102 protein-coding genes and 2 pseudogenes (1 of these 104 only partly in view) are annotated in these 113743 nt (G+C 69.1%); 45 read left to right on the top strand and 59 right to left on the bottom strand.

What is annotated here, in order from left to right; all coding sequences use genetic code 11:
- The 5 genes in view from ACFVVI_RS04160 to ACFVVI_RS04180 are tightly spaced (at most 51 nt apart) and all read right to left on the bottom strand, a layout consistent with a single transcriptional unit that may run on beyond the window.
- On the bottom strand, window positions 1-1064 hold the 5' portion of the coding sequence (locus ACFVVI_RS04160; RefSeq protein WP_387443079.1) for a phosphotransferase family protein. The gene continues 16 nt to the left of window position 1, outside the view; only the first 1064 of its 1080 coding nucleotides appear in the window; it begins with the start codon at window positions 1062-1064; its stop codon lies off the left edge, out of view.
- A complete protein-coding gene (locus ACFVVI_RS04165; protein ID WP_387443081.1) occupies window positions 1061-1810 on the bottom strand; it encodes an SDR family oxidoreductase in 750 nt (249 codons plus the stop codon). The genes ACFVVI_RS04160 and ACFVVI_RS04165 overlap by 4 nt, the downstream gene beginning before the upstream one ends.
- Window positions 1807-2598: an SDR family NAD(P)-dependent oxidoreductase gene (locus tag ACFVVI_RS04170; protein WP_378995230.1), complete on the bottom strand. Its 792-nt coding sequence runs from the start codon at window positions 2596-2598 to the stop codon at window positions 1807-1809. The genes ACFVVI_RS04165 and ACFVVI_RS04170 overlap by 4 nt, the downstream gene beginning before the upstream one ends.
- Window positions 2599-2600: 2 nt before the next feature.
- Window positions 2601-3860, bottom strand: a complete 1260-nt coding sequence (locus ACFVVI_RS04175) for an acyl-CoA dehydrogenase family protein (protein ID WP_378995227.1) — start codon at window positions 3858-3860, stop codon at window positions 2601-2603.
- Window positions 3861-3911: 51 nt separating this feature from the next.
- On the bottom strand, window positions 3912-4829 hold the full coding sequence (locus ACFVVI_RS04180; RefSeq protein ID WP_387443084.1) for an SMP-30/gluconolactonase/LRE family protein: 918 nt from the start codon (window positions 4827-4829) through the stop codon (window positions 3912-3914).
- Window positions 4830-5035: 206 nt separating this feature from the next.
- Here ACFVVI_RS04180 and ACFVVI_RS04185 point away from each other — a divergent pair, with 206 nt between their 5' ends.
- Window positions 5036-6229, top strand: a complete 1194-nt coding sequence (locus tag ACFVVI_RS04185) for a PucR family transcriptional regulator (RefSeq protein WP_378995345.1) — start codon at window positions 5036-5038, stop codon at window positions 6227-6229.
- Between the two features lie 153 nt (window positions 6230-6382).
- Here the strand turns inward: ACFVVI_RS04185 and ACFVVI_RS04190 are convergent, their stop codons facing one another.
- Window positions 6383-7033 carry a TetR family transcriptional regulator gene (locus ACFVVI_RS04190; RefSeq protein ID WP_387443086.1) on the bottom strand — a complete coding sequence of 217 codons (651 nt, stop codon included), beginning with the start codon at window positions 7031-7033 and terminating at the stop codon, window positions 6383-6385.
- 122 nt (window positions 7034-7155) lie between these two features.
- On the opposite strand from ACFVVI_RS04190, the gene ACFVVI_RS04195 reads away from it, so the two are divergent.
- The 3 genes from ACFVVI_RS04195 (at window position 7156) to ACFVVI_RS04205 (ending at window position 10744) form a co-directional block, all read left to right on the top strand.
- On the top strand, window positions 7156-7944 hold the full coding sequence (locus ACFVVI_RS04195) for an SDR family oxidoreductase (RefSeq protein WP_387443089.1): 789 nt from the start codon (window positions 7156-7158) through the stop codon (window positions 7942-7944).
- Window positions 7945-7969: 25 nt separating this feature from the next.
- Window positions 7970-9034: a diacylglycerol kinase gene (locus ACFVVI_RS04200; RefSeq protein WP_387443091.1), complete on the top strand. Its 1065-nt coding sequence runs from the start codon at window positions 7970-7972 to the stop codon at window positions 9032-9034.
- Window positions 9035-9106: 72 nt separating this feature from the next.
- A complete protein-coding gene (locus ACFVVI_RS04205) occupies window positions 9107-10744 on the top strand; it encodes an FAD-binding protein (RefSeq protein ID WP_387443093.1) in 1638 nt (545 codons plus the stop codon).
- A 21-nt stretch (window positions 10745-10765) separates the two neighbouring features.
- Here the strand turns inward: ACFVVI_RS04205 and ACFVVI_RS04210 are convergent, their stop codons facing one another.
- The gene (locus ACFVVI_RS04210; RefSeq protein ID WP_379316278.1) at window positions 10766-11740 is read right to left on the bottom strand and encodes an alpha/beta hydrolase; all 975 of its coding nucleotides are present in this window, start codon (window positions 11738-11740) and stop codon (window positions 10766-10768) included.
- Window positions 11741-11847: 107 nt separating this feature from the next.
- Here ACFVVI_RS04210 and ACFVVI_RS04215 point away from each other — a divergent pair, with 107 nt between their 5' ends.
- Genes ACFVVI_RS04215 through ACFVVI_RS04225 form a run of 3 tightly spaced genes read left to right on the top strand, consistent with a single transcriptional unit; the run spans window position 11848 to window position 14516 of the window.
- Window positions 11848-12699, top strand: coding sequence for an SDR family oxidoreductase (locus ACFVVI_RS04215; RefSeq protein ID WP_387443096.1), 852 nt, complete (start codon window positions 11848-11850; stop codon window positions 12697-12699).
- Complete coding sequence (locus ACFVVI_RS04220) at window positions 12696-13805, top strand: hypothetical protein (RefSeq protein ID WP_387443099.1); 1110 nt, start codon at window positions 12696-12698, stop codon at window positions 13803-13805. Before ACFVVI_RS04215 ends, ACFVVI_RS04220 begins: the two co-directional genes overlap by 4 nt.
- Window positions 13806-13847: 42 nt before the next feature.
- Complete coding sequence (locus ACFVVI_RS04225) at window positions 13848-14516, top strand: TetR/AcrR family transcriptional regulator (RefSeq protein ID WP_378995206.1); 669 nt, start codon at window positions 13848-13850, stop codon at window positions 14514-14516.
- Between the two features lie 78 nt (window positions 14517-14594).
- On the opposite strand, the gene ACFVVI_RS04230 is transcribed toward ACFVVI_RS04225, so the two are convergent.
- The 10 genes from ACFVVI_RS04230 to ACFVVI_RS04275 all read right to left on the bottom strand — a co-directional run bounded on the left by ACFVVI_RS04230 (window position 14595) and on the right by ACFVVI_RS04275 (window position 25943).
- Window positions 14595-15659: a hemolysin family protein gene (locus ACFVVI_RS04230; RefSeq protein WP_378995204.1), complete on the bottom strand. Its 1065-nt coding sequence runs from the start codon at window positions 15657-15659 to the stop codon at window positions 14595-14597.
- Window positions 15652-17007: a hemolysin family protein gene (locus ACFVVI_RS04235; protein ID WP_387443102.1), complete on the bottom strand. Its 1356-nt coding sequence runs from the start codon at window positions 17005-17007 to the stop codon at window positions 15652-15654. The genes ACFVVI_RS04230 and ACFVVI_RS04235 overlap by 8 nt, the downstream gene beginning before the upstream one ends.
- A gap of 284 nt (window positions 17008-17291) precedes the next feature.
- On the bottom strand, window positions 17292-18728 hold the full coding sequence (locus tag ACFVVI_RS04240) for a GuaB1 family IMP dehydrogenase-related protein (RefSeq protein WP_387443105.1): 1437 nt from the start codon (window positions 18726-18728) through the stop codon (window positions 17292-17294).
- Between the two features lie 52 nt (window positions 18729-18780).
- Window positions 18781-19641, bottom strand: a complete 861-nt coding sequence (locus ACFVVI_RS04245; RefSeq protein ID WP_387443108.1) for a DMT family transporter — start codon at window positions 19639-19641, stop codon at window positions 18781-18783.
- A 120-nt stretch (window positions 19642-19761) separates the two neighbouring features.
- A complete protein-coding gene (locus tag ACFVVI_RS04250; RefSeq protein WP_387443110.1) occupies window positions 19762-21216 on the bottom strand; it encodes a DEAD/DEAH box helicase in 1455 nt (484 codons plus the stop codon).
- A gap of 256 nt (window positions 21217-21472) precedes the next feature.
- Entirely contained in the window at window positions 21473-22411 is a 939-nt protein-coding gene (locus ACFVVI_RS04255; RefSeq protein ID WP_067458647.1) for a M56 family metallopeptidase, read from the bottom strand.
- A 64-nt stretch (window positions 22412-22475) separates the two neighbouring features.
- Window positions 22476-22865, bottom strand: coding sequence for a BlaI/MecI/CopY family transcriptional regulator (locus ACFVVI_RS04260; RefSeq protein ID WP_279537543.1), 390 nt, complete (start codon window positions 22863-22865; stop codon window positions 22476-22478).
- 62 nt (window positions 22866-22927) lie between these two features.
- The gene (locus tag ACFVVI_RS04265) at window positions 22928-23752 is read right to left on the bottom strand and encodes an ABC transporter ATP-binding protein (protein WP_387443112.1); all 825 of its coding nucleotides are present in this window, start codon (window positions 23750-23752) and stop codon (window positions 22928-22930) included.
- Window positions 23749-24885, bottom strand: coding sequence for a FecCD family ABC transporter permease (locus tag ACFVVI_RS04270; protein WP_387444454.1), 1137 nt, complete (start codon window positions 24883-24885; stop codon window positions 23749-23751). Before ACFVVI_RS04270 ends, ACFVVI_RS04265 begins: the two co-directional genes overlap by 4 nt.
- Window positions 24886-24896: 11 nt before the next feature.
- The gene (locus tag ACFVVI_RS04275; protein WP_378995194.1) at window positions 24897-25943 is read right to left on the bottom strand and encodes a FecCD family ABC transporter permease; all 1047 of its coding nucleotides are present in this window, start codon (window positions 25941-25943) and stop codon (window positions 24897-24899) included.
- A 110-nt stretch (window positions 25944-26053) separates the two neighbouring features.
- Between ACFVVI_RS04275 and ACFVVI_RS04280 the strand changes: the two genes are divergently transcribed.
- A complete protein-coding gene (locus ACFVVI_RS04280; RefSeq protein ID WP_378995192.1) occupies window positions 26054-26752 on the top strand; it encodes a hypothetical protein in 699 nt (232 codons plus the stop codon).
- An 84-nt stretch (window positions 26753-26836) separates the two neighbouring features.
- Here the strand turns inward: ACFVVI_RS04280 and ACFVVI_RS04285 are convergent, their stop codons facing one another.
- The 5 genes from ACFVVI_RS04285 to ACFVVI_RS04305 all read right to left on the bottom strand — a co-directional run bounded on the left by ACFVVI_RS04285 (window position 26837) and on the right by ACFVVI_RS04305 (window position 35419).
- Window positions 26837-28267 (bottom strand): wax ester/triacylglycerol synthase family O-acyltransferase, encoded by a 1431-nt coding sequence (locus ACFVVI_RS04285; protein ID WP_387443115.1) that lies wholly within the window; start codon window positions 28265-28267, stop codon window positions 26837-26839.
- Window positions 28264-29274: an alpha/beta hydrolase gene (locus tag ACFVVI_RS04290; protein ID WP_387444456.1), complete on the bottom strand. Its 1011-nt coding sequence runs from the start codon at window positions 29272-29274 to the stop codon at window positions 28264-28266. The genes ACFVVI_RS04285 and ACFVVI_RS04290 overlap by 4 nt, the downstream gene beginning before the upstream one ends.
- A gap of 2015 nt (window positions 29275-31289) precedes the next feature.
- Window positions 31290-31802: a pyridoxamine 5'-phosphate oxidase family protein gene (locus ACFVVI_RS04295; RefSeq protein ID WP_387443117.1), complete on the bottom strand. Its 513-nt coding sequence runs from the start codon at window positions 31800-31802 to the stop codon at window positions 31290-31292.
- Window positions 31802-31963: a hypothetical protein gene (locus tag ACFVVI_RS04300; protein WP_387443118.1), complete on the bottom strand. Its 162-nt coding sequence runs from the start codon at window positions 31961-31963 to the stop codon at window positions 31802-31804. The genes ACFVVI_RS04295 and ACFVVI_RS04300 overlap by 1 nt, the downstream gene beginning before the upstream one ends.
- Before the next feature lie 93 nt (window positions 31964-32056).
- Window positions 32057-35419 (bottom strand): BTAD domain-containing putative transcriptional regulator, encoded by a 3363-nt coding sequence (locus tag ACFVVI_RS04305; RefSeq protein WP_387443120.1) that lies wholly within the window; start codon window positions 35417-35419, stop codon window positions 32057-32059.
- Window positions 35420-35470: 51 nt separating this feature from the next.
- Here ACFVVI_RS04305 and ACFVVI_RS04310 point away from each other — a divergent pair, with 51 nt between their 5' ends.
- On the top strand, window positions 35471-37048 hold the full coding sequence (locus ACFVVI_RS04310) for an MFS transporter (protein WP_378988426.1): 1578 nt from the start codon (window positions 35471-35473) through the stop codon (window positions 37046-37048).
- Between the two features lie 129 nt (window positions 37049-37177).
- On the opposite strand, the gene ACFVVI_RS04315 is transcribed toward ACFVVI_RS04310, so the two are convergent.
- Window positions 37178-37798 carry a maleylpyruvate isomerase family mycothiol-dependent enzyme gene (locus tag ACFVVI_RS04315; RefSeq protein ID WP_387443123.1) on the bottom strand — a complete coding sequence of 207 codons (621 nt, stop codon included), beginning with the start codon at window positions 37796-37798 and terminating at the stop codon, window positions 37178-37180.
- Between the two features lie 70 nt (window positions 37799-37868).
- Here ACFVVI_RS04315 and ACFVVI_RS04320 point away from each other — a divergent pair, with 70 nt between their 5' ends.
- Window positions 37869-38774, top strand: coding sequence for a MerR family transcriptional regulator (locus ACFVVI_RS04320; RefSeq protein WP_378988422.1), 906 nt, complete (start codon window positions 37869-37871; stop codon window positions 38772-38774).
- A 49-nt stretch (window positions 38775-38823) separates the two neighbouring features.
- On the opposite strand, the gene ACFVVI_RS04325 is transcribed toward ACFVVI_RS04320, so the two are convergent.
- Complete coding sequence (locus ACFVVI_RS04325) at window positions 38824-39336, bottom strand: L,D-transpeptidase (protein WP_387443125.1); 513 nt, start codon at window positions 39334-39336, stop codon at window positions 38824-38826.
- A 143-nt stretch (window positions 39337-39479) separates the two neighbouring features.
- On the bottom strand, window positions 39480-40673 hold the full coding sequence (locus ACFVVI_RS04330; protein WP_387443127.1) for an FAD-dependent monooxygenase: 1194 nt from the start codon (window positions 40671-40673) through the stop codon (window positions 39480-39482).
- An 82-nt stretch (window positions 40674-40755) separates the two neighbouring features.
- Here ACFVVI_RS04330 and ACFVVI_RS04335 point away from each other — a divergent pair, with 82 nt between their 5' ends.
- The 3 genes from ACFVVI_RS04335 to ACFVVI_RS04345 all read left to right on the top strand — a co-directional run bounded on the left by ACFVVI_RS04335 (window position 40756) and on the right by ACFVVI_RS04345 (window position 43060).
- Complete coding sequence (locus ACFVVI_RS04335) at window positions 40756-41460, top strand: TetR family transcriptional regulator (protein ID WP_387443129.1); 705 nt, start codon at window positions 40756-40758, stop codon at window positions 41458-41460.
- Between the two features lie 268 nt (window positions 41461-41728).
- On the top strand, window positions 41729-42112 hold the full coding sequence (locus ACFVVI_RS04340) for a PaaI family thioesterase (RefSeq protein ID WP_378988477.1): 384 nt from the start codon (window positions 41729-41731) through the stop codon (window positions 42110-42112).
- Window positions 42113-42232: 120 nt separating this feature from the next.
- Window positions 42233-43060, top strand: coding sequence for an SDR family NAD(P)-dependent oxidoreductase (locus ACFVVI_RS04345; RefSeq protein WP_387443131.1), 828 nt, complete (start codon window positions 42233-42235; stop codon window positions 43058-43060).
- Between the two features lie 66 nt (window positions 43061-43126).
- On the opposite strand, the pseudogene ACFVVI_RS04350 reads toward ACFVVI_RS04345, so the two are convergent.
- Window positions 43127-43318: pseudogene (locus ACFVVI_RS04350) on the bottom strand (DNA polymerase III); the annotation flags it as partial.
- Between the two features lie 246 nt (window positions 43319-43564).
- Here ACFVVI_RS04350 and ACFVVI_RS04355 point away from each other — a divergent pair.
- The 8 genes from ACFVVI_RS04355 (at window position 43565) to ACFVVI_RS04390 (ending at window position 49834) form a co-directional block, all read left to right on the top strand.
- The gene (locus ACFVVI_RS04355; RefSeq protein ID WP_101467224.1) at window positions 43565-43867 is read left to right on the top strand and encodes an urease subunit gamma; all 303 of its coding nucleotides are present in this window, start codon (window positions 43565-43567) and stop codon (window positions 43865-43867) included.
- A 9-nt stretch (window positions 43868-43876) separates the two neighbouring features.
- A complete protein-coding gene (locus ACFVVI_RS04360; RefSeq protein WP_378988409.1) occupies window positions 43877-44188 on the top strand; it encodes an urease subunit beta in 312 nt (103 codons plus the stop codon).
- A gap of 57 nt (window positions 44189-44245) precedes the next feature.
- A complete protein-coding gene (locus tag ACFVVI_RS04365) occupies window positions 44246-45967 on the top strand; it encodes an urease subunit alpha (protein ID WP_387443134.1) in 1722 nt (573 codons plus the stop codon).
- Between the two features lie 143 nt (window positions 45968-46110).
- Window positions 46111-46656: a YbaB/EbfC family nucleoid-associated protein gene (locus ACFVVI_RS04370; RefSeq protein ID WP_387443136.1), complete on the top strand. Its 546-nt coding sequence runs from the start codon at window positions 46111-46113 to the stop codon at window positions 46654-46656.
- A gap of 109 nt (window positions 46657-46765) precedes the next feature.
- Window positions 46766-47095: a type VII secretion target gene (locus ACFVVI_RS04375; RefSeq protein ID WP_378988403.1), complete on the top strand. Its 330-nt coding sequence runs from the start codon at window positions 46766-46768 to the stop codon at window positions 47093-47095.
- Between the two features lie 2 nt (window positions 47096-47097).
- A complete protein-coding gene (locus ACFVVI_RS04380) occupies window positions 47098-48078 on the top strand; it encodes a hypothetical protein (protein WP_387443139.1) in 981 nt (326 codons plus the stop codon).
- 47 nt (window positions 48079-48125) lie between these two features.
- The gene (locus tag ACFVVI_RS04385) at window positions 48126-48797 is read left to right on the top strand and encodes an O-methyltransferase (RefSeq protein ID WP_378656229.1); all 672 of its coding nucleotides are present in this window, start codon (window positions 48126-48128) and stop codon (window positions 48795-48797) included.
- A gap of 107 nt (window positions 48798-48904) precedes the next feature.
- A complete protein-coding gene (locus ACFVVI_RS04390) occupies window positions 48905-49834 on the top strand; it encodes a LysR family transcriptional regulator (RefSeq protein WP_378988399.1) in 930 nt (309 codons plus the stop codon).
- 9 nt (window positions 49835-49843) lie between these two features.
- Here ACFVVI_RS04390 and ACFVVI_RS04395 read toward each other — a convergent pair whose 3' ends face one another.
- From ACFVVI_RS04395 to ACFVVI_RS04435, 9 genes are all read right to left on the bottom strand, one after another.
- Window positions 49844-50656, bottom strand: coding sequence for a carbohydrate ABC transporter permease (locus ACFVVI_RS04395; RefSeq protein WP_378988397.1), 813 nt, complete (start codon window positions 50654-50656; stop codon window positions 49844-49846).
- Entirely contained in the window at window positions 50646-51593 is a 948-nt protein-coding gene (locus ACFVVI_RS04400) for a carbohydrate ABC transporter permease (protein ID WP_378988395.1), read from the bottom strand. Before ACFVVI_RS04400 ends, ACFVVI_RS04395 begins: the two co-directional genes overlap by 11 nt.
- A complete protein-coding gene (locus tag ACFVVI_RS04405) occupies window positions 51594-52451 on the bottom strand; it encodes a metallophosphoesterase (RefSeq protein WP_387443143.1) in 858 nt (285 codons plus the stop codon).
- Window positions 52448-53818: an ABC transporter substrate-binding protein gene (locus ACFVVI_RS04410; RefSeq protein ID WP_387443144.1), complete on the bottom strand. Its 1371-nt coding sequence runs from the start codon at window positions 53816-53818 to the stop codon at window positions 52448-52450. Before ACFVVI_RS04410 ends, ACFVVI_RS04405 begins: the two co-directional genes overlap by 4 nt.
- Before the next feature lie 36 nt (window positions 53819-53854).
- The gene (locus ACFVVI_RS04415; RefSeq protein WP_387443146.1) at window positions 53855-54976 is read right to left on the bottom strand and encodes an ABC transporter ATP-binding protein; all 1122 of its coding nucleotides are present in this window, start codon (window positions 54974-54976) and stop codon (window positions 53855-53857) included.
- Between the two features lie 220 nt (window positions 54977-55196).
- A complete protein-coding gene (locus ACFVVI_RS04420; RefSeq protein WP_387443148.1) occupies window positions 55197-56420 on the bottom strand; it encodes a cytochrome P450 in 1224 nt (407 codons plus the stop codon).
- Between the two features lie 89 nt (window positions 56421-56509).
- Window positions 56510-57361: an alpha/beta fold hydrolase gene (locus ACFVVI_RS04425; protein ID WP_387443150.1), complete on the bottom strand. Its 852-nt coding sequence runs from the start codon at window positions 57359-57361 to the stop codon at window positions 56510-56512.
- Window positions 57362-57382: 21 nt separating this feature from the next.
- Complete coding sequence (locus tag ACFVVI_RS04430; protein ID WP_378988382.1) at window positions 57383-57829, bottom strand: PaaI family thioesterase; 447 nt, start codon at window positions 57827-57829, stop codon at window positions 57383-57385.
- A gap of 169 nt (window positions 57830-57998) precedes the next feature.
- Window positions 57999-58985 carry a zinc-binding dehydrogenase gene (locus ACFVVI_RS04435; RefSeq protein ID WP_387443152.1) on the bottom strand — a complete coding sequence of 329 codons (987 nt, stop codon included), beginning with the start codon at window positions 58983-58985 and terminating at the stop codon, window positions 57999-58001.
- Window positions 58986-59193: 208 nt separating this feature from the next.
- On the opposite strand from ACFVVI_RS04435, the gene ACFVVI_RS04440 reads away from it, so the two are divergent.
- A complete protein-coding gene (locus ACFVVI_RS04440; RefSeq protein WP_387443154.1) occupies window positions 59194-60411 on the top strand; it encodes a DUF418 domain-containing protein in 1218 nt (405 codons plus the stop codon).
- Between the two features lie 144 nt (window positions 60412-60555).
- On the opposite strand, the gene ACFVVI_RS04445 is transcribed toward ACFVVI_RS04440, so the two are convergent.
- The 3 genes from ACFVVI_RS04445 to ACFVVI_RS04455 form a co-directional block, all read right to left on the bottom strand.
- Entirely contained in the window at window positions 60556-61230 is a 675-nt protein-coding gene (locus ACFVVI_RS04445) for a class I SAM-dependent methyltransferase (protein WP_378988376.1), read from the bottom strand.
- A 148-nt stretch (window positions 61231-61378) separates the two neighbouring features.
- Window positions 61379-62350, bottom strand: a complete 972-nt coding sequence (locus ACFVVI_RS04450; RefSeq protein ID WP_387443156.1) for a zinc-binding dehydrogenase — start codon at window positions 62348-62350, stop codon at window positions 61379-61381.
- Between the two features lie 33 nt (window positions 62351-62383).
- Window positions 62384-63055, bottom strand: coding sequence for a TetR/AcrR family transcriptional regulator (locus ACFVVI_RS04455; RefSeq protein WP_387443157.1), 672 nt, complete (start codon window positions 63053-63055; stop codon window positions 62384-62386).
- Between the two features lie 91 nt (window positions 63056-63146).
- Here ACFVVI_RS04455 and ACFVVI_RS04460 point away from each other — a divergent pair, with 91 nt between their 5' ends.
- The 4 genes from ACFVVI_RS04460 (at window position 63147) to ACFVVI_RS04475 (ending at window position 66798) form a co-directional block, all read left to right on the top strand.
- On the top strand, window positions 63147-64634 hold the full coding sequence (locus tag ACFVVI_RS04460; RefSeq protein WP_387443159.1) for an MFS transporter: 1488 nt from the start codon (window positions 63147-63149) through the stop codon (window positions 64632-64634).
- A 116-nt stretch (window positions 64635-64750) separates the two neighbouring features.
- Window positions 64751-65401 (top strand): urease accessory protein UreF, encoded by a 651-nt coding sequence (locus tag ACFVVI_RS04465; RefSeq protein WP_379315714.1) that lies wholly within the window; start codon window positions 64751-64753, stop codon window positions 65399-65401.
- Window positions 65402-65432: 31 nt separating this feature from the next.
- Window positions 65433-66140, top strand: coding sequence for an urease accessory protein UreG (gene ureG, locus ACFVVI_RS04470; RefSeq protein ID WP_378988366.1), 708 nt, complete (start codon window positions 65433-65435; stop codon window positions 66138-66140).
- Window positions 66130-66798: an urease accessory protein UreD gene (locus tag ACFVVI_RS04475; protein WP_387443163.1), complete on the top strand. Its 669-nt coding sequence runs from the start codon at window positions 66130-66132 to the stop codon at window positions 66796-66798. The genes ureG and ACFVVI_RS04475 overlap by 11 nt, the downstream gene beginning before the upstream one ends.
- A gap of 61 nt (window positions 66799-66859) precedes the next feature.
- Here ACFVVI_RS04475 and ACFVVI_RS04480 read toward each other — a convergent pair whose 3' ends face one another.
- The 4 genes from ACFVVI_RS04480 to ACFVVI_RS04495 form a co-directional block, all read right to left on the bottom strand.
- Window positions 66860-67639, bottom strand: a complete 780-nt coding sequence (locus ACFVVI_RS04480; RefSeq protein ID WP_387443165.1) for a hypothetical protein — start codon at window positions 67637-67639, stop codon at window positions 66860-66862.
- Between the two features lie 205 nt (window positions 67640-67844).
- The gene (locus ACFVVI_RS04485) at window positions 67845-69266 is read right to left on the bottom strand and encodes an NAD(P)/FAD-dependent oxidoreductase (protein WP_378988360.1); all 1422 of its coding nucleotides are present in this window, start codon (window positions 69264-69266) and stop codon (window positions 67845-67847) included.
- 158 nt (window positions 69267-69424) lie between these two features.
- Window positions 69425-70309: a tat pathway signal sequence gene (locus tag ACFVVI_RS04490; protein ID WP_378988357.1), complete on the bottom strand. Its 885-nt coding sequence runs from the start codon at window positions 70307-70309 to the stop codon at window positions 69425-69427.
- A 130-nt stretch (window positions 70310-70439) separates the two neighbouring features.
- Window positions 70440-70646 (bottom strand): hypothetical protein, encoded by a 207-nt coding sequence (locus tag ACFVVI_RS04495; RefSeq protein WP_101467248.1) that lies wholly within the window; start codon window positions 70644-70646, stop codon window positions 70440-70442.
- Between the two features lie 189 nt (window positions 70647-70835).
- Between ACFVVI_RS04495 and recC the strand changes: the two genes are divergently transcribed.
- From recC to recD, 3 genes are read left to right on the top strand one after another with little or no spacing between them, the layout of a single operon-like run.
- Window positions 70836-74285, top strand: coding sequence for an exodeoxyribonuclease V subunit gamma (recC, locus tag ACFVVI_RS04500; protein WP_387443167.1), 3450 nt, complete (start codon window positions 70836-70838; stop codon window positions 74283-74285).
- A complete protein-coding gene (locus ACFVVI_RS04505; protein WP_387443169.1) occupies window positions 74282-77644 on the top strand; it encodes a UvrD-helicase domain-containing protein in 3363 nt (1120 codons plus the stop codon). Before recC ends, ACFVVI_RS04505 begins: the two co-directional genes overlap by 4 nt.
- Window positions 77641-79575 carry an exodeoxyribonuclease V subunit alpha gene (recD, locus tag ACFVVI_RS04510; protein WP_387443171.1) on the top strand — a complete coding sequence of 645 codons (1935 nt, stop codon included), beginning with the start codon at window positions 77641-77643 and terminating at the stop codon, window positions 79573-79575. The genes ACFVVI_RS04505 and recD overlap by 4 nt, the downstream gene beginning before the upstream one ends.
- 49 nt (window positions 79576-79624) lie before the next feature.
- Here recD and ACFVVI_RS04515 read toward each other — a convergent pair whose 3' ends face one another.
- The 3 genes from ACFVVI_RS04515 to ACFVVI_RS04525 all read right to left on the bottom strand — a co-directional run bounded on the left by ACFVVI_RS04515 (window position 79625) and on the right by ACFVVI_RS04525 (window position 83361).
- On the bottom strand, window positions 79625-81553 hold the full coding sequence (locus ACFVVI_RS04515) for a DUF4153 domain-containing protein (protein ID WP_387443174.1): 1929 nt from the start codon (window positions 81551-81553) through the stop codon (window positions 79625-79627).
- Window positions 81554-81625: 72 nt separating this feature from the next.
- The gene (locus tag ACFVVI_RS04520) at window positions 81626-82663 is read right to left on the bottom strand and encodes an ATP-binding protein (protein WP_387443176.1); all 1038 of its coding nucleotides are present in this window, start codon (window positions 82661-82663) and stop codon (window positions 81626-81628) included.
- Window positions 82660-83361 (bottom strand): response regulator, encoded by a 702-nt coding sequence (locus tag ACFVVI_RS04525; protein WP_378656277.1) that lies wholly within the window; start codon window positions 83359-83361, stop codon window positions 82660-82662. Before ACFVVI_RS04525 ends, ACFVVI_RS04520 begins: the two co-directional genes overlap by 4 nt.
- A 262-nt stretch (window positions 83362-83623) precedes the next feature.
- On the opposite strand from ACFVVI_RS04525, the gene ACFVVI_RS04530 reads away from it, so the two are divergent.
- On the top strand, window positions 83624-84541 hold the full coding sequence (locus ACFVVI_RS04530; protein ID WP_387443178.1) for a DMT family transporter: 918 nt from the start codon (window positions 83624-83626) through the stop codon (window positions 84539-84541).
- Here the strand turns inward: ACFVVI_RS04530 and ACFVVI_RS04535 are convergent.
- A complete protein-coding gene (locus tag ACFVVI_RS04535) occupies window positions 84515-85195 on the bottom strand; it encodes a TetR/AcrR family transcriptional regulator (RefSeq protein WP_378988336.1) in 681 nt (226 codons plus the stop codon). The genes ACFVVI_RS04530 and ACFVVI_RS04535 overlap by 27 nt on opposite strands.
- A 147-nt stretch (window positions 85196-85342) precedes the next feature.
- On the opposite strand from ACFVVI_RS04535, the gene ACFVVI_RS04540 reads away from it, so the two are divergent.
- Both ACFVVI_RS04540 and ACFVVI_RS04545 read left to right on the top strand, forming a co-directional pair.
- Window positions 85343-86917 carry a succinic semialdehyde dehydrogenase gene (locus tag ACFVVI_RS04540; RefSeq protein ID WP_379311977.1) on the top strand — a complete coding sequence of 525 codons (1575 nt, stop codon included), beginning with the start codon at window positions 85343-85345 and terminating at the stop codon, window positions 86915-86917.
- Between the two features lie 42 nt (window positions 86918-86959).
- Window positions 86960-87787: an SDR family NAD(P)-dependent oxidoreductase gene (locus ACFVVI_RS04545; RefSeq protein WP_378627296.1), complete on the top strand. Its 828-nt coding sequence runs from the start codon at window positions 86960-86962 to the stop codon at window positions 87785-87787.
- A 136-nt stretch (window positions 87788-87923) separates the two neighbouring features.
- Here the strand turns inward: ACFVVI_RS04545 and ACFVVI_RS04550 are convergent, their stop codons facing one another.
- Together ACFVVI_RS04550 and ACFVVI_RS04555 are read right to left on the bottom strand one after the other, a co-directional pair.
- Complete coding sequence (locus ACFVVI_RS04550; RefSeq protein WP_378988330.1) at window positions 87924-88727, bottom strand: putative protein N(5)-glutamine methyltransferase; 804 nt, start codon at window positions 88725-88727, stop codon at window positions 87924-87926.
- Between the two features lie 58 nt (window positions 88728-88785).
- Entirely contained in the window at window positions 88786-89658 is an 873-nt protein-coding gene (locus ACFVVI_RS04555; RefSeq protein WP_379311979.1) for a YdcF family protein, read from the bottom strand.
- Between the two features lie 163 nt (window positions 89659-89821).
- Here ACFVVI_RS04555 and ACFVVI_RS04560 point away from each other — a divergent pair, with 163 nt between their 5' ends.
- Window positions 89822-90673 (top strand): bifunctional 5,10-methylenetetrahydrofolate dehydrogenase/5,10-methenyltetrahydrofolate cyclohydrolase, encoded by an 852-nt coding sequence (locus tag ACFVVI_RS04560; RefSeq protein WP_379311980.1) that lies wholly within the window; start codon window positions 89822-89824, stop codon window positions 90671-90673.
- 179 nt (window positions 90674-90852) lie between these two features.
- Here the strand turns inward: ACFVVI_RS04560 and ACFVVI_RS04565 are convergent, their stop codons facing one another.
- From ACFVVI_RS04565 to ACFVVI_RS04575, 3 genes and pseudogenes are all read right to left on the bottom strand, one after another.
- Window positions 90853-92247, bottom strand: coding sequence for a hypothetical protein (locus ACFVVI_RS04565; protein WP_387443184.1), 1395 nt, complete (start codon window positions 92245-92247; stop codon window positions 90853-90855).
- A gap of 111 nt (window positions 92248-92358) precedes the next feature.
- Window positions 92359-92775 (bottom strand): annotated as a pseudogene (locus ACFVVI_RS04570) (L,D-transpeptidase); the annotation flags it as partial.
- 231 nt (window positions 92776-93006) lie between these two features.
- On the bottom strand, window positions 93007-93450 hold the full coding sequence (locus ACFVVI_RS04575; RefSeq protein WP_379311982.1) for a winged helix-turn-helix transcriptional regulator: 444 nt from the start codon (window positions 93448-93450) through the stop codon (window positions 93007-93009).
- Window positions 93451-93525: 75 nt separating this feature from the next.
- Between ACFVVI_RS04575 and ACFVVI_RS04580 the strand changes: the two genes are divergently transcribed.
- Window positions 93526-94410: an NADP-dependent oxidoreductase gene (locus tag ACFVVI_RS04580; RefSeq protein WP_387443186.1), complete on the top strand. Its 885-nt coding sequence runs from the start codon at window positions 93526-93528 to the stop codon at window positions 94408-94410.
- Between the two features lies 1 nt (window position 94411).
- Here the strand turns inward: ACFVVI_RS04580 and ACFVVI_RS04585 are convergent, their stop codons facing one another.
- Entirely contained in the window at window positions 94412-95071 is a 660-nt protein-coding gene (locus ACFVVI_RS04585; RefSeq protein WP_378988312.1) for a cyclodeaminase/cyclohydrolase family protein, read from the bottom strand.
- 150 nt (window positions 95072-95221) lie between these two features.
- Between ACFVVI_RS04585 and ACFVVI_RS04590 the strand changes: the two genes are divergently transcribed.
- Window positions 95222-96259 (top strand): LLM class F420-dependent oxidoreductase, encoded by a 1038-nt coding sequence (locus ACFVVI_RS04590; RefSeq protein WP_378627308.1) that lies wholly within the window; start codon window positions 95222-95224, stop codon window positions 96257-96259.
- Window positions 96260-96322: 63 nt separating this feature from the next.
- Here ACFVVI_RS04590 and ACFVVI_RS04595 read toward each other — a convergent pair whose 3' ends face one another.
- Window positions 96323-96658, bottom strand: a complete 336-nt coding sequence (locus ACFVVI_RS04595) for an STAS domain-containing protein (RefSeq protein ID WP_387443189.1) — start codon at window positions 96656-96658, stop codon at window positions 96323-96325.
- A gap of 333 nt (window positions 96659-96991) precedes the next feature.
- Here ACFVVI_RS04595 and ACFVVI_RS04600 point away from each other — a divergent pair, with 333 nt between their 5' ends.
- Genes ACFVVI_RS04600 through ACFVVI_RS04610 form a run of 3 tightly spaced genes read left to right on the top strand, consistent with a single transcriptional unit; the run spans window position 96992 to window position 99217 of the window.
- A complete protein-coding gene (locus ACFVVI_RS04600) occupies window positions 96992-97471 on the top strand; it encodes a cation:proton antiporter regulatory subunit (protein WP_378627311.1) in 480 nt (159 codons plus the stop codon).
- Between the two features lie 59 nt (window positions 97472-97530).
- Window positions 97531-98013 carry a cation:proton antiporter regulatory subunit gene (locus ACFVVI_RS04605; RefSeq protein ID WP_378988303.1) on the top strand — a complete coding sequence of 161 codons (483 nt, stop codon included), beginning with the start codon at window positions 97531-97533 and terminating at the stop codon, window positions 98011-98013.
- A 10-nt stretch (window positions 98014-98023) separates the two neighbouring features.
- Window positions 98024-99217 carry a cation:proton antiporter gene (locus ACFVVI_RS04610; RefSeq protein ID WP_378988475.1) on the top strand — a complete coding sequence of 398 codons (1194 nt, stop codon included), beginning with the start codon at window positions 98024-98026 and terminating at the stop codon, window positions 99215-99217.
- A gap of 54 nt (window positions 99218-99271) precedes the next feature.
- Here ACFVVI_RS04610 and ACFVVI_RS04615 read toward each other — a convergent pair whose 3' ends face one another.
- Complete coding sequence (locus tag ACFVVI_RS04615) at window positions 99272-99925, bottom strand: response regulator transcription factor (RefSeq protein ID WP_364405344.1); 654 nt, start codon at window positions 99923-99925, stop codon at window positions 99272-99274.
- Complete coding sequence (locus tag ACFVVI_RS04620) at window positions 99922-100938, bottom strand: histidine kinase (protein WP_387443193.1); 1017 nt, start codon at window positions 100936-100938, stop codon at window positions 99922-99924. The genes ACFVVI_RS04615 and ACFVVI_RS04620 overlap by 4 nt, the downstream gene beginning before the upstream one ends.
- 176 nt (window positions 100939-101114) lie before the next feature.
- Between ACFVVI_RS04620 and ACFVVI_RS04625 the strand changes: the two genes are divergently transcribed.
- From ACFVVI_RS04625 to ACFVVI_RS04635, 3 genes are read left to right on the top strand one after another with little or no spacing between them, the layout of a single operon-like run.
- Window positions 101115-101390, top strand: coding sequence for a hypothetical protein (locus tag ACFVVI_RS04625; RefSeq protein ID WP_378988297.1), 276 nt, complete (start codon window positions 101115-101117; stop codon window positions 101388-101390).
- Window positions 101391-101419: 29 nt separating this feature from the next.
- Entirely contained in the window at window positions 101420-101878 is a 459-nt protein-coding gene (locus ACFVVI_RS04630) for a CBS domain-containing protein (protein WP_378988294.1), read from the top strand.
- Window positions 101879-101892: 14 nt separating this feature from the next.
- A complete protein-coding gene (locus ACFVVI_RS04635; RefSeq protein ID WP_378988291.1) occupies window positions 101893-103176 on the top strand; it encodes an ArsB/NhaD family transporter in 1284 nt (427 codons plus the stop codon).
- A 15-nt stretch (window positions 103177-103191) separates the two neighbouring features.
- On the opposite strand, the gene hutG is transcribed toward ACFVVI_RS04635, so the two are convergent.
- Entirely contained in the window at window positions 103192-104112 is a 921-nt protein-coding gene (gene hutG / locus ACFVVI_RS04640) for a formimidoylglutamase (protein WP_387443196.1), read from the bottom strand.
- On the bottom strand, window positions 104109-105296 hold the full coding sequence (hutI, locus tag ACFVVI_RS04645; RefSeq protein WP_387443198.1) for an imidazolonepropionase: 1188 nt from the start codon (window positions 105294-105296) through the stop codon (window positions 104109-104111). The genes hutG and hutI overlap by 4 nt, the downstream gene beginning before the upstream one ends.
- Before the next feature lie 251 nt (window positions 105297-105547).
- Here hutI and hutH point away from each other — a divergent pair, with 251 nt between their 5' ends.
- Window positions 105548-107107 (top strand): histidine ammonia-lyase, encoded by a 1560-nt coding sequence (gene hutH, locus ACFVVI_RS04650; protein WP_387443201.1) that lies wholly within the window; start codon window positions 105548-105550, stop codon window positions 107105-107107.
- A 146-nt stretch (window positions 107108-107253) separates the two neighbouring features.
- Here hutH and helR read toward each other — a convergent pair whose 3' ends face one another.
- Together helR and hutU are read right to left on the bottom strand one after the other, a co-directional pair.
- Complete coding sequence (helR, locus tag ACFVVI_RS04655; protein WP_387443203.1) at window positions 107254-109446, bottom strand: RNA polymerase recycling motor ATPase HelR; 2193 nt, start codon at window positions 109444-109446, stop codon at window positions 107254-107256.
- A gap of 142 nt (window positions 109447-109588) precedes the next feature.
- Window positions 109589-111265, bottom strand: a complete 1677-nt coding sequence (gene hutU, locus ACFVVI_RS04660; RefSeq protein ID WP_387443205.1) for a urocanate hydratase — start codon at window positions 111263-111265, stop codon at window positions 109589-109591.
- A gap of 82 nt (window positions 111266-111347) precedes the next feature.
- Between hutU and hutC the strand changes: the two genes are divergently transcribed.
- From hutC to ACFVVI_RS04675, 3 genes are all read left to right on the top strand, one after another.
- Window positions 111348-112106 (top strand): histidine utilization repressor, encoded by a 759-nt coding sequence (gene hutC, locus ACFVVI_RS04665; RefSeq protein ID WP_387443208.1) that lies wholly within the window; start codon window positions 111348-111350, stop codon window positions 112104-112106.
- A gap of 381 nt (window positions 112107-112487) precedes the next feature.
- The gene (locus tag ACFVVI_RS04670) at window positions 112488-112817 is read left to right on the top strand and encodes a hypothetical protein (RefSeq protein ID WP_387443210.1); all 330 of its coding nucleotides are present in this window, start codon (window positions 112488-112490) and stop codon (window positions 112815-112817) included.
- 10 nt (window positions 112818-112827) lie between these two features.
- Window positions 112828-113430, top strand: coding sequence for a hypothetical protein (locus tag ACFVVI_RS04675; protein ID WP_387443212.1), 603 nt, complete (start codon window positions 112828-112830; stop codon window positions 113428-113430).
- Window positions 113431-113743: the final 313 nt, after the last annotated feature.

A 113743-nucleotide genomic window follows, 5' to 3' on the forward strand; every position in this document is an offset into this window, starting at 1 on the left:
ATGACGGCGCGGCAGCGCCGTTCCAGGAGCAGGACGGCCAGGCCGAAGGAGCGGAAGGCCGGATTGGTGGTCTGGCGGTGATAGTAGCGGTAGTAGATCTGCTGGCAGATCACCGCCAGACGGAACAGGCCGAAGACTTCGTAGAAGGCCCACTCGCGGTCGCTGAGACCGATTCCGGTACGGCGACAATAGTATTCGACCACTTCGTCGCGGGTCAGCATGCCCCGAACGTGGGTGGGCTGGCGCCGGAAGAACTTGAAGGCGAGGTTGTCGTCGGCCTGGACCCAATAAGCCAGGGCGCCGCCGAGATCCATCAGCGGGTCGCCGATGGTGGCCATCTCCCAGTCGAGTAACCCGATCGGACGGGTGGGATCGGCGGGATCGAGCACGATGTTGTCGAAGCGGAAGTCGTTGTGGATCAGCACCGATGCGCGATCGGGCGGTTGGTTGGCGGCCAGCCACGCCATCACGGATTCGAACGAGCCGACAGTGCGGGTGCGGGCGCGGCGATAGCGGTCGGACCAGCCCGACACCTGCCGGGTGATGTAGCCGGGGCCCTTGGACATCCAGTTCAGCCCTGCGGCGGTGGGGTCGATGGTGTGCAGGTCGACGAGCACGTCGAGCACATTGGTGCACAGTGCGTGTACCCGCGATGCTGTCCAGGAGGGGTCGGGCGGGAGTTCCTTCCTGGGGATGAGACCGTCGAGACGTTCCATGAGGTAGAACGGCGAGCCGAGCACAGTGTCGTCCTCGCACAACGCCACTGTCGGCGGCGCGTAGTCGAACACCGGGCCGAGGGCGGTTTGCACGCGGTACTCGCGAGCCATGTCGTGTGCGCCCTCGGCGCGGTGTCCGCCGGGCGGTCTGCGCAGGATCAGATCACGCTCGGGGTACTGCACGAGGTAGGTGAGATTGGAAGCGCCGCCGCAGAATTGGCGCACCTGTGCGATGCCGGTCAGTGATTCGCCTGTTTCGGCGCGTAGCCAATCCGTCAGGGCGGCGACATCGAAGGCATCCTCGGTGCGGACGGCACGGGCATCGGCGGGGGAGGAGAACTCGGTCATGTCAGCCGCCGCAGCAGGGACACGGGGAGCAGCTTCACCACGACCGACAGCGGAACCCATGGCCAGGCCGGGACGTAGGCGACGGGTTTGCGTGCTTGGATCGCGCGGACCATCGCGGCGACGCCGGGCTCGGTGTCGACCAGGAAGGTGGTGCGACCTTCCTTGCCGTCGGTCATCTCCGACCGGATGTAGCCGGGGCAGATCAGGGAGATATCCACGCCGGGAATGCGTTCCGAGCGCAAGCCTTCGGCGAGCGCGGCGACCCCCGCCTTGCTCGCGGCATAGGTGGTCATCGACCGGCGCATGCCGCGCAGTGCGGAGAACGAGGAGATGAGGACCAGGTGGCCACGGCCCTGCGCACGGAACACCGCCAGGGCGTGTTCGCTCTGCGAGAGCGCGCCGACGAAATTGGTGAGGGCGGTGCGCCGGTTGGCCGCGTGCCCACCGGTGCCCAATGGGGCCCCGTGGCCGAGGCCCGCGTTGACCACGACCCGGTCGAGGCCGCCGAATTCGGCCCGGAACTTCTCGAACACGGTCTGCACGGCGGCATCGTCGGTGACGTCGAGCGCGGCGGTGCGCACGACGATGCCGGGGTGGGCGGCGAGGAGTTCGTCGCGCAGCGTGTCGAGGCGGTCGGCCCGGCGGGCGCAGAGCCCGAGATCGTAACCGCGCTCGGCGAATTGGCGGGCCATCTCGGCGCCGAGGCCGGAGCTGGCGCCGGTGATGACGATGGTGCCGGTGCTCATCGGGAGGTCTCCTTGTCGTCGGCGGTCGCGATGCGACGGCCCATGGCGGTCAGTTGCCGGTCGTAGAGCGGGCGCAGCAGTCGTTTCGTCCAGAAGGCCACGCGCCCGGATCGGTCGGTGAGGACGAGGAAGCGGCGCGCGTCGATACCGGCCAGCGCGGCTTCGGCGATGTCGTCGGCGTCGGCCTCGGCGCCGTCGATCAGGCGACGGGCGACCTCGGTCATCAGGGGATCGGCGTTGCCGAGCGAAGACGCCAGATCGGTGCGGAAGAACGACGGGCACACCACCGAGACGTCGATGCCGTGCGGCGCGAGTTCGTAGCGCAGGCTCTCGCTGAGTGCGACGACGGCCGCTTTGGCGGCGGTGTAGGGCGCCATGGCCGGTGGGTGGACGAGTCCCGCCATCGAGGCGATATTGACCAGGTGACCGCCGCCCTGCGCTTCGAACATCGGGGTGAAGGTCCGGCACCCGGTCGCCACGCCGAGGACGTTGACGGTCATGACCCGGGCCCATTCCTCGGCGGGCACCCGGTCGATGCGCCCGCCCGCGGCGATACCCGCGTTGTTGACCAGGATGTCGAGCCCGCCCATGGTGGCCTGCACGGTGTCGCGGGCCCGGTCCCAGTCCTGCTCGGACGTGATGTCCGCGCGCAGATACGAGGCACCCGGCGGGACCACGGCGTCGTCGGCGAGATCGGTGACCACGACGCGGTCACCGCGGGCGGCGAAGCGCCGCGCCAGCGCGGCTCCGAGACCGGAGGCGCCACCGGTGATGAGCACTCTGGACATGGTTACCGCCCCTGCCCGTACTCGGCGAGCTCGAGCCGTCCGACCATGTCCAGATGCACCTCGTCGGGACCGTCGGCCAGGCGGATCGCCCGGGCGGTCGTCCAGGCCGCCGACAGCGGCACATCGTCGGAAAGTCCCGCACCACCGTGGATCTGCATGGCGAAGTCGATGACGTCCTGCGCCATCGACGGCACGTGCGCCTTGATCTGGCTGATCTCGCTGAGCGCGCCGAACGCACCGACGGTATCGAGCTTCCATGCCGCGTGCAGGACGAGCAGGCGCGCGGCGTCGATCGCGATCCGTGCCCGGGCGATGCGTTCCCGGTTGCCGCCGAGCCGGGCCAGTGGCTTGCCGAACGCGGTCCGCGTCGTCGCGCGTTCGCAGGCCGCGGCGAGCGCGGCCTCGGCCAGGCCGATCAGCCGCATGCAGTGATGGACGCGGCCGGGACCCAAACGGCCCTGGGCGATCTCGAACGCTCGGCCGGGACCGAGGACGATGTTCGCGGCGGGCACACGCACGTCGGTGAACGACACCTCACCGTGCCCGAACGGCTCGTCGTAGCGGCCCATCGCGGGCAGCATCCGTTCGATCTTCACGCCCGGAGTGCGGACAGGGACGAGCACCATCGTGTGCCGACGGTGTTTCTCGGCCTCGGGATAGGTCAGGCCCATGAAGAGGACGACCGCGCAGTCACGATGGCCGATACCGGTGGTCCACCATTTGCGGCCGTTCACGACGACGTCGTCGCCGTCGAGGACGGCGGTGGCCGCCATCGTGGTGGCGTCCGAGGAGGCGACGCCGGGTTCGGTCATCCCGAAGGCAGACCGAATGCTGCCGTCGAGCAGCGGTTCGAGCCACCGCTCCCGCTGCGCGGCGTCGCCGTAGTGGAGCAGCACCTCCATGTTCCCGGAATCCGGTGCGTTGCAGTTGAAGACGTGCGGCGCCAGGAACGAGCGCCCGGTCTCCTCGGCGATCGGCGCGTAGTCGACATTGGTGAGGCCGGTGCCGCCGTCGGTCCCGAAGCGCGCGGCGTACCGGCCGGCATGGGCGGCGGGCAGGAACAGATTCCACAGACCCGCCGCGCGGGCCTTGGCGCGCAGCTCGCCGAGCACGGGCAGGGGATCCCACGGGTCGGCGCCGGTCTCGCGCAGCGCGGCCACGCTGCGGTGATAGTCCGCCTCGATCGGGGTGATCTCCTCGGCGATGAAGCCGCGTACTCGGCCGACCAGGTCGGTGGCGCGGGTACTGGGAGCGAAGTCCATGTCTCTGCTTTCGGTGAAAGGGGAACTGGCGGCGGGGGATCCCGCTGGAATTCAGGAGGGTCGGTGGGTGAGACCGAGGGCGGATTCGTCCAGGCTGCCCAGCACGAGCGTGCCGTTCGCCTCGGCCACGCCGGTGACCATCGCGTAGTCCGCGCCGTCGCGCTGCAGGTCGTGGACGATGGTCCCGGCGTGATCGACCGCGATCACCCAGGCAGTACGGGCGGGGCGTGGCCTGAGCCGATCGGGTACCCGCCACAACAGTTTTCGCGCGATCGCCGGTGCGGGCAGCAGGCGATCGAGCAGGGGATTGCGCGGTGCGGCCAGCGTGACCCAGATCAGTCCCTCGGAGCCGAGGGCGATGTTGTCGGGGAAGCCGGGCAGGTTCTCGATCAGCACCTCGCGAGTACCGGCTTTCGGGCCGCGCACCCAGTAGCGGTTGAGCCGGTAGGCCGCCGTCTCGGCGACGATCAGCGATGCCCGATCGGGTGCGAAGGCGATGCCGTTGGCGTACTGGAGGTTGTCCAGCAGGGTCGCGGTCGTCCCGTCGGGGGAATGCCGGAACAGGCGGCCGGTACCGGAATGCTCGAGCAGGTCGCCCATCCACAGCTCCAGCGGCCAACGGCGCGAAGACGCGGTGAAATAGACGGTGCCGTCGCGCGGATCGCCGACGACATTGCTGGCCATGTTCAGCGGGCCGTCGTCGACGGCACCCACCAGGACCTCGATCTCGGTACCGGTCCAGCGCAGCAGGCCGCGGTGCGCGTCGCAGATGAGCAGGGACCCATCGCCGACCGCGCAGAGCCCCAGCGGGCGGCCACCGGTGTTCGCGACCACCTCGACGCCCTCGGTGGCGATGTCGACCCGCAGGATCCGGCCGTCGGCGATGCCGGTGTAGACGAGACCGTCGGCGCCGAGAACCACATCCTCGGGGCCGGCGCCGGGGAGCTCGATCCGCCGGACCGGGGGCATCGGTGGCGTACTTCGGCGCTGCCCGGCGCGGGGAGTCGCCGTCGGTGGTGACCACCGAACGGGCGCCATCCCAGGTGCGGACCGAACACCGACGACCATGCGTGCCTCCCAGCGATCGAGCGCCGCCCGCTGCCGCGCTCTCTGTGCACATGCCATTCTTGGGTCCAGTCAGCGGCGTTGAAATAGGCGAGGAAACCGAGTTGACTGTGCATATGCACACCAGCGAGCCGGTGCCCGCGCTGGCGCTGGGACCGCACCGGCGCAAGATCGCGGCGCGCATCGCCGCGATGATCGCGGAGGTCGATCCGGCACTCAACGAGATGGCCGCGGACCTGACGCGGCTGTACCGCGACAACATCCCGGTCTACGACCAGGTCGACGCGGCCTCGATCGAGACCAACACCCGTGCCGTGTTGCGCATCGTCGTGGCGCAACTGGGCGACGAAGGAGCCGCGCACGCGGGGTTCGACGAGCTCACCACCCTGGCGAGAACCTGGGCAGACCAGCAGATCCCCCTGGATCTGGTGGCGCACAGCCTGCAGATCGGCGCGCGCCGGATCTTCGAGCTGATCCGTCGCCGCGCCGCCACGCACGGGGTGCCTGCCGCCGAGATCGACGAGATGCAAGACCTCACCTGGGAATGGGCGACCGCGTCCGCCACCGCCGTGCACCGGGTGCTGCGGGAGCGGGCCGTGGCCGGGGCCGCGCGGCGCGCCGACTTTCTGCGCAGCCTTGTCGACGGCACGGTAGCGCCCGCGGTGCTGCGCGCCGAGGCGCGCGATCACCGGCTCGATCCCGAGCATCGGTACCGGATCGCCTGCGCCGCGTGGAACGGTACCGCCGCGGCGACGGACCTGCTCGCCGCGTTGCGAGCGCGGGGTTCGACGGCGAAGCTCCCGGTCGTCGACACGGTCGTGGATCAGCATCTGGTCGCCCTGCTGCCGCGGACTCCGGACGCGTTGCCGGAGGGCAGCGTGGTCGCGGTCGGCTCCGCGGTATTGCTCGGTGATGCCACGGCGTCGTACCGGCAAGCGCGGCGCGCGTTCGATCTCGCGGTGCGGCACGGCAGGAGCGGCCTGGTCGATCTCGGATCGCTGGGCCCGCTGCCGCTGCTCGGGGAGGCCGAGGGCACCGCGCGACTGCTCGCGGACAAGCATCTCGCGCCGCTGCGACGCCATGCTGGGGCCGAGGAGATACTCGGCACGGTCGAGACCTACCTCGACTGCGATCAACGCGTCGACGACACGGCGGCCAGGCTGTACCTGCACCGCAATACCGTCCGCAATCGGCTCACGCGCTTCGCCGACCTCACCGGCCTCGATCTGGGCCGGACCGACGACCTCATCGTTGCCTGGTGGCTCCTGCACCGCGATCCGGACTCGCCTCCGCCGTCGCGCTGACCGGCGATGCGTTCGAGATCGCGCCGAGGTGCCGCGGTCGCCACCCGACGGCAGCGGTAGCCACCGGTGAACAGCACAACTGCTGGGCCGACGCTGTCAGGTGCCGGTGTGGAACGCCCGCCGGTGTCTGTCCGGCGAGTCGAGCGGGTGACGTCAGCTCACCCGGGCGTCGTGCGTCAGCACACCACCGGTGCTGACGGGGGCGGCGAGTGATCCGGCTAGCATGTCGATGATCTCTGCCCACACCTGTGTATCCGTGGCCCGTGCATCCCCTGCTTCGGCCGCACGTTCGTGATCGGCCAGGAGCGCGAAAAGCATGGTGGTCAGCGCCCGTAGCCGCCGAACCCGCAATCGTGGTGGCAAGGCGCTGAGCTCGCGGTCGAGGCCCTGCATGATGACGCGCACCGACGTGCGCCCCGCGCTGTCGAGATTGGTCGCATCCGAGATCGACGGATGGGGTTGGATCTGTTCGAGAAAACGCGCGTAGTGGCGAATTCCGTGCCGCTCGCCGAGCTCGAACATCGGCACCACCAAGGCTTCGAGCAATCCGTGCAAGCCTGGTGGCCGACCCGAGCCCGCTTGTTCGGCGAGCAATTCCAGCCGCCGCGCTTCCAATGTCGCCAGCCGGAACTCGACCACCGCCGCGATGAGCCCGTCGCGGGACCCGAAGTGATATTGGATCACTGAATTGTTTCGCTGACCCGCGGCAGCGGCGATATCGCGCAGCGGTACCGACCGTCCGTGCTCGGCGATCAGACGCTCCGCCGCGACGATGAGGCGTTCCCGCGCTGCTGTTGCTGCCACAGATCGAACAGTAGCCGTTCATCAACAGGATTGAGAAGTACTCATTGACAGTTAAGTGAAATCTCTTAAAGATGCAGTGTGACCGCAGCCACATGCGGCCATCTCAGAGAGGAGCTTGCACCATGATCCTGGATGCCTTCCGGCTCGACGGTCGCGTTGCCATCGTCACCGGAGCGGGCCGCGGTATAGGCGCGGCCACCGCGCTCGCGCTCGCCGAAGCCGGTGCCGACGTCGCCATCGCCGCCCGCACCACCGAACAGCTCGACGAGGTCGCCGGGAAGATCCGTGCCCTGGGCCGCCGTGCTGTGACCGTGACGGCGGATCTCGCCGACCTGGCCGCGGTGAAGGCCTTCGCCGACACCGCCGCCGCCGAACTGGGCCGTATCGACATCGTGGTCAACAATGTCGGCGGCACCATGCCCAATACCTTCATGACCACCTCCCCGGAGTTCCTGGAGGAGGCTTTCCGCTTCAATGTGTCCACCGCGCACGCGCTCACCCAGGCCGCGGTACCGCACCTGCTGGAGTCGGACAACGCCTCGGTGGTCAGCATCTCCTCGATGATGGGCCGCACCGCGGGCCGTGGCTTCCTCGCCTACGGCACCGCCAAAGCCGCTCTCGCGCACTGGACCAGGCTGGCCGCCACCGATCTGTCTCCACGCATCCGCGTCAATGCCATCGCGGTGGGGTCGGTACTCACCTCCGCGTTGGATGTCGTTGCGAGTCAACCCGAGATCAAGGCCGCGATGGAAGCCGCGACCCCGCTGGGTCGGCTCGGCGAGCCCTGGGAAATCGCGGCGGCCATCGTCTACCTCAGTTCCCGTGCGGGCGGCTACGTCACCGGCAAGATTCTCGAGGTCGACGGCGGCATCGAAAGCCCCAATTTCGAACTCGGCCTGCCCGACCTGTGATCCACTCCCGCGCAAAGGATCTGACATGACCTACCGTGTAATCCAATGGAGCACCGGAAACGTCGGTGCGCGAGCACTGCGTTCCATCATCGCCCGGCCCGAACTGGAACTCGTCGGCGTGTGGGTATCGAGCGCGGCCAAAGCCGGGAAGGACGCGGGCGAGCTCGCCGGGCTGTCCGTCGTCACCGGCGTCACCGCCACCACCGATGCCGACGCCCTGGTGGCCATGAAACCCGACTGCATCGTGCACACCGCGATGGCCGACGACCGGCTGATGGAATCGGTCGAGGACCTGAAACGGTTCCTGCGCGCCGGCATCAATGTGGTCTCCAGCAGCCCTGTCTTCCTGCAATACCCGTACGGCACCCTGCCCGACGAGGCGATCGCCCCGATCGTCGCGGCCGCCGAGGAGGGCGGTGCGTCCCTGTGGGTCAACGGCATCGACCCGGGCTGGGCCAACGACTGGCTGCCGCTGCTGCTCTCCAGTGGCTCCGAACGGATCGACCGCATCATCTGCTCGGAGATCATGGACTACTCCACCTATGACAATCCCAAGGTCGTCTTCGACATCATGGGATTCGGCAGTGACCTCGATGCCCTGCCCATGCTGCTGCAACCCGGCGTCCTCACCCTTGCCTGGGGCAGCGTCATCCGGCAGCTCGCCGCCGCGCTCGACATCGAACTCGATTCGGTCACACAACATTTCGAACGGTTGCCGGCCACCGGTGATCTCACCGTCGGCGACCGCACCATCGCCGCGGGTACGGCCGCCGCGCTGCGCTTCCAAGTCCACGGCATCCGCGCCGACCGCGAGGTGCTGACTCTCGAGCACGTCACCCGTCTGCACCCCGACCTGGCTCCCGATTGGCCACAGCCGACCGGAAAGGGTGGCTACCGCGTCGAAATCCAGGGCGAACCGGACTACCGGCTGGACCTGCAGCTCACCAGCGACGGTGACCACGCTCTCGCCGGTGTGGTCGGCACCGCTGCCCGACTGGTCAGTGCCGTCTCGGCGGTGGTCGAGGCCCGCCCCGGTCTGCTCACCGCCACCGATCTGCCCCTCACCACCGGCCGTGGACTGATGTCCTGACGGCCCGCTGTTCCGCGACTCGACTGGTGCCGAAAATCTAGAACACGTTATAGTTCGGCTGATCGGGCGACGATGCGGTCGGCCCGTGCTCGGAAGGGTGGACAAGTGCGGGCCTGGGATGACGCAGCCGATGTCGTGGTCGTCGGATACGGCGGAGCGGGAGCGGCCGCGGCGCTGGCCGCGCGGGAATCCGGCGCCGAAGTGCTGGCCGTCGACCGGTATCTGGGTGGCGGCGCTACGGCGCTGTCCGGTGGCATCGTGTACGCGGGCGGCGGCACCTGGGTGCAACGCGACGCGGGCATCGACGACGACGTCGACACCATGCTCGCGTACCTGCAGGCCGAGGTCGGTGACGCCGTGAGCGCCGCGACGCTGCGCCGATTCTGCGAAGAGTCCCCGGCGATGATCGACTGGCTGACCGGGCACGGCGTGCCCTTCCAGCCCTCGGTGTGCCCGTACAAGACGTCCTATCCGACCGATGACTACTACCTGTACTACTCGGGCAGCGAGAACTCCGGCGGTTACCGCGACCTCGCGAAACCGCGTCAACGCGGTCACCGCACGCACGGTCCCGGCGTCTCGGGCAAGGCGCTGTTCGGGCCGCTGGCGGCGTCGGCGGCCGAGCACGGCGTTCGCGTCCGGACCGGAACCAGGGCGACTCGGCTCGTTGTCGAGGACGGGCGCGTGACGGGCATCGAGGCGCTCACGATCGCCGACGCGCCCGCGGCGGTACGGCGCCGATTCGCCGCGCTCGCTCGGATCTCGGCGAAACCCGGTGTGTATCACCAGGGTTTGCGCCGGGCGGTGGAAAAGCTGCTGGCCCGGATCGAGCGCAGATACGGTGTGCCGGTCCGGATCCAGGCGAGATCCGGCGTGGTACTCACCACGGGTGGGTTCATCGCGAACGGGGAGATGGTCGCACGGCACGCCCCCGCGTATCCGTGGTCGCAGGGACTGCCGCTGGGGAGCGCCGGCGACGACGGCAGCGGCATCACCATGGCGCTCGACATCGGTGCGGCGAGCGGCAAGATGGACGCGCTGTCGACCTGGCGGTTCATCGCGCCGCCCAGCGCCTTCTTCGGAGCGATCGCGGTGAATGCCCTGGGCGAGCGCATGATCGACGAGTCTCGCTACGGCGCGGCCCTCGGCGCGGCCATCGCCGCCAGTCCGGGTCATCGCGCGTGGCTGCTCGTCGACGCGGAGCTGGAGGCCGAGGCTCGCGGTCAGATCGCTACCCAGTCGGTGTGGTTCCAGCGAATGCAGACCGAGCGTTTGCTGCGGATCGGGCGCGTCTCGGGGAACACCGTCGAGGAGGTGGCCGCCCGCGCCGGTATCGACCGGTCCGCCCTGCGTGCGACCCTCGACGCGCACAACCGTGCCATCGAGGACAACCGCCCCGATCCGCTGGGCAAGCCCGACGACATCCGCCGCCCGCTGCGCACCGGACCGTTCGCCCTGCTGGATATCTCGTTCAAGGCGCGGCTCACCTATCCGATGCCGATGCTCACCCTCGGCGGCCTGCTGGTGGACGAGGACACCGGCGCTGTGCGACTCGAGAGCGGGGGAGTAGTGCCGGGACTGTTCGCCGCGGGGCGCGCCGCGGTCGGGGTCTGTTCGAACTCCTACATCAGTGGCCTCTCGCTGGCCGACTGCATCTTCTCGGGGCGGCGGGCGGGCGCCCACAGCGCCCAGCCGCTGCTCCCTCGATGAGCACCCGCCGACGCCGGCTGATCAGGCGGGCATCCGATCCGGCGGGCCGCTCGCTCGCTCGATCCCGGTGACGAACGCGCTGACCTCGGCCAAGGCGGCGACTGCTTCGGGGACGGCCAGATAGCCGGCCTGGAAGACGTGGACTTGGCCGGGCCAGATCTGCAGGTCACAGCGCACGCCGACGCGGCGGGCGGTCGCCGCGAGGTGTTCGGCGTCGGCCTGCAAGACCTCGAGCCCGCCGACCTGGATGAGCATCGGCGCAAAGCCGGGGACGATCCCCGCCGCGACGTCCAGGCGAGGATCGGCGAGGTCTGACCCCGCCACGTACATGCCGACCAGCCGGTTGCCGGTGGTGGCCGAGGCGTACGGGTCGCGTACGCCCGGTTCCTTCGTCGCGGCCAGTCCGAAGGTGGGGTCGGCCACCGGGGAGAACAACACCAGCCCGGACGGTTGTGGAAGTCCGCGCCGGGCCAGCTCACCGGCGAGGGCCAGTGCCAGGTGCCCGCCCGCGGAGTCTCCGGCGACGACGATGTCGGCGGGTCGATGCCCGCGGGCGAGTAACCAGAGGTACCCACGCAGCGCGTCCTCGTGTGCCGCGGGAAACGGGTCCTCGGGCGCGAGCCGGTACCGCGCGGCGAACACGGGGCGTCCGCTCGCGCGACCCACCCGCCCCACCAAGCCGCGGTGGGTGCCCGGCGAACAGGAGAAGTAGGCACTGCCGTGCAGGTAGTAGACGACCGGCTCGTGTGGCTCGGGTACTGCGTTCACCCATTCGCCGCGGACCGCGAATTCGGTGTCCGCGTGTTCGTGGACGGGAAAACGCGCCACCGTCCAGGACGGCATGACCAGGCGCAACCCGTGCATTGCCGCGCGTCCGATACGGACGCCCGCGCGAGTGGCGGGAAGCCGCGAGCCCAGTCGGCGCACTGTCAGCAGCATGACCGCCGCCACGATTCGGCTGGCGCGCGACGGTGTCGCGCTGAGATTTCGATCCATGCCGTGCATCATCTCGGGAAACAGACCAACTGACAAGAACTCATGTCAAAACGCCCGATTGTCCTGTACTTTGTTGACATGATTTCATGTCAAAATTGGGACAGGCAATGAAAGGGCAGGTCATCGCGGTGACCGGCGGTGCGCGTGGGATCGGGAGGGAGATCGCCGCGCAGCTCGCCCGCGCGGGCGAGCGCGTCGCGATCGGCGACATCGACGAATCGGCGGCCCGCGCCACCGCGACGGAACTGGGTGCGCAGGTGCGGGGCTTCGGTGTCGATGTCGCCGACCGGGATTCGTTCGCGGCGTTCCTCGCCGCCGTCGAGCAGGTGTGGGGACCGCTCGAGGTGCTCGTCAACAACGCCGGGGTGATGTGGGTCGGCCCGTTCGATCGGGAACCCGAGGCGGCGCGGCGACGACAGTTCGACGTGAACGTGCACGGCGTCATCAACGGGGTGACCCTCGCCGTACCGGCCATGCGTGCGCGAGGCGCCGGGCACATCGTCACCGTGGCCTCCGCCGCGTCGAAGCTCGCCCCGCCCGGTGAGTCCTCCTACGCCGCGACCAAGCACGCCGTCTTCGGCTACCTGAGCGGGGTCCGCGCGGAACTGCGCGGCAGCGGGGTCGAACTCTCGGTGATCATGCCGACCGTCGTGGACACCGAATTGGCGACCGGCACCGCCACCGGCGCGGTGGCACTGCTCCAGCCCGCCGACGTTGCCCGCGCCGTCCTCCGGACGATCGAACGCCCGCGATTCGAGGTGACGGTGCCCCGCTACATCGGAGCGCTGCTGCGCGCGGTGAACGTGCTCCCGGCCGCCCTGCGCGACCGTGTCCTGCTCGGCATGGTCCCGGATCAGGTTGCCGCCGTTCATGATTCATCGAGCAGGGCCGACTATGAACACAAGGTCTGTGGCCCCACCGAACCTCCACCCACGCCGACGACAGGAAACCGGACATGACCACAACCGACGCTCTCGGCGGCATCCGGCCGATACCGGAGTTCGCCGGTGTCCACGACGTGTGGCCGCGCGGCGACCGGCTCGAGGCGGTGCGCGAAGGCGCGCGCCGCTACCGCGAGCGGTTCCTCCGGCAGGGGCAGGTGCGTGCGGTCAAGAGCTTCGACATCGCCGCCGCCCCGTATCCGCAGCGATTCGCGTTCCAGGGCTATTCGATCGGCCCCAACCCGATGATCTCGATCATCAACCGGATGTTCGTGGTCCAGTTCGAGGGATTCGACGGCGCGCTCCGAACGTTGGTCTGGGAGCCCACCGTCGCGGCCGGATCGGGCAAGGCCCCGTTCTACGCGAAACTGCAGAAGCTCTCGCGCACGCTGCGCGCGGAGTCGCTGTTCGTCAAGTACTACAACGATCCCGAGGCGGTGCTGCCCCGGCTGGGCCTGCGCAACGAGGATGTCGACTACGTCAGCTTCGACCATCTGCACGTGCAGGACATCCGCATGATCATGGGCAGCGACGTGCCGATCGACGGAGAGTCGGGCCCGCGTGACCCGCTGTTCCCGAACGCGCGGATGCTCGTGCAGCGCACCGAACTCGGCACGCTGGAATCGGTGCACCCGATGCAGTGGGCGTGGTACGTCGACGGCGGTATGGACGGCGTCCCCGCCGAGCGGCTGCAAATCCTCGACGGTGACGTCGAGTTGGGTGTCGGGGTGAGCCTGCTGTGGACACCCGGCCACACCGACGGGAACCACTCGCTGTGCGTGAACACGCCCGACGGTGTGTGGGTGTCCTCGGAGAACGGGATGGCCGCCGACAGCTGGCAACCGGAACTGTCCAGGATTCCCGGGGTCCGGCAGCAGGCGCAGTTCTACGGCCGTGAAGTCGTCCTCAACGCGAACACTCTCGAAGACTCGCTGGATCAATACGATTCCATGGTCAAGGAGAAGACCATGGCTTCCCGGTCACCGCGCGATCCGCGCTGGCTGCAAGTCATCGCCTCCTCGGAATGCGCGAACTGGAAGCGGCAGTGGCCGGTCGTGCCGACTTTCACCCACGGCGGACTCGACTACGGGACGATCGCGATCCCACCGCGGGCCGATGACTAGGATGGAGACCTTCTAGATCAGGTAGCCGGATGCGGGAGGACAGTGACCGAGACCGACGCTCCGTCCGGGAACCGAGCTCCGTCGCGCCGCTACGGTGGGCGGGACAAGGAGAGTCGAAGCGCTGAGCGTCGAGACGCTCTCCTCGCGGCCGGCCTGGAACTGTTCGGCACCATCGGCTATCCGGCGTCCTCGGTGAAGAAGATCTGCGACCGCGCGGGTTTGACCGAGCGGTACTTCTACGAGTCCTTCACTCATCGTGAGGCATTGCTGCGCGCGGTCTACGACGGTCAGATCGACCAGGTCCGCGCCGCGACCTTGGCGGCGCTCGCGGGTGCCGAACCCGATCTGGCTCCCCAGGCACACGCCAGTGTCGACGCCTTCGTTCGGACCGTGGCCGCAGACCCGCGCCGCGCCCGGGTCATCTTCATCGAGGTCGTGGGAGTCAGCGCGGAGCTCGAGGTGCACCGGCGCGCGGTCATGCACGAATTCGCCCAGCTGATCGCCGGTTTCGCCGACGCCTACTTCCATGTTCCCGCCACCGATCGCTTGGCGATCGCGGCAATGCTGTTCGCCGGCGGGATGACCGAGCTGATGGTGGACTGGACGCTGGCCGACGCACCCTTGCCGCTCGACGAACTGATCGACGTCGCCGTGAGCATTCTGATCCACGGCCTCGGGACCCTGGATCGCCGACCCGGCGACCAGGTGTAGCCGGGTCGGCGATCCGCCAGGCCCCTCGGCACACGAAAACGGCCCGACCGGTTGGTCGGGCCGTTTTCGCGATCCGGGTTATTCGGCGAGGCGGTGGGTTCCGTCGCGCACGGTGCCCACGAACTCTTCGATCAGGTCCTCCAGGGCGACCACACCGACGGTGTTGCCGCGGCTGTCGACCACCCGTCCCAGATGGCTGCTGGTACGGCGCAACCGGGCCAGCGCCTCGTAGAGCGGAGTTCCGGTGCTCACCGTGGGCAGCGGGCGGATGTCGGTCCGGGGGATGACGGTGTCCGGGCCCGCGTTGTCGTCGGCGACCTCGTCGAGGACGTCCTTGATGTGCAGGTAACCCACCAGGGAGCCGTCGGAGGCGGCGACCGGGTAGCGCGAGAAACCGGTTTCGGACACCGCTGCCTCGACCTCACCGAGGGTGGTGCCGTTGCCGATCAGCGGCACCGATCTGGCTTGGGCCAGCGGCACCATCACATCGCCGACGACCTGGTCGGAGGTGCCGAGGGCCTGCGTGAGCCTGCGGTGTTCCTCCTCGTCGAGCAGCCCCTCGGAGCGGGATTCGCCGATCATCTCGGCCAGTTCCACCGTCGAGACGGTCGCGTCGAGTTCGTCCTTCGGCTCGATGCGCATCATCCGCAGCGTCATGTTCGCGGCCAGGTTGTACAGCGCGATCAGCGGTCGGGCGATCCGCAACCACACCAGGTGGACTGGCACCAGCAGCAGTGCCGAGCGTTCCGGACCGGCCAGGGCGATGTTCTTCGGCACCATCTCGCCGAGCAGGATGTGCAGGATCACCACCACGGTGAGCGCGAGCGCGAAGCCCACCGGGTGCAGCAACTCATCGGGCAGGCCGAGCAGTTCGAACGGGCGCTCGATCAGGTGCGCGATCGCGGGCTCGCCGACGCGGCCGAGCAGGATCGAGCAGATGGTGATGCCCAGCTGAGCCGCGGCGAGCATGATCGACAGGTTCTCACCCGCCTCGATCACCGTCTGGGCCTTCTTCTTGCCTTGGGCGACAAGGGCTTCCAGCCGATCACGGCGGGCGGAGATGAGGGCGAACTCGGCGGCCACGAAGAACGCGTTGCCCGCCAGGAGTACGACGGTCAGCAAGATTCCGAACAGGTCACCCATGAGCGTTCTCCCGTGCCGAAAGGGCGGCCTCGTCGACGGGGATCAACCGCACCCGGTCGATGCGCCGTCCGTCCATCCGTTCCACCCGGGCGATCCAGCCGCCCCCGGAACCGCGGGATTCGGGCAGCACCGCCTCGTCGCCGGTCACCGGAATGCGGCCGAGCTGGGCCAGTACCAGCCCGCCGAGGGTTTCGTATTCGCCCTCGGGTGCGTCGTAGCCGGTCGCGCGCGACACCTCGTCGATGCGCATCAGACCCGAGCAGTCCCAGCCGTCGGAGACCCGGCGCACATCGCGCTCCTCCTCGTCGTGCTCGTCGCGCACGTCGCCGAGGATCTCCTCGATCAGGTCCTCCATGGTCACCATGCCCGCGGTGCCGCCGTATTCGTCGACGACCAGAGCCACCTGCATGCCGTCGGCGCGGACGCGCTCGAGGACTTCGTCGCCGTCCAGGCTGGCGGGCACGATCGGCACCGCGACGGCGAGGTCGCTGAGCTGGATCTGCTTGCGCAGCTCACCCGGGTGGGTGAACGCCTGCTTGACGTGCACCACGCCGAGGGTGTTGTCGAGGTCGCCGTCGACCACCGGGAACCGGGAGTAGCCGGTGCGCGCGGCGGCGGCGATGAGATCGGCGATGGTGTCGTGGCGGTCCAGCGATTCGACCTTCACGCGCGGTGTCATCAGGTCCTCGGCGCTGCGCTCACCGAATTCCAGCGAGCGGTCCATCACCTGCGCGGTGCGCTGATCCATCGCGCCACGCATGGCGGAGGTGCGCACCAGCGAACCGAGTTCCTGAGGCGAGCGGGCCGAGCGCAGTTCCTCGGCGGGTTCGATGCCGAGCCTGCGGACCACCCAGTTGGCGGCGCCGTTGAGAAAACGGATGAGCCACTTGAACAGGGCGGAGAAGCCGATCATCGGACCCGCGGTGAGCCGGGCGACCATCATCGGCTCGGCGATCGCGATGTTCTTGGGCACCAGTTCGCCGTAGATCATCGACAGCGAGGTCGCGATGATCAGGGCCAGCGCCAAGGCGACGCCGTGCGAGGCGTTTTCGCTCAACCCGATGCCGTCCAGCAGCGGATCGAGCAGCCGGGCCAGAACGGGTTCGGCGATGTAGCCGGTGATCAGCGTCGTGATGGTGATGCCGAGCTGAGCGCCGGAGAGCTGGAACGACAGGGTGTGATGGGCCTGTTTCACCAGGCGTGACTGGGTGTCACCTTCCCGAGCGGCCGCTTCGACGGTGCTGCGTTCCAGTGCGGTGAGGGAGAACTCGGCGGCGACGAACAGTGCCGTTCCGAGAGTGAGTGCGACAAAGCCGAGCAGGCTGAGCACGGTCAGAACGATGGACATCCTCAGCACCACCCGAGTGGGGGCGCGGTAGGGAAACCGGGGGATCGAACGGACGCTGCGGAAAGGAGGACGCCGGGTTTGTCACCCGGCTCCGTAGAGGAGCCCTCCTGTGTGGCGCCCTTGGACGCGGGTGACAACTGGATCCTTTCGAGGCGGGAGTCGAGCATGTGCCGTGATCGGCAAGTCCATAGTAATCCGTGCCCACCCATGATGCGTCAGCGGCGCGGCCCCGGCACGCCGACGGCGGCCGATCGAAGGGTTCGATCGGCCGCCGCGGGCGCGGTTCACCAGCCGCTGGGTAGCGGCCGGCCTTCGGCGAAGCCGGCGGCGGACTGCACGCCGAGCACGGCCTTGTCGTGGAATTCCGGCAGCGAGCGAGCACCGGCGTAGGTGCACGAGCTGCGCACACCCGAACAGATGTGGTCGATGAGATCCTCGACGCCGGGACGCTCGGGATCCAGACGCATCCGCGAGCTGGAGATGCCCTCTTCGAACAGTGCTTTGCGGGCGCGGTCGAAGCTGCTGTCGGCGGCGGTACGAGCGGCGACAGCACGCTTGGACGCCATGCCGAAGCTCTCCTTGTACTTGTTGCCGTCGCGGTCGATGCGCAGGTCGCCGGGGGACTCGTAGGTACCGGCGAACCAGGAACCGATCATCACGTTCGACGCGCCCGCGGCCAGCGCCAGCGCCACGTCGCGGGGGTGCCGGACGCCACCGTCGGCCCACACGTGCACGCCGAGTTCCTTTGCCGCGGCGGCACATTCGGCCACGGCAGAGAACTGTGGGCGACCGACGCCGGTCATCATGCGGGTGGTGCACATGGCGCCGGGGCCGACACCGACCTTGATGATGGTCGCGCCGGCCTCGGCCAGATCGCGGGTGCCCTCGGCGGAGACCACATTGCCCGCGACCAGGGACAGGCCGAGACCGAGATCGGCGACGGTGCGCAAAGATTCGAGCATTTTGGTCTGGTGGCCGTGCGCGGTGTCGAGGACGAGCACATCGGCACCCGCCTCGGCCAGGGCCTTCGCCTTGGCGGCCACGTCGCCGTTGATGCCGACGGCGGCGGCGACGCGCAGCTTGCCGTTCGCGTCGACCGCGGGGGTGTAGATGCCGGCGCGGACGGTGCCGGTGCGGGTCATCACGCCCGCGAGGGTGCCGTCGGGGTGGGTGAGCACCGCGAGCTGGGCGTGGGCCTCGGCGAGGCGGTCGAAGATGTCGCGCGGGGACGCCTCGACGGCCACCTGGACGAAGTCGGTGAACGCGACCTCGCGCAGGCGCGCGAACCGGTCCACATCGGCGCAGGCGGCCTCGGTGACGACGCCGACCGGCTTGCCGTCCTCGACGACCACGACGGCGCCGTGGGCGCGCTTGTGCATCAGCGCCACCGCGTCGGACACCGAACGATCGGGGTCGAGAGTGACGGGGGTGTCGGCGGTGAGCGAGCGGCTCTTGACGAACGCGATGGTGTCGGCGGCGGCCGGGATCGGCAGATCCTGGGGGAGCACCACGAGGCCCCCGCGGCGAGCGACGGTCTCGGCCATCCGCTTGCCCGCGACCGCGGTCATGTTCGCGACCACGAGGGGGATGGTGGTTCCGGTCCCGTCGACGGTGGCCAGGTCCACATCGAACCGGGACGCGACATCGGTCCGGTTCGGGACCAGGAAGAGGTCGTCGTAGGTCAGGTCGTACGGCGGCTGGGGTCCCGGAAGAAATCGCACTCGGTCGATAGTAGCCCTGTGAGTACCGCGGCGGGCGAATCTCGGCGACGCGTCAGGGCGTCGGCTCGGCGGTGACCGCTCGGGTGTGACACAGCGCCACGGTCGCCGCGCACATCACCGCGACGCAGGCGCCGACGACGACCAGTCCGAAACCGCTGGTGCGCAGCTGCTCATCGAGGGCGGTGAGACCGAGGAACGCCGCGGCCAACGGCTCGGCGATCGTGGCCGCGGGCAGTGAGGCCGACAGCGGTCCGGCCTGGAACGCGCGCTGTTGCAGGTACACGCCGAGCAGTCCCGCGGCCACCAGCGTCCAGGTCTGCCACCCGCCGAGAATCGCGCCGATTCCGTCGCCGAACAGGGTGACCACGCGGTCGGTGAGTGCGGCGGCGATACCGAACAGGGCGCCACCGGCCAGACCGAGCGCGAGCGCTTTCCCCGATCGATGGCTGACGATCAGGCCGGTGACGGTCGCGGCCACGATGACGCCGAGCAGAATCGCCAAGGGCGCCAACCACTCTCGGAAGGGCGCGGTGTCCTCGCCCGCCGTCGGGTTCCCCACGATCAGGAACAGCGCGAGCGCGGCGACGAGGATCAGCGCGATCGTGGCGGCGCGGGCGGTGATCCGCTGCCCGTTCAGCCGCGCCGACAGCGGCAGCGCGAAGACCAAGGCGCTCACCAGAATCGGTTGCACCACCAGCACCGCGCCGAATGCCAGCGCGAGCACCTGCATCGCGTAACCGCCGCCGTCGCCGACGATGCCGGACCACCAGCGTGGGCTGCGCAGCAGGCCGCCGAGCAGCGAGGTGCCCGCGGGAACCGCCGCGGCCGCCCGCTGCTGGGCCACGGCGCCCAGTGCGATCAACATGGCCGCGATCAGCGCGCACACGATGGTGGCGATCTCATGGTTCGTCACGGGCTCAGTGTGCGGGATCCGGCTTTCGTCCGCGCTGATCCCGGCGCGCAAGTCGCCCGGTTGGCGAGAGCTGGAAACAGGCGCGTGGCCGAACCGTAATCGGTTCGGCCACGCGGAAATTCAGTTTGCCGTGCGGTTGCGGTGCGCGGCCGGAGAGGCCGGACGCGCGGCGCGACGACGAGAATTCGTCGGCGTGTCGCCCGTGCGGGCGTGTCCGCCGGAGCGGGTACGCGGCTCGTGCGCCGGACGCTCGCGGCGCGGTGCGCCGCCACGGCCCGCTTCGGCGGCCGGGGCGCCACCGGCGCGCGGACGGCGAGTACGCCCGCCGCCCCCGTTCGCAGACCTGGCCGGCTGCGCGGGCGCGACCGGCGCGGCCAGCGCGATTCCGCTGGGCTTGCGGGCGCCGGTGATCTCCACCAGGTTCCGGTCGCCGGGGCGCACGTCGACACCGTCGGTGCGCACGCCCGCCTTGCGGGTCATCGCGGCGACGTCCTTGCGCTCCTCGTCGGTGACGAGGGTGACCACGACACCGTCCTCACCGGCGCGCGCGGTGCGGCCCGCCCGGTGCAGGTAGGCCTTGTGCTCGGCGGGCGGGTCGAAGTGCACGACCAGCGAGACACCGTCGATGTGGATGCCGCGCGCGGCCACGTCGGTGGTGACCAGTACCGGCACCGACCCGTCGGCGAAGGCCGCCAGCGTGCGGACGCGGTTGTTCTGCGCCTTGCCGCCGTGCAGCGAGCCCGCGTCGACACCGGCGCCGCGCAACTGCTTGGCCAGGCGGTCGGCGCCGTGCTTGGTGCGCACGAACATGATGGTCAGGCCCTCGCGCGCCGCGATCTCGGTGGCCACGGTGCGCTTGATGTTCTTGTCGCGCACATAGAGCAGGTGATGGGTCATCGTCGAGACCGAGGCCTCGGCGGGCGCGGTGGAGTGGGTCACCGGGCTGTGCATGTAGCGCTTGACCAGCTTGTCCACGTCACCGTCGAGGGTGGCCGAGAACAGCAGGCGCTGACCCCGTTCGGGGGTGCGGTCGAGCAGGCGGGTGACCTGGGGCAAAAAGCCCATGTCGGCCATGTGGTCGGCCTCGTCGAGCGCGGTGATCGTCACGTCCGACAGGTCGGCGGCGCGCTGCTTGATCAGGTCGTCGAGGCGGCCCGGGGTCGCGATGAGCAGGTCGACACCGCGGGCGAGGCGGTCGGCCTGACGCTTGATCGGTGCCCCGCCGACGACGGAGGCCACGCGCAGTCCCAGCGAGCGGGCCACGTCTTCGAGGGCCTTCTCGATCTGGGTGGCGAGTTCGCGGGTCGGCACCAGCACCAGGCCGCGCGGGCGGCCGGGCTTGGACTGCGAGCCCTCGGCCAGGCGGGTCAGCATCGGCAGGCCGAAGGCGAGGGTCTTGCCCGAGCCGGTCGGGCCGCGACCGAGCACGTCGCGCCCGGCGAGGGCGTCGCCGATCGTGGCGGCCTGGATGGGGAAGGGCTTGTCGATGCCGGCGTTGCGCAGGGTCTGCACCAGCGCGACGGGCAGGCCGAGTTCGGCGAAGGTCGGTTCGTTGGGCACGGCAGAGTTGGTCAAGGTGGCCTTTCGTTGGGCTGCGAATCGCGCCGAACGATGATCGGCGCCGATTACCCGAATACGCGCCTCGGCGTGAGCGGGGTGCGGCCCAGCAGGAAGGACCGGTCTCCCAGGATAGGCGTCTTCGGGGCCGGTTGGGTAAACAGGCTGGTCAGGGAAGCGTTTGTGGCAAGGCTTGTTCCGCTGCGGCGGCTGTGGCGTCGGTGCCCTCGTCGCACCGGCCGTGCGGTACGTAAGCGGAAGGCGGATCGCCAGGTCAGCCGCGCAGGAGCCGGTTGAGCTCCTGGAGCCACGGCACCGCCACGGCCAGGGTCGGGACGACCAGAATCGCGGCCGAGCCGAGGTAGGCGGCGGTGGCGACTCTCACGTCTCCGGTGCTGCCGGCGAGCCGTTGGATGCGGATCAGCGTGCTCGGTCCGCCCGCGGCGAGCGCACCCTGCGGGGCGGTGGACTTGGCGCAGGCGATCAAGGCGCGGGCGAGCGGCTTGGGCCCGGTGACCTTCACCGCGGAGTCGTCGGCGAGCAGTTCGATCAGCAGCTTCACCTGGCCGAGCGCGGCTCTGCTGCGGACCACGCGGGGAAAGGCCTCGTGCACGGCGGTGAACGCCTCGAGCACGAGATCGTGGCGGGCGCGCAGATGCGAGCGTTCGTGGCTCACGATGGCGGTGATCTCGGCATCGTCGAGGCTGGACAGCGTGCCCTCGCTGATCACGACCCGCTGGCGAAGGCCGGGCAGGCAGTAGGCGATGGGTTCGGTGGCGGCCAGCACGCGGATATCGGCGGCGCGGCGCACCGGGCCACTTTGATCGAGCAGGTCGACCAGCATGCGATGGCGGGAGCGGCGGCGTCGGGTGTGCACACCGACCCGCACGATCGAGAACATCAGCCGGGCGCCGACCATCAGGGTCAGCGCGAAGACCAGCACGTAGAGCGTCCACAGCGGCAGACCGAGCGCGTCGATCTCCTGGGTGGGCGAGGTGGTGGGCCTACCGTCGGGGCCGGGGACGAGCAGCAGGCTGGCGATGGCCAGCCCGGATCCGAAGGCGCTGAGCACGGCGGCCAGCGCGATCGCCTGCCACAACACCAGGGCCGCGCGCGGGCTGCGGTGCACCCAGGTAGCGCGACTGAGCAGCGCTGGTACCGGCCCTGCGAGAAGCAAGGCGAGACCAGCAAAGACTGCCGCGGTTGCGTTCATCGACTCTGCTCACTGCGTTGTGGGGCCAGGGGCGCTCACTCCATTGTGAGAGCCGCCAGGGAGTCTAGCCGCTGTTTTCGTCGGATTCGAGCTTGGCGAGCGCCTCGCGCAGCGCATCGGCTTCGTCCTTGCCGACCTGCTCCACGAAATGCACCAGCGCCGCGGCGCGACTACCTGCGGCGTCGGCCTGTTGCAGGGCGTCGACCATCAGGCTCGCGACGAGTTCGTCGCGGCTGTGAACCGGTGCGTACCGGTGCGCGCGATCGTCGCGTCGCTGAACCACCAGGTCCTTCTTCGCCAGTCGTTGGAGCACCGTCATCACCGTGGTGTACGCGAGCTCGCGCCGCGCGGCCAGCGCTTCGTGGACCTGCCGCACCGTCAGTGGCTCATCGGCCGACCACAACTGGTCCATGACCGCTTTTTCGAGTTCGCCGAGACCTGCCATCCCACCGATTTTACGGCCTCAACGACAAACATGCGTACTACAGATTGTCGTAACGGGGTGTTTGCTGTGTGTCATTCGTCATACCCGACCGCGCCGTGCACGTGCCGGGTGCCGATCGGGACGATCATCGGCCGCCCCGAGACCGGATCTGTCAGGACGGTGGCCTCGAGCCCGAAGACCTCGGCGAGCAGTTCGGCAGTGACGATGTCGGCCGGTTTGCCTCGCGCCACGATCGCGCCCGCGCGCATCACCACGAGCTCGTCGCTGTAGCGGATGGCGAGGTTGAGATCGTGCAGCACCATCACCACCGTGCGCCCGAACTCGGCGTGCAGGCGGTCGACGAGGTCGAGGACTTCCAGCGAGTGCGCGAGATCGAGGTAGGTGGTCGGCTCGTCGAGGAGCAGGATGTCGGTGCCCTGGGCCAGCGCCATGGAGATCCAGGCGCGCTGACGCTGGCCGCCGGAGAGTTCGTCGAGGGTCCGGTCGGCCAGGTCGGCGATACCGGTCTGGGCCAGCGCGGCCGCGACCTCGGTCTCGTCGTCGGCCGACCACTGCCGCAACCAGGACTGATGCGGATGACGTCCCCGCGCGACCAGATCGGCGACGGTGAGCCCTTCGGGCGCGACCGGAGTCTGCGGCAGCATGCCGATCACCCTGGCCACGTCCTTGGTCTTCATCGACGAGATGGCCTTGCCGTCGAGGACGACCTGTCCCGCGCTGGGGCGCAGCAGCCTGCCCAGCGATTTCAGCAGTGTCGACTTACCGCAGCCGTTGGGGCCGATGACCGTGGTGACCACGCCGGGCGCGATGTCGAGGCTGAGCTCGTCGACGATCACCCGCTCGCCGTAGCCGAGGGACACGGCGTCGGCGGCGAGGCGATGAGCGGGGCTGGTCATGAGAGCGTGGCCTTCCGATTCATGCGGACGAGCAGGTAGAGCAGGAACGGTCCGCCGAGCGCGGCGGTGACGATACCGACCGGCAGGTCGACGGGCAGGAGTGCGCGCGAGATGACATCGGCCCCCGCGACCAGTGCGGCACCGGTCAGCGCCGAGGCGATCAGGGGCTCACCCGCGGTCCGCAGCGCCATTCTCGCGATCTGCGGTGCGGCGAGGGCGACGAATCCGACCGGCCCGACGGCGGCGGTCGCCACCGAAGCCGCCACGACCGACGCGCCGATGAGCAGTGCCTGTTGCGACTGGATCCGCACACCGAGCACTCGGGTCGAGTCCTCGCCGAGGCGCAGCGCGGCCAGCGTGCGCGCCGACACCAGCGACACCACGGTCACGACGGACAGCGCGATGAGGGCGGGCACGACCCTCGACATGTCGGCTCCGTTGAGCGACCCGGTGAGCCACAGCTGGGCACGGGCGGCATCGGTCAGGCTGGCGCGGGTGAGCAGCCAGCTGATCACCGACATCAGGACCGCGTTCACGCCGATGCCGATCAGGACGAGCCGGAACCCGGTGACCCCGCGTTCGCCGCCGCCTCCGCGGCCCCAGGCCAGTAGATAGATGACGACCGCGGTCATCAGGCCGCCGGTCAGCGCGGCGATCGGGGCTCCCACGGTCGCGACCAGTCCGGTTGTCGCACCACCGCTGCCGACCAGCACCGCGACGGCGCCGACGCTGGCGCCGGTGGTGATGCCGAGGACGTCCGGCCCGGCCAGTGGGTTGTGCAGGATCGACTGCATCAGCGCGCCCGACAATCCGAGCGCGGCTCCGACGACCACGGCTGTCAGCGCCCGTGGCAATCGTGATTCGATGATGATGAAGCGCTGTGATCGGGTGCCGCCACCGCCGAGCACGTCGAGGACGCGTCCCAGGGGGATAGGGGTATCACCGACGGCGATGTCCAGGCAGAACAGTGCGAACACCGCGACCGCCAGTGCCACGACGACGCCGAACACGACCGGCCGCAGCACCAACGACACCGGCCCGACCCGCAGTGCGGGTCGCACCCGGCGCAGCTCGGTCACTGCCCGGTCGGCGTTCGCGGGTTCGGCGGCGACCCGGTCGGCGGCCTTGCCCATCTCGACCCCACTCACAGCGCCACCAACTTCTTGCGACGCACCAACGCGATGAAGAACGGCGCGCCGATGGCGGCCAGCATCACCCCGACCTGGAGTTCGCCGGGCCGGGCGATCACCCGCCCGGCGACGTCGGCGACGAGCAGCAGCAACCCGCCGAGCAGCCCGGAATAGGGGATCAGCCACTTGTTGTCGGGTCCGGTGATGGTCCGGGCCATGTGTGGAACCACCAGCCCCAGAAACGCGATCGGCCCGATCGCCGCGGTCGCCCCGCCGCTGAGCAGCACCACCGCGAGCAGGCCGAAGGCCCGCGCCCGGGTGACGTCGACGCCGAGTCCGCGGGCGACATCGTCACCGAGGCTCAGCAGATTCAGGCTGGGTGCCGCGGCCATGGCCATGCCGAGGCCGATCACCAGAAACGGCAGGACCTCCCAGAACACTTCCGCTTCGCGCCCGGCCACGTTGCCGACCACCCAGAACCGATAGGTGTCGAGCGCCGCGTTGTCGAGCACGATGATCGCGTTCGTCATCGCCTGGAGGAAGGCGGTCACCGCCGCGCCGGCCAGGATCAGGCTCAGTGGACTCGCCTTGCCCCCGCCGATCGAGGAGACCCCGAACACGATCACCCCCGCGATCGCCGACCCGGCGAAGGCGAACCAGATGTATTGCGCGGGTGCGGTGAACCCGAACAGGAAGATGCTCAGCGCCGCGAGAAAACCGGCGCCCGCATTCAGTCCTAACAATCCGGCATCAGCGAGCGGATTCCGGGTATACCCCTGGATGAGCGCGCCCGCGACGCCCAACGCCACTCCGGCGAACAGGGCCAATGCGGTGCGCGGCAGACGCAGCTCACGCACGATTTCCTCGGCGGTGGAGCGGGCCGGGCAGTGGAACGGGCCGCCGACGCAGCCGAGGGCGTGCGTGACGGCGTCGAACACCGTGGTGGGTGCGAGCGAGCGGGTGCCGATGGCAATGCTCGCCACCACCGCCACGGTGAGCAAGACAACGAGCAGCAGAAGCCCGGTCAGACGACGACGTCTGACGGTGCCAGGGTGGATCACGGCGACGAACTTCTCCTGCCTCGAAACCGGACACGACTTGTGAAGTCTGGTAAGCCTAACCTATGTTCCGAGACATCATCGTCACGGGAACCAACGTTCGAGGAGGTTCGATGTCCGAGCCCGTCACCACCGCTACGTCCCGCACCACCGCCGCGTTCGACCGCGCCTGTGCCAGGTTGCAAGCGCTGCAACCCGAGCATCCGCGCGTGTATGCCGTCGCGGCGATGAGCGGGCAGGGCAAACGGCGATGGTGGCATGTGCCCAACGGGCTGTCCGAGGGCCGCGTCGAGCTGATGTACCGACGGCACGCCGCGGAGATGATCAACGACGAGATCGCCGCCGAAGTGGTGGCCACCGCGCTCATCCACGCCGTGGCGGGCCGCGTCACGGCACTGTTCGTGATGGACGCGCACGCCTGGGATCCGGGCCGCGACAACCTGTGGATCCACCACGACAACGACGGTGGCATCGACTGGGCGGGCTTGTCCGACACCACGATTCGCGTCGTCGACTGCGATCCCGAGCCGGGTGCGGTCGCCTTCCCCTGTGAAGCCGCCATGGCGGTTTGGCTCGCCCAACGCTGCGCGTCGTCGCTGATCCCGCTGCAATCGGTCCTCACTCGCTGCTCCGGTCTGCCCGCTCGCCGGTTCTGGACCCTCGTGGGCGAATCCATCATCGGCGCGGCGACCTACGTCCCCGATCTGGCACGCGCCGATGTCTCCGCGGGCGCGCGCCGTGGCCAGCTCCTGCTCGGTGCCTTCGAGGAACGCGGTCTCCCGGTGCGCCGCAGCAGCTGCCTGCAGCGCTAGTCATATCTGGACGGTTGATCATCAGGATCTCACGTCGGTATCCGCCGCGCGAATCCGGTGATCGCGGATACGGGCGGCCGCCGCTCAGACGCTGGTCGGCGCCGCTTTTCCGAGGGCGTGCAGGGCGGCGGCCAGTGCGCAGAACGAGGCGAGGATCAACTCGCCGTAGTGCTCCGGGTCCGGCATCATCGCGGCGTTCGTCGTGACCGCGATGACGATCTCCTCACCCTGCGAGGTGATCAGGTGACGCAGGCCGTCGCCGTCGAGGATGGGCAGTGACCCGACCGCTCGACGAACCGGCCTGTCACAGAAGACCAGGGTGTCGGTCACCGGCGGCACGTTGCTGATCGTGGTGTTGCAGAACGGCACTGTCGCCGCGTCGTCGAAACGCCGTTGCGCCCTTGCCCATCCGGCGGCGCGCAGCAGCAGCGCGGGCGCGGTCTGCACCCGCCGGTCGGTGCGTTGCACCACCGGGTCGGCGGTGCGCTGTTTGGCGCGGCCCGCCGACTGCTGAATCGCGGTCAGCCGCTCGATCGGGTCGGCGATATCGGTGTGCAGGTCGACGATCATCTGGCTGAGCTGATTCGCCGAATCCCATTCGGCGACACCGCGCATCGACATCGGCACCATGGCGGCCAGCGCGCCGTCGGGTGTTTCGTCGTGCTCGGCGAGGTAGGTGGCCAGTGCGCCGGAGATCGTCGTGAGCATCAGGTCGTTGATCGTGACCCGGTAAGGCGCCGCGGTTTTCGCGGCGAGCACCTCCGGCATCGGGATCGGCAACAGGTGAAAGGTCAGCTCCGCACCGATGTCCCGGTTGAATCGGGTGGCCGGGCGCTCGGCGACCGGATCGTGGACGGTACCCGCATCGATCAGGGCCCGCAGCTCGTCCTGCGCCTTCCGCGCACGGCGCAGACCGGCGACGAAGCGTACCGGCGCCGCCGCGAGCGCGCCCGCGGTGCGTGCCGCGGTGGTCAGCGGCCGCGCCTCGTCGAGCCGGATCGCGGGGGCGGGTTCGGTGCCGAACAGCCGCCGCTCGAGTGCCCGGGTCGCTACGCCGTCGCCGACGCTGTGGTGGAACTTCAGCGCCACGACCGTGGTCGTGCCCGGCATCGCCGGTACGCCCTCGACGCGGTCCAGCACATGGACCTCCCATGGTGGTCGTGTCAGATCCATCCGGGCGGAGGTGATCTCGGCGATCCGGGCGCGGGCGTCGTCCCACGAACCGGGGAGGTCCAGGGTGACGTGGTCGCGCACCGACAGGGTCGGGTCGGGCTCCCAGTACGGCAGATCGAGATCCATCGGGACGCGCCGCAAGCGCCGGTGGAACAGTTCCGCGTGCCCGATGCTCGCGCGCGCCCAGTCCAGTACCTGGGCGATCGTCAGCGGGGCGTGGCCCGACGCGTCGGCGAAGTAGACCGCGACGATGTTCGACAGATGCCGGTCGGTCTCGTCGTAGACGAACACCGCGTCGCGCGGACTCAGTCGCCGGGAGCCCACCCGGAGTTCGGCGCTCATATGCCCAGGGCTGTCGCCATCATCGGCCAGGAGGCGTGGAGGTCGTCCTCCCAATAGCCCCACGAGTGGGTACCGGTCGGTCGGATGTTGTAGGTGATGTTCGTGCGGCCGAGCTCTCGGGTGCGCTGCGCCAGATTCGCGGTGCAATACGCCGTCGCTGCTTCGATACCGCCGCCGACGAGCATTTGATTCGTGAGAATCGAAGTCGGATTCTTTCCGTTGATATGCACGCGCGGATTCGACAACGTGTCGTGTGGTCCCGGCAACCCGGTGCCCGCGGAAATATAGATCGGGATATTCGGCAAACGATGGGCTTGCACGTAGGGATCGTGCTCGCGCCAGGCGGCGTCGGTCTCGGGACCCCACATGTTCTCGGTGTTGCCGCCGCCCATCCGCACGACGAGGGAGACGAAGGCCCGGCCGATCGGATCGCTGGTCATCGCGCACCCGCTGTACGCGGAGACACTGCGGTACAGGTCGGGCGCCTGGATCGCGAGATCGAGGACCGAGGTTCCCGCCATCGAGATACCGGCAAGGGAGTTGACGCCGTCGGTGCCGAAGGCGGCGTCGATCACGGGCGGCAGCTCCCGGGTGAGGAACGTCGTCCACATGTTGTTGCCGTTGTTCTCGAGGTTCTTCGCCAGGCCGGCGTCGGGTCGCTGCCAGTCGGTGTAGTAGCTGAACGCGCCTTCCATCGGGATGACGACGTTGACGTGTTTGTCCGCGAAGAACCCACCGGCATCGGTCTGACCGGGCCAGTTGGCCGAATCCTCGCCGCCGCCCGCGCCGTTCAGCAGATACAGCGTCGGTGCCGGGGTCGAGGTGTCGACCGGCCGGAGCACCCGCAGGGCGATCGTGCGATCCATGGCGGGGGAGTAGACGCTGATGTCGGCGACCTGGCCGGACTGCGTCTGGCTCATCAGGCGCGCGCCGGGCGCGGCCGAAGCCTGCGCGCGGTCGACGAACAGGGGCGTCGAGGCCACAGCCAAGACGCAGATGGCCGACATGATCGCGCGGAGCATTTCGTTCTTCATGGTGTTGCGAGCCTGCTGACTTCTCGGGGCGGAAGCGGGGCCGGCCACGCCGTGGCCGACCCCGCTTCCGCGCTGAACTACCTGCGCTGGATCTACTTGCCCGGGGTGGGCGTGCCACCGCTCACGCTGATCAGCGCCTGGATGAAGGGCAGAGCCGCGTCGCTGAGGCTGCCGGCGCCGGTCTGCATCAGTTCGTAGAGGGAACCCATGTCTAACTCCTGGTGATGAGGTGGATCAGGCTCGGTGAACGAGCCGAAGTGCCGATGTGGGCCGGGTTTACGGGAAGAAGGCTGCTACCGAACCCAGGAAGGCGGCGAGCAGGCCGTCGCCTTCGGCCGCGGAACCCAGTCCGGCGATGGCGGCCATCATGATCTCGGTCAGTGAACCCATCGTAAAACTCCTTGCTCGTGTGAAAGGTCTGATCACAGCCGGATAAATGGCTGTGAAGTGTCGGGAATCGACGGCGATTGCCCGCTCGGCCAGTGGTTATGCGCCGCCGATGGGCGTGCCGCCGCTCAGGCTGATCAGGGCGTCGACGAACGGCAGCGCGCCGTTGCCGAGGCTGGCCATCCCCGTCGCGAACAATTCGTAAAAGGATCCCACGTGTTACTCCTGAATATGGGGAAATTCAGCATCTGGGCTGAATCGACGGTGCCGACGGGTTGTCGGGTTACGGGAAGAACGCTTCCACCGACCCCAGGAAAGTCCCGAGCAGGAGGTCGCCCGAGTTCGCGGACGCCATTCCGCCCAGGACGCCGAGTAGCAGCTCATCGAACGAGCCCATGATGTATCTCCTTGCGCTGTTGTCTAGCCCCCGGAACTGGGGTGGCCCCCTCGCTTCGGGTGGTTATCACCATCGGTAACTGATGTGATGCCGGTAACGTAGCGCCGTCGCAGATGTGTGGCAAGGCGATGTTTCACTCACCGTGAATCGTTCATTTTTTTCATTCCTGATGGAAGCTGCTCGGCGGTTGCCATGTTCCCTGTCCGGACTGCGTGTGACCTGTAGTTACTGCGACTGTCTGGCACAGTAAACAGGGATCTGGCCGCGAACGATCCCGTTCGCCACAAGTATGTCAAGGGGGGTTGATATCGGTTCTGGACAGTCTGATCTGCGGTGGTTCGGTGAGACTGGGCGGCTGGGGCCGGTGGCTTGCGGCGTGAGGTTCTTCGATGAGGGATTCTGGCCGCATCGGGTGAAACGGCCGTAGTTCCGTAGCTGTCTGTTGTCGAGTGGTTCGCCGCTGTGCTGGATGTCCGGCGATCAGGCCGATGTCGGCCATCCTCTTTTTTCCGACGCAGACCCGGTGTGAATCATGTCGATCAGCTATTGAAATGACGCGTTGACACGGGCATGGATGGTGGGTAGGAATGGGTCGGGGGCGGACCGTCAACGGCCCGCCCCCGACTGTGTTGCCGTGTATTACTTACCTGGCGTCGGCGTACCGCCGCTGACCGTGATCAGCGCCTGAATGAAAGGCAGGACGGCGTCGCTCAAGCTGCCTGCGCCGGTCGCCATCAATTCGTACAGGGATCCCATGTGTCTTCTCCTCGGGTGATGAAAAAATTATCGTTGGCCGGGTGGCGCGTTTACGGGAAGAAGGCCTCGACCGAGCCGAGGAAGACCGCGAGAAGGCCGTCGCCCTCCACCATCGAGCCCAGTCCCGCAATTGCGGCCATCATTATTTCCGTCAGCGAACCCATGGTGAATCTCCTTGCATGATCGGTAAGCATCCCGCCGGAAAATGGTCGTACCGTCGGCCGGGATGTGGATCACAATCAGATCTCTGTTGTGATGGTGGTAACGTAGCTCCGCTCATTTCCTACGGCAAGGAAATCGTCCGATTCGCGCAATTCGGGCAGAGATCCTTCCTGATGGAAGTGCCGATGGGTATTGGTACCCGTCACGAAGAATCGCGCCGTGACCTGTACAGACGTCCAGTCCCGTCGGATCCGACGATGAACGACCACGTTCGCCGCCGGATCTGTCAATCCCCCTGGAGTTGGCCGCGCCAGAGACGTGCCGGAATTCCGCTGACCAGATCTTGTCGCCGCAGCACCTGGATGCGCCACGGCGTGAGGCGAAGTACCTGGAAGGCCCGGTCGTCGGCACCCTGCCAGAACTGTCCGGGGTCGTAGCCGGCGCCGGGAGGACTGCCGTGCCGGTACAGGTCCCACACGTGTGCGCGCTCGCCGGGGTCGTCGGTCCATTCGGCGACCGCGTCGACGGCGACGGTGTTCTGTGCCGGGCTCCAATAGGAGAACGTCACATGCGGATTTCCCGCGATATGGGCGGCCTTCACCGGTGTGCGGTAGGTTCCGAGCCAGCCCGCCGGGTGGTCGGTATCGGTTTCCCAGACCGGAATCAGGACGCGCGACCGTGGGCGTCCCTTGGCGTCGACGGTGGTCATGGTCGCGTAGTTGACGGCGCCGACGATGGCGTCGAAATCGGGTTTGAAATCGGCGAACGTGTGCACGTGGGCGCGGGTGCGGTTGCTCACTACCGCTCCTCGACGCGCACGCCGGCGCGGCGGCCGACGGTGGTGAGGACGAGGTCGGTGGTGCCGCCGTCGAGGAAGCCGGCACGCCCGTCGGTGGCGAGGTAGCGGCGGACGTGGTCGGTCACCGGGGGATCGGGGCTGTCGGTCACGGTGTGAGTCATGGATTCACCGTGCCCGGGAGGGCTTCGGACGGACTCAGGGCCTACTCGAGGCGGTCGGGCGATCGAGGGCGGTCGACAGCGTCCGCAGTGGGCTCAGGGCCGGTTCGGGACTTGCGCGAGGTGCAGGGTCGAGGGTTCGGCTCGCTCACCCTCGGCGAGGTTGTCGGCGAACTGGTTCGTTCCGATGTCGGCGAGGATGCGTGCCTCGATGCGGTCGACGTCGCCGCGTTCGGCCTCGGGCAGCGGGGCGCCGGTGGACCGACGCAGCGCATCGGCGGCACCGAGTAGCCGCGCGGCGTGGGCGGAAGATCCGGCGAGCGACCGGGCTCCGGCCAGGCCTTCCAGCGCGAGTGCGTGGGCACGGGGGTCGCCGGTGCGCAGGGCGCAGGCGAGTCCACGCAGGTGCTGGCGCTCGGCTTCGCCAACGTCACCGGCGAGTTCGGCGGTGAAGCCCAGTTCGGCGAGGATCAGGGCGGCGCCGAAATGCGACCCGGCCCGCAGATGCCAGTCCAGCCAGGTGCCGAGGTACTCGCGCGCCGCCGCCAGGTCGCCGCGGCGGCGCGCGACCAGACCGAGCCCGAGTACCGCGGATTCTTCCCCGACGAGGTGTCCCTGGTCGACTGCCACCCGACGGGCCCGTTCGTGCAGTTCGGCGCTGCGGTCGAGCTCACCGCGCAGCAGCGCGATCCGGCCGAGCGAGGTGAGCCGCTCGCCGACTTCGGTCCACAGGCCGAGTTCCTCGGCAGTGGCGAGCGCGCCGCGGTGGTGGTCACGGGCGGTGTCGAGGTCGCCGGTCACCTCGGCGTGGCTGCCGAGCAGGAATCCGGCGATGGCCTGACCCCAGCGATCGCCCACCTTCGCGAACAGCTCCCGGCTCCGCTCGGCGTGCTCGCTCAGGCCGATCAGGTCGCCGCGGGCGAAGGCGTCGCGCGCCAGCGACACCGAGGCCGCCGCGATGCCCCAGTCATCGGCGTTGTCGGCGAAGGCATCTCGCAGGTGGGCCGCGTCGTCCATGCCCTGGTGGGCGGCGAATCCGGAGTAGACGTGCGCGAGGTACCAGCGGGCACGCAGTTCGGCGGGCGTGGGTCGCGCAGCGAGGGCCGGCAGAGAATCGACCGTACGGCCGGCGCCGATCTCGAGAGCGCCGCGCCACAACAGGGCAACCCGGCGTGTGGCGGGCTCGGTCTCGCCGGATACCGCGAGAGCGATGCCGAGTGACCGGATGCCCTCGGCGAGGCGTCCGCGCATCACCCAGTACCAGGCGAGGGCGTTGACCAGCCGCAGCGCGTCCTCGGACCTGCCCGCGGCACGGGCGGTCTCGAGTGCCCGTCGCAGGTCGGCCGACTCCGCGTCGAGCCGAGACAGCCAGCGGCGCTGGTCACCGGTGCGTAGGTGCCGGTCGGCCAGTTCGGCGAACGCGAGGTAGTAGGCGAGATGGCGCCCTCGTGTGTCGGGTTCCTCGCCGCTGTCGCGCAACCGGTCCGCACCGTAGGCGGCGACCGACTTCAGCAGCCGGTAGCGCGGGCGGGTATCGGTGGCGGGGGTGATGATCAGGGAGCGCTCGACCACACGAGCGAGCAACTCCGCGACCTCGGCGACCGCGATGTCGCCACCGGCGCAGACGGCTTCGGAGGATTCCAGCGTGCCGCCGTCGGCGTGGGCCGAAAGCCGCCGCAGCACAGCACGTTCTGGCTCATCGAGCAGTTCCCAGCTCCAGTCGATCACCGCGCGCAGGGTGCGCTGGCGATCGGGTGCGTCCCGATAGCCGGACGACAACAGTGTGAAACGGTCCTCGATCCGTTCGGCGAGCACGTGCACCCCGAGCGCGCGGACCCGCGTCGCCGCCAGTTCCAGTGCCAGCGGCAGGCCGTCGAGATGGGTGACGATCGTCGCGATCGCCGCCGCATTGTCGTCGGTGACGGCGAAGCCGGGCGCGCGCGAGCGGGCCCGTTCGACGAAAAGCTGTGCGGCAGGTGAGGTTTCCACCTCGTGCGACCCCGGTCCGGCAGCGGGTGCGGTGGGCAGGGCCAGCGGCGCCACCGGCCGGATGTGCTCGCCCGCGATATTCAGTGGCACCTGACTGGTGACCAGCACCCGCGGCTCCGGTGCGGCGGCGAGCAGGCGTGACACCACCGTGGCGGCCGCGTCGGCGACGTGCTCGCCGTTGTCCAGCACCAGCAGCACCTGCTTGGCCCGCACCGCCTCGGCGAGATGGTCGAGCTGAGTGCCGTTGCCGGGCGCGGGGAACGGGCTCGAACCGGCCGAATCGTCACGGACATCGAAGGCGCCCGCCACGACTTCGGTGATCGTCGTCAGCGCGCTGTCGGTGTCGGTGCCCAGGCACAGTCCGGCGAGCTCGACGAACAGCACGCCGTCGCGCGCCGGATGCGCGGCCGCGGTGGCCAGTGCCAGGCGGGTCTTGCCGACACCGCCCGGCCCGGTGAGCGTCACCAGTCGTTCGGCAGTGACCAGCGCCTCGACCGCGGCGAGATCGTCCGCGCGCCCGATCAGGGAGGTGGGCGCGACGGGCAGGTTCCGGCGTGGTGTCACCGGTGTCGCGGGTGCGGGCCGCGCGGGCGCGCCGAGAGCCGGATCCTGTTCCAGCACAGCACGATGCAATGCGGTGAGCTCGGGACTGGGATCGAGTCCGAGCTCTTCGGCGAGGTGTTCGCGCAGCCGACGGTAGGTTTCCAGGGCTTCGCCGTGTCGTCCCGATCGGTACAGCGCCAGCATGTGGGCCGAGCGCAACCGTTCCCGCAGCGGATGGAGCTCGGTGAGTTCGCCGAGTTCGTCGGCGACCTGATCGTGCTCGCCGAGGGTGATCCGGGTCTGCGCGAGTTCCTCGACCGCGGTGAGGCGCTGTTCCTCCCACCGCAGCACCGGGATCCGCGCGAACTCGTGATCGGCGAGGTCGGCCAGGACCTCGCCCCGCCACAACGCCAGCGCTTCGGTGAGAAGCGTTGCCCGAGTGGCGGTGTCGTCGGTAGCACGCGCCCGATGGAGCACACGCTGGAAGGTCTGGGAGTCCACCGAGCCGTCGGCGACCTCGAGCAGGTAGCCGGGGGAGCGCGAGACCAGCAGCTCGCGCCCGCCCACCTCGGCATCGCCGAGAACCCGGCGCAACTGTGAGGCTCGCGTCTGCAGCGAACCAGCAGGGTTGGCGGGCAGGGCCGTATCCCACAGATGCTCGACGAGCCGGTCGGTGGGCACGATCCGGCCCGGTTCGACCAGCAGCGCGCCGAGCAGAACCCGCACCTTGAGCTCTGGAACCCGCACGGATCGTCCCTCGTCGGTCCAGACCGCCAAGGGACCGAGCACTCCGAAACGCATGTCACCCACCCTAAACGGCCCGGCCGCCGACCCGACCACGCACGGCGAGCCCCGCCGCGCCTCGATCATCGCCTCACGTAACCGCTCGAGGTCGTCTGGAGTCGACCCGAAGGGTTCCTGCAGCACGGCCCGGCACTGTCGGTCGCAGTTCGAATCGTCCTCGAAGGGAAACTCCTGATGTCCGAGTTCACCGATGTCCCCGAGCGGGCAGGTACCCGCCAATGGCTGGGACTCGCGGTCCTGCTCCTGCCGACAGTCCTGCTGTTCCTGACCATGACCGTGTTGTTCCTCGCTACCCCGTATATCGCCGCCGATCTGTCGCCGAGCAGCGGTGAGCTGCTGTGGATCAACGACATCTACGGTTTCGTGATGGCCGGTTTCCTCGTCACCATGGGCACCCTCGGTGACCGGCTCGGCCGTCGCCGACTGCTGCTGGCCGGGGCCGTGCTGTTCGGCGCCGCCTCGATCCTGGCCGCGTTCGCGCCGGGCCCGGAACTGCTGATCGCCGCCCGAGCGGTGATGGGCTTCGGTGCGGCCGCCGTCATGCCCGCCACGTTGTCGCTGATCACGACCATGTTCCGGGACGACAGGCAGCGCGCCACCGCCATCGGTCTCTGGGCCGCGTCGGTGTCGGCGGGTGTGGCGCTCGGGCCGCTGCTGGGTGGTCTGATGCTCGCTTCGCTGTGGTGGGGTGCGTCGATGCTCATCGGTGTGCCGGTCATGCTGGTGGTCGTTGCCGCGGTACCGGTGCTGATTCCCGAATACCGTGCGCCGAGCGCGGGTCGACTCGATCCGATCAGTGTCGCGTTGTCGCTGGCCGCGCTGCTGCCGTTCGTCTACGGCGTGAAGAAGCTGGCCGAGACCGGATTCGCCGCCGAATCGCTGCTCACGCTGCTCGCCGGTGTGGTGTTCGCGGTGGTCTTCGTCCGCAGGCAGCTGCGCCTGGCCGATCCGCTGCTCGACGTGCGACTGTTCGCGAATCGCACGTTCAGTGGGTCGCTCGGCGTGTACATGCTGGCCGCCGTCGCCCTGGGCGGGGTGTACCTGCTGTTCACCCAGTACTTGCAGTTGGTCGCGGCCCAGTCGCCGCTGCAGGCGGGGCTGTGGATTCTGCCCGCCGCCATCGGCCTGGTCATCGTTTCCACCGTCACCCCCGCGCTCGCTCGCCGCATTCGTCCCGCCTCTCTCATCGCCGCGGGCCTGGCGGTCTCGGCGGTCGGCTACCTGGTGCTCACCCAGGTCGGTAGCGTTGCCGGGCTACCGCTGCTCATCGTCGGTTTCTACGTCCTCTACCCGGGCATCGCCCCGGCGATGGCACTGATCCCGGGCCTGGTCATCGGTGCGGCCCCGGCGGAGAAGGCAGGCGCGGCCTCGGCCGTGAACAGCACCGCCAGCGACCTGGGCGTGGCATTGGGCGTCGCGCTGCTCGGCAGCGTGGGCGCGGCCATCTACCGCGCCGACATGTCCGAGGCGGAGGGAGCCGCCTCGGAAACCCTTCCGGCAGCGCTGAGTTCGGCCGAGTCGCTGCCCGCCGACCTCGCCGATTCGCTCGTACTGGCTGCTCGGGAAGCGTTCACCCACGGACTGAACGCCGCCGCGTGGACCGCTGCTGTGCTCTCGGCCGCCGGTGCGGTGCTGGCGGTGGCGTTGCTGCGCCGGATCCCGGCCGGGGCGACCTCGGTGCCGGAAAATATGGAGACAAAGGAGGTTTCGGCGGCAGGCGGTGCCGCCGAGCGACCCACCGTCGCTGTCTGACGGTCGCGCGATCTCGTCGACCGAGAGCGATCCGCAGCCCAGTTCGCCGGGTGCTGCGGATCGCTGTATCCACTGCCCTGCAGAGTATTACGTGAAATCTGTCGGGATTCCGGAGTTGCGCGTCGGCGGTTACCGCCGGCCGACCCGTTCATCGGGGGAGGTGCGGCCGGTGACCACCATCAGTAGTTCTGCCGCCGTGCCGGTGATCGGTGCGCCGTTGCCCGCGGTCCAGGAGCTGTCGGTGGCTCGCAACGAGTATCCGGCCAGCCGATTCTGCGCGTGGAAAGGGGCGCCCATCGTCCATACCCGGTCCAGTGCGAGTTGCGCTGGCGCAGGTGGCATCACCCGGTCGATGCCGAGCGGGACGGCGATGTCCTGCCCGTGCACCAGCAGATCCATCAGCCGATCGACCGGTGTGGTGCCGATCGGGATGGCCCTGGAGTCGATCGTGGCGCGCAGTTCGGCGAGCAACTCGGCGGTCGGTGTCCGGTCGGCGTGCCGGACAGCGGTGTCATGGATGAGGCGGTCGGTGTTGCCGCGCGCGCGGATCAGGCTCACCAGCAAGGCCGCGACCGTGACGCGGGTGGCCAGCACCAGGTGCGCCACAACGTCCCGAATCCGCCACCCCTCGCACAGGGACGCGGTGTCCCACGCCGATGCGGGCAGGCCGCGCAGCAATTCGACCAGGGTGGTGCGTTCGTCGGCCACCGCCTGCCAGATCGTGTCGTTCCTCGTGTCCTGTCGGGTCATCGTCGGTTCTCCTTCGCGTGGGCGTCCTCGGTACCGTAGGAGTTCCACCGAGGTGGAGGTGCCAGCGAAAGTGACTCACATCACATATCTGACGATCGGCGAGCTCGCCACCAGGACCGGCGTCGCGGTGCGAACGGTCCGGTACTACTGCGACGCGGGCCTGCTGGACGCGGCGCGCACCCCCACCGGCCACCGAGTGTTCGAACCCGGCGCGGTCGACCGGCTGGTGCTGCTACGCCGGCTGCGCTCCTTCGGCATCGGACTGGCGGCGATCGAGGACGTGCTCGACGGCACTCGCTCGCTCGCCGAGGTGATCGCGGCCGAACGCGTCGCCGTCGACGACGAACTCGACGCGTTGAATCGTCGTCGGGCGCTCCTGCGCGCCGTCGAATCGGCCGCTCCCGACCGGCATGACGAACGCCTGAATCTGCTTGCCGCCGTGGTCGATCCGCGCGCGGCCCACGATGTCCTCGTCACGTTCTGGCGCCGCCAACTCACCCCGCTACCGGCCGCGGCCATCGACGGTTTCCTCAGCATGAACGTCCCCGAACTGGCACCCGGCGCCCACCCCGAACACCTCCTCGCCTACGCGGAACTGATTGCCGTGGCCTCGAATCCGGATATCGCGACCGCCGTGTACGACACCATCCGGCACCGCAGCACCCCCGGCATCCGCGACGAACGGCGCCTCCTGTTCGACGTAGCCGATGCTTGCGTCGCGGTCGCGCCCCTCGTCACCGCGGGCCACCCACCCCACTCCGGCCCTGAACTGGACCATTACGTCGCGATCCACGCCACCGCCCGCGACCGCCACGACACCCCGTCGTTCCGCCGCCAACTCCTCGTCGACGCCGCGGGCGCAGACCACCGAGTCCGCCGATACTGGCACCTCACAACAACTCTCACCGGCGAAACCGCCACGTCCGGCACCACCCAACTCTGGCTCTTCGACGCCCTGACCACGTCGGTGACGTGACAAGGGGAGGCCGGCGACTGACCGGCCTCCCCTTGTCACGACGCAGAACTCAGGGAACGACTTCGACGATGTCGCCCGGTTCCAGCCACTCGTAGTGCGCCTTGGCGCCTTCCGGGGTCAGGCGGATGCAGCCGTGGGACTGCTCCTCGGTGGGTCCGATGTGGTAGGCGATGTCACCGTTGAAGAAGACCGCGTACTCCATGGGGGCGTTGTGCAGCGTGCTCCAGTGGAACGGCTTCTTGAAGGCCACCTTGAAGACTCCGGGCGGCGTTTCGTAACCGGGGCGGCCGTGGGACATCGGGCTCGGCCCGAAGGTGACCTTGCCGTTGTCCATCAACCACGCGTTGTTGGTCGACAACTGCAGGCACGCACGGGCTTTCTCGCTGCACGGAGCCACCACGGGCTCCGGCGGCGGGGCGGGAATGATGGCGGGCACGCCGGGCACATCGGGCCCGCCGGGCCACAGTGGTTCGGCCTGAACGGGTGCTGTGACCGCGGCCCCGACCACCGCCGCGCACATCACCGCCTGCACGGCCCATCGGGGAATACGACTACTACTCACGAAATCTTGCCTCTCTCGCCGCGCCCACCCCTGGTCGTCGTACGCCCAGAACATGAGCTTTCACCATCGACACAAGCCTCGGAAACATAGAGGTACAGCGATCATGGAGTATTACGATCGTGTTGAGCAAGCCCAGGGCCGGGCTACCGGCGCGTCACGCGCCGCAGCGGATCGACCGGGGCCGCCGCGGGAGGGTCCGCCCGGAACACACGGGCGGCCAACGGTGGCAACACCATCAGCCGGGTGAGCTGGTTGCGCAGCCAGATCCGGGTGTTCGTGGCGGGGACGAGCATGGCGCTGCCGGTGCCGACCGAGCGCTGGCGAGTGCGGACGATCGGGCGGAAGGCGTGTTCGTAGCGAGCGAAGGCAGCGGTGTGGCCGTCGCTCTCGGCGAGGGCGGTGGCGAGAAGATGCGCGCCTTCGATGGCGAGGGCGGCGCCCGAACCCGAGAACGCGGTGGCGCAGTAGGCGGCATCGCCGACCAAGCCGACGCGGCCGTGCGACCAGGTCGGCATCCGGATCTGTGTCATCGCGTCGAGATAGAACGTCGGATCGGCGGTGGCGGCGTCGAGCAGAGTGGGGATTTCCCAGCCGGCGGTGGCGAATTGCTCGCGCAACAGCTCGATCTGTGATTCCCGGTCGCGCGGGAAGTCGAACTCGCGCGAGGTGCGGAACGCGAAGAACGCTTGCGCGTCTCGGTGATTGCCGGATCGATACACCCCGGCGACGCGGCCCGCCGTATTGTGCAGCGTCACCTCTCGCCGCGCGCCGAAGCTCACATCCACCGTGGCGGTCGCGAAGCCGATGCCGAGCGGGTGCGCCGCCTCGGCCTCGCTCAGCACCGCGAGATTGCGCACGCGCGAATGCAATCCGTCGGCGCCGACGACCAGGTCGAATTCCGCGCTGGTGCCACCGGCGAAACTCACCTGGACCGTGTCGCCGTCCTGGGCGATGGTGTCGACGGTGTCGCCGAAGCGGTAGTCGACATCGTGCGCGGTGGCGTCGTAGAGAACGCGGGCGAGGTCGCCGCGCATCACCTCGATATCGCCGGGCTCGTCGAAGGTGCTGGTCGGCATACCGGCGACTCGTCGTCCCTCGGCATCGACGAAGGTGAGCGCCCGGATATCGGTGGCGAGGTCGCGCAACGCGGGCAGCACCCCCATGGATTCGGCGATACCGACCGCGGCGCCGCGCAGATCGACGCCGTTGCCGCCCGCGCGCAGCGCCGGAGCCTGTTCGACGACGGTGGGACGGAACCCCTGGCGGGCGAGCCAGTAGGCGAGAGTGGGCCCGGCGATGCTGGCGCCGGAGATGAGAATGCGGGGATAGGTCGACATGACGACTCCTCAGTGACTGACCGTTGGTCAGTTTTCACCGTAGGCGCCTGACCGATGGTCAGTCAAGGGATAGAATGCGCCGATGAGTGATGACGCAGCGGTCGGCACCAGGGAGCGCATTCTTGCCGTCGCGATGGATCTGTTCAGCGCGCACGGTTACCACCGCACGACGGTGCGGGCGATCGCCGACCAGCTCGACATCTCCAAGGCTGGTGTCCTCTATCACTTTCCGAGCAAGTACGACATTCTCGCCGGACTGGCCGAGCCGCTGCTCGTCGCCCTCGCCGCCGCCTTGGCCGCGGCGGCCGACCCTGATCCGCGGGTCGCCCGCCGGCAGGCGCTCGAAGGCATTCTCGAGGTCTACATCGAGCATCGATATCTGCTGCGCCTCAACGTCAACGATCTCGCGCTCGCCGCGTCGGGCAGCATCTTCGAACGGTTCCGCGACTTGCTATTGGCAGCGAATGTGCTGGTAGCGGGACCGAATCCGACGCTGTCCGATCGCGTGCGCGCCGTGCAGGCATTGGGCGTGCTCAGCGACCCGGTGGTGTTGTTCGCGGACGAATCGCCGACGGCTCTGCGTGCGGAAGTGCTGGCCGGGGTGGATCTGCTGTACCCCGACGACATGAATGCTGCTGCGGTGCACCGTGGTAGGCCCGCACTGCTCGACGATGCGGGAGTAGCCGCGGCGCGCAGGATGAGCCGGGTCGAGCACCGCAGCGCCGCGGAGATCGCCGCTACGCTCGGCGTCTCGCGAGCAACCGTGTATCGGTATCTCAAAGACTAATTATGAGACGAATTATGAGACATTAATGAGACAAATTCGCAAGCACTTGACGACTTAGGTAAGCCTGACCTACTCTGATCTCGGCGTACGGATGAGCCGGTGGTCCCGAGGGCTGCGGTCGACTCCGCCATCCTGCCGCGGCGGGCTCCGTTTTCGAGACGGAGCCCGCCGCTACGTCTTACCGGCTGTTGAGCGCCGTTTCGGATGGTGTAAACCGGACGGTATGAGCGAAACGCCCCTGTCCCTGGCCGATGTCACCCCCGAGTTGATGACCAAGGCCAGCGAAGGCACCTTCACCGACCTCATCGGCCTGCGCTACACCGAGGTCACCCCCGACCGGGTCCGCGGTGAATGGCAGGTGCGTCCCGAACTGCATCAGCCCGCGGGTATCCAGAACGGTGGCGTCTACTGCACCATCATCGAAACTCTCGCTAGTGTCGGCGGCGGCGTCTGGTTCGGCGAGCGTGGTTCGGTCGTCGGCGTCAACAACAACACCGACTTCCTGCGTGCGGTCCGCGAGGGCGTCCTCACCGGCGAGGCCACCCCCATCCACCGTGGCCGCAGCCAGCAGCTCTGGGTCGTCGTCATCACCGACGCGGAAGGCCGCACCGTCGCCCGCGGCCAGGTCCGCCTCCAGAACCTCGCCGCCTAGCGGTCCATGGGAGCCCCCGGCCGTGCCGGGTTCGGCGTCGTTCCGGTCTGAACCTGTGAGTTCAGCTTTCTGTACGAGTCCGGTGGCATCCGCGTACCGGGATCGATAACATCGGTCCTTGTGAAGCACGTTGTAGTCGCGGGCGGGACAGACGGGTTGGGGCGGGCGGTCGCACTGGACCGGCTCGCCAAGGGCGATGCCGTCGTGGTGATCGGGCGCGATCCGGCGAAGGGCGCGGACCTCCTCGCCGCGGCGGCGGCCATCGGCGCGGACCGACGTGCGCATTTCGTGCGGGCGGACCTGAGCTCGATCGCCGAGACGCGCACCGCGATCGAGTCCGTGCGCGCCCACTTCACCCGACTCGATGCCCTCGTGCTGTGCGCGCGGCACTATCGCTCCGAGCGGCTGGTCACGGCGGAGGGGTTCGAATACACCTTCGCCTTGTTCTACCTGAGTCGCTTCGTGCTGAGCTACGAACTGATCGATCTGTTCGACTCCGCGGTCGACCCGGTCGTCTTGAACGTGGCGGGGCCAGGCAGCGGGACCGAGGAGATCCGCTGGGACGATTGGGGTTTCGAGCGTGACTACCACGGGTTGCGTGCCCTGTCTCAGGGTGGACAGCTCAACGATCTACTGGGTATCGAGTTCGCGCGCCGATCGTCCTCGACGCGCGTGCGCTATGTCCTGCTGCACCCCGGTGTGGTCGATACCGGCCTGTCGGGCGACTATGACGCGGAGATGGCAGTGAGGGTCGAGGCGATGCGCGCGACAGCGCAATCGATCGATCAAGCGGTCGGTCCGATCCTGGGCGTCCTGGATGAACCGCCGACGGAGCCACTGGTCGCGATCGTGCAGGGCGCACGGCTCGACACCGCGGGGCCTGCCTTCGACTCCGCGGCGGCTATCAAGCTTTTCGACGAAACGGTGAGAGTGCTGGCTCGGCTGTGATCCGCGCGCCTCACCGAACTCGACACCCTTGTCGACCTGCTGCTGGGTGAGGGTGGTGAGCTCGGTACAGAAATCGCTCACCGTGGACCTGGTCGGGCGCACGATGATGTCGTGCTTGCTCACCCTGGTCCGGGTGGCGAGATCGACCACCGTGATCCCGATCTCGATGATCTCGTTGACCTGTCCGGCGGGCGGGTCGCCCGCCCAGCAGGTGGCTTCCACGTCGACCACGTTGAGCAGGCCGGTCCACTCGTTCATGGGTGTGACGGTACGGGCGCGTCATGGTGTGCTCCAGTGATATTCGTGGTGCGGCGATCCGTGGCACAGGCGCACCCGCCGCTCGGCCGGTGAGTTGGCTGTTCCAGGGCCGATCCCGGACCCATCGTTAACATCTCGTTAATCGCCTCGGGGTCGTCCCCGGTCGCGCTCGGCGGCGGTCGCCGCGCAGCCGGGCGACGTGCCAGAATGTCGCTCACCGACCACGACCCGCCGAGGAGAGAACGTATGCGCCTGTCGCCGCACGAGCAGGAACGGCTGCTGCTGAGCTATGCGGCCGAGCTGGCGCGCCGCAGGCAGGCGCGGGGGTTGAAGCTGAACCATCCGGAGTCGATCGCGTTGATCACCGATCACGTGCTCGAGGGAGCACGGGACGGGCGGACCGTGGCGGAACTGATGTCGTCGGGGCGATCGGTGCTCACCCGCGAGGATGTGATGGAGGGGGTGCCGGAGATGATTCACGACGTGCAGGTCGAGGCGACGTTTCCCGATGGCACCAAGCTCGTCACCGTGCACCACCCGATCGGATAGGCGAGACCCATGATTCCCGGCGAATACCTCTGTGCCGAGGGCACGATCGAACTGAACGCGGGCGCGGTACGTGTCGAGCTCGAGGTGGTCAATACCGGCGACCGCCCCGTTCAGGTGGGCAGCCACGTGCACTTCCCGCAGTCCAACGCCGCGCTGGAGTTCGATCGCGAAGCCGCCCACGGGCACCGGCTCGATATCCCGGCAGGCACCGCCGTTCGATTCGAACCCGGTCTGCCGCAGCGGATTTCGCTGGTTCCGCTCGGTGGTACCCGCGAGGTATACGGCATCAGCATGAACCCGCCCGGGCACCTGGATGCCTGAGGTGACCGACAACCATCGCGCGGCAAGCCTCTCGCCGCGACGTCCGGGAGAGAGCCGATGACCGAACTGAGCCGCGCCCGCTACGCCGAACTGTTCGGGCCGACCGCCGGCGACCGTATTCGCCTGGCCGACACCGACCTGATCGTCGAGATCACCGAAGACCGCAGTGGCGGACCGGGACTCGCCGGTGAGGAAGCGGTGTTCGGCGGCGGCAAGGTGCTGCGCGAGTCGATGGGTCAGTCACGCGCGACCCGCGCCGACGGCGCCCCCGACACCGTCATCACCGGTGTCGTGATCATCGACTACTGGGGGATCATCAAGGCCGACGTGGGCATTCGCGACGGCCGGATCTGCGGTATCGGTAAGGCGGGCAACCCCGACACGATGTCGGGCGTGCACCGCGATCTCGTTGTCGGCCCGTCGACCGAGATCATCGCGGGCAACGGCCGCATTCTCACCGCGGGCGCCATCGACTGCCACGTCCACTTCATCTGCCCGCAGCTGATGGACGAGGCGCTCGGTGGCGGCATCACCACCCTCATCGGCGGCGGCACCGGCCCCGCCGAGGGTTCCAAGGCCACCACCGTGACACCGGGCTCCTGGCACCTGGCGCGGATGCTGGAATCCCTGGACCACTGGCCGATGAACATCGTGCTGCTCGGCAAGGGCAACACGGTCAGCCAGGAATCGATGTGGGAGCAATTGCGTGGCGGCGCATCGGGTTTCAAACTGCACGAGGACTGGGGCTCCACACCGGCCGCGATCGATGCCTGCCTCACCGTCGCCGACGCGGCGGGCGTGCAGGTGGCACTGCACTCGGACACGCTGAACGAGGCCGGTTTCGTCGAGGACACCCTCGCCGCCATCGCGGGCCGCGGCATCCACGCCTACCACACCGAGGGTGCGGGTGGCGGCCACGCGCCCGACATCATCACTGTCGCTTCCCATCTCAATGTGCTGCCCAGCTCCACCAACCCCACCCGGCCGCACACCGTCAACACCCTCGACGAGCACCTCGACATGCTGATGGTGTGTCATCACCTGAGCCCGTCGATCCCCGAGGACCTGGCCTTCGCCGAATCGCGGATCCGCCCGTCCACCATCGCCGCCGAAGACCTCCTGCACGATCTGGGCGCCATCTCCATGATCGGCTCGGACTCCCAGGCGATGGGCCGGATCGGTGAAGTGGTGATGCGCACCTGGCAGACCGCGCACGTGATGAAACGCCGCCGTGGCGCCCTGCCCGGTGACGGTGCGGCCGACAACGCCCGCGTGCAGCGCTATATCGCCAAATACACGATCTGCCCGGCGGTTTCGCACGGACTCGACGACGAGATCGGCTCGATCGAGGTCGGTAAGCTCGCCGACCTGGTGCTGTGGGAACCGGCGTTCTTCGGTGTCCGGCCGCACGCGGTCCTCAAGGGCGGCATGATCGCCTGGGCCGCGATGGGCGACGCCAACGCCTCCATCCCCACCCCGCAGCCTGTGCTTCCACGCCCCATGTTCGGCGCCGCGGCCCCGGCCGCCGCGGCGACCTCCCTGCACTTCGTCTCCGAACAGGCCATCGACGACGGCCTCGCGAACCGTCTGAACGTGCGCCGAAAGCTGGTGCCGGTGAAGAACGCTCGCCGCGTCACCAAGGCCGACATGCCTCACAACGACGCCATGCCCCACATCGAAGTAGACCCCGATACCTTCACTGTCCGCATCGACGGCGAAGTCTGGGCAGAGGAACCCGCCACCGAACTCCCGATGGCCCAGCGCTACTTCCTTTTCTGACCGCCGTCTTCGCTGCGTCCGTGCCGGGCTGATGAACGCTGTCGCGGCTGTGTCCATTAGGCTCGTCGCGATCCGAGCGGGGCGGGTTCCGGCACGCCTTCCGCCGCACAGCGCCGGGGACCCCGGCGGGAGGGGAACACAGCATGGACGACCTGAACAACGCCGCCGCGGACCTGTCGCGCTGGGCGGAGGACCTGGAACAGAAGGCGCAGCGCTACCAGGAGCTGCACGCCAAGATGACCGCGGTGAGCGTCACCGATACTTCGGCCGACGGCCGGATCAGCGTCACCGTGGACGCCAACGGTTCGACCACCGCGATCACCTTGGCGGCCGCCGTGCGCGGCATGGATCCCACCGCCGTGGCGGCCGAGCTCATGGCCTGCACGCATCGCGCCCAGGCGCGCCTGCGTGACCAGGTCACCGGCCTGGTCCATGACACGGTCGGCACCGACGAGGCCGGGGAGGCGATCGTCGGCCAGTACAGCGACCGGTTCCCCGACCTGGACCCGACCGCGTCGGCGCCCGTCCCGCCGTCGCCGCCGCCCGCCGCTCCGGCCGCCCCCGCCGCATCGTGGCCGGCCGCGCCCGAGGCTCCCGCCACTCGCAAACCCGACCGTGATCGGGTTGTCGCGCCCGAGGAGCCGTCCGACGAGGACATGTTCTACCAGCGCAAATCCTGGTTGCAGTAGCCACCGCTACAACCCGGCACACATTCGAGGGAACCGAACGGGGCCGGGGCGCGTCCAACTAGATCGAGAGCTGCGGACTCGACCGAGTTCGCCGGAGGAGGGATTCTGCGTGACCAGTCTGGTGAATGTGAATCTGGAGGCGATCAGGTCACAGGCCTGCTCGGTGGACGGCGTGTCCGGCGGGGTCGCCAAGGCGCTCGAGGCGGCGAACTATCTCGCCCACGCCGACGACGGCTACGGCCTGCTCGTGAAGCCGTACGCGGTGAGCACCCTCAACTCGCTCCACGACGACATCACCGAGGCACTGGCGCAGCTCGACACCCTGGCCGCGGAGATGCCGGGCAAACTCCGCACCGCCGCCGACACCTTCGAAACGTGTGACACCACCCGGGCGGGCGATCTCACGGGCAAGACCGCCGAGATCGAAAGGAACGTCTGACCATGGCCGACGGACCCAACGCGGCGGGCACGTTCCTCAACGAGCACACCGTCCTGCCCGGCACGGTGAGCACTTTCGACGACGGCGAAGCTCCCGAGAACGACCTGCTCCAAGACGGCGTCGACTATCGGGACACCTACTACCAGGAAAACAACTTCCTGTTCAGCAACGTGGGCCGGCCGACGGGCGGGGAGGAACCCGACGCGGGCATCATGAAGGGCACGCTCCAGGGTGACACCTGGGAGAACGGCCTCGGCCTCTACAACGCGATGACCGGCGACGGGTCGATCATGACCAAGGTCGACGCCATCTCCAAAGCGGCCGGTACCGCGGGTGATTGGGCGTCGGCGGCGACGATGTTCGGCAAGGCGATCAAGGGCACCTCCACGCTGGCGAAGTTCGACCCGTTCAACTTCCTCGGTTCGCAACTGATGAGCTGGATGCTCGAACACGTCGAACCGGTGCGCAAATCACTGGAATCGATCACCGGCAGCCCGGATATGGTCCAGGCGTATTCGGATTCGTGGAAGGCGATCGCCGAGAGTCTGACGACCACCGCGCAGGAGTGGGCTACCGCGCTCGACAGCGGAATCGGTGAATGGGCAGGTGCCGCGGCCGAAGCCTACGTGGCCAAGGCGACCGAGCTGACCGGCAAGATCGCCGAGAAGGCAGCCGTCGCCGAGGTGCTGTCGGAGTGCAACGCGGCGATGAAGGGCATCGTCGAGACAGTGCGCGAGATCGTGGTCGAGATCCTGAGCAATCTCGCCGGCATGCTCGCCGAGATGACCGCGCTGCTCATCGCCTCCGCCGGAACTGCCACCCCCGCGCTCATCGCCAGGGCGCTGCTCGACATCTCGCTGGCCACGGTGACGGTCTCGCAGATGCTGGTGAAACTGGCGCAGGCGCTGATCGATACGAAGATGCTGGCGCAGAGCGCGGTGAAGATCATCCAGGGCGTGACCGAGGTCGAGACCGCGAAGTAGCAGCCGAGGAGCCGGTGCCGACCCGCGCTCGGTGGCAGACTGCGTCTATGACGATCAACGATTGGGCCGATGTCGACAGTTACCTCGTCACCACGCTCGTCGGTGACGAGGGAGCGCCCGCACTCACCGCCAACGCCGACGCGGGGCTGCCCGCCATCGACGTCTCCCCGCCCCAGGGCAAACTGCTGAACCTGTTGGCCCGCACCGCGAAAGCGCGCCGGGTCCTCGAGATCGGCACCCTCGGCGGATACAGCACCGAGTGGCTGGCGCGCGCGGTCGGTGACGGCGGTCTCGTCGTCACCCTCGAATTCGAACCCCGCCACGCCAAGGTCGCGCGCGAGAACCTCGACCGCGCCGGCGTGGGGGAGCGCGTCGAGATCCTGGTGGGCGCGGCCCTCGACACCCTGCCCGGTGTCGCCGAGGATCTGACCGAACCGTTCGACCTGGTCTTCATCGACGCCGACAAGGTCAACAACTCCAACTACGTGCAGTGGGCGCTGCGCCTGACCCACCCGGGCTCGGTGATCATCGTCGACAACGTGGTGCGCGCGGGCGCGGTGGCCGACGAGCAGACCGAGGATCCCAATGCCCGAGCGAGCCGCGACCTGATCGAATTGCTCGCCGCCGAACCGAGTGTCGACGCGACCGTCATCCAGACCGTCGGCGCGAAAGGGTGGGACGGATTCGCCTACGCCGTGGTGAACGGCCCGAATTCCTGATCTTCACCGCCCGGCAATGCGCAGGGTCATTGCCGGGCGTCCGGGATTCATCGGGAGGTTGTTCGCTGCCGCTAGCGTGGGACTGTTCGACTTCAGGAGCCGCCATCATGGAATTCCGTCATCTCGTCTCGTTCATCGCGCTCGCCGAGGAACTGCATTTCGGACGGGCGGCGCAGCGCCTGCATCTGACGCAGCCGAGCCTCAGCGCTCAGTTGCAGAAGCTGGAGAAATCCCTGGAAGTGCAGCTGGTCGCGCGCAATTCACACGAGGTGCGGCTGACGCCGGCGGGCCGGGAGTTCGAGCTGCAGGCCCGCCAGATCATCGCCCAGCTCGACCGGGCCGCCCAGGCCGCGAAGGCGACCGCCGCCGGTCGCGCCGGCAGCCTGAACGTCGGCTACAACCTGCCCGCCAGCAAGCACATCCTGCCCGACGCGCTGGCCCAGCTCACCGACCGCCACCCCGGCATCTCGGTGTCGCTGTGGGAGAAGCGAACCGGGCCGCAGCTGGCCGCCCTGGCCGACGGATCCCTCGACCTGGCCATGGTCTACGGCCACCCCAGCACCGCCGATTTCCGGTACCGCCGGCTGCTGCACCGGATTCCGCTGGTGGCGGTGGTCGGCCGGCAGCACCGCTGGGCGCACCGCTCGCACGTGCCGTTCGCCGAACTGCGGGACCAGGACTGCGTGCTGTTCGCCCGTGAACAGTGTCCGGCGATGTACGACGCGATCCTGCGGTCGGCCGCGCAGACCCGGATCTCGCTGAACATCACCCAGATCGCCGACGATCCGGGCGCCACCGCCCACATCGTCTCGGTGCGCCCACTGGTCGGATTCGCCTCGCTGCCACGGGCGGTGTCGGCGGGTATGGGGTCCTCGGACACCGACCCGGTGGCGGTGAAACTGGTCGATCCGGTCCCGACGTTGGATCTGCACGTGGTGTGGCGGGCCGACGAACAGAATCCGGCGGTGGCGATGTTTCTGGATTGCCTCGCGTCCACGGCACCTGCCCTGGCCGACGACCAGGTCTTGACGGCGTGAAGTCGTCGTTCATTTCAGTCCCGACCGCACGAACGCATTGACGATGTGGCGCTGCAGCACCAGATACAGCAGCAGCACCGGCAGGCAGGCCAGACCCGCCAGCGCCATCATCGGCCCCCACTGATCGCCTTCGGTGCCCATGAAACTACGCAGTCCCAGCTGCAGCACACTGTTGGACTGACGCAGCACGACCGCGGGCCAGAAGTACTCGTTCCACGCGTTGATGAACAGCAGGATGCCGAGCGCGGCGAGCGCGGGTCGCAGGTTCGGGACCACCACGGTCCACAGGATCGACCACGACGAGCGCCCGTCGATCTTCGCGGCGGCGATGAGCTCTTTCGGGAACGCCGACATGTGCTGGCGCAACAGCAGCACCGCCAGCGCCGAGCACAGCGTCGGCAGCACGACGCCGATCAGGGTGTTGATCAGGCCCAGCTGGTTGAGCAGGATGTAGTTGGGCAGCATCGTCACCTGGAACGGCACCAGCCACACCCCGACGAACGCCAGATACAGCAGCTTCTGCAGCGGGAAGGTGTAGATGGCGAACGCGTACGACGCCAGCAAGGCGATGAGCAGCTGGCCCGCCGCCGAGAGCACCGCGACGAAGAACGTGTTGGCGATCAGACCGGCGATGTCGACCTTCTGCGCCGCGTCGAGATAGTTGGCGGTCGACAGGGGCCACGGGATCGGCGACAGCGAGGTGACGTCCTCGGGTCTGCGCAGCGACGTCGCGAACAGCCAGTAGATCGGGAACACGCACACCAGCGCCGTGGCGGCGAGCAGCAGGTGGCTGCCCGCCCCGCGCAGTCGTTCAATCGTCATGGACAGCAACCTTTTCCGAGATCCAGACCAGCAGCGCGGCCACCAGACCGAAGCCGAAGAACAGCAGCACACCGGCCGCGGCGCTCAAACCGGCGTCGAAACTGTGGAAGGCGTAATCCCAGAGCAGGTAGTAGATATTGGTGGTGGCCTGCGCGGGACCGCCCTGGGTCATCGAGTCGATGAGCGGGAAAGTCAGTGTGGGACTGAGCAACACGGTTGTGAGGACGAGGAACAGCACGGTGGGCGAGAGCAGCGGCAGGGTGATCCAGCGCCGGATCTGACCGGGTGAGGCGCCGTCGACCCTGGCCGCTTCGTCGTAGTCACCGCTGATTCCGGCCAGGCCCGCCCACACCACGAGCACCGCGAAGCCGATCAGGTGCCAGGCGGTGATCGCGATGATCACGCCCTGCGCGGTCGCGGTCTCGTACACCCAGTTGCGGTCCGAACCGGTCACCTGGGCGAGGAAGCCCGTCCCCGGATGCAGCAACCAGCGCCACACCGCCGCCGCCGCGACCGGCGCGACCAGGAACGGCGCGAATACCAGTGCCTGATAGATCGTGCGCGCCCGACCGGTGACCCGTCTGCTCGCCATCGCGATCACGACCGGCAGCACCACCGTGAACGGCAACAGGCCCAGGATCAGTGTCCCGGTGCGACCGAGGGCGCCCCAGAACGCCGGAAGGTCCAGCAGCCGTTCGTAATTCGCGGTGCCCACCGGTGTCATCGGCGCGGTCGGCAGCAGGTTCCACGAGTAGGTGGACAGCTGCAGGGCCTGCACCAGCGGTTGATAGGTCCACACCACCAGCAGCACCAGTGCCGGGCTCAGATAGAGGTAGGGCGCGACGAACCGGGCCACATGGCGGCGGGTGAGGCGCCGGCGCACCGGTGTCGCCGCGACCGGCGGTACCGGCGACGCCGGCGCATCGATGACGAACATCTACCGCACCGCCGCCCGCGCGGCGACGATCGCCGCGATCTGCTCGAGCATCTCCGACTCCGGCCGGTCATAGACCTTCGGCGCCGGAGCAGCGTCGATCGCGGTGGCCAGCACTGTCGACTCCGTGACGTCGACGCGGCTGAATCCGAATCCGACGAAGCCGCGGTGCCTGCCCGCCGGTGCCATGGGGTCCACCCGGTAGGCCGTCGCGGGACCGATCCACACCGGAATCCCGGCCAGCGCCGAGGCGCCGGTGAGGTGGTTGTGTCCGCACAGGATCATCCGGACATCGGTGCCCGCCACGACCTCGGCCAGCTGCTCGGCGTCCTTGAGCCGGAGGAAGTCCAGGGTGGCCAGCGGGGAACGCAGCGGCGGATGGTGCACCACCAGCACGGTGCCGTGCGGGGCGGGGGTGCGCAGCTGCTCGGCCAGCCAGGCCAGCTGCTCCGGCTCGAGCTTGCCGTCGTGCTGGAACGGTGTGGTGCTGTCCAGCACGATGATCCGCACGCCCGCGATCTCGACACTCTGGTCGTGTGGGAGATCCGGGTCCACGGTGTCGCGGCCGAGCAGTTCGATGCCGAAGGCGGTGCGTTCGTCGTGATTGCCCATCGCGTAGACGATCTCGGCGCCGAGATCGGCCGCGACGGGCTCGACCGCGGCCCGCAACCGCCGGTAGGCCTCGGGCGAACCGTTGTCGCTGAGATCACCGGAGAAGATCAGCACGTCGACGCGCTGCCCGAATTCGCGCAGCCGGTCGAGCACCGCGGTCAGATTGGCGGCGGTGTCGACCCCGTGGAGCAGTTCGCCCTCGGGCCGCAGGTGGGTGTCGGTGATCTGGACGATCGTCAGCCCGCTCATGACTTCGGCATGAGTTCGGTGCCCGCGGTGCGGGCGGCGGTGAGCGTCGACTGCGGGTCGGCGCCCTGGAACACGACGGCCTCGACGGCGTCCATCATGCCGTCGCGCATCTGCAGATAGTTGTTGCCCGGCATCGACACCCACGGCTCCATGTTCGCCAGCTGCGCGACATTCGGGCGCAGCAGCGGGTTCTGGTCGGCCCATTCCTTCAGCCCACCCGCTTCCTCGAGCAGGCCGGTCCGCAGCGGCAGGTAGCCGATGTTCTGCGCGATCTTCTTGTAGGAATCCTCGCTGGTCAGGTGCTTGATCAGTTCCCACGCGGCCCGCTGTTTCGCGGGGTCGTTGGACAGGATGTGCAGGCCCGCACCGGAATTCGTCGGGACGGCGGCTTTGCTGCCGAAACCGGGCATCGGCGCCGAACGCAGGTCCCACTTGCCCTTGGACCCGGTGACGAAAACGCTTTGCAACGCGCTGGTTTCGAGCATCATGCCGATCTCGCCGCGACCGAACGCCTCGTAGCCCTGCTTCTGATTGAGCTTGGGCATGCTGCCGCTGTTCACGAGGTTCTGCGCCATCTTGGTGACCTCGACGGCGGGAGCGTCGGCGAAGGTGAGGGTGTTGCGATCCTCGGAGATCACGCGGCCGCCGTTGGAGCGCACCAGCGACTGGAAGCACCAGTCCTTGGCGGTCTTGGTCAGGCAGTCGATGTAGACCCCGCCCTTGCCGGTGCGGTCGGCGATCGCCTTCGCGGCGGTGGTGACCTCGTCCCAGGTGGTGGGCGGCTTGGCGGGATCGAGACCGGCCTCGGCGAACAGCGACGCGTTCAGATACAGGACGGGCGTGGAGAAGACGAACGGAACGCCATAGGTGTGGCCGTCCCAGTCGTCGAGGGTGCGGGCGCGGGGCGCGTACGCGTGGCGGGCGCCGTCGAAGTTCTGCTTCACTTCCGATGCGCCGACCAGCTGGTCCAGCGGCTTGGCCTTGAGCTGGTGGATGGTGAAGTCCAGGTCGGAGAAGCCGAGCTGGGCGACGTCGGGCGGGGTGCCCGCCACCATCTGGTTCTGGATGCTGGAGACGGTGTCGGTGGCCGGGTTGGGGCTGTTGCCCTGCGGCTTCTGCGCGGTGACCTTGATATTGGGGTGCTTGGCGCCGAAGTCGGCGATCAGGGCGTTGAAGGTGTCGGTCCAGGCGCCCGCCACACCGTAGCTGTAGGACTCGAAGACGATCGAAACCTGTTGGTCGGCAGCCAGTTCGGGAATCTGCGCGGTAGTGGTGGCGTCGGTGGACCCGGTGGTGCCGAGGCCGCAACCGGTGAGGGCGAGGGCGGCGGTGAACACCACGCCCAGCGCGGGCAGTGTGCGTTTCATCGTGGTTCTATCCTTGTCATCGGGGTGGTGCCGAAATCAGGGGACGGGGATCGCGGCCGCGTCGACGGCCGGTTCCGCGGGGGAGTTGGGCGCTTGCCACGTCAGCCGCAGGCCGGTATCGGGGTCGAACAGGTGGATGTCGGCGGGGTCGACGCGGCAGGCGATGTCCTCGCCCACCCGGACACCGGCCGGTCGCGCCGCGCGCACGCAGAGGCCGGACTCGAGGTGCACGAGTTCTTCGCTGCCGAGGTTCTCGACCATCCGTACCCGCCCGCGGACATCGGTCGAGGTGTCGTCGATCCGCAGGCGTTCCGGGCGGATTCCGGCGACGACGGCGGTGGCGTCGCCGGAATTCTCGGCAATGTCCAGGGCGGCATCGATGCCGTCGGCCATCACCGTCATATGGCCGTCGCTCGCGGTGACGACGGCGGGGAACAGGTTCATCGGCGGCGATCCGAGGAAGCCGGCGACGAAGGTCGAGCGCGGGCGGTCGTAGAGCTCCTCCGGGGTGCCGCACTGTTCGATGCGGCCCTGGTTGAGCAGCGCGATGCGCGTCGCCATCGTCATCGCCTCGACCTGATCGTGGGTGACGTAGAGGAAGGTCGCGCCGAGGCGCTGGTGCAGCGCGATCAGTTCGGCGCGGGTCGCGCTGCGCAGTTTCGCGTCGAGGTTCGACAGCGGTTCGTCCATCAGGAACGCGCCGGGATCGCGCACCATGGCGCGTGCCAGCGCGACTCGTTGCCGCTGTCCGCCGGACAGGGCGACCGGGCGTCGCTCCAGCAGCGCCGAGATCTCCAGCGTCGCCGACACCTCGGCGACCCGCTGCGCGATCTCCGCCCGTGGCCTGCGCCGGGCCCGCAACGGGAACCCGATATTGCGCGCCACCGAAAGATGCGGATACAGCGCGTAACTCTGGAACACCATCGCCAGATCCCGCCGCTGTGGCGCCGCGTCCGTCACGTCGACGTCGCCCACCAGAATCCGCCCCGCGCTCGGCTCCTCCAGCCCCGCGATCATCCGCAACAACGTGGACTTGCCGCAGCCACTGGGCCCCAGCAACACCATGAACTCACCATCGGCGATGTCGAGACTCACCTCGCGCACCGCGTACTCGGCATCGAACTTCTTCGACACCGCTTCGATCTGCAGTCGTGCCATGGGCCCAGTGTCGAGCCCGCCACGGCCCCCGCGCCGGGGCGATAGTGAACGTCGATCGGTCCAATCATCTCGACCCCACCGACCCACGAACCGCACCATCGGTGCTCGTCGTGGTCGTCAGTCGTTGGCGGGGTTCGGCGACGCTGTCACCGGGTGATCGGCCGATGGTGGAAAAGCCCCACCGGGGCGCCGATCTACATCGTGGTGGCGGTCAGCGGCCTCAGCGCAGCCGGACCGGTAGTTCGAGTAGGCCCCGGATGAGGGTGCTGGTTTGCCAGCGGAGGTCGGCGGTGGGGGCGAGGGTCAGGTCGGGGTAGCGGTGCAGGAGTGCGGTGAAGGCGATTTCGGCTTCTACGCGGGCCAAGGGGGCGCCGACGCAGAAATGGATGCCGTGGCCGAAGGCGAGGTGGCCGGCGGTGGGAGTGTCGGTGGCGAGGGTGTCGGGGGCGGCGAAGCGGGCGGGGTCGCGGTTGGCGGCCGAGAGGGCGACGTAGACGATCTCGCCTGCGGGGATCTCGGTGTCGCCCAGTGTGACCGGTTCCGCGGTATAGCGGGCGGTGGCCATGTCGACGGGGCCGTCGAAGCGCAGGAATTCCTCGATCGCGGCGGGGATACCGGTGGGGTCGGCGCGCAGGGCCTGCCACTGCTCGGGGTTGCGGAGCAGGGCGAGGACGCCGTTGCCGATGAGGTTCACCGTGGTCTCGTGGCCCGCGACCAGCAGCAGGAACGCCATCGACACCAGTTCCTGATCGGTGAGCCGATCGCCCTCCTCGTCCGCGAGGACCAGTTGGGACAGCAGATCCTCGGCGGGCGCGGACTGCTTGGTGCGCACCAGCTTCGCGAGATAGCCGACCATCGCGGCCGACGCGGCGGGACGCTCGTCCTGCTCGCCCTCGCCCACCACCGTGACCAGGGCCTTGGTCCAGGCTTGGAAATCAGCGCGATCCTCGAACGGGACACCGAGCAGCTCGCAGATCACCGTCACCGGAAGGGGATTGGCGAAATCGTTCATCAGATCGACCTCGTCGCGATCACCCATCGCGTCCAGCAGCGACGCGGTGATCTGCTCGATACGTGGTCGCAGCAGGGCGACCTGGCGGCTGGTGAAAGCCTTGTTCACGAGCTTGCGCAGGCGGGTGTGCGCGGGCGGGTCGGTGCCGAGCATATGGCTCAGGAGCGCGACGATATTCGGGTCCGTCGCCGTGGTGTCGCGCTTGGTGTGCAGGATCGCGTTGAGCTGCACGGCGTCCTTGCTCAAGCGCGGGTCGGCGAGCGCGATCTTGGCTTCGGGATAGCCGACGACCACCCAGCGCACGACATCGTCGGGGAAGCGAACCCGATGGACGGGGCCCTCGGCGCGCCACCGGCGGTACTGCGCGTGCGGATCGTCGAAGAAGTCGGCGCCGATGGACTCGACAGGGGCGGAAGCGGTGAGGTCGGCCATCGAATCGACGGTACCCGCGCCGGGCCGAACGCGCATCGACCGTACACACCGGAAGCACGGAAAGCCCTGTGACGAAAACGAATTCGCGATCAGGTGGTGCGTGGCTCCGTCGTCGAGGTGCTCGACTCGACCGATGCCAGGAAATCCCGAAGGAGTTCGGTGACGGCCTCCGGTTGTTCGAGGGAACTCGAGTGACCGCACGCGGGGATCGTGTGGAGCCGGGCATGCGGGATGAGCGCGGCGATCTGGCGGGCATGCGGGAGCGGGGTGGCGGCGTCGTCCGCGCCGACGATGATCTGGGTGGGGATGGTGATCGCCGCGAGTTCGCCGTCGACGGCGCCGCGTTCGGTGACACCGTGGACGGCGTTGCGGGTGCCGATACGATCGATTCCGGCCAGGCGACGCGACCACTCGCGGACGACTTCCTTGCCGGTGCCGGAAGCCCGAAACGAGGGGCCGAACAGGTGCGTGGCCACCCGGCCGGCGATGGGGCGGATGCCGAGCCAGCGCAGCGCCAGGGCCAGCCGGTGGTATTCGCCGATCTTGGCGGGATCCTCGGCCTGAGCGCTGGTGTCGAGAAGCGTGAGCGATCGCAGGAGTTCGCCGTGCCTGGCGGCCAGTCGTTGGCCGACGAAGCCGCCCATGGACAGCCCGACCCAGTGCACGGGGCCCGCGTCGAGAGCGCGGATCACCCCCACCGCGTCGGCAGTGAGAGTGTCCATGTCATAGCCGCCGGCGGTGGGTGGGGTATCGCCCTGACCTCGCCAGTCGAGGGTGACGCACCGGTAGTCGCCTTGCAGGGCCTGGAGCTGGGCGCGAAACATCCAGCCACCGAACAACAATCCGTGGCCGAAGACCACGGTGGCGGCGTCGGGTGTGCCCGAGGGAGCGCCGGTGTCGGTATAGGAGATCGGAACATCGTCGAGAGTGATGATCGGCATGGGGTCGCTCGCCGCCGGTGCTCAGGCCGCCGCGAGGCGAACGTTGCGCATCGTCACCAGCGCGGTGGCACACAGGATTTCGCCGGATTCCTCCACCGAGAACACGTCGGCGGCGGCGATCGTGAGCAGTGCGCCCGGCTTGATCACCCGGCCGCGGGCGACCACGTTCGGCCCTTTGGCGGGCGCGAGAATCTTCACGGTGTAGTCGATGGTCATGTTCACCCAGCCTGCGGGCAGCAGCGTGCCCGCGGCCGAGCCGGCGGCGAAATCGGCGAGCGAGCCGAGGACGCCGCCCTGGAAATAGCCGTCGTGCTGGGTGAGTTCGCGCCGGTGTGGTTGCACGATCTCGACGTCGCCGGGCTCGACCCGGCTGAAGTGGAAACCCAGGTGCGCGGCGGCGGGCATGGACAGCACGACGCTGGGGACCAGCTGTGCGAAGTCGGGATTGGGGGCCTGTGCTGCGGTCATCGGCTCAGTCCTCTGCTCGGCAGCGGCGCGGCGTCGCCGCTGCTCCTGCGGCGAATCCTGCCCGCTGACGGCGCGCGGGAACAGCCCATCGCGGAAATTTCGCCTGCTGTTGGGAGTCCGGAAAGAGTTCGGCCGGGTGAGTGGCGCGTTCACCCGCCCGGCCGAGCGTTCAGCGAGTTCCGGCGTGCAGGACCACTTTGCCGTTGCGGCCGGGAGTTTCGGACACCACCGCGGCCTCGGCGGCCTGCGCGAGCGCGAAATCGGCCTGGACATCCAGTCGCAGGGTGCCGTCGGCGGCGAGGGTGACGAGTTCGGTGATCAACCGCACGTAGTCGGCCCGGTCGATGTCGGAACTGCGCTGCTGGCCCCAGAATCCTTTCACCACAGCCTGTTTGAAGATGACGGCGCCGGTGTCGATGATCAGTGGTTTGCCCGACAGCGCGCCGAAGGAGATCAGTTCACCGCGCGGGGCGAGCAGCGCCATCAGATCACCCGCGGCCGGACCGCTGACCTGGTCGACGGCGCGCACGATCGGTTCGCCACCGGTGATGTCGGCCCCCGTGGCGAGCCAGCCCACCGATTCGGTGTCGAGCACGGGACCGTAGCCGAGCTTTTCCAGCGCTTGCACCGACGACTGGCCGCGGACCAGGCTCAGCACCCGCACTCCGCGTTCCTTCGCGAACAGGTTGAGCAGGCGACCGACCGCACCGTTGGCGGCGTTCACGACGATCCACTCACCGGCCCGCACCTGGAGATCGTCGAGCAGCATCAGGGCGCTCAGCGGCATGGCGAGCAGCTGGCAGGCGGTCTCGTCGGGCACGGAATCCGGCATCGGCACCGCTTGTTCGGCGCGGGCGACGAAGGAATCCGCCCAGGCGCCACGGACGCCGGCGATCGCCACCCGCTGACCAACCTGAAGTGCGTCGACACCGGGGCCGACCGCCTCGACGACGCCGGCCGCCTCGGTTCCGGGGATCGCGGGCAGCGGCGGCCGATAGCCGTAGACGCCGCGGATGATCGCCAGATCGTGATTGTGGATCGGCGACAGCGACATCGCGATCCGCACCTCACCCGCCCCGGGGTCGGGGGTGGGCGCCTGCTGTGCGGTGAGCACATCCTTCGGTTCGCCGAATTCATCGATGACAACTGCCTGCATGTCCGCCTCCGTGGTGGTTGCGAGTCCCTGCCGAGCGTGATCGTGCTCCATTGTGGCACCGTGACGGGCGCGGGTGGCTCAGGGATGCCCCCTGCTCGGGCCCGGCTGTCAATACCCCGCAAGGCTGAGAGCGGGTCACTCCGACAGGGCGTCGAAATAGCTCGCACGGTGGACGAATGTGACCGGGAGGCGTGCGTACCCTCGGTGCATGGCAGACGCGCTCGGAACACGCTCGCCCGCAGTGCGATCCGGATCGCGGATCGCCGAGGTCGACATCCTGCGTGGGTTCGCCCTGTCCGGGATCCTGATCACCAACGTGGTCGTGGCGACCTCGCTGTGGTCGGTGGTAGGCACGCGCGAGGATCCGGTACTGCGTTTCGGCGGCACCGTCGATCTGCTGGTACGGGCCACCGTCGACGCGCTGTTCGCCGGGCGGTTCTACCTGCTGTTCGCGTTTCTGTTCGGGTACTCGTTCACGTTGCAGATCGCGGCGGCCCAGCGGGCGGGGGCCTCGCCGGTGCGGCGGTTGCTGCGGCGGTGTGCCGCGCTGATGGCGATCGGACTCGTCCACGTCTACCTGCTGTGGATCGGCGACATCCTCACCCTGTACGCGTTCCTGTGCCTGACCCTCATCGCGCTTCGTAAGTTGCGGCCGCGGACCGCGGTGATCACCGGTGTGGTGCTGTACGCGACGTGGTCGGCGTGGAGCTTCCTGCCCGGCAGTACCGGTCTTCTCGCCTTCGGCGAGCTCGTCGACCTGCCCGCGATATCGGCCGACTACACCGCGGACTTCGCATCGACGTTCTCCGCGCAGACGGCCATCGCGCCGGTGTTCCTATTGCTGATCTGGTTCAGTCAGGGCGTACCGAGCCTGGCGATGTTCCTGATCGGCATGGCGGCGGGCAAACGCAACCTGTTCGCGGATCCGGATACGCTGCGCCGCTGGTCCTTACGCGCACTCGTGATCGGCTTCGGCATCGGTGGTCCGATCTCGGCGATGACCTTCGCCGAGTCGATGACCTGGTGGCACGCCCCCGCGGTGATCCACGGCCTGCAGATGCTGGTGAACCCGTTCATGACGTTCGCCTATGTCGCCGCGGTCCTGCTCGCCGCGCAGTCCGCACGCCTTGGCCGCTGCACCGCTCTGCTCGCCCCGGCCGGGCGCATGGCCGCCACCAACTACATCGGGCAATCCGTGGTGCTGATGCTCGTCTACACCGGATACGGCCTAGCCCTCGCCGATGACATCGCACCCCTGGGCGTCATCGCGATCGCCCTGCTCACCTTCGCCGCCCAGCTCGCGTTCAGCGCCTGGTGGCTGCGCGGTCATTCGTACGGCCCGGTGGAGTGGTTGCTCCGCTCCGCGACCTACCTGACCGTCCCAACGTGGCGTCGCCCCGTACAGAACGCTGCGCCCGGCGTCTGAGGCGCCGATTCGGCGCTCTACCGTCTGGGGACGGCGACATTCTCACGTTGTACGCGGCCCTGGGCCTGGTCTTGATCGCGATTCGCGCGCTCGGTCCGCGTTCGGCCGCCCCTGCGGACCGCTCCTGCCTGGCGTTGCCCGGTATCAGTCGGCGGTGCGCGGCGGGCGGTGGAACTCCGCCCGCCAGCGGTGCAGACCTGAGGCGTCGGCACGAGAGACGGTTTCTACCCGGACCGGGGTCAGGTCGGAGGCGGTGAAAGAGTCGATGTCGGCGCGGGTGAGCGGCCAGGGCGGGCCGGCGGTCGCGGGGGTCTGGCTGATGTCGGCGATCACGAGCAGGGTCGCGCCGGGTGCGAGGAGGTCCCGGATACCGGTGATGGCGTGGGTGCGGACGTCCAGGGGCAGGGATTGAACGGTGATCGACTCGACGACCAGGTCGAAGGCGTGGAGCCAGGTCGGCGGCGGGTGGAGGAGGTCGGCAACCTTGTAGGTGACGGGGGAATGCGGGAATCGGGCACGGGCGCCACGGATCGCGGTGGGGGAGATGTCGAAGGCCGTGGTTCGGATACCTTGGGAGGCAACGAATTCGGCGTCGATGCCGTATCCGCAGCCGATCACCACGGCCCGCGCTCCCTGCGGCAGGGTGGCGGTGCGGAGCCAGTCGACCAGCAGGGGATTGGGGACGTCGCGATCCCACGGAACCACCGAGGTCCCCGCGGCGGCCTCGGCGTAGAGCGGTTCGAACCATCCGGTCGGATCGTTCGCGGCCAGCGACTGAGCGGCGAGGCGACGATCGGCGGGCGGCTGCGCGTCGGTCATAGGTCCAGTCTTCACCACCGACCCTCGCCCCGTCGTCCGACATTCGGGACGCGCCCGACGACCGGTGAGCTGGTCGGTTGATCATCAGGCCCGGGTACCGGAGATTCCGGCCGGATCACCACCGCCGGAGCCCGATGATCTCGACCTGTCAGGGGATCAACACGACTTTGCCTGTGGTGGAGCGGGATTCGAGAGCGTGGTGGGCGGTGGCGGCCTCGGCCAATGGGAATTCGGTCACTGCGGGACGGAACAAGCCGGTGCCCGCGCCGGCCAGGGCGCGTTCGGACAGGACGCGCAGGTCACCGCCCGCCCGCTGGATCATCGGCGGGCCGAGCACGGTTTCGGAGGTGATGCCGCGCGCGGCGGTGTCCACCTGTGCCGGAGCGCCCGCCGACCAGCCGAAAACCAGGTGGGCGCCGCCGGGGCCGAGCAGGTCTACGGCGGCTTCGGCGACCGGCCCGCCGACGCCGTCGAACACGACGGTCGCGGCCCGGCCGCCCAGCTGGGCACGCACCGTCGCCGGCCAATCCGGCAGCGTGTAGTCGACCGCGATATCGGCGCCGTCGGCTCGCGCCATCGCCACCTTGTCCGGTCCACCCGCGAGCCCGACCACCGTGGCGCCCGCGGCGACGGCGTACTGGACCAGCAGGGTGCCGATCCCGCCGGCCGCCGCGGTTACGACCGCGATGCTGTCGGCATCGAGTTCGGTGAACTGGAGAATGCCCAGCGCCGTGCGACCGGTGCCGACCATCGCGACGGCGGCGCTGAAGCTCACGCTGTCCGCAACGGCAAGGAGGCGTTCGGCTTCGGTGACCGCGAGCTCGGCATAGCCGCCGGGTGCGGTGCCCAGGTGGGCGACGACACGCGTACCGAGCAGGGCGCCGTCGACACCGTCGCCGACGCGGTCCACGACTCCGGCGACCTCGCGGCCGGGGACCGTCGGTAGCTCGGGTACCGGGTACGGGCCCGGCTCTCCACGGCGCAACGCGGTGTCGACGAGGTGGACCCCGCAGGCCGCCACGTCGATGCGGACCTGACCCGGGCCCGGTGTCGGATCCGGCATCGACGCGTAGCGCAGGTTCTCGGCGGGACCGAACTCGTGGAGCTGAATCGCATGCATGACGTCAGTGTTCAACCTGAACGGTGCTCGAGGTCAAGCGCGACGGGCGGCCCGGGCGGCGAAACCGTCGCAGAGTGCTTCGAGGCCGAGGAACAGCAGGTCCTCGGAGGTCAGGTCGCTCACCCCGGCGCCCTCGAGCTCGGCCAGCGCCGGCGGGACGGGGAAGGAGGGTTTCCCCTCGAGGAGATCGCGCAGTCCGTTGGTGTCGTCGGTGGCGGTGCGCTTCTCGGCGAGCAGTGCGCCGCCGACCACCGGCAAGCTGGCGCCGGAGATGTAGTTCCAGACGGAGAATCCCATCGTGGTGGCCTCGCGGGCGGTCACGTCGAGTTCGCGCAGGCCTTCGACCAGCCATGCCAGGCTGTTGAGGCCTTGCGGGCCGAAGCTGTAGCGGGGGACCGCGAAAGTGAGCAGCACCCACGGATGCTGCTGATAGAGCTCCCAATCGATCTCCGCGGCGATGCGCACCCGGTCGCGCCACGTCCACCCGCGACCGGCGGGATCGGGGTAGGGGTGCCGGGCGGCGATCTCGTCGGTCATGGCCGCGATGAGTTCGTCCTTGTTCGCCACGTGCCGGTACAGCGACATGGTGCCCACATCGAGGCGGTCGGCGATGCGGCGCATCGATACCGCGTCGAGTCCGTCGGCGTCGGCGAGGGCGATCGCGGCGTCGACGATCGCGGTGCGGGTGAGCTTCGTCTCGGTCATCCCATGACTCGTTTTCGTAATACAACCTTCATGCGTACACTGTACCCAGCTCGCGCGTACGGCGTACGCACAACCTCGGAAGGATGTCGGAATGACGAAGCTGGAACCGGCGGTGCCCACCGCAGTCGCCGGTGGACGCCGCGCATGGCTCGGATTGGGCGTGCTGCTGCTGCCGGTGCTGCTGGTGTCGATGGACATCTCGGTGCTCTTCCTTGCCATGCCGACCCTCACGGCCGACCTGGATCCCACCGCGTCGCAACAACTCTGGATCCTCGATATCTACGGGTTCATGCTCGCCGGTCTGCTCATCACCATGGGCAACCTCGGCGACCGGATCGGCCGACGCAACATCCTGCTCGCCGGCGCCGCCATCTTCGGCGTCGCGTCGGTGCTCGCCGCGTTCGCCCCCACCGCGCCGATCCTCATCGCGGCCCGCGTACTCATGGGCATCGGCGGGGCGACGCTGTTGCCGTCGAGCCTGGCGCTGATCTCCACCCTGTTCCCCGACACCCGGCAACGAGCCACCGCGATCGGCATCTGGACCGCGTTCTTCGCCGGTGGTTCGGCGGTCGGGCCGATCATCGGCGGTGTCCTGCTGCACCACTTCTGGTGGGGCTCGGTATTCCTGATCAACATCCCGGTCCTGGCGATCCTGCTGATCTTCGGGCCGATCCTGCTGCCCGAACATCGCTCCGCGGCCCTGGGGCCGATCGATCTGCCCAGTGTCGCGCTGTCGATCGGCGGCATCCTGCCGTTGATCTACGGCATCAAACACATCGCCGCCGAAGGCCTGGACGCGGTGTCGCTGGTGATCGCGATGATCGGCGTCGGGCTGCTCGTGCTGTTCGTGCGCAGGCAGCGTCATCTCGCGGAACCGCTACTCGACCTGTCGTTGTTCACGCGGCCGCTGTTCCGGGTGGCGATCGGGGCCAGCATGGCGGGCATGATGTCGCTCGCCGCGCTGAGCTACCTGACCAGCATCTACCTGCAGTCGGTCACCGGGCGTGACCCGCTGGCCGCCGCGCTGCTCGGCATTCCGATGGCGATCGCGGTGTTCGTGTGCTCGATGAGCGGCGCGCGCCTGGGGCTGCGGCTCGGCGTGCGGGCGACGTTCACGCTCGCGCTGCTGCTGTCGGCGATCGGCAACCTGATGTTGCTCGGCGTCGGTGTCGACGGCGGCCTCGGCTGGTACATCGCGGGCTCGGTGATCGCCGGTATCGGGTACGGCTTCTCGTTCACCCTGGTGTCGGATGTCGCGGTGTCGGCGGTGCCGGCCGAGCGGGCGGGTTCGGCGGTCGGGATCTCCGAAACGAGTTTCGAACTCGGCAACGCGCTCGGTCTCGCCCTGCTCGGCTCGGTGGCCGCGCTGGTGTTCCGTTCCGGCGGCGACTTCGGCGAGACCCTGGGCGACACCCTCCTGGAGTCCGCCGGCGACGACGGGCTGATCCACGCGGCCCGCGAATCCTTCGTCAGCGGCATGCACGTCGCTACCGCGGGCGGCGCACTGCTGCTGATCGCGATGGCGGTACTGGCCTGGCGCTCTGCCCGCACCGGCTCGGCGGCCACCGAGGCGCGCTGAAGCACCCGCGGCTGATCGGCGAGCACGACCACCGGCCGGGGTGATGACCGCCACGGTGTGCCGTATTGATCGCCCTCACCGGGCAGACGTCCAGGTTCGTTGCATAGGATCGGCGGATGCGAAACGAGGGTGCGACAGGACTGGCGACCTTGCTCGCCCTGGCCGATTCGCGCCTGCCCATCGGTGGACACGTGCACTCCGGCGGCGTCGAGGAAGCGGTGTCGTCGGGGTTGCTGCGCGACAACGCGAGCGTGGAGCTGTATCTGCGGCGCCGGATTTCCACCTCGGGACTGGTCACGGCATCGCTGGCCGCCGCGGTGTGCGGCGGGGTGCTCACGCCCGAACGCGCCGAGCTCGAAGCCGACGCTCGTACGCCGTCACCCGCCGCGCGAACGGCGTCGCGCGCGCAAGGCCGTGGGCTGCTCCGCCTGGCCAAACAGCTGTGGCCGCACCATGATTGGGCCGCGGTAGGCCCGCGCCCGCATCTGTCGACGGTGTTCGGCATGGTCGGCGCCGCGAGCGGAGCGAGCACCGAACAGCTGGCGGGCGTGGTCGTCTACACGACGCTCACCGGCGCCGCCACCGCCGCGCAACGACTGCTCGCCCTCGATCCCGCGGCCATCGCCGCGAGCACCGTGCGCCTGGCGCCGCTGTGCGACCGGATCGCCGCCGAGGCCGCCGTCGGCCTCGCCGCCCTGTCCGATCCGCTGCAGGACGCGCTCGCCGAACGTCACCTCCATCGCGACATGCCGTTGTTCGCGTCCTGACCCCCGTGATTCCGAGAAGAATGGAGCCCCCATGCCTCCCCATCTGATCGATGGCGAACCGCACGATCACAGCCACGACCGGCCCAAGCGCAACCGCACGGCTGGTGAAGCGCTGCGCATCGGCATCGGTGGACCCGTCGGCTCCGGCAAGACCGCGCTGGTGGCGGCCCTGTGCAGGCAGCTGCGCGACGAGCTGTCCCTCGCCGTGCTGACCAACGACATCTACACCACCGAGGACGCGGACTTCCTGCGCCGCCACGCCGTGCTGCCCGACGAGCGGATCACCGCCGTGCAGACCGGTGGCTGCCCGCACACCGCCATCCGCGACGACATCACCGCCAACCTCGACGCCATCGACGATCTCGTCGCGGCCAATCCGCCGCTGGACCTGATCCTGGTGGAATCCGGCGGCGACAATCTCACGGCCACCTTCTCGTCCGGTCTGATCGATGTGCAGATCTTCGTCGTCGACGTGGCAGGCGGCGACAAGGTGCCGCGCAAGGGCGGCCCCGGCGTCACCTTCTCCGACCTGCTCGTGGTGAACAAGACCGACCTCGCCCCGCTGGTCGGCGCCGACCTCGGTGTGATGGAGCGCGACGCCGCCAAGGTCCGCGACGGCCGCCCCACCGCCCTGGTCTCGCTCACCGACGACCCGGCCGCCACCCCGGTCCTGGCCTGGGTGCGCGAGCAGCTGCGGGTCGCCGCCGACCAGGACGCGGCCACCGGCGTTGCGCACTGAACTGAGCATCGTCGCCGCACCGGGCAGGCTGCCCCGCATCGACGCGATCGGCGGCCTGGCCGGGCGGCACACCGGTATCGACACCGTGCACCTGATCGGTACCGCGGCGACCCCGCTCGGCGGGGACGAACTCGACATCACCATCGTCGTGCGCGCAGGCGCGCGGCTGGTGGTTCGTTCGGTGGCGGCGACGATCGCCCTGCCGGGCACGGGCACCATGGTGTCGCACGCGCACTGGCGTTTCGACATCGGCGAAGGCGCCGAACTGGATTTCGATCCGGAACCCACGATCGTGGCCGGTGGCGCGCACCATCATGTGGTGACCACGGTCCAGGTGGCGCCCGACGCGCGGCTGCGGCTGCGGGAACGGGTGCAGGTGGGCCGCAGCGGCGAGGACGGCGGTGGGTGGCGCGGTGATCTGCTGGCCGACCTGGGCGAGGCGCCGTTGCTTCGGCACCGGCTCGAGCTCGGAGCGGGTTCGTCGACCGACGATCGGCTGAGCGGGGCCCGTGCACTCGACAGCGAATTGGTCTACCCGGACCATCGTCCTGCCTGGTCGGGCAGCGTGGACGAGGTTCGGCTCCCGCTGGCCGCGGGCGGCTCGCTCGCCACCCGCTCGAGCAGCCGCCTGCGCGCGCTCGCGTTCACGCCCGGATAGCTCACGAAAAGGCGGTGGGAGCCGGGCAGCAAAAGCCCGACTCCCACCGCTGGGAATTCGATCAAGCGTTGACGAGCTCGGCGTCGCTGTCGGCGGCCTCGGGGGCCATCCCCCGCGGCGGCGCGAGGAAACCGCTCGCCGCACCCACCGCCGCACCGATACCGGCGCCGACGACCGTGACGGGGATCGACACGGCCATGTACGCGGCCATGCCGCCCAGGATCGGACCCGCGACCAAACCGATCGGCACGAACGGGATTCCGGCGACGAGCCCCGCCAACGCGCCACCCGTGCTCGCCATCATCGCGAACGGGATCGCCACGGTGGAACCGACCGCCGCACCCCTGGCCGCCGAACCGAGGGTCTCGGACGCGATCCGGTCCGAGCGGCTGCGCTCGAGCCCGACCGAGTCGAGGAACGTCGCCAGGTTCGCCTCGGTGTTGGCCGCGGCGTCGTTGATCTGGATCGAGGTGTCCACCGGCACGAAGTCCGGCACCGGAACCTGCTGGTCACCGAAGCGGAACTGGCCCGGCGGCGGCAGGATCGGCGGCACCGGCGCGACCGCGGTCGGTGCGTGCAGCGGTCCCACCGGGGACAGGTAATCCATTTCCGGCCCCGTCCGCGACCACTGCAGCGAGCTGCGGGTGTTCGCGGGCATCGGCTGCCCCACGTACGGGGTGGCGTTGGGCGCCACCGCGTCGAACTCCGGTCCGGCCTGATGCTCGGGCTGGGTCACCGCCGCCTGCGCGGGATCGGCATTCGCGGTGCCCGTGCCGATCAGGGCCATGACCAGGGGTACCGCTCCGGCTGCGACGACCGAACCTACCTTCTGTCGCTGCAAGTTCGGCGCCCTGTGTTTCCCCGTCGCCATAGATCACCTTTCATCCTGGGGATTGGTCACACATATGACCTCCGACATTCGGACCGGTGCCCGACTCGGATGGGTCCGAAACGTCGGCAACCCGCAACAGCGGTCGGGGGAAAGGCAACTGGCACGAGAAAGGCCGGGTGGTTCGACGGAACCACCCGGCCTTCGTAGAGCTGTGTCAGCCGATCTTGCGCTGCTCCGCGGTGAGCGGTTCGGCGGTGGCGGGCGGCGCGCCCACGTCGGCCGCGAGTTCCTTGGCCTCCGCCTGATCGGCGTTGACCTCCTCGATCGCGAGCCGCGCGAAGATCCACTGCTCGGTCGCCGCCATCTGACCGCGGTTGCGGCCGAGGAACGACACGAACCAGCCGATCACCGTGACGATTCGGCTGCGGTAGCCGACCAGGTAATACAGGTGCAGGGCCAGCCAGGCGAGCCAGGCGAGGAACCCGCTGAACTCGAGCTTGCCGATCTGGCAGACGGCGTCGAACCGCGAGATCGTGGCCATCGAGCCCTTGTTGAAGTACTTGAACGGCTTGCGCTCCTGCGGCGTCTGACCGTGCAGCCCGGCCTTGATCGCCTTGGCCGCGTAGGTCGAACCCTGGATGGCACCCTGTGCCTGCCCCGGCACACCGGGCACCGACATCAGGTCGCCCACCACGAACACGTTCGGATGGCCCTTGACGGTGAGGTCGGGCTCCACGATGACGCGCCCCGCCCGGTCCACCTCGGTGCCCTCGGATCGTTCGGCGATCATCTTGCCCAGCGGGCTGGCCTGCACGCCCGCCGACCACACCTTGCACACGGCCTCGATGCGGCGGGTGCTGCCGTCGGCGTCCTTGACGATCACGCCGTGCGCGTCGACATCGGTCACCATGGCGTTGAGCTGGATCTCCACACCCATCTTCTCGAGCCGCTTGGCCGCCTTGGCGCCCAGCTTGGGACCCATCGGGCCGAGCACCGCGCCGGCGCCCTCGAGCAGGATGACGCGCGCGTCGCGGGGATCGATGGTGCGGAAGGTGCCGTCGAGGGTCCGGTCGGCGAGCTCGGCGATCTGTCCCGCCAGCTCCACCCCGGTCGGGCCCGCGCCGACGACGATGAACGTCATCAGCCGGTCACGCTCTTCCTGGGTGGTGGCCAGCTCCGCCTGTTCGAAGGAGCCGAGGATGCGCGCGCGCAACTCGAGCGCGTCGTCGATGGTCTTCATGCCGGGCGCGTAAGTGGCGAAGTGGTCGTTGCCGAAGTACGACTGCTGGGCGCCGGTGGCGACGATCAGGCTGTCGTAGGTGGTTTCGGTGTCGCGGTTGAGTAGTCGCGAGGTGACCTTCTTGTTCGCCAGGTCCACGTCGACGACGTCACCGAGCAGCACCTGCGCGTTCTTCTGCTTGCGCAGCACCAGCCGCGTGGCCGGGGCGATCTCGCCGGTCGAGAGGATGCCGGTGGCCACCTGGTACAGCAGCGGCTGGAACAGGTGGGTCGACGTTTTCGAGATGAGCGTGACGTCGACATCGGCTCGGCGCAGGTGCCGGGTGCCGAACAAACCGCCGAACCCGGAACCGATCACCACTACGTGGTGCCGCTTCCCGACAGACTCAGTGCTCATCGTCGCGCTCCTCGACAGACTGGGGTGGGCCCCGCGGTGGTAATGACAGGGGTAACCGTAGTCGGCTCCGGTTGTGACGTCGCAACAAGAACCCGATCGCGGCGTGTGACGCGGTATCTCATCGAAACGACACGATCGACAATACGGGATGCGCCGAGTCAGCGACCTGCGAGAAGGATCTCGGCGACCCGGGTGTCGGTCTCGGCGCCGTCGGTGTATCCGCCTGCTCCGCCGAGCGCGTTCATGATCGACAGCGTGTACCGCTCACCGGCGCCCGCGACGCCGACCGAGTTGACCACCCAGCCGTCGGCTTCGGCCGACCAGCCGTTCTTCAGGCCGGGTCGCATCGAGGCACCCGCGCCCCACACGCCCCAGTGCTGATTGGAGTCGACCGAGCGCATCCGGTCGAGCAGGTAGGCGAGATCGTCGGGGTGCATGGTGTCGAGGATGGTGTTCATCAGCCGATCCAGGTCGGCGGCCGTGCACTTCTGGAACGACCAGTCCGGGAACAGCGCGGTCGTGGTCGGCTGCGGGATCAGGCTCACCATGCCGTAGGCGCGGAACGCGTTGTTGTAGGCCATCCGGTCGAAGCCGATGTACTTCTGCCACAGCACGTCGGTGGCGTGGTCGTTGGAGGTGGCCAGCATCGCTTCGATGTTGAAGCGGTCGTCGGGGGACAGGCCGATGGCGCCGACGCGGGCCCGGTTGAGCAGGTCGGCGGCGATGGCCAGCTTGATCGTGGATGCGGTCCAGACCTGGTTCTCGGCGTGTTCGTTGGCGTAGATGCCACCGGTCTTGCGGTCACGCAGCACGTAGCCGACCACACCGGGACGGCCGGCGAGATAGGCGTCGGCCCGGGCGATCCGGGAGCTCAGGTCGGCGTCGAATCCAGGCACCGACACCTGGGTCAGCGCGGGCGGCGCGGCATGAGCCGGGCCGGTGAGAACAGGGACGCCCGGAGTGAGGGCGGCCGCGGCGGCGAGGAGGCAGGCAGTTGCTGCGACTCGGGAAACGACACGGGTGGAGGGGGAACGGTCACGCACGATGGACCACACTCGCACACCGGGCGCCGCAATGCACTACTTCACCCCAAATCCGGCATCAGGCGCGACAACGCTGCCGAGACGCACGGTTGCCGTCTCTCAGGGTTGTTGCGGCACAGCGCAATTGCTGTCAGTGATGTGCGGCGTGCGGAGTGGCGATGGTGCAGCCGTTGAGGCGATGGCAGTGCTCGAACGCTTCGCCGTGCCGGTCCAGCGGCCACGAATGCAGCACCTGATCAGGCCCGTAGCGCCGGGAATTGATCAGCTCCCAGCGCCCGCCCACTCGACGGACGATGAAGCCGCCACCGGGAACCAGGGGAAACACCTGCGCGATCATGAAACGAAACCAGCCTTTCGCCCGCGGCCGTACTGTCCCACCCGAACCGCCACGATCCCACGCCCGGCGCCGAGGGCGCCGCAGGCGGGGCCGGGACATCCTGCGGTGTGGCGTATTTCACTAGCCCGGTGCAGTGGTGGTCGCGGGGCCGCGCGATTGCGGGTCGGTCGCTGGGCGTATAAACAACGGATGCCGTTGCACCTCCATCGCGCCGAACGCGCCGACGCGCTGGCCGACGGACTGGGGCGTTTGCTGGGTGAGATTCCCGCCGATCCTTTCGCCACGGAAGTGGTCGCGGTTCCGGCCAAGGGGGTGGAGCGCTGGCTGGCGCAACGGTTGTCGGGTGTGCTCGGAGTCGCCGGCGCCGGCGACGGGGTGGCCGCGAATATCGCGTTTCCCGCGCCTGCGGCCCTGGTGGCCGAGGTGCTGGCCGGTGCGAGTGGGGTCGCGCCCACCGACGATCCGTGGGCGGGTCAGCGACTGGTGTGGACGCTGCTGCGGGTGATCGACGAGGTCGCCGACCAGCCGTGGGCGGCCGTCCTGGCTCGGCATCTCGGCCTGCCCGGTACCGATCACCGTCTCGGCAGGCGCTACTCCACGGCCGCCCACCTCGCGGCCCTCTTCGACTCCTATGCCGCGCAACGCCCGCAGGTCCTGCTCGACTGGGCGGCGGGCGCGGACACCGACGGCGCGGGCGGGCCGGTGCCCGACGACCTCGCCTGGCAACCGCGGTTGTGGCGCGCCCTGCGCACCGCCGTGGGCGCCCCGAGCCCGGCCGAACGGCTCGCCGATGCCTGTGCCCACCTGCGCGCCGAACCCGCCTCGATCGACCTGCCCGAGCGGCTCTCCCTGTTCGGGCTCACCCGTCTGCCCGCCGATCAGCTGGCCGTGGTCACCGCGCTCGCCGCCCACCGCGAAGTTCACCTCTGGTCGGCGCACCCGAGTCCGGCGATGTGGGCCGCGCTCGGCCGGGTAGCCGTCGGCATCGCGGTGAACGAGGACGCGTCCGTACCCGCGGAGGGTCGCCTCGGCGAATGGGCTGTCGGGGGCGACGGCGCGGCCGACCCGGGCGACAACGCCGTGCGCGCTGATCGCCGTGCGAACGACGCGGCCGTCCGCCCCCGCGCGGACGACCACACCGCGGATCTGGTGTCCCACCCGCTGCTCTCGGGGCTGGCCCGGGATGTGCGGGAATTGGAGCAGCGCCTGAACCCGGTGCTGGACAGCGATATCCACCTCGCCGGCGAGATGGCCGCGCCCACCCTGCTCGGTGCCGTGCAGACCGCTGTTCGCGCGGACCGCGTCCCCGGGATCGGCGCGGTGCCGGACGGCAGCGTCGAGATCCACGCGTGCCACGGCCCGGCGCGGCAGGTGGAAGTGCTGCGGGATCTGCTGCTGAGCACGTTCGCGGCGGATCCGGCGCTCGAGCCGCGTGACGTGCTGATCATGTGCCCGGATGTGGAGGCGTTCGCGCCCCTGGTGCGGGCGGCGTTCGGCCAGCGCGGGTCCGGAGTGGATCTGCCGGTCGACGGTGAACACCCGGCGCATCAGTTGCGGGTGCGGCTCGCTGATCGCGGGCGGGCGGTGACCAACCCGATGCTGTCGGTGGTGATCGAACTGCTCGAACTGGCCGACGGACGCGTCACGGTGACGCAGGTGCTCGACCTGGCGGCGAGCGAAACCGTCCGCCGCCGTTGCGGTTTCGACGACGACGACATCGAACGGCTGCGCGAGTGGGCGGCCGAATCAGGCGCGCGATGGGGGATCGGGCAGCGTCAACGCGAGGCGTTCGGGCTCGCCGATTTCGCCCAGAACACCCTCAACGCCGCGGTGGACCGCATCCTGCTCGGTGTCACCGCCGACGAATCCGGCGACGACTGGCTCGATCTGGCGTTGCCGCTCGATGATGTCGACTCCAACGACGTCGACCTCGCCGGCCGCTTCGCCGAGTTCATCGACCGCCTCGCGGTGTGCCTGCGCGACCTGCGCGGCCCGCGCCCCGCCGCCGAATGGACCGCGGTGCTGCTGCGCGCGGTCGAGCTGCTCACCGACGTGCCCACCGCGCACGCCTGGATCCGCACCGAAGCGCGCCGTGAGATCGTGGCCGCCACCGAACACGCGGGCGACACCCCGCTGCGCCTCGCCGACGTGGCGGTCCTGCTGACCAGCCGCCTGGCGGGCGGCCCCGGCCGCGCGAACTTCCGCACCGGCGAACTCACCGTGTGCACGCTCGTGCCGATGCGGTCGGTGCCCCACCGTGTCGTGGTACTGCTCGGCCTCGACGACGACGTCTTCCCGCGTCCCGGCAGCGTCGACGGTGACGATCTGCTGGCCCGGAACCCGCTGGTCGGCGAACGCGATGCGCGCAGCGAAGACCGGCAACTCCTCCTCGACGCCATCATGGCCGCGGGGGACAGGCTGCTGATCCTGCACACCGGTGCGGACCCGGTCACCGGTGCCGCCCGTCCGCCCGCTGTCCCCGTCGCCGAGCTGCTCGACGTGCTCGCCACCCATGTGGGTCCGGCGGCCATGGACGCCGTCCACCTTCGCCATCCCCTGCAGGCTTTCGACCGGCGCAATTTCGCCCCCGAGAAGCCACGCAGCTTCGACACCGTCGCCTTGGCCGGTGCCCGCGCCGCCGCGCGCCCGTCCCGGCCGCGTCCACCGCTGCTCACGGCGGCGCTGCCACCCGCTCCCATCGCGGATGTCGCACTGGCGGAACTGATCTCGTTCGCCGAACACCCGGTGCGCGCGTTCCTGTGGCAGCGCCTCGGCCTGCGGGTACCCGAGGAATCCGAGGACATCGCCGATCAGCTCCCGATCGAACTCGACGGCCTGGCCAAGTGGGACCTCGGCGAACGCATGCTGTCGGCGCGCCTCACCGGCGCCGACCCGGCCGGGCTGCGGGCCGCCGAATGGCGCCGGGGCACCCTGCCCCCCTTCGGTTTCGGGGCCAGGGTGCTCGACGAAGTGGAGGGCACCGTCGACACCCTCGTGCGGACCGCGCTGCCCGATTACGAGGCGCCCCCGCGCGCCGTCGACATCGCCGTCGACCTCGGCAACGGCCGCACCCTCGCGGGCACCGTGCCCGAGGTTCGCGGCGAAACGCTGGTGCGTACCACCTACTCGCGGCTCGCGCCGAAACACCGGCTCGCGTCCTGGGTGTCGCTGCTCGCCCTCGCCGCCACCGAAGACCGCTCGTGGCAGGCGATCAGCACGGGGCGGGGGCAATTCCGCAGCAGGCCGGTGGCCAGATCGGTGATCACCGCACCCGAAGCGCCTGCCGCACTGGCGATCCTGCGTGATCTGGTCCGGTTGCGCGACGAGGGGCTATGCGAACCGCTGCCCTGCGCGCCCGCCGCCACCGCGGCCTACGCCGAGCGCCGCTTCCGCGGGGACAGCGTCGCCGACGCCCTGCTCGCCGCCGAACACGCCTTCGACGGTGGCCCCAACGGCCCCGACAAGTTCGGCGACCACACCGACCGCTACCTGCGCTACGTCTGGGGCCGCGCACCCCGATTCGCCGGTCTCGCCACCGAAACCAGCCGGCCGGGCGAGCCGGAGAGCACCCACTTCGGTGCCCTCGCGCGCCGCTGGTGGGCGCCGCTGCTCGCCGCCGAAAGTCAGGGACAGCCGTGACGGGAACCGTCTCGGCGCCGACCGCCTTCGATGCCACCGGTCCGCTGCCGCAGGGCACCACGGTGCTCGAGGCCAGCGCGGGCACCGGCAAAACGCACGCGATCGTCGGGCTCGCCGTCCGCTATGTCGCCGAGGCGGGCATCGCGATCACCGAACTGCTCCTCGTCACGTTCAGCCGCGCCGCCACCCAGGAATTGCGCGAACGCACCAGGGACCGTTTCGTCACGGTGGCGACCGCCCTGGCCGATCCCGATACCGCACGGCACCATCAGGACGAGCTCGTCCGCGCGATGGCCGACACCGACCCCGCCACGGTGCGCTCGCGCAGGCACCGATTGCTCACCGCCCTGGCCGATTTCGACGCGGGCACGATCGCCACCACCCACTCGTTCTGCCAGCGGATGCTCGACGAACTCGGCCTGGCCGGCGAACACGATCCCGGCGCTCGGCTGGTCGAATCTGTGGACGAACTGGTCGGCACCGTCGCCGACGACCTGTATCTGGCCCGCTACGCCCGCGACCGCGCCCCGTTCACCCTGCGCGATGCCCACACCCTGGCACTGGCGGCCGTCCACGACCGGCACGCCGACCTCGCCCCGCGCACCGATGGTGCGGCGGGGGAGCGGGTCGCCTTCGCGAGTGCCGTGCGGGCCGAGACCGAACGACGCAAACGCCGTGCGGGACTGCGTGATTTCGACGATCTGCTGGTCCTGCTGCACGACGTGCTGGCCGACGCCGACCACGGGCCGCGCGCCCGCGCCCGGATCAGGCAGCGCTACCGGGTCGCGCTGGTCGACGAGTTCCAGGACACCGATCCGTTGCAGTGGGACATCCTGCGCCTGGCCTTCCACCAGCACGCCACTCTCGTCCTGGTCGGCGACCCGAAACAAGCCATCTACGCCTTCCGTGGCGCCGAAGTGCTCAGCTACCTCGACGCCGTGGCGCTGGCCGATCGACGCAGCGAGCTCACCCGCAACTGGCGCAGCGACGCCGGATTGCTGCGCGCCATCGACCACCTGTGTGGCGGTGCGGAATTGGGTCATCCCGAGATCAGCGTCTACCCGGTCACGCCGACGCGGCCGATGACCCGTCTGCACGGTGAGCCGGACGTCATCGCCCCGCTGCGACTCCGGGTGCTCCCACGGACGGGGGCCGGACCGCGCAATCGGTCGGGGTTCCCGTCGGTGGGCAGGCAGCGGGCCAAGGTGGCTGACGACCTGGCCGCCGATATCGTCACCCTGCTCGAATCCGGTACCACCATCGACGCCAAACCTGTACGCGGCGGGGATCAATCGCTGCGCGAGGTCGGCGACGGCCGGGTGCGCAGGCCGATCGGGCCGGGCGATATCGCGGTACTGGTGCGCACCCGCTCCCAGATCGATGTGGTGCGCGCGGCGCTGGACCGGGTCGGGGTGGCCTCCGTCCTCGCCGGTGGCACCAGTGTCTTCGCGACCGTCGCCGCGACCGATTGGCTGTGGGTGCTGCGGGCCCTGGAACAACCGCATCGTGGTGACCGGGTGCGGCTGGCCGCGTGCACACCGATCCTGGGGGTGAGCGCCGCCGAGATCGACGCGGGCGGTGCGGATCTCGTCGGCCGGGTGTCCACCCAGTTGCGTGACGCCGCGCGCTTGTTCGCGCGCGCCGGATTCGCCGCCGTGTTCGACAAGCTCGCCACCGAGACCGACCTCGCGCCCCGCCTGCTGGCGGTGGACAACGGCGAACGCGAACTCACCGACCTGCGCCATCTCGCGCAGTTGCTCGACGAGGTGGCACTGGCCGAGGGGCTCGGCCTGACCGCGCTCACCCGCTGGCTCGCCGACCGTGTGCGCGAGCCGGAGGCCGGTAGCGTCAGCGGCCGCAGTCGCCGCCTCGATCGAGACGCGGCGGCCGTGCAGATCGCCACCGTGCACGCCAGCAAAGGCCTCGAGTTTCCGATCGTCTACCTGCCTTTCACCTGGGACAGCGCCAAGAATCCGTATCCGGCGACGCTGCTGTTCCACGACGACAACGGCACCAGGGTGCTCGATATCGGCGGCAAGGAGGCGCCCGGGTACGGCGAGCGCCAGTTGCGGTGTGAGGCCGAGGAATCGGGGGAGGAACTGCGGCTGCTGTATGTGGCGCTGACCCGGGCGATGTGCCAGATCGTCGCGTGGTGGGCGCCGGCGGTGACCACCGGCGCCGCGCCGCTGCACCGGATGATGCTGGGCAGGCGCCCGGGATCGGCGCAGGTACCGCGCCGGGCCGAGATTCCCGCCGATACCGCTGCGGCGCAACGGATTTCCGAATGGGCCGCGTCCGCATCGGAGGTGATCTCGGTGACCGTGGTCGACCGTCCCGAGGATGTGGCGCCCCGGCGAGTACGCTCCGAGCTACCGACCGGCGAGCTGGCGGCCGCGGGGTTCACCCGCGCGCTCGACCAGCAGTGGCGGCGCACGTCGTATTCGGCGCTCACCGCGGGCGCGCACGACGCCCCTGGCGTGGCCGACGAGGAACCCGAGGACGGTCCCGGCCCGGACGACGAGCCGACCGAGGCGCCGATCGACGCCCTGACCGGCAGCACGGCCGACCCGTCGCTGATGAACGACCTGCCCTACGGCGCCGAGTTCGGCACGCTGGTCCACGGCGTTCTCGAAACGGTCGACACCTCGGTGCCCGATCTCGCCGCCGAGGTCCACCAGCGCTGTGTCGAGGCGGTAGAGCACACGATGGCCGAGCTCGATGTCGATCTGCTCGCGACCGCGCTGCTCGAAGTTCTGCGTACCCCGGCCGATTTCGGGTCCCTGGCCGCGATCGCGACCCGTGACCGGCTCAACGAACTGGAATTCGAGCTCCCGCTCGGCGGTGGTGATTCACCCGGACCGCGCTCGGCCGGGATGCACGCCGTAGCCGCGCTGCTGCGTACCCACCTGCCCGCCGACGACGATCTCGCCGGTTACGCCGATCATGTTGCCGCACTACCGGATACGGTGCTGCGCGGCTATCTCACCGGCAGTATCGACGCGGTGCTGCGGGTGCCCGATGAGACGGGTGAGCTGCGCTATCTGATCGTCGACTACAAGACCAACCGGCTCGGGACCGGCGACCTCACCGTCGAGCACTATCGCCGCGACCACATGGTCGCGGAGATGATCCGCTCGCACTATCCACTGCAAGCGCTGCTGTATGCCGTGGCGCTGCACCGGTATCTGCGCTGGCGGCTGCCCGGTTACGACCCCGCTCGCCATCTCGGCGGCGCCCGATACCTGTTCGTGCGGGGCATGATCGGCGCGGCGACCCCACCGGGACACGGTGTCTTCGATTGGCATCCTTCGGCGGAACTCGTCGTCGCGCTGTCGGACCTCCTCGCGGGGCAGTCATGACGTCTATCCAGGTGGCGCAGCGAGGGACCGGGCTGTTGCGGGTCTTCAACGAAGCGGGAGTCCTGTCGGCGGCGGACGTGCACGTGGCGGTGCGGTTGGGTCGCATGGGGCGCGAGGACAGCGAGGACGTGTTGTTCGCGGCGGCGCTGGCCGTGCGCGCGGTGCGCTCGGGATCGGTGTGTCTCGAGTTGGCCCGGATGCGCGAGATCGGCATCGATGCCGACGAAACCCGTGACAGCGTCACGGGAATCGACCCCGCGACCCTGCCGTGGCCGGACACCGAGCGGGTGCTCACGGCCCTGCGTCGCAGTCCGCTGATCTGCGGTGGGCAGTCCGGTCCGCTGCGCCCGTTGCGGATCGTCGAAGCCGATGCCGAGGGTGGCGCGCTGCTCTACCTCGACCGGTACTACCAGCAGGAGCAGACCCTGCGACGAGTACTCACCGAGCGCAGTGCCGACCACCCTGTTATCGAGACCGAACTGGTACGCGCACAACTGGACCGGCTCTTCGCCGACCCGCTCGGCGCGGGTCCCGACCGGCAACGTCTGGCCGCTGCCCTCGCCGCGACCCACTGGACGACCGTCGTCGCCGGTGGACCCGGCACCGGCAAAACCCACACCATCGCCCGGATCCTGGCCCTGCTCACCGCCCATCGCGCCGCCTCGCCGAAGCTGCCCGCCTTGCGGATCGCGCTCGCGGCCCCCACGGGTAAAGCGGCGGCCCGCCTGCAGGAAGCGGTTCGCGAACAAGCCGCCGTCCTCGGCCTGCCCGAGCTCACCGCCTCGACCCTGCACCGCCTGCTGGGCTGGCAGCGCGGCCGCACCACCCGCTTCCGCCACCACGAGCACAACCGTCTGCCCTACGACGTCGTCGTGGTCGACGAGACCTCGATGGTGTCGCTGACGATGATGAGCCACCTGTTCTCCGCGCTGCGCCCGGATACTCGCCTCGTGCTCGTCGGCGACCCCGACCAGCTCGCCTCGGTCGACGCGGGCGCCGTGCTGGCCGACCTCGTGGCCGGGCCGGTGAGCGGCGCGCCCAATCCCGCGCTGCGCGAGGTGCTCGGCCTCCACGGCGATGTGGTACCCGGGACTCCCGAAGGATCGCCGGCCGATCCACCCGCGACGCAGGCACACTCGCTGACGGCACTCGAACAGCGGCGGTTGCAGGGCGGGATCGTCCGGTTGACCAGGGGACGGCGATTCGGCGGCCACATCGCCGATCTGGCGGTCGCCGTTCGCGCGGGTGATGCCGATGCGGCGCTGGCGATTCTGCGTGCGGGAGGCGACGATGTGTCGCTGTGCGGCCCCGACGATGTTCGCGCGGTGCGGGCGGACGTCACGACCGCTGCCCTCGCCGTCACGGCCGCCGCCGAGGCGGGTGATGCGATCGGCGCGCTGACCGCCCTCGAGTCGCATCGCCTGCTCTGCGCCCACCGCCAGGGTCCGTTCGGTGTGGAACGCTGGGACCGCATGGCAGCCGAGTGGGCCGCGGCAGGCGGCGCGGGACCCGAAGGGCCGCAATCGGTCTGGTACCCCGGCCAGCCGCTGCTGGTCACCGCCAACGACCACGAAGCCCGCATCTACAACGGTGACACCGGCGTCATCATCCGCCGCCCCGACGGCTCGCTGCGCGCCGCGCTTCAGCGCGGCAGCGAGCCCTACCTGGTTCACCCCACCCAATTCCCCGCTGTCGTCACGGTTTTCGCCATGACCATCCACCGTAGCCAGGGTAGCCAGTACGACACCGTCTCGGTCGTGCTGCCGGAACCCGAATCCACGCTGCTCACCAGGGAACTCCTCTACACGGCCATCACCAGGGCGCGCTCCCACGTCCGCGTCATCGGTACCGAGGACGCCATCCGCGCCGCGATCGGCCGCCGGGTCCTGCGAGCCAGCGGACTGTCCAGAACTGTTGCGCCGCAGGGGTAGTGAGTGATGACGCGCGGTCGCCCGTCACGGGCGACCGCGCCTGCGGTGGTCAGCGGGCTGCGCTGCGAGACCAGTTCCAGGACCACCAGTGGTCGGGCTCGAGGTCGTCGAGAACGGGGGTTTCGATCGGTGTCCGCAGGTGTGCGGGCAGCGGATCGAGGGCGGGAAGGATGTCGGGGGAAAGACTGCTCAGGTAGTCCGCGTCCAGGCGGCCGCTGGTCTGCCAGCGGTCGATATTACGTTCGGCGACAAGATATTCCGGGTTGATCACCGCGAGTGCGATGAGGGTGGCCAGCGCCGTGCCGATCGCGGCGCGCGGCACCCAGCTCCAGCGCAGTCGTGCAATGGCGGCCAGCACGAGAACGTAGACGAGGCCGACCCACAGCTCGCAGGTGGTCACCAGCAGGCGCAGCACGGTGAATCCGTAAGCCTGCTGGTAGGTCCACATCCGGCCCAGCGCGGAGCACACGATCACCAGCGCCAGCACGCTCACCGCGCTCAGCAGGACGCGCAGCGACCGGCGGTCGGCAGCGGTTTCCCGCACCGACCAGTGCAGTACCGCGAGGATCACGGCCAGCGTCAGAATGCTCACCGCCGACAACTGCCAGAAACCGCTGCGAGCGTATTCGGCGTAGGTCAGACCGGCGGTGCGCTGCACGTAATCGTCGCCACCGAACAGCGCGACGAACTGCGCGCCGACGAATACCGCGAACAACACGGTCAGTGCCCCGACCGGCAGCATCCACTCACTGCGTGACCACAGTCGCTGCGGCCGCACCGAATCCGTGGCGCGCGAAGGTGGCCCGGCAAGCACATACAGCGCTCCGAGCACACCTGCCGTGACGACAGCGAACAAGAAGATCCACTGCCACATCGCCGGGCCGTCCACGGTCGGGACGAGCCCGTTCAGTAGCTTGGCGAAGGTCGCGTCCGCCCCACCGAGCAGCGGCACGAACACCACCAGCAACGCCGCCGTCGCGGCCACCGAGATCCCGTACCGGCGGACACTCGAGGTCCCGACCGACCGCGACTCCCGCAGCCCCGAGAACGCCCACGGCACCGCCCCGAACGACGCCAACGGCACCGCGAACATGTCGTGCGCGATGCCACGCACACTGCGTCGTCCCAGCACCGCCAGCGACCCGGCGACACACGCCGCGAGCACACACAGCACGAACAGCCAGCCCGCCGCCCGCACCGTTCCGACTCCCAGCAGCACGATCGCGGCTGCCGCCCACCAGGCCCGATCGCCGATCGAGACAGCGCGGGAGGTTGCCACGACGTCGTCGGCGTCGGACGGTGCGAGTGCACCGGCATCTGAAAGTGGGAGTGGCTCAGCGGAATTCGTGCTGACTTCGCCGGCCGCAGACGGCACCGGCGTGGACGGAGCCGGCGCGGGTGATGTTTCGGCCGTCGGTGCGGAATCCGAGGTGGGCTCGGATGACGGACCGCCGGACCGGGCGCGATAGTCGACGACGCAGAGAGCTCCGGCGATGGCGGTTCCCGCGATCAGCCAGCCGATGCCGGGACGGTCGAGCGGGATCACCGTGGCGCCGATGATTCCGGCGAGTGCCGCGGCCGGGAGGACACCGGGTGGGCGCGCTACCCGCTGCCAGCGTGGGGGGACAGGGGGAATGGGCGGTGGCAGACTCGGCCACGCTGCGGTTCGTAGGTCGGCGGTCCCGGGCGGGGCGGCCAGCAATTTCGCGAACGAGACCGAGACGGGCGGCGCGGCCGGGTCCGGCGAGGTCTTGGTGAGCACAGCTGTCGCCTGAGTACCGGCGCCTGTCGCATCGCCGCCCACCTGGGGGTCTGCGTCGGTGCTGCCGGAGTCGGGCACGCCGCTCGCGACTGCCTCGCCCGTCGGGTCGGTCGTGGTTGTGGTTGTGGTCGTGTCGGCGGCTCGTGTCGCGGTGTGCTGGTTCTCGGCAGTGCCCTGATCGGGCGTCGGCGCCTCGGGTATCGGCTTGTCGGACATAGGTTCCCCTCCTGGAGGTGTGCGGATGCGTCCCGGGACCGAAGTGCCGGGTAGATGGTTTCGACGTAGAGGTCAGCCCGTGGGGAGGACGACGCGGATGCGGGAGCCGGGGTCGGCGACGGCGATGGTGCCGCCGTGCAGGTCGATCACCCAGCGGGCGATGGCCAGGCCGAGGCCGGTGCCGCCGCCGTCGGTGCGCCCGCCACGGGTGAAACGGTCGAAGACGGTGGCGCGCTCGGCTTGCGGGATGCCGGGGCCGTCGTCCTGGATCTCGAGGACGGTCCCCTCGGGGTGGGTCGACGCCCAGACCCGGACCTCGCCGCCGGACGGGCCGTGCCGGGCGGCATTGTCGAGCAGGTTGAACAGCACCTGGTGCAGACGGGCCCGGTCGGCGAACACGGTCGCGCAGCCGGGTTCGATCGCGGTGGTGAACCGGACACCACGACCGAGCGCGGCGGTCATCACCTCGGCTTCGGCGATCACCTCCGCCAAGAGTGGTGCCAGCGGCAGGTCTTCGCGATCCAGCGTGAACGCGCCCGCCTCGATGCTGGACAGGTCGAGCAGTTCCGAGACGAGCAGGCCGAGGCGTTCGGTCTGGGCCAGGGCGGTGCGCAGCGTCGCCGGGTCGGGTTCGCTCACCCCGTCGACCAGATTCTCCAGCACGGCGTGCAGTGCGGTCACCGGCGTGCGCAGCTCATGGGACACATTGGCGATGAGGTCGCGCCGTTGCCGGTCGGCGGCGGCCAGGTCGGCGGCCATCTGGTTGAAGGCGGTCGCGAGCTGCCCCACTTCGTCACGCGAAGAGGCCCGCACGCGAAAGCTGTAGTCGCCCTGGGTCATGCGCCGCGCGGCTGCGGTCATCTCGCGCAGCGGCCGGGTGATCCCGTGGGCGAGGAACTGCGAGGTGAGCAGCGCGATCCCGATCGCGGCCACCGTGGTACGCGGCGGCAGCCAGCCGATTTTCAGCCGGAAGTACCCGAACGCGACACCGCCCGAGCACAACATCAACACGGCCAGCTTGAGCTTGATCGACCGCAGCCGGTCCAGCGGCCGCGGCAGCACGTCGGCGATCCGGTCCATCAATTTCGTGGCGCGGTCGGCGGCAATCATCGCGCGTCCAGGGCGTATCCGACACCGTGCACGGTGCGGATGAGATCGGCACCGAGCTTGCGCCGCAACGCTTTCACGTGCGAATCCACCGCGCGCGTCCCCGCCGCGTCGGACCAGTCCCAGATGTCCTCGAGTAGTCGTTCCCTGGCCAGCACCGCCCTCGGACGTTGCGCGAGCCGGGTCAGCAGGTCGAATTCCAAGGGGGTGAGCCGTGCTTCGGTGTCGCCGCGCCATACCCGCCGTTCGGCGAGGTCTATCCGCAGATCGCCGACGACGATGCTGGTGTCGCCGCGCTCGGCGGCCCGATCCACCCGCCGCAACAGGGCGTGCACCCGGGCGGCGAGCACCCGCATCGAGAACGGCTTGGTGAGATAGTCGTCGGCGCCGACGCCGAGCCCGATGAGCTGGTCGGTCTCGTCGGTGCGCGCGGTGAGCATGAGGACGGGCACGTGGCGCTCGGCCTGGATCCGGCGACACACCTCCAGCCCGTCGAACCCCGGCAGCATCACGTCGAGAACCACCAGATCGGGTTCCCCCGCCAGCGCCGCCGCCACCGCGGCGGGCCCGTCGTGTGCCAGGTCGACGGTGAACCCTTCGGCCCGCAACCGCGCGGCCACGGACTCGGCGATCGTCACCTCGTCGTCGACCACCAGGATCCGGCGTGCCGCCTGTCCTGTCCCGCCCCCACTGTTGTCCATGGTGCGACCCTAGCGAGCGGGTGTGGAGGGTTGCGACGCCAAATGTGGAGATTCTGTGTGGAGTACACTCGCGACGTGCACGAGTGCTTCCGTTCCACCCCGCCGCCCGCCTCCTGAGCGAGGTGCCCCGCCGCGCTCGTCAGTAGCGCGCACCGGCCGAACCGGCCGCCCGTGGTTTCGCCGGGCCGACCCGTCGAGCCTGCTCACTCCAGCACCTCGCTTCTCGCGACCCCCTCACCTTCTGTCGCAGGAGCGCACATCCATGTCTGTTTCGCTGTCCGCCCGCACGGGCACAGCTGATCTCGTCGTCGCCGGAATCCTCTGGGGGACCGGCGGCCTGCTCGGCACCCTCGTCCAGCGATCGACCGGTCTGTCCCCGATCGCGGTCGCCACCGTGCGCCTTGCCGTCGGCGGGCTGCTGCTGGTGGGACTCTGCGTGCTCACCCGCCGGGCGATCCCGCGTGGTGCGCCGGCGTGGCGACGCATCGGCGCGATCGCCGTCCTGGCGCCGGTGTTCCAGGGCTGCTATTTCGGCGCGGTGGCACTGTCCTCGGTGAGCCTGGCGACGCTGATCACCATCGGGATGTCCCCGGTCGTCGTCGCCCTGGCCGAGTACCTCACCGGCAGGCGAGCTCTCGATCGCACCCGCGCCTGCGGCATCGCGCTCGCCCTCACCGGCCTCGCGCTGCTGGTCGGCGCACCCGGTGCGGACGGGTCGAGGGCGCTGTGGGGCGCGGCCATGGCGCTGGGTGCGGCCACCGCCTTCGCCGTGCTCACGGTGATCGCCGCGGTTCCGGTTCCCGAACTCGACCCCGTCACCGCTACCGGCGCCGGGTTCACCGCGGGCGCGATCCTGCTCGCCCTCCCGGCGGCCCTGACCAGCACCGCGATCGACCCGAATCTGCCCGGCATCCTCGGAGCTCTCGCGCTCGGGCTGTTTCCGACGGCCATCGCGTACACGCGCTACTTCCGCGGCCTCACCGCAGCGGGCGCGGGCACCGGCGCACTGCTGGCGCTGCTCGAACCGCTCACCGGCACGTTGCTGGCGGTGCTGTTCCTGGACGAGCGGCTCGGTCTCGTCGGCTGGTGCGGTGCGGCGCTGCTCTCGCTCGCCCTGGTCACCGCGGGACGCGCGGCCGGGGACCGCGCACCGCTACGGATCAGGGAACAGGCCGGGTAGTTCCATCGCGTAGGCGAGATCGTCGCGGGTGCCCAGGGTGACCAGCAGGACGCGAATCATGGTCACCCTGGCCTCGGACGCCAGCGCCGGATCGGGATCACTGCCCGGCTCGCTGCCCGCGGTGAGCCGGTAGACGATGTACTCGCACACGTGCAGCGCCGCGTCCAGGTCCAGCGGTGCGGGGACCGGCCGCCCGAGTTCGCCGAAAGTCTTGCGCACCAGGTCGCGAATGTCGTCGAGGGCGCGTTCGCGATAGCCCGACACCACCGAACCCGGATCGTGCAGCTCGGCGAACAGGGGCCGCAGCATCGGGCCGTGCCCGCGCGCCCAGTCCACATACGCGTCGATCAGCCGGATGCCCAGCTGGACCGGCTCGTCGGTGCCGGCGAGTGCCTCGCGGATGCCGCCGACGAGGCCGTCGTTGGACGCGTCGAGCACCGCGTGCAGCGGCTCGGACGCATTGCCGAAATAGCGGTAGAACGTGGGCCTGGCCAGCCCGGCCTCTTCGATGATCTGGGCGACGCTCAACCCGCGCGAACCGTTGCGGGTGAACACCGCGGCGGTCGCCTCGATGATCCGGGCGCGGACTTCCTCGGCCTGCTCCTGGGTCTGCGGCGGGCGCCCGCGACGCACCGTCGTCGCTTCCTCGGTCATCGCACCTCCCTCACAGCCGGTCCTCGCACACTGAAAGCTTGACACGAACCAGGGCGCTGGCATTAATCTAACACTAGTGTTCAGTAAATGAGCTGAACGTGCGCGACCCGTTCCGCGCGATCCATCTGTTGAGGAGAAGGGCCGACAATGACGACAGCCCCCGAGCTGACCGCCGAACCCACCGCGCTGCCCGCCGCGCTGGTCAAGCCCCTGTTCGAGCGCGGCGTCGCCGGTGGCGCGCCGTCGGTCGCGGTCTTCGCGCCTGCCACCGGCCACAAGATCGGCGACCTGCCGCAGTCCTCGGTCGCCGATATCGAGCGTGCCTTCGCGGTCGCCCGGCACGCGCAGCGCGACTGGGCCAAGGTCGCAGTGAAGCAGCGTGCCGAGATCGTGCGCCGCTTCCACGACATCGTGCTCGCCGAGCAGGACACCATCCTCGACATCGTGCAGACCGAAACCGGCAAGTCCCGGCCGCACGCCTTCGACGAGATCGCCGACGTCGCGCTGAACGCGCGCTACTACGCCACCGTCGCGCCCAAACTGCTCGCCGACCGCAAGCCGCGCGGCGTGCTGCCGGTACTCACCTCGGTCGAGGTGCACAACCGGCCCAAGGGCGTCGTCGCGGTCATCTCGCCGTGGAACTACCCCCTCGCGCTGGCGGCCTCCGACGCGCTGCCCGCCCTGATCGCGGGCAACGCGGTCATCGCGCGCCCCGACAACCAGACCGCGCTCACCGCGCTGTGGGCCATCGACGCCGCCGAGCGGGCCGGGCTGCCGCGCGGTCTGTGGCAGGCGGTGCTCGGCCGCGGCCGGGAGATCGGTGGCGAGGTGATCGCGCGCGCCGACTACGTCGACTACACCGGTTCCAGCGCCACCGGCCGAACCATCGCCCAGCAGGCCGGCGAGCGCCTGATCGGCTACTCCCTCGAGCTCGGCGGCAAGAACCCGCTGCTCGTACTGGCCGACGCCGATGTCTCCAAGGCCGCGAAACTGGCTGTGCGCGCGTGCTTCTCGTCGGCCGGTCAGCTGTGTGAGTCGATGGAGCGCATCTACGTCGACGCCACCGTGTACGACCAGTTCGTCGCGGAATTCGTCGGCAACGTCAAGAACATGTCGCTCGGCGGCGAGCTCGACTACAGCCGGGACATGGGTTCGCTGACCTTCCAGCGTCAGCTCGACACCGTCAGCGGGCACGTCGACGACGCGGTCGCCAAGGGCGCCAAGGTGCTCGCCGGTGGCCGTGCCCGCCCGGATCTCGGCCCGTACTTCTACGAGCCCACCGTGCTCGCCGACGTGGCGCCCGGCATGACGGTCTACCGCGAAGAGACCTTCGGCCCCGTCGTGTCGGTGTACAAGGTCGACTCCGACGAAGCCGCCGTCGAGGCGGCCAACGACACCGCCTACGGCCTCAACGCCAGCGTGTGGAGCCGGGACGTGAACCGCGGCAAGGAGATCGCCGCCCGGATCAACGCCGGCTCGGTGAATGTGAACGAGGGCTTCAGCGCCGCCTGGGGCAGCGTCGACGCGCCCTCGGGTGGTCTCGGCATCTCCGGCCAGGGGCGTCGCCACGGCCCCGAAGGGTTGCTGAAGTACATCGACACCCAGACCATCGCGGTCCAGCGAGTGCTGCCGATCGCGCCGCTGCCCGGCATGTCCGAGCAGATGTGGGCCAAGACGATGACGGTGGTTTTCGGAGTCATGAAGACGCTGCGTCAGAAGTAGACGCGGCAGAAGTAGCAACACGAGCAGGGGTAGGTAGCGAGAATGAAGTTGGAAACGGTCGCAGGCAAGCGGGTCCTCATCACCGGTGCCGCCATGGGACTCGGCAAGTTGTTCGCCGAGAAGGCCGTTGCCGAGGGCGCCGACGCGGTGGTGCTGTGGGATATCAACGAGTTGGCGCTGCGCGAGACCGCGGCGCAGCTGACCGCCGCGGGCGGCAAGGTCCACCACTACGTGGTGGACGTGTCGTCGCAGGACTCGATCCGTGAGGCGGGCGAGGCGGTGCGCAAGGAGGTCGGCGGCATCGACATCCTCGTCAACAACGCGGGCATCGTGCGTGGCAACACCTACTTCTGGGAAACCGAGAACCGCGCCGACATCGACAAGACGATGGCGATCAACTCCTTGGCCCCCATGTACGTCACCCTGGAGTTCCTGCCCGGCATGGTCGCCGGTGCCGGCGAGGGGCGCGTGCTCAATATCGCGTCGTCGGCCGGTCTGGTCGCCAATCCGCGCATGGCCGTGTACGCGGGGTCGAAGTGGGCGGCGCTGGGCTGGTCGGATTCGGTGCGCCTCGAGCTCGAGCAGGCGGGCCACGACCACGTGAAGGTCACCACGGTCTGCCCGACCTACATCAACACCGGCATGTTCGACGGAGCGAAGGGCATTCTGTTCACGCCGATGCTCGAGCAGCACGAGGTCGTCGACACCTCGTGGTCGGAGATGAAGAAGGGCGGCGCCCTGGTGGTGCTCCCGTGGACCTCGCGGATGAACCGGGCACTGACCGGTCTACTGCCGATCAAGGTTCGCGACTTCTACCTGAACGCGGTGGGCGTGTACCACTCGATGGATCAGTTCACCGGACGCAAGTAGGCATTCGGGACGGGTGCCCCCGTCGACGGGTCGCGCAGGCGATCGGTTGACGGGGGCATCGCCGCGTCCGTCGGCAGTGCGCGCGGCCTCGTCGACGGGCTACTGATCGGTCTCGACGGTCGTGGTGTCCACGCGATCAGCGATCCCGGGTGCCGAGAACCACCGTGGCGTAGTGCTCCCCGGACTCGGCGACGCGCGGCGCGAGACCGTGCGCGGTGAGCACCGAACACGCGGTGTCGACCTGCCCCGCCCCGGTTTCCACCAATACCGTGCCGCCCGGTGCCAGCCAGGTGGCCGCCCCTTCGGCGACCCGGCGGAACACGTCGAGCCCGTCCGCTCCACCGTCGAGCGCGGCGAGCGGCTCGTGCTCGCGTGCCTCCGGTGGCAGATCCGCGACTCGGGCACTCGGCACGTACGGTGTGTTCGCGAGCAGGATGTCGATGCGCCCGCGCAGGTCGACCGGCAGCGCGTCGAACAGATCACCGCCGAAGACCGGCGCGCTGATCGGCGCGAGATTCTCGCGCGCGCAGGCGACGGCGACGGGGTCGATATCAGCGGCGACGAGCTCGACGTCGCATCCACGTGCGGTGAGCTCGGTCGCCGCGCTCAGCCCCAGAGCTCCACAGCCACAACACAGGTCGACCACGCAGGCTCGCGTCGTGTCCGGCGCGACGCCGTCGACCGCCTGTTCCACCAGGAACGCCGTGCGCTGACGCGGTACGAAAACGCCAGGACGCACCCCCACCCGCTGCCCCCGGAATTCCACCCAGCCGAGCAGATATTCGAGCGGAGTCCCCGAGACCCGCTGTCCGACCAACGCATCGAGGCGTCCAGGATCGCCGTCGGCCGCCTCGATCAGCAGCGCGGCCTCGTCCTCGGCGAATACACATCCCGCGCGCCGCAACTCGACGACCACCTCGGGAAAACCGGAACCACTCATGCGCCGATTGTTCCTGACCGGGCAACCGAATTTTCACCGCCGGTGGCGGTGCGACGAATCAGCGCTCGGTGTCGAGTTCGAAGGTGCGCGTCGCGTCGAGATAGATCCCGCGCTGGGCGTTGCGCGCGGGCGGGGGCAACTGGGAAACCAGCTGTTCGAGCGAGGTCGTCGCGCCGACCACGGTCGTCCCCGCGACGATGAAGTCGGCGACCGCGCGCCGAATGTGATTCGGCGAGGTCACCACCACCGCGCTGGTCGCGCCGAGATCGCGCAGCAGTCGCGTGCTGAACAGCGCGTTCTGCACGGTCGACCCGGCCCGGTCCTCCACATGGATCCGATCGCCCGGCAGCCCGCGCGCCACCAGCCAGCGCCGCATCGCCTCGGCCTCGGAGATGCCGTTCTGCGGATTGCCGCCGGTCACGATCACCGGTGAGAACGGTGCGGCGATCGCCTGCAACCACGCCGCGGTGAGCCGGTTCTCCAGCTCCGGGCGCAACGCGCCGTCGGGCAGCAGCCCGTAGCCGAGAACCACGATGCCGGTCTGTGGACCGACGAGCGCCGGCAGTGGGTTGGGCAGGGTGGCGGCCGCCGCGGTCACCGCGTGCAGCACGCGATTGGTGCCCGCCGCCATGCCCGCGTCGATGCCGCCGAGCCGGGCCAGGGCGTCACCGACCGCGGCCCCGTCACCCGCGTAGTGCGACCAGATCGCCTGCAGCGCGAGCGCGTCGGCGTCATGGGGGTCGGCGGCGATCAGGGCACGCAGGTCGGCGCGTCCCGCGGCGTCGTCACCGTCGGTGAAGTGGCGCTGTGCTGAGTTGTAGAGCGCGGCCACATCGGCTTCCGCGGCGGCCGGACCGACCGCGGTGCCGGTCAGCGCGGCGGTCGCCAGGACAGCGGCGGCCAGGTGTTTCCAGTGTTTCGAGATCTTCACGACAGTCGCAACCCTTCCCGCGAACGGTTCGGTACGTGCTGGCAGAGCAGAGCTGCCGACACCCTACGACCGCCCGTCCGGACCGCGGTGGACCTCGACCAGCTTGCGCGCGTCGCGGCCCGGCGCCACGTCGTCGGTCCGGCGGCGGATAAGGTGTCACACCGTGGATACCGCTTCGCTGACCGGCAAGGAACTCGCCGCCGCCATCAACGCCGACTCGAAGGAGCGCGCGGCCGCGCTCACCGCCGCGGGCACCGCGCCGACGCTGGCGCTGATCGTCGCCAACGACGACCCGGCCAGCGCCTGGTATGTGAACTCCCTGCGCAAGGCGGCCGAACGACTCGGAATAGCCTGCGAGCGCATCGATCTCGGCGCCGACGCGAGCGCCGAGACGATCCGCGCCGAGCTGAGCGCGCGCAGCGCCGACCCGGCGACCGACGCGATCATGCTGCAGACCCCGCTGCCCGCGGGCGTGAACCTCGACGACGTGAGTTCGGCGATCGCCGCGACCAAGGACGTCGACGGGGTCAGCCCACTCTCGCTCGGCCTGCTCGCTTCCGGCCTCGACGGTTTCGTCCCCGCCACCTCCGAAGCCGTCGTGGAGCTGCTGAAGCATCACGGGATCGCGCTGCAGGGGCGTCTGGTCACCGTGGTCGGCCGCTCCAACATCGTCGGAAAGCCCCTCGCTCAGCTGCTGCTCGCCGAGAACGCGACCGTCACCGTCGCGCATTCACGCACCGCCGACCTGGCCGCGGTCACCACCCCCGCCGATATCGTGGTCGCCGCGGCGGGCCGCATCGGCCTGGTCACCGGCAAGCACATCGGTGACGGCGCCGTGGTGATCGACGTGGGCACCAACGAGTCCGCCGACGGCGGAATCGTCGGCGATGTCGACGCGGCGTCGGTCATCGGCAAGGCGGCGGCGCTGAGCCCCGTCCCCGGCGGCGTCGGCCCGGTGACCACCGCGCTGCTCATGCGCCATGTGGTCGTGGCGGCCGAAAAATCCCGCGCCTGACCACCTTTCGCCATCCGGTCGCGGGATCTACCGCCTGCTGAGGACGCAGCTGCCGTCGGTCTCGATGCTGCATCGCACCGAGCCCGGCCACCGGCATAGCGGTAGACCGGCGGTCGTCTGCTGGTCAGCGGGGAGAACTACCGGGGCCGGGGTGGTGCACAACGATCCGTGTTCGGGGTCTAGCGGGGTGCGGCTCCGAACGAAGTGATCAGCGTTTTGTTGCCGACCTCCGCGGTTCCCACGAGCTGCGGGGTGTAGGTGCTCGGCGCCGAATCCGGTCGGAACGCGGTGATCTTGACCAGGAACTGCCCGGCGTAGGCGCCCGGAGTGATCTCCACGCAGTGCGTGGTCCCCACCGGAGTGGAGTCGATCCCGGCCTGGATGGCGGCCGCCGAGGGTGCGACCGCGTCCGATGCCACGAGGGTCCGGGCCTGGTCGCCGGAGCGCGCGACGTAGTACGCGTACTGGAAGGCCATGATCGCCGCGATGCCGGACTCGGTGCCGCCCGCGCCGTTGCCCCGCACCATGGCGCCGATCTGTTCGGTGGGGCACTCGGCCGTCACCGGGCTCACCGAACTCGGTGCGAGTGGGGTACTGGCCGCCGTGGATGCCGGTGCGGGCCCGCGTAGTTGGACGTAGGTGCCGCCGAGCAGCACGGCGCCTGCCACCGACGCGACCAGTGGTGCGACCCAGCGGGGCACACGCCGTCGCTTGGATCGATCGATCATCCGCGCGAAGACTTCGTCATCACCGTTGTAGTCGGGTGCGGGACGCGAAGGCTCGCTGTCGGCACCGTCGGAGCCGGGAGCGGCGAGTGGCGAAAAGGCGTCCGTGTCCGGGTAATCGGGTGTGGGGCGTGGTGGGAAGCTGTCCGGTCCGCGGTAATCGGGTGTGGGGCGTGGTGGGAAGCTGTCCGGTCCGCGGTAATCGGGTGCCGGGCGTGGTGGGAAGGTATCCGCACGGTTCTCGGGTGCGGGGCGTGGTGGGAAGGTATCCGCACGGTCCTCGGGCGCGAGGCGCCGTGGGAACGTGTCCGCGCCGCTGGTCGGCACGGCCGCCGGGCGTGGTGGGAAGGTGTCCGCACCGGGGTACTCGGGTGTGGGACGCGAATGCCAGGTCGCCGCGGCGTCGTAGCCGGGCCTCGGATGTTCGAGGGCCGCCCACGCGGGGCCGGAAGCGGTGACGATCGGCAGTTGATCGGTGTCGGGGCCGTTGTCGTCGATCGAGAACGCGGTGTCCGGGAGGCGGTGGCGCGCACCGGGATCGAATTTCCCGCCGACCACGGGCAGCCGATCGGTGACGGTGGCGTCCGCCGGAACGACGGGAACGACCTCGTCGTATTCGGCGTCGCGAAGCCGGGCCGCCGAGATGACCGGAATACCGGCCGGTGTCGTCGGTCCGCCTTCGATCCGGTGGCGGGCGCCGCCGGCGGGCTGATCGCTCGCCCGGCGGGGCCGTGGCGCGCTCAGGTCGCGGGACCGCCGAATCGGGGTGACAGCCGCGAGCGGAGCACCGGCCGATCCCGGGTCGTGCTGTCGAGCCCCGATCGGTCTGTGCGCTTCCGGTCGATCCATCGCCCCACCTTCATCAGGCTCGTCGCCGTCAGGGTATGTCCCGCAACGATTTCGTTACGGGCACGATACTGCCCTGACGGCGCGTTCGCCGAATGCCACGAGGGAAAATGTTTACCAGTGGATATAGACCTCATCGCCGATGCCGACATTCTCGTAGTACCAGGCGGCGTCGTCGGGTGCGAGGTTGATGCAGCCGTGGCTGACGTTGGCGTTGCCCTGCGAGTCGACCGACCACGGAGCCGAGTGCACCATCACGCCACCCCAGGTGAGGCGCACGGCGTATTCACCGTCGATGATGTAGCCCTCGGGGTCGTCGAGCGGGATGCCGATGGTGCGCGAGTCGAACACCACCGACCGATCCTTCTCCAGCACGCTGAAGGTGCCGGTGGGAGTCTCGAATCCGGGCTTGCCCATCGACGCGGGCATCACCCGCACTACCTGTCCACCCTGGCTGACAGTGAAGGTGTGCGTCGACAGGTTGGCCTCGGCGTAAGTGCCACCGCCGTATTGGGTGCGCTGGCCTCCGATCAGGTCCGCGGACGCGGCTCCCGACCAGGCTGCGGCCAGTATTGCCGCCATGATCGCGACGAACAGGACACGAAATGCGCTCCTCATAAACGCCACCCCTTCACTCACTCGTAGGCGGATTCCAAGTCTAGGCCGCCATGATCAACTCGACCTATCGAAGTGGTAACGGCCGACGGGGTCAACGGTGTGTCGTCTTGCGTTCGCGCAGGTCGGGGCCCCGATAAACCGTTCTCACTTCGAGACCGGTGACAGCGGGCGCCCCGGTTGCGGCACCGGGGCCGGTTCGGCGGTGCGCGCGGCATCGAATTCGGCTCTGGCGGCGGTGATCTCCGCGTGGTGTTCGACCACCCAGGCGCCCATCGCCTGGCTGATCCGCCCCAGATCCGCCCCGAGCGCGGTGATGCTGTACTCCACCCGGGGCGGCATCGTGGGGAATACCTCGCGCCGGACCAGGCCGTCGCGTTCCAGGTCGCGCAGCGTTCGGGTGAGCACCTTCTGGGTGATGCCGTCCAGGCGCCTGCGCAAGGCGTTGAAACGCACCGGCCCGCCCGCCTCGCGCAGACTGCCGAGGACCAGCAGGACCCATTTGTCGGCGAGTACCGACAGCAGTTGCCGCGCGGGGCAGTCCCGCAGGAACGCCTCTACCGAACTCTGATCGCCCTTGACGGTATCCACGGGGTACCACGGTATCCGAAAGGTGCCTACTACCGCTGGGACACCACTCGGCGCAGACTCGGCGGTATGTGGCAGATGGTGCAGAGATCTTTCGGCGGTCCGGACGTCTTCGAAAGGGCAGAGGTGCCGCGGCCGGCACCGGGTCCGGGGGAGGTGCTGGTGCGCGTCGTGGCGACCAGCGTCAACGCCGCGGACTGGAAGGTGCGCAGCGGTGTGATCCGGCGGTTGGGGGAGCCGCCGCTGGTGCTCGGGCTCGATGTGTCCGGGATCGTCGCCGCGGTGGGTGACGAGGCGACACGCTTCGCGCCGGGAGACGCGGTATACGGCATGGTGTTCGGCGGCGCCAACGCGGAATACGTAGTGGCGCAGGAGAATCGACTTGCCCGCGTACCCGCCTCGATCGACCCGGTGCACGCGGCCGCACTGCCGGTGGCCGGGGCCACCGCCTGGCAGGCACTGTCCTCGGTACGGCCGGGCGAGCGGGTCCTGGTGCATGCGGCGGCCGGTGGCGTCGGGCATCTGGCGGTGCAGATCGCCGCGCGACGCGGCGCGACGATCGCCGCCACCGCGCGGACCGGCAATCACGCCTATCTCCGCGAACTGGGCGTCACCGAACCGATCGACTACCGGACCACCGATTTCACCACCGCGGTGCGCGAGGTCGACCTGGTGGTGGACCTGATCGGCGGCGACTACACGGATCGATCATTGACCGTCCTGAGCGGCACCGGGCAGGTGGTGGCCGCCGAAGGTCCTGCGACACACCCGGATTCGCGCGTGCGCCGACTCTATGTCGATCCGACGACGGCCGTGCTCGACGAGCTCGCGGCGACGGTCGACCGCGGGGAGCTGACCGTCGACATCGCGCAGATCCTGCCGATCACCGAACTCGCCGCCGCGCATCGGCGCAGCGAATCCGGTCGGGTCCGCGGCAAGATCGTGCTCACCGCGGACCGCTGACTCAGCCGCGGACCGCGTGCAGCACGTCGCCGTGCAGGGCGTCGGCGCGGGCCGCGATGGTATCGACGCGCAACAGCGCGGCGGCGAACGGGTCGCCGAGGTCGGCGGGCAGCGAGCCGACGTTGATCTCGATATTGAGCTGCGAACTCATCGCCGCGGCGCGGGCGGCGTCGGCGGCGGCGCCGATATCGGTGACGACGTTCGGATTGCCGATCGGCAGCAGTTCGGCGGCCAGCGAGAGGATTTCGTCGGCCTCGTCGACCACGGCGGCGGGCACCCGCGCGGCTTCGACGAGTGCCGCGTTGATCGCCGCGGTGCGGGCGGTGATCTCGGCGTCGGTGTCCTTGGGCAGCTTGTAGGCCGCGCCGACGGCGGTGAACGCGGCCGCGTCGGCGTCGGCGAGCGCGAGCGACCTGGCCAGCGCGGCGTCGGCGGCCACGATGATCTGGTCGATCACCGGCCGGTTCTGCGCGTCCTTGGCGCGGGTGGTGTAGCGCGCCACCATCGCCACCAGCGCGGCGGCCTGCGCGGCGTGCAGCGCGGCCACGGCCCCGCCGCCGGGGGCGGGCACCTTCGCGGCCAGCTCCGACAGGTAGTGCTCCAAGGTCACCGAACCGAAGGAGGGGGCGATCTGCTGCGGCGACACGGTGGGCTGCGACACGACGGGGTGGCCTTTCGATGCGGCGAGAATTGCGTGGAATCTTCCCCTCAACGCTACCGCGTGCCCGCCCACGCACCCCGCTCGACCAGCACCTGTGCCGACAGACCGACCGGTCGGGGTGCGCGTGTTGTCCGGGGCTATGTTGGGTGCATGCGGATCGGATTGAGCATCAACTACACGGACGGTTTCAAGGAGACGGCGGCCGAGGTCGCCGACCTGGAACGCGCCGGCCTCGACATCGTCTTCGTGCCGGAGGCGTACTCGTTCGACGCGGTGAGCGCGCTGGGCTTCCTGGCCGCCCGCACCGAGCGGGTGCAGCTGGCCTCGGGCATCCTGCAGCTCTACACCCGGACCCCCAGCCTCACCGCGATGACCGCGGCGGGCCTGGACTACGTCTCCGACGGCCGTTTCATCCTCGGCATCGGCGCGTCGGGCCCGCAGGTCATCGAGGGCTTCCACGGCGTCCCCTACGACGCCCCGATCGGGCGCACCCGCGAACTCCTCGAAATCTGCCGCACGGTGTGGCGCCGCGAGAAGCTCAACTACCAGGGCAAGTACTACCAGATCCCGCTGCCCGCCGAGCGTGGCACCGGCCTCGGCAAAGAGCTCAAGCTGATCAATCACCCGGTGCGCGCGGACATCCCGGTGCTGCTGGCCGCGCTCGGCCCGAAGAACGTGGAGCTGGCCGCCGAGGTCGCCAACGGCTGGCAGCCGATCTTCTTCCTGCCGGAGAAGGCGAAGGACGTGTGGGGCGACGCGCTCGCCGCGGGCAAGGCCAAGCGTGATCCCGCGCTGGGCGAACTCGACATCTTCGCCGGTCCGGCACTGGCGATCGGTGAGAACGTCACTCCGCTGCTCGAGTTCGTGAAGCCGCACCTGGCGCTCTACATCGGCGGCATGGGTGCCAAGGGCAAGAACTTCTATCACACCCTCGCCACCAAGTACGGCTACGGTGAGGCCGCCGACCGCATCCAGGAGCTGTACCTGGCGGGCGACAAGCAGGCCGCGACCCAGGCCGTGCCCGACGAGCTGGTGCGCGACGTGTCGCTGATCGGCCCGGAGAGCTTCGTGAAGGAGCGCATCGCCGCGATGGCCGAGGCGGGCGTCACCACGCTCAACGTCACGCCGATCGCCGAGAACGCGGCCGGTCGCGTGAAGCTGATCGAGCAGCTGCGCTCGCTCTGCTGACCCCACCGACGACAAACGCGCCGTCGTCCGGAGGATTCCCGGGCGGCGGCGCGTTGTGTTGTGTCAGGACGTGAACGACGCCAAGGCGGCGTCCAGGGTGGTGTGCATGGCGAACACCTGGTCCAGGCTCGTCATCTTCAGCTGACGACTGGTGGCGGGTCCGTCGGCCACGACCGCGATCGCGGTGGTCTCGCCTGCCCGCTGATGTGCGGCGACCAGCGTCGCCATGCCCGCCGACGCCAGGAACCCGACCGCGGTCAGGTCGATCACCAGCGCCGCCGGTTTGTCGGCCAGGATGGCCTCGATGGTGGCATCGAGCGCGGGTGCGGTCGCCAGGTCGACCTCGCCGGTCACCGTCAGCACCGTGACGCCGTCGTGTACCGCCGTCGTGGTGGTCATCGTGTCCGTGAGTGGATACGCGTCTCCGGAAGAGTTGGTCACTGTTCAACAACACACAACTTTGCCCGAATACGCAAGCCACCGCGGTTGCTCGCCACGGGATCGCCATGGTCGGCCTCGGTTGCGGCGGTGCTGGTGGCTCCTCGCCGCCGAAGCCGGACGGGCGCTCGTGCCCGGCTTCGGCGGCGGCGTCGAGTCCGATGATCTCGACTGTGTCGTCACCGCCATCGTGAACGAGGCGAACAGCCCGAGGGTCGCGAGTTGTTTCGGCTGGTATGCCCGGTGCGCAGGGTAGGGGCTGGTGTTATTCCCATCTGGTCGTACTGTGAGGGCGTGAACATCGATGTGACGCCTTTACCGGGAATCGGCGTGTGCAAGGACTTTCCGCTGGCGGAGGCGCGCCGCCGGATCGGCGTGATCGAACATCGCGACGGCTCCGTCGACCTGGTCGTCTCGCGAGCGGGCGACTACGACTCGACCACCTCGATTCCCCTGTCCGACACCGAGATCGGTGTGCTGGCCGGCCTGCTCGGCGCACCGCAGGTGGTGCAGAAGACACGCGAGACCCACAGTGCGGGCGAGCTGTCGACCAGGCAGTTCGCGATCGATCGCGGCAGCCCGTTCGACGGTAGGCCGTTGCGCGACACCGAGATGCGCACGCGCACCAAGGCCTCGGTCGTGGCGGTGGTGCGCGCGGGTGAGGTGACTCCTTCGCCGGGAACAGATTTCACTTTCATCCCCGGTGATCTTGTCGTTGTGGTCGGCACCGACGAGGGTCTGGACGCGGCAGGACGGCTCCTCGACGCCGGCTGACAATCCATGCGGATAGTAAAGGGCAGGTAAGGTATCCCTAGCTGAGGTTAGGTGATCCCATGAATGTAGAAGTGACATCCCTGCCGGGAATCGGTGTCCGCAAAGAGTTTTCACTGTCGAAGGTGGACCGCAGGATCGGCATCGTCGACCACCGCGATGGTGGTACCGATCTGATTTTCACGAAGGTCGGCGACCCGGATTCCACGGTCCAGATTCCACTGTCCGCCGTCGAAGCCCGCACGCTGGCGAGTCTGCTCGGCGCACCGCAGTTGGTCGCGCAACTGCGCGAGGAACATCGCGAACTCGATGGAGTGAGCACGCGGTCGATGCTGGTACCGCCGAGTTCGCCCTATGCGTCACGACGGTTGGGCGACACCGAGTTGCGGACCAGGACCCGCGCCTCGATCGTGGCGGTTCTGCGCGCGGGCCAGGTCCTGGCATCGCCGGGACCGGAGTTCGTGTTCGCGGGCGGCGATATGGTCGTCGTGGTCGGCACCAATGCCGGACTCGACGCCGCCGCTTCGATCCTGACCGACGGCTGAGCCGGTGGAGATCAGTGGAACCGCGCTGGCATTGATCCAGCTGGGGGCTGTGTTCTTCGGGTTGGGGGTGCTCGGGCGGATCGCCGCCCGCATCGGCCTCTCGCCCATCCCGCTCTACCTGCTCGGGGGGTTGGTCTTCGGTACGGGCGGTCTGATCGAGTTGCACGAGGTGGAGGACTTCATCCACATCGCCAGCGAGATCGGCGTCGTGCTGCTGCTGTTGCTGCTCGGTTTGGAATACACCGCCGGTGAATTGGTCACCGGCATGCGTAAATCGTGGCCCGCCGGTCTGCTCGACCTGGTGCTCAACGCGACTCCCGGTGTGATCGTGGCGCTGATGCTCGGCCTCGGGCCGACGGGGGCGATCGCGATGGCGGGCGTCACCTACATCTCGTCCTCCGGAATCGTCGCCAAGGTACTCAACGACCTCGGCCGCCTGGGTAACCGGGAGACGCCGACGGTGCTGTCGATCCTGGTGTTCGAGGACCTGGCGATGGCGGTGTACCTGCCGGTGCTCACCGCCGTGCTGGCCGGTGTCGGATTCGTGGCGGGGATGACCACGGTCGGTATCGCGCTGGTCGCGGTGACCCTGGTGCTCATCGTCGCGCTGCGATACGGCAGGTACGTCTCGGCGATCGTGGCGAGTGAGGATCGGGAGATCTTCCTGCTCAAGCTGCTCGGTTCGGCGCTGCTGGTGGCGGGTATCGCCTCGGCGGTGCAGGTGTCGGCGGCGGTCGGTGCGTTCCTGCTCGGTATCGCGATCTCGGATTCGACCGCGCACGACGCCACCAAGATCCTCGAACCGTTGCGTGATCTGTTCGCGGCGATGTTCTTCGTGCTGTTCGGTTTGAGTACCGATCCGGCGAGTATTCCGCCGGTGCTGGGCTGGGCGGTGCTGTTGGCGGTGGTCACCACCGTCACCAAGATCGCCACGGGGTGGTGGGCGGCCAAACGGGCGGGGGCCTCGCAACTGGGCCGCGCTCGCGCGGGTACCGCGTTGGTCGCGCGCGGTGAGTTCTCGATCGTCATCGCCGGCCTGGCGGTGGCCGCCGGAGCGGTGCCCGCCGAGTTCGCCGCACTCGCCACCACGTACGTGTTGCTGATGGCCATCATCGGCCCGATCGGCGCCCGCATCGTGGAACCGGTGATGCGACTGGTGGTCGGTCGCAAGCAGCGTGTGACGGTCGACCCGCACGCGGAATAACCACCCGTGTCCGGGCCCCCGCGCGATCGTTCGCTGCGGGGGCCCTCGGTGTTCTCACGGCTCGATCAATCCGGCGCGGATGGCGTATCTGGTCAGGTCGAGCCGGTCGCGCAGGCCGAGTTTCTGCAGGATGTTGGCACGATGCCGGTCGACAGTCTTCGCGCTGATCACCAGCTCGGCGGCGATCTCGCGCGCCGAGTACCCCTCGGCGATCAGCTTGAGCACCTCCTCTTCGCGGGGGGTGAGGATCGTTTCCGGCAGCGCGGAGCCCTGCCGGGCGAGTTGCAGGTAGTCGCGCACGAGTGCGGTGACCGCGCCCGGGTAGAGGAACGATTCACCGCGCATCGTGGCCCTGCACGCCTCGATGAGGTCGCGATCGGCCACCGACTTCAGCACGTAGCCGGAAGCGCCCGCCTTCAGCGACTCGAAGAAATACTGCTCGTTGTCGTACATCGACAGCATCAGGATGCGCACCGGATGGTTGTTCCTGGTGATCTCGCGGGCGGCCTGGATACCGGTCATCCGCGGCATGGCGATATCGAGGATCACCAGGTCGATGCCGTCGTCGGCGAGGGCGGTGACCGCGTCCAGCCCGTTGGCGGCCTCGGCGACCACGAGCAGGTCCGGTTCGTTGTCCAGGATCATGCGCAACCCGCTGCGCACCAGGGCGTGGTCGTCGGCCAGCAGAATCCGGGTCGGCGCGCTCATGCGGGCACTCCTTCGCGTGCGGCGACCGGGACGATCAGTTCGACCGCGGTACCGCCCGATGCCGGGGATGTGATGGTCAGCGTGGCGTCGATCAGCATCGCGCGCTCGCGCATCCCGCGGATGCCCGCCCCGTCCTCGACCGCGCCGCCGCGACCGTTGTCGGTCACCCGCAGCAGCACGGTGCCGGCTCGCGGTGCGATCAGCAAGCTCACCGCGTCGGCATCGGCGTGGCGCAACACGTTCGTCAAGCTCTCCTGAGCGACCCGGTAGCAGACGAGTTCGATGTCGGGGTCGAGGCGGCTGATCGCCGGGTCGACCTCGCGGCGCACGGAAATGCCCGCCGTGCGGCCGAATTCGTGACACAGCGCGGTGATCGCGCTGTGCAGGCCGAGTTCCTCGAGCACGTCGGGCCGCAGCCGCGCGGCGATCCCGCGCACCTCGTCCAGACAACCGCGCACTGTTTCCTGCGCCTGCTCGACGTCCTCACGCAGGTCGGCGGGCGCCCGGTCGACAACCCGTTTGAGCCGCAATAGCGCCACGGTCAGGCTCTGGCCGATCTCGTCGTGCAGTTCGCGGGCGATGCGCCGCCGCTCACCTTCCTGGGCGGCCAGCGCGGTCCCACCGGCGACCGAACGTTCGGCTTCCAAGCGGTCGAGCATCGCGTTGAAGGTCTCGATCAGCTGATGGAAGTCCCCGCTCGCATCGCGCTCGAGCCGGACCGCGCGCCGGGGCGGATCGACGCGGCGCATGGAGGCGACCAGCTCGTCGAGCGGAGCCAGCGACGTGCGCAGCGCCACGGCGTTCGCCGTCAGGATCACCGCGAGCCCGATCACCAGCACCGGCACCTCGGTCAGGCGCAGCCGGGCCGACACCGTGGCCGGTGAGAAGGCCAAGATCAGCGTGCCGAGGGTGAAGATCACGCCGTTGAGCAAGCAGATCCGCCAGAACAACGCCGTCACCGGCGTTCGGATTCGCCGCGAGCGTCCTGCTCGCAGCGCTGCGAGACGGTTCATGACACCAGCATGCTGGCGCCCCCGCGTTCTGTCCATGGTGCCCAGCACCCATCCCGCACCCGTTGACCGGCACCGACCTGCCCAGGAAATGGGTGTCACGGCCGATAGTGCCCGCCACCTGCGCGAACCAGACTTCGATCAGACGCTTTCGACGATCCGAGGAAGGACCGCCGGCCATGGATATCGACCGGACCACGATCCCGGGAGCCGGTGTGCTGCACAGCTTCCACACCCGCCACGGCATTCGCTTCGCCCTGCTGACGCACTCGTCGGGTGCGCGACGCCTGCTCGCCTACGCGGGGGGCAGCGACGAACCGACGGTCGACATCGAGCTGGAACCCGACGAGGCCGACCAGGTCGCCGAGCTGATGCGTTCGCGGCCGTTCGGCGACCGGCTCGCCCGCCTGGAACAACGCCTGGACCACCTGACCGGACGGCAGGCCCAGCCGTGAGCACCGTCGAATCCCTCCGGAGTCATGCCATGCGCGCACGCGATATCGCGATGAACCTGCCGACCGTTCGCACCAGCGACCCCGTCGCCCGTGCGGTGCGGCTGATGGTCGTCAACCGGTTGCCCGGTCTGATCGTCGTCGACGAACTCGACCGGCCGGTGGCGGTCCTGCCGGGAACCCAGGTGCTACGCCTGGCGATTCCGGCCTCCTATCACGACGACCCGACGCTGGTCCGCACGATCGACGAGGTGCACGCCGACCTGTTCTGGCAGGAACCCGGCAGCCTCACCGTCGGCGACTGTCTGCCCGACGGCGCGAGCAAGCCGGCCACGGTCCCCCCCGACGCGACCCTGCTCGAAATCGCGATCCTGATGGCGCGCAAGCACAGTCCGCTCATCGCCGTGGTCGACCGTTCGCGCACCCTGCGCGGCGCGATCACCCTGGAACGGTTGCTGACCAGCCTCGCTGTCGTCGGCCCCGGCGACTGAACGCCACGCCGCGCATGGCTGCAGCGCTTGCCGTCGTCATCTTCGTGATCGCCTTCTTCTTCATCGCCACGGAGAAGGCCGACAAGGTCAAAACCGTCCTGATCGCCGCGGGCGCGATGGCGCTGCTCGGCCTGATCCCCGGCGACGAGGTCTTCTATTCCGCCCACGAGGGCATCGACTGGAACGTCATCTTCCTGCTGCTCGGGATGATGATCATCGTCGGCGTCATCAAGCAGACCGGCCTGTTCGACTACCTGGCGATCTGGTCGGCCAAACGTTCGCGCGGCAACCCGTATCGCCTGATGGTGATGCTGATGTTGATCACCGCGGTCGCGTCGCCGTTTCTCGACAACGTCACCATCATCATGCTGGTCGCCCCGGTGACGCTGGTGGTGTGCCGACGTCTCGGCATCGCCGCGCAACCGTTCCTGATCGCCGAGGTGCTCGCGTCCAATATCGGCGGCGCGGCGACGCTGATCGGCGACCCGCCCAACATCATCATCGCCAGCCGGGCCGGGCTGACGTTCAACGACTTCCTCGTGCACATGGCCCCGATCGTGGTGATCACGTTCGTGCTGTTCGTCGCGCTCACCCGGGTGCTGTTCCGCTCGGCGCTGCGCACCGATCCCACCTCGGTCGACGCGGTGATGGCGCTGCAGGAACGGCGCGCGATCCGCGATCCGAAACTGCTGGTGCGCTCCATGATCGTGCTCACCGGTGTGGTCGTCGGCTTCTGCCTGCACAGCGTGCTGCACGTCGCGCCGTCGGTGATCGCGCTGGTCGGCGCGGGCATCATGGTGCTGGTCTCCGGCCTCGACATCGGCGATGTCCTGCACGAGGTGGAATGGCCGACGCTGGTGTTCTTCATGGGTCTGTTCGTAATGGTCGCGGGCCTGGTGCACACCGGGGTGATCGCCACGATCGGTGACGCCGCGATCGGCTGGGTCGGGGACAACTACTTCCTGGCCGCGACCGCGCTGGTGTTCGGTTCGGCGATCCTCGGCGCGTTCGTCGACAACATTCCCTATACCGCGACCATGGCGCCGGTGGTGGAGGACATCGTCGCGGGCGCACCGGATCCAGCTACCGGGCAGGCGCTGTGGTGGGCGTTCGCCTTGGGCGCCGACTTCGGCGGGAACGGCACGGCGGTGGCGGCCAGCGCCAATGTGGTCGCCCTCGGGATCGCCGCCCGCGCGGGGCAGCGGATCACCTTCTGGCAGTTCACCAAGTACGGCATGCTGGTCACGCTGCTCAGCAGTGTCATCGCCTGGATCTATGTGTGGATCCGGTACTTCTGAGTCCCGCGACGGTGCTCACCCGACGTGGCGGGTGACGATCCGGTGGATCAGCCGGGCGGCGGTGCGGGCGGTGCGGTTGTCGATGTCGAGCCGCGGATTCAGTTCGGCGACATCGACAACCGCGAGTCTGCCGCAGGCGGTGACGCGGTCGCAGACGGCCTGGATCGTGGACAGCGCGACACCGTAGGCCGCGGGGGCACTCACACCGGGAGCCACCGCGGCGGGGAGGACGTCGAGATCGATCGTCAGATACAGCAGGTCGATCCCGGCCAGGAAGTCGTCGACGAAGGCGGCGACCCGGGCAGGCTCGCAGTCGTCGTCGAGGAGATAACGCACCCCGAATCTGTCCGCGGTGTCGAACAGGACCCGGGTGTTGCTGGGCTGGCTGATCCCGATCACCGCGTACCGGACGTCGTCGCCGGTCTCGAGGATCTGCCGGAACGGGGTGCCGGAACTGGGCACGGGATCGGGACGCAGGTCGAAATGCGCGTCGAGGTTGAGGATTCCGATGACGCTGCCCGGGACGCGGCGAGCCGAACCGGCCAGTCCGAGGTAGGTGCCGTAGGCGACCTCGTGGCCGCCGCCCAGCACGACCGGGAAAGCGCCGTCGTCCAGCAGCGCGGACACCGTCTCGCCCAGTCGTCGCTGACCGTCCGCCAGCCGGTCGTCGGTGACGGCGATCGTCCCCGCGTCGAAGGCGCGCAGCTCGGTGGCGAGCGCCATCGGCGACAGCGCGCGGCGCAGCGCGTCCGGGCCCGCCGCCGCGCCGAGGCGGCCCTTGTTCCGGCGCACGCCTTCCTCGCAGGCGAAGCCGACGAAAACACAGGCGCCGGGATCGTCGTTGCCCGGCTCGTACGGCGTGACGGCCTGATGCCAGCGCAGGTGCTCCGGCGTCGTGCCGTCGACGCGACCGGTCCAGGCGGATTCGGAAGTCACCGCACCCCACCTCGATTCGCGACGAGGGCTCCTTCGCGCCACACCTGACCGACCAGCGCAACGCCGGGGCGGTAGGCGAGGTGCAGGTGCGAGGGGGCGTCGAGTGTGATGACATCGGCACGGAAACCGGGGGAGAGGGAACCGATATCGGTGCGCCGCAACGCCTTCGCACCACCTGCGGTTGCCGCCCAGACCGCCTCGTCGGGTGTCATGTGCATTTCCCGCACCGCCAGGGCGATACAGAACGGCAAGCTCGTGGTGTAGCTGGTACCCGGATTGCAGTCCGCGCCGAGCGCGACGGTGACCCCCGCGTCCACCAGCGCCCTGGCATCGGGATAGCTGTTGCGCGTACAGAAGTCGGCGCCCGGCAGCAGTGTGGCCACCGTATCGCTGCCCGCGAGCGCATCGATATCGGCACGATTCACGTGCGAGACGTGATCCACCGACGCAGCGCCGAGCTCGACGGCCAACTGCACCCCTGGTCCCTGATGCAGCTGATTGCCGTGGACTCGCGGCACCAGCCCGTGCGCGATCCCCGCGGTCAGCACGGCATGCGCCTGATCGCGATCGAAGGCGCCCTGCTCACAGAACACATCGATCCACCGGGCGTACGGCGCGCACCGCGGGATCATCTCCTCGCACACCATCGTCACGTAGTCGTCGGCGCGCCCGGCGTATTCGGGCGGCGGCACGTGCGCGGCGAGCAGCGTCACCTCGTCGGTGCAGCGGGCCGCGATCTGGACGCTGCGCAGTTCGTCGGCCACGGTCTGCCCATAGCCGCTCTTGCACTCGACCGTGGTGCTGCCTGCCCGCAACGACTCGTCCAGCAGCCGTTGTACCGTCGCCGCGAGCTGCTCGTCGCTCGCTGCCCGCGTCGCCGCGATCGTGGTGCGGATGCCACCGGCCCCATAGGGTCGCCCCGCCATCCTCGCCGCGAACTCCTCGGCGCGGTCGCCCGCGAACACCAGATGCGCGTGCGACTCGACGAACCCCGGCAGCACCGCGCGTCCGCCGAGATCGAACGCGGTGTCGGCGGCCGGCGCGGCGGCACTGTCACCGACCCACGCCACCCGCCCGTCGTCGATGACCAGCGCGGCGTCGCGCCGCAGCCCCAGCGGGCCCTCGCCCAGCGCCGGGTCGTTGGTGACGAGAGTGCCGATATCGGTCAGCACGGTGGTGGGCATGGAGGAGTCCTCCTCGGCGCGGATGTCGAGTATGGCGGTGTGCGCGCGATAGACCCTGTGCGCGGGCGAGCAGCGCGGGCACGTTGCTCGCACCGTAGCGGCCCTTCGGATCGTAGAGCGCGGGCAGGTCGACGCGTTCCTTCGAGATCAGGTGGCGGGCCCGGCGGATGCGCGCCAGGACACGTACGGTAGGTATAGACCTGTATAGACAAGAACGTCAAGGGGTAGCCCGCAGTGATGGGAGAAGCATCGTGAGCATCGACCCGGATCGGCCCGGACCGGTCGTCGTCGGCACGGGTCCGGTCTCGGCGCGGGATCTGGTCCGGGTGGCCAGGGACGGCGTCGCGGTGGTGGTGTCCGACGATGCCGTCGCCGCCATCGAGGCGAGTCGTGCGCGGATCGAAGCGCTGGCCGCGGACCCGAGGCCGGTGTACGGGGTGTCGACCGGGTTCGGTGCGCTGGCCGTCCGTCATATTCCGCCGGAGTCACGCAAGCAGTTGCAGCGGAGTCTGATTCGCTCGCATGCGGCGGGGTCGGGCGCAGAAGTGGAGCGGGAGGTGGTGCGCGCCTTGATGTTGCTGCGCCTGTCGACCCTCGCGACCGGCCGGACCGGGGTACGCCCGGTGGTCGCGCGGACCTATGCCGCGCTGCTGTCGGCGGGCATCACCCCGGTGGTCTACGAGTACGGCAGCCTGGGCTGTTCCGGTGATCTCGCGCCGCTGGCCCACGTCGCACTGGCGGTGATCGGGGAGGGCACCGTCCGGGACGCGACCGGCGAGCTGCGATCTGCCGCCGAGGCCATGGCCGACGCCGGTATCGCCCCGGTCGAGCTCGCGGAGAAGGAAGGCCTCGCGCTGATCAACGGCACCGACGGCATGCTCGGCATGCTGGTACTCGCCTGCCACGACCTGCGGGCCCTGCTGCGCCTGGCCGATGTGACCGCGTCGATGAGCGTGGAGGGTCTGCTCGGCACCGACAAGGTCTTCGCCGCCGACCTGCAAGCACTGCGCCCGCAACCGGGCCAGGCGGTCGCGGCCGCCAATATGGTGCGCGTGCTGGCGGATTCGCCGATCGTGGCCAGCCACGCCACCCCGGACTGCACCGTCGTCCAGGATGCCTACTCGCTGCGCTGCGCACCCCAGGTCGTCGGCGCCGCCCGCGACACCCTCGACCACGCCGAACGCGTCGCCGGCCACGAGTTGGCCAGTGCCGTGGACAACCCCGTCGTCACCCTCGACGGCCGGGTCGAGTCCAACGGCAATTTCCACGGCGCCCCCGTCGCCTATGTGCTGGACTTCCTGGCCATCGTGATCGCCGACGTCGCCTCGATGAGCGAACGCCGCACCGACCGCTTCCTCGACAAGGCCCGCAACCACGGCCTCACCCCGTTCCTGGCCGACGATCCCGGCGTCGACAGCGGTCACATGATCGCCCAGTACACCCAGGCCGCCATCGTCTCCGACCTCAAGCGCCTGGCCGCGCCCGCCTCGGTCGACTCGATCCCCTCCTCGGCCATGCAGGAGGACCACGTCTCGATGGGCTGGTCCGCCGCCCGCAAACTCCGCCGCGCCCTCGACGGCCTCACCCGAGTCCTGGCCATCGAAGCCCTCACCGCGGCCCGCGGCCTCGACCTCCGCGCCCCGCTGACCCCGGCGCCCGCGACCGCTGCCGTACTGACCGCGCTGCGCGACCGAGTCCCCGGCCCGGGGCCCGACCGCTACCTCGCCCCGGACATCGAGGCAGCGGTCCGCCTCGCGGCATCCGGCGCGCTGCTCGCCGCCGCCGAATCGGTGACCGGTCCGCTCGGCTGAGCGGGGTACGCGCGAGCGAAACCCCGGCCTGGGACCGCTGTCTCGCCTGCACTGATCCGCCCGATGGCATCGACGCTGTTGCCGCTGACCTGCGATCGGCCCACGCGGGCGGACGGCGAAGGCGATTGCCGCAGTCAGTGATCGCGCTACGCCTGCAGCTGCTGTGCCGGTTCGATCTCGGTGAGCCCGCGCAGCGACTCGGGCAGCGAGGTCTGGTGCAGGACGCCGAGGCGTTGGGTGGCGCGGGTGAGGGCGACGTAGAGTTCGGCGGCGCCGCGGGGGCCGTCGGCGAGGATGCGCTGCGGATCCACGACCAGCACCGCGTCGAACTCGAGGCCCTTCGTCTCCGACGCGGGCACCGTGCCGGGTACCCCGGGTGGCCCGATCACGATGCTCGTTCCCTCGCGGCCCGCCTCAGCCCGCACGAATTCCTCGATCGCGGTGGGCAATTCGTGGTCGGTGACCCGATGCGACCAGGGTGCGACACCGCAGGATCGCACCGAGTCCGGCGGGCGGACATCGGGTGCGAACTCGGCGAGCACATCGGCGGCCACGGCCATGATCTCGGCGGGGGTGCGGTAGTTCACCGTCAGGGCACGATAGATCCAGCGGCCGGGGACGTAGGGCTCCATCATCGTGGCCCAGGACCTCGCGCCCGCCGCCGACCGGCGCTGCGCGAGATCGCCGACGATCGTGAAGGAGCGGCTCGGGCACCGCCGCATCAGCACCCGCCAGTCCATCTCCGACAGCTCCTGGGCCTCGTCGACCACCACGTGTCCGTAGGTCCACTCCCGGTCGGCCGCGGCACGTTCGGCGAGTTCGCGGGTGTCGCGTTCGAGGAAGCGTTCGGCCAGGTCTTCGCCGTAGAGCATGTCCTGGGCGAGCAGGTGGTCCTCGTCGTCCATCAGGTCTTCGCGGCTGATGAGGGTGTCCAGTACGCCGGCCGCGTACTCGGCCTCGGCTTTGCGCTCTCGCTCGGCGGAGTCGTCGGCGGCTGTGTCGCGGCCGAGCAGGTCGACGAGTTCGTCGAGCAGCGGCACGTCCGAGACCGTCCACGCGCCACCGTCGGCCCGCCACAGCGCCGCGTCCGCGCCTGCTGCCCGCAGCCGATCGTGTGACGAATACAGCTGGGACAGCACGGTTTCCGGCTTCAGGATCGGCCAGCACTGATCCAGCGCCGCGGTGAACTCGTCGTTGTCGGCGAGCTCGCGGACCAGGTCGGCGCGCAGTTGTTCCCATGCCTCGGTGTCGTCGCGAGTCAGCCAGCCCTCGCCGATCCGGGCGATCGCGCGCTCGGTGAGAACGTAGGTGATGATCTCGGTGAACACCGCGCGCGCCTCGTTGTGCGGGCGCCCGCTCTCCCTCGCCTCCTGCCTGGCCCACTCCGCGGTCGCGGCATCGATCCGCACCGTCACATCGGTCAGCGCGATCGTCAGCGGCGCTTCGGGCAGTCGCTGGCGATCCGCGATCGTCGCGGCGAGGACGTCGAGGATTCGCAGCGAACCCTTGTGCCGGGCCGCCTCGGGGGTGTCCTCCGCCGTCGCGCGCAGACCGGGCACGAGGTCGGCGGTGGTGGCGAACACGACATTCGTCTCGCCGAGCGAGGGCAGCACATGGGCGATGTGGTTCAGGAAGGCCGGATTGGGCCCGACCACGAGCACGCCTTGGCGCTCCATCCGCCTGCGCTGGGTGTAGAGCAGGTACGCGACGCGGTGGAGCGCCACCACGGTCTTCCCGGTGCCGGGACCGCCCTCGATCACGGTCACACCCGGGTGCTCCAGGCGGATGATCTCGTCCTGTTCGGCCTGGATCGTCGCGACGATATCGCGCATCCCGTCCCCGCGTGGCGCGTCGACCGCGGCGAGCAGCGCGGCGTCGGTTCCGCCCTCGCTCCCGTCGGGGCGGCCGAGCACCTCATCGGTGAAATCGACCACCCGGCGGCCGCGGGTGTGGAACTGCCGCCGCCGGCGCATGCCCTCCGGGTTGGCCGCGGTGGCGACATAGAAAGCGCGCGCCGCGGGTGCCCGCCAGTCCAGGAGCAGCTGTTCGAGATCGTTCGACTCGTTGAACAGCCCGATCCGGCCGATGTAGGACCGCTCGCCCGAGGCCGCGTCGAGCCGGCCGAAACACAGTCCGTTGTCGGCCACGTCGAGGCGCTGTACTTCCTTGCCCAGCGCCCGCACCTCGTTGTCGCGCTCCATGGGGGAGTCGCCCTTCGTGCGCAGCGCGGAGCTGTAGCGGCCCTTCACCCGTGCCCGCTCGGCATCGAGGCGCGAGTACAACCCGGCGACATAGCTTTGCTCGGATCGGCGTTCCTCTTCGTACCCGTGCGCTGACATAGGCCCCTAACTGTACTTTTTCCGGTGCGACCGGATGATTGTGCAGCAACCCCGGGGCCTTGCCGCAAGTCCCTGTTTACGCTATATATTGAAAGTGGAAAGAGCCCCGGCACTGCCGGGGCCCTCGTCTTTTCCGGGCCGGTCAGCTCTCCTGCATCGGAATCCGCACACCCCGTTCACGAGCCACCTCGGCCGCGTGCTCGTAACCCGCGTCGACGTGTCGCATCACCCCGGTGCCCGGGTCGTTGGTCAGCACCCGCTCCAGCTTCCGCGCGGCCAGCTCGGTGCCGTCGGCGATACACACCTGGCCCGCGTGGATCGAACGGCCCATCCCGACCCCGCCACCGTGATGGATCGACACCCAGCTCGCCCCGGACGCGGTATTGAGCAGTGCGTTGAGCAGCGGCCAGTCTGCGATCGCGTCGGAGCCGTCGGCCATCGCCTCGGTTTCGCGGTAGGGGGAGGCCACCGAGCCGGAGTCGAGGTGGTCGCGGCCGATGGCCAGGGGAGCCGACAGCTCACCCGAGGCGACCATCTCGTTGAATTTCAGACCCGCGCGATGGCGTTCGCCGTAACCGAGCCAGCAGATCCGCGCGGGCAGACCTTCGAACTTCACCTTCTCGCCCGCCAGGGTGATCCAGCGGCGCAGATGGTCGTTGCCGGGAAACAGTTCCAGGATCGCGCGGTCGGTGGCGGCGATATCGGCCGGATCACCCGAGAGCGCCGCCCACCGGAACGGACCGAGGCCCTCTTCGAAGAGCGGGCGGAGGTAGGCGGGAACGAAGCCGGGAAAGGCGAAAGCCCGGTCGTAGCCGCCTTTGCGGGCCTCGTCGCGAATCGAGTTCCCGTAGTCGAACACCTCGGCGCCCGCGTCCATGAATCCGACCATCGCCTCGACGTGCGCGGCCATCGACGCCTGCGCCTCGGTGGTGAACCAGACCGGATCCTTCTCGGCGAGGGTGTGCCAGTCCTCGAGTGCGACGCCGATCGGCAAGTAGGACAACGGATCATGGGCCGAGGTCTGATCGGTGACGATGTCCATCGGTGCGCCCATGGCCAGCAGTGCGGGAAAGACCTGGGCCGCATTGCCGACCAGGCCGATCGAGAGCGGCCTGCGCTCGTCACGCGCGGCGACGGCGAGATCCAGTGCCTCCCGCAAGGTCGCGGCCTTCGTGTCGAGGTAGCCGTGCGCGATCCGCCGGTCGATACGCGCCGGATCGCAGTCCACGCACAGCGCGACGCCGTCGTTCATCGTGACCGCGAGCGGTTGCGCGCCACCCATCCCGCCGACGCCCGCCGTGAGCGTGATGGTGCCGGCGAGGGTGCCGCCGAATCGCTTGCGTGCCACCGCGCCGAAGGTCTCGTAGGTGCCCTGCAGAATGCCCTGGCTGCCGATGTAGATCCACGACCCGGCCGTCATCTGCCCGTACATCATCAGCCCCAACTGCTCGAGCTTGCGGAACTCGTCCCAGGTGGCCCAGTCGCCGACGAGGTTCGAATTCGCCAGCAGCACCCGCGGCGCCCATTCGTTGGTGCGGAACACCCCCACCGGTTTCCCGGACTGCACGAGCAATGTCTCGTCCGCGGCGAGGGTCTCCAGCGTTCGCACGATCGCGTCGAATGCCGCCCAACTGCGTACCGCTCGCCCGGTCCCGCCGTAGACGACCAGGTCATCGGGGCGTTCGGCGACCTCGGGATCGAGATTGTTCATCAACATCCGCAAGGCACCCTCCTGCTGCCAACCGAGGGTGTGCAACTCGATGCCGCGCGGAGCGGACACGGGACGAGGGCCGGAGACAGGCGGTGTCGCGTCGGTCATGAGGGCAGTATAGTCCTGTATATACAAGTGCCGACGAGGTTCGAGCGCAACGTATTCTCTGGGCGAGGCGAGGAGATGTTCGGTGGTGGCGATCGAGGTGGTCGATGCGGAGCTGGCCGCGCTCTACGGCGAGCTCGGCAGCGAATTCGCGGCGTATGAACGGGTCAAGCAGCTGATCATGGCGCAGATCAAGGCGCGCCGGTGGAACGCGGGGGAGCAGATCCCCTCGGAGAACCAGTTCGTCGCCGCACTCGGGCTGTCCCGGATGACGATCAATCGCGCCCTGCGTGACCTGACCGCCGACGGCGCGCTCACCCGGGTGATGGGTGTGGGCACCTTCGTCGCGGCGAGCAAGGCCACCTCGCCGCTGTTCGAGGTCCGCAACATCGCCGACGAGATCACCGGTCGCGGGCATCGTCATCGCACCGAGGTGGTGTTCGTGCGGTCCGAGGTGCCCGGCGACGCGGAAATGGCGAATGCCATGGGCGGCACGGTATTCCACTCGCTGCTGGTGCACTTGGAGGACGGCGTGCCGATCCAGCTCGAGGACCGCTACGTCAACCCGGCGCAGGCCCCCGACTACCTCGCCCAGGACTTCACCACCGTCACCCCGAACAGCTACCTCAGTGAGGTCGCGCCGCTGCTGCGCGGCGAGCATGTCGTCGAGGCGGTGCGGGCCGCCCGCGAGGAGTGCGTGCTGCTCGGCATCGACGCCGACGAGCCGTGCCTGCTCATCCGGCGCCGCACCTGGTCGTCGGGCGGGTTGGTCAGCGTGGCACGGCTCGTGCATCCGGGTTCGCGCAATCGGCTGGAAGGCAGCTTCGGTAGCGAACCGGGCTGACTCCGCGTCGTGCGCGCCGAACAATGTTCCCGACTCGAAACAGCTGTCGCCGCTTGGTAATTGCGCGACGAGATTTCGATCAGGCGGATTGTCGAACTGATTGCTTTTCGGATGGGATCGAAGACATGCTCATCGAGAAGGCTGACGTGTGCATGATCGCCCCCTGAAATTGTTATCCGATCTGAATGATAAACAGGAACAGCAAATTGATGGCTACCGAGTAAATGCTGTCTGAGCTGGGGTTATGCCTGCTGTACGGATTTGGTTCAGTTTCGGGTTATCACTGTTTCGTGACGAAGTACGCGGTAGGCAGGATCGGGGCTGTACGTTTGGGACTCGATAGTTTCGCTGGGTTCCATTCAGGTAACGGAGAGGGCGGAAATGGCTACAGTCACGCAGCCGTCGGGGCCGCACACCATGATCTCTCGACGTGATTTCTCCGCAGCGAAAACAGTGATGACGCCGTCGAGCCTGGTGACCCTCGGGTTGATCTTGCTGATTCCCGTGTTCATCACGGCGGGCCCGATTCTCGCGTCGGCGTTGATCGCGCGATACGACGGTGTCGGGTGGTCCGGTGGGGTGGTCTTCGGGGTGATCGCGACCGTCGTCGTCATGTCGGTGCTGGCCTCGGCGTGGGCGTTCCGCCTGGCGTGGCGGCGTGGTTCCGCCGCCGCCGCGCAGCGCCCGTTCGGTTCTTCTCTCGTGCGGTAGGAGGTCGACAATGCAGACGCACCGACAAGCGACGGCGCCGCTCATCGAACCGCCCGTGGCCACCGCTGCCGACGAATGCCGCCTACTGCGGATCGTCGCCCGGATCGAGGCGCCCCATGTGTGGGACTCGACGTCCGCCCGGCTGCTCGACTGCGCGCGCCGGCGGTGGCAGGGCAGGGCCGACATCGCCGACCATCCGGCCTTGCGCCGCTGGTCGCAGATCCAGGACTCCCAGCAGAGGCCCGAACAGCCTTGCCTGCGCACACTTTTCGCTGCCTTCGCCGCCGGCTCGCTGGTCGGTAGTGATCCCTGTGCGGACCTGGCCGCCGCGATCATGCTCCTGTCGAGCTGCCCCGCCGAAGCGGTTCAGCAGGCCGACCCGAACAGCGAATGTCGCACGGTGCGCTTCTCGGTCTACGCCTATCGCGAAGACGACCTGCCGCTGGCCGAGGACCTGATCACCACCACCGTCCACGCCTGTGGCACCGTTTTGGTCCGTCGCTGCACGATCATGCGCCCCCCTGCCCGTTCCACGGCTCCGTCCCCGTCCGTCGACCACCCGGCGCCGAACCTCCTGGTCCTCGGCAGCCTGGGCAGCACCGCCGCCCGCTGACCGAACCCGGTCGCGGCTTTTCACTCGGCCGCTTCGCTGTCCGCTGCGTTGCTAGCGAAACTAACAGTGCTGCACCAGGTTTCATCGTTACGGTGGGCGTGATATCGGATCGCCGCGGGCCTTCGGGTCGGTTCCCGATCGCGCCTCGGCTCGCGGTAACGCGAATCGGATTGTATGGTTCACACAGGGCTGTCCCAGTCACCGGAGTTGTTGACGGACGGACAGTTCGTGTCACTCTGGTCCCGAATCGTGTGTGTGCCAACAACATTGACGTTGCGAGCGCCGACCCGACCGTATCGCGGTCGACCCCCAC

It is taken from the genome of Nocardia sp. NPDC058114 (assembly GCF_042884695.1).
In the GTDB taxonomy this organism is placed as follows: domain Bacteria; phylum Actinomycetota; class Actinomycetes; order Mycobacteriales; family Mycobacteriaceae; genus Nocardia.

Excerpts from the sequence above, each read along its gene's own strand:
- ACFVVI_RS04165 (WP_387443081.1), bottom strand. The coding sequence starts at position 1,810 with ATGAGCACCGGCACCATCGTCATCACCGGCGCCAGCTCCGGCCTCGGC.
- ACFVVI_RS04170 (WP_378995230.1), bottom strand. The coding sequence starts at position 2,598 with ATGTCCAGAGTGCTCATCACCGGTGGCGCCTCCGGTCTCGGAGCCGCG.
- ACFVVI_RS04175 (WP_378995227.1), bottom strand. The coding sequence starts at position 3,860 with ATGGACTTCGCTCCCAGTACCCGCGCCACCGACCTGGTCGGCCGAGTA.
- ACFVVI_RS04180 (WP_387443084.1), bottom strand. The coding sequence starts at position 4,829 with ATGCCCCCGGTCCGGCGGATCGAGCTCCCCGGCGCCGGCCCCGAGGAT.
- ACFVVI_RS04195 (WP_387443089.1), top strand. The coding sequence starts at position 7,156 with ATGATCCTGGATGCCTTCCGGCTCGACGGTCGCGTTGCCATCGTCACC.
- ACFVVI_RS04200 (WP_387443091.1), top strand. The coding sequence starts at position 7,970 with ATGACCTACCGTGTAATCCAATGGAGCACCGGAAACGTCGGTGCGCGA.
- ACFVVI_RS04205 (WP_387443093.1), top strand. The coding sequence starts at position 9,107 with ATGCGGTCGGCCCGTGCTCGGAAGGGTGGACAAGTGCGGGCCTGGGAT.
- ACFVVI_RS04210 (WP_379316278.1), bottom strand. The coding sequence starts at position 11,740 with ATGGATCGAAATCTCAGCGCGACACCGTCGCGCGCCAGCCGAATCGTG.
- ACFVVI_RS04215 (WP_387443096.1), top strand. The coding sequence starts at position 11,848 with ATGAAAGGGCAGGTCATCGCGGTGACCGGCGGTGCGCGTGGGATCGGG.
- ACFVVI_RS04220 (WP_387443099.1), top strand. The coding sequence starts at position 12,696 with ATGACCACAACCGACGCTCTCGGCGGCATCCGGCCGATACCGGAGTTC.
- ACFVVI_RS04230 (WP_378995204.1), bottom strand. The coding sequence starts at position 15,659 with ATGGGTGACCTGTTCGGAATCTTGCTGACCGTCGTACTCCTGGCGGGC.
- ACFVVI_RS04235 (WP_387443102.1), bottom strand. The coding sequence starts at position 17,007 with ATGTCCATCGTTCTGACCGTGCTCAGCCTGCTCGGCTTTGTCGCACTC.
- ACFVVI_RS04255 (WP_067458647.1), bottom strand. The coding sequence starts at position 22,411 with ATGAACGCAACCGCGGCAGTCTTTGCTGGTCTCGCCTTGCTTCTCGCA.
- ACFVVI_RS04265 (WP_387443112.1), bottom strand. The coding sequence starts at position 23,752 with ATGACCAGCCCCGCTCATCGCCTCGCCGCCGACGCCGTGTCCCTCGGC.
- ACFVVI_RS04270 (WP_387444454.1), bottom strand. The coding sequence starts at position 24,885 with ATGGGCAAGGCCGCCGACCGGGTCGCCGCCGAACCCGCGAACGCCGAC.
- ACFVVI_RS04280 (WP_378995192.1), top strand. The coding sequence starts at position 26,054 with ATGTCCGAGCCCGTCACCACCGCTACGTCCCGCACCACCGCCGCGTTC.
- ACFVVI_RS04285 (WP_387443115.1), bottom strand. The coding sequence starts at position 28,267 with ATGAGCGCCGAACTCCGGGTGGGCTCCCGGCGACTGAGTCCGCGCGAC.
- ACFVVI_RS04290 (WP_387444456.1), bottom strand. The coding sequence starts at position 29,274 with ATGTCGGCCATCTGCGTCTTGGCTGTGGCCTCGACGCCCCTGTTCGTC.
- ACFVVI_RS04300 (WP_387443118.1), bottom strand. The coding sequence starts at position 31,963 with ATGACTCACACCGTGACCGACAGCCCCGATCCCCCGGTGACCGACCAC.
- ACFVVI_RS04310 (WP_378988426.1), top strand. The coding sequence starts at position 35,471 with ATGTCCGAGTTCACCGATGTCCCCGAGCGGGCAGGTACCCGCCAATGG.
- ACFVVI_RS04315 (WP_387443123.1), bottom strand. The coding sequence starts at position 37,798 with ATGACCCGACAGGACACGAGGAACGACACGATCTGGCAGGCGGTGGCC.
- ACFVVI_RS04330 (WP_387443127.1), bottom strand. The coding sequence starts at position 40,673 with ATGTCGACCTATCCCCGCATTCTCATCTCCGGCGCCAGCATCGCCGGG.
- ACFVVI_RS04335 (WP_387443129.1), top strand. The coding sequence starts at position 40,756 with ATGAGTGATGACGCAGCGGTCGGCACCAGGGAGCGCATTCTTGCCGTC.
- ACFVVI_RS04340 (WP_378988477.1), top strand. The coding sequence starts at position 41,729 with ATGACCAAGGCCAGCGAAGGCACCTTCACCGACCTCATCGGCCTGCGC.
- ACFVVI_RS04355 (WP_101467224.1), top strand. The coding sequence starts at position 43,565 with ATGCGCCTGTCGCCGCACGAGCAGGAACGGCTGCTGCTGAGCTATGCG.
- ACFVVI_RS04360 (WP_378988409.1), top strand. The coding sequence starts at position 43,877 with ATGATTCCCGGCGAATACCTCTGTGCCGAGGGCACGATCGAACTGAAC.
- ACFVVI_RS04365 (WP_387443134.1), top strand. The coding sequence starts at position 44,246 with ATGACCGAACTGAGCCGCGCCCGCTACGCCGAACTGTTCGGGCCGACC.
- ACFVVI_RS04370 (WP_387443136.1), top strand. The coding sequence starts at position 46,111 with ATGGACGACCTGAACAACGCCGCCGCGGACCTGTCGCGCTGGGCGGAG.
- ACFVVI_RS04380 (WP_387443139.1), top strand. The coding sequence starts at position 47,098 with ATGGCCGACGGACCCAACGCGGCGGGCACGTTCCTCAACGAGCACACC.
- ACFVVI_RS04385 (WP_378656229.1), top strand. The coding sequence starts at position 48,126 with ATGACGATCAACGATTGGGCCGATGTCGACAGTTACCTCGTCACCACG.
- ACFVVI_RS04390 (WP_378988399.1), top strand. The coding sequence starts at position 48,905 with ATGGAATTCCGTCATCTCGTCTCGTTCATCGCGCTCGCCGAGGAACTG.
- ACFVVI_RS04395 (WP_378988397.1), bottom strand. The coding sequence starts at position 50,656 with ATGACGATTGAACGACTGCGCGGGGCGGGCAGCCACCTGCTGCTCGCC.
- ACFVVI_RS04400 (WP_378988395.1), bottom strand. The coding sequence starts at position 51,593 with ATGTTCGTCATCGATGCGCCGGCGTCGCCGGTACCGCCGGTCGCGGCG.
- ACFVVI_RS04405 (WP_387443143.1), bottom strand. The coding sequence starts at position 52,451 with ATGAGCGGGCTGACGATCGTCCAGATCACCGACACCCACCTGCGGCCC.
- ACFVVI_RS04410 (WP_387443144.1), bottom strand. The coding sequence starts at position 53,818 with ATGAAACGCACACTGCCCGCGCTGGGCGTGGTGTTCACCGCCGCCCTC.
- ACFVVI_RS04415 (WP_387443146.1), bottom strand. The coding sequence starts at position 54,976 with ATGGCACGACTGCAGATCGAAGCGGTGTCGAAGAAGTTCGATGCCGAG.
- ACFVVI_RS04420 (WP_387443148.1), bottom strand. The coding sequence starts at position 56,420 with ATGGCCGACCTCACCGCTTCCGCCCCTGTCGAGTCCATCGGCGCCGAC.
- ACFVVI_RS04425 (WP_387443150.1), bottom strand. The coding sequence starts at position 57,361 with ATGCCGATCATCACTCTCGACGATGTTCCGATCTCCTATACCGACACC.
- ACFVVI_RS04430 (WP_378988382.1), bottom strand. The coding sequence starts at position 57,829 with ATGACCGCAGCACAGGCCCCCAATCCCGACTTCGCACAGCTGGTCCCC.
- ACFVVI_RS04435 (WP_387443152.1), bottom strand. The coding sequence starts at position 58,985 with ATGCAGGCAGTTGTCATCGATGAATTCGGCGAACCGAAGGATGTGCTC.
- ACFVVI_RS04440 (WP_387443154.1), top strand. The coding sequence starts at position 59,194 with ATGGCAGACGCGCTCGGAACACGCTCGCCCGCAGTGCGATCCGGATCG.
- ACFVVI_RS04445 (WP_378988376.1), bottom strand. The coding sequence starts at position 61,230 with ATGACCGACGCGCAGCCGCCCGCCGATCGTCGCCTCGCCGCTCAGTCG.
- ACFVVI_RS04450 (WP_387443156.1), bottom strand. The coding sequence starts at position 62,350 with ATGCATGCGATTCAGCTCCACGAGTTCGGTCCCGCCGAGAACCTGCGC.
- ACFVVI_RS04455 (WP_387443157.1), bottom strand. The coding sequence starts at position 63,055 with ATGACCGAGACGAAGCTCACCCGCACCGCGATCGTCGACGCCGCGATC.
- ACFVVI_RS04460 (WP_387443159.1), top strand. The coding sequence starts at position 63,147 with ATGACGAAGCTGGAACCGGCGGTGCCCACCGCAGTCGCCGGTGGACGC.
- ACFVVI_RS04465 (WP_379315714.1), top strand. The coding sequence starts at position 64,751 with ATGCGAAACGAGGGTGCGACAGGACTGGCGACCTTGCTCGCCCTGGCC.
- ureG (WP_378988366.1), top strand. The coding sequence starts at position 65,433 with ATGCCTCCCCATCTGATCGATGGCGAACCGCACGATCACAGCCACGAC.
- ACFVVI_RS04485 (WP_378988360.1), bottom strand. The coding sequence starts at position 69,266 with ATGAGCACTGAGTCTGTCGGGAAGCGGCACCACGTAGTGGTGATCGGT.
- ACFVVI_RS04495 (WP_101467248.1), bottom strand. The coding sequence starts at position 70,646 with ATGATCGCGCAGGTGTTTCCCCTGGTTCCCGGTGGCGGCTTCATCGTC.
- recC (WP_387443167.1), top strand. The coding sequence starts at position 70,836 with ATGCCGTTGCACCTCCATCGCGCCGAACGCGCCGACGCGCTGGCCGAC.
- recD (WP_387443171.1), top strand. The coding sequence starts at position 77,641 with ATGACGTCTATCCAGGTGGCGCAGCGAGGGACCGGGCTGTTGCGGGTC.
- ACFVVI_RS04515 (WP_387443174.1), bottom strand. The coding sequence starts at position 81,553 with ATGTCCGACAAGCCGATACCCGAGGCGCCGACGCCCGATCAGGGCACT.
- ACFVVI_RS04520 (WP_387443176.1), bottom strand. The coding sequence starts at position 82,663 with ATGATTGCCGCCGACCGCGCCACGAAATTGATGGACCGGATCGCCGAC.
- ACFVVI_RS04525 (WP_378656277.1), bottom strand. The coding sequence starts at position 83,361 with ATGGACAACAGTGGGGGCGGGACAGGACAGGCGGCACGCCGGATCCTG.
- ACFVVI_RS04530 (WP_387443178.1), top strand. The coding sequence starts at position 83,624 with ATGTCTGTTTCGCTGTCCGCCCGCACGGGCACAGCTGATCTCGTCGTC.
- ACFVVI_RS04535 (WP_378988336.1), bottom strand. The coding sequence starts at position 85,195 with ATGACCGAGGAAGCGACGACGGTGCGTCGCGGGCGCCCGCCGCAGACC.
- ACFVVI_RS04540 (WP_379311977.1), top strand. The coding sequence starts at position 85,343 with ATGACGACAGCCCCCGAGCTGACCGCCGAACCCACCGCGCTGCCCGCC.
- ACFVVI_RS04545 (WP_378627296.1), top strand. The coding sequence starts at position 86,960 with ATGAAGTTGGAAACGGTCGCAGGCAAGCGGGTCCTCATCACCGGTGCC.
- ACFVVI_RS04550 (WP_378988330.1), bottom strand. The coding sequence starts at position 88,727 with ATGAGTGGTTCCGGTTTTCCCGAGGTGGTCGTCGAGTTGCGGCGCGCG.
- ACFVVI_RS04565 (WP_387443184.1), bottom strand. The coding sequence starts at position 92,247 with ATGGATCGACCGGAAGCGCACAGACCGATCGGGGCTCGACAGCACGAC.
- ACFVVI_RS04580 (WP_387443186.1), top strand. The coding sequence starts at position 93,526 with ATGGTGCAGAGATCTTTCGGCGGTCCGGACGTCTTCGAAAGGGCAGAG.
- ACFVVI_RS04590 (WP_378627308.1), top strand. The coding sequence starts at position 95,222 with ATGCGGATCGGATTGAGCATCAACTACACGGACGGTTTCAAGGAGACG.
- ACFVVI_RS04595 (WP_387443189.1), bottom strand. The coding sequence starts at position 96,658 with ATGACCACCACGACGGCGGTACACGACGGCGTCACGGTGCTGACGGTG.
- ACFVVI_RS04605 (WP_378988303.1), top strand. The coding sequence starts at position 97,531 with ATGAATGTAGAAGTGACATCCCTGCCGGGAATCGGTGTCCGCAAAGAG.
- ACFVVI_RS04615 (WP_364405344.1), bottom strand. The coding sequence starts at position 99,925 with ATGAGCGCGCCGACCCGGATTCTGCTGGCCGACGACCACGCCCTGGTG.
- ACFVVI_RS04620 (WP_387443193.1), bottom strand. The coding sequence starts at position 100,938 with ATGAACCGTCTCGCAGCGCTGCGAGCAGGACGCTCGCGGCGAATCCGA.
- ACFVVI_RS04625 (WP_378988297.1), top strand. The coding sequence starts at position 101,115 with ATGGATATCGACCGGACCACGATCCCGGGAGCCGGTGTGCTGCACAGC.
- ACFVVI_RS04630 (WP_378988294.1), top strand. The coding sequence starts at position 101,420 with ATGCGCGCACGCGATATCGCGATGAACCTGCCGACCGTTCGCACCAGC.
- ACFVVI_RS04635 (WP_378988291.1), top strand. The coding sequence starts at position 101,893 with ATGGCTGCAGCGCTTGCCGTCGTCATCTTCGTGATCGCCTTCTTCTTC.
- hutI (WP_387443198.1), bottom strand. The coding sequence starts at position 105,296 with ATGCCCACCACCGTGCTGACCGATATCGGCACTCTCGTCACCAACGAC.
- helR (WP_387443203.1), bottom strand. The coding sequence starts at position 109,446 with ATGTCAGCGCACGGGTACGAAGAGGAACGCCGATCCGAGCAAAGCTAT.
- hutU (WP_387443205.1), bottom strand. The coding sequence starts at position 111,265 with ATGACCGACGCGACACCGCCTGTCTCCGGCCCTCGTCCCGTGTCCGCT.
- ACFVVI_RS04670 (WP_387443210.1), top strand. The coding sequence starts at position 112,488 with ATGGCTACAGTCACGCAGCCGTCGGGGCCGCACACCATGATCTCTCGA.
- ACFVVI_RS04675 (WP_387443212.1), top strand. The coding sequence starts at position 112,828 with ATGCAGACGCACCGACAAGCGACGGCGCCGCTCATCGAACCGCCCGTG.